Annotated in this window: 94 protein-coding genes, 1 tRNA gene and 1 riboswitch (2 of these 96 cut by a window edge); of the genes, 28 read left to right on the forward strand and 67 right to left on the reverse strand. The window is 35.9% G+C overall.

What is annotated here, in order from left to right; translation table 11 throughout:
• Window positions 1–1028 carry the 5' end (the start) of a SusC/RagA family TonB-linked outer membrane protein gene (locus tag LOK78_RS01555; RefSeq protein WP_232394052.1) on the reverse strand. Its footprint begins 2023 nt before the window's first position, so the window shows 1028 of its 3051 coding nt (coding positions 1–1028); it begins with the start codon at window positions 1026–1028; its stop codon lies beyond the left edge, outside the window.
• Between the two features lie 244 nt (window positions 1029–1272).
• Here LOK78_RS01555 and LOK78_RS01560 point away from each other — a divergent pair, with 244 nt between their 5' ends.
• The 3 genes from LOK78_RS01560 to LOK78_RS01570 all read left to right on the forward strand — a co-directional run bounded on the left by LOK78_RS01560 (window position 1273) and on the right by LOK78_RS01570 (window position 3722).
• Complete coding sequence (locus LOK78_RS01560; RefSeq protein ID WP_166957731.1) at window positions 1273–1962, forward strand: NUDIX hydrolase; 690 nt, start codon at window positions 1273–1275, stop codon at window positions 1960–1962.
• 107 nt (window positions 1963–2069) lie between these two features.
• On the forward strand, window positions 2070–2894 hold the full coding sequence (locus LOK78_RS01565) for a purine-nucleoside phosphorylase (protein ID WP_232394053.1): 825 nt from the start codon (window positions 2070–2072) through the stop codon (window positions 2892–2894).
• A 3-nt stretch (window positions 2895–2897) separates the two neighbouring features.
• Window positions 2898–3722 carry an alpha/beta hydrolase gene (locus tag LOK78_RS01570; RefSeq protein ID WP_232633271.1) on the forward strand — a complete coding sequence of 275 codons (825 nt, stop codon included), beginning with the start codon at window positions 2898–2900 and terminating at the stop codon, window positions 3720–3722.
• On the opposite strand, the gene LOK78_RS01575 is transcribed toward LOK78_RS01570, so the two are convergent.
• The 17 genes from LOK78_RS01575 to msrB form a co-directional block, all read right to left on the reverse strand.
• On the reverse strand, window positions 3719–4504 hold the full coding sequence (locus tag LOK78_RS01575; protein WP_232394055.1) for an RMD1 family protein: 786 nt from the start codon (window positions 4502–4504) through the stop codon (window positions 3719–3721). The two genes, LOK78_RS01570 and LOK78_RS01575, sit on opposite strands and share 4 nt — an antisense overlap.
• The gene (locus tag LOK78_RS01580) at window positions 4504–4917 is read right to left on the reverse strand and encodes a VOC family protein (protein WP_232394056.1); all 414 of its coding nucleotides are present in this window, start codon (window positions 4915–4917) and stop codon (window positions 4504–4506) included. The genes LOK78_RS01575 and LOK78_RS01580 overlap by 1 nt, the downstream gene beginning before the upstream one ends.
• Before the next feature lie 11 nt (window positions 4918–4928).
• The gene (locus LOK78_RS01585; protein WP_053971259.1) at window positions 4929–5159 is read right to left on the reverse strand and encodes a hypothetical protein; all 231 of its coding nucleotides are present in this window, start codon (window positions 5157–5159) and stop codon (window positions 4929–4931) included.
• Window positions 5160–5184: 25 nt separating this feature from the next.
• On the reverse strand, window positions 5185–5493 hold the full coding sequence (locus LOK78_RS01590; protein ID WP_053971258.1) for a hypothetical protein: 309 nt from the start codon (window positions 5491–5493) through the stop codon (window positions 5185–5187).
• Between the two features lie 12 nt (window positions 5494–5505).
• On the reverse strand, window positions 5506–6480 hold the full coding sequence (locus LOK78_RS01595; RefSeq protein ID WP_053971257.1) for a deoxyhypusine synthase family protein: 975 nt from the start codon (window positions 6478–6480) through the stop codon (window positions 5506–5508).
• Between the two features lie 113 nt (window positions 6481–6593).
• On the reverse strand, window positions 6594–7994 hold the full coding sequence (locus LOK78_RS01600) for an arginine decarboxylase (protein ID WP_232633272.1): 1401 nt from the start codon (window positions 7992–7994) through the stop codon (window positions 6594–6596).
• Between the two features lie 327 nt (window positions 7995–8321).
• A complete protein-coding gene (locus tag LOK78_RS01605; RefSeq protein WP_232633273.1) occupies window positions 8322–9200 on the reverse strand; it encodes a pseudouridine synthase in 879 nt (292 codons plus the stop codon).
• A 43-nt stretch (window positions 9201–9243) separates the two neighbouring features.
• Window positions 9244–10155: a geranylgeranylglycerol-phosphate geranylgeranyltransferase gene (locus LOK78_RS01610; protein WP_166957763.1), complete on the reverse strand. Its 912-nt coding sequence runs from the start codon at window positions 10153–10155 to the stop codon at window positions 9244–9246.
• 146 nt (window positions 10156–10301) lie between these two features.
• A complete protein-coding gene (locus tag LOK78_RS01615) occupies window positions 10302–11231 on the reverse strand; it encodes a mevalonate kinase family protein (RefSeq protein ID WP_232394059.1) in 930 nt (309 codons plus the stop codon).
• A 35-nt stretch (window positions 11232–11266) separates the two neighbouring features.
• Window positions 11267–12352, reverse strand: a complete 1086-nt coding sequence (locus LOK78_RS01620) for a diphosphomevalonate decarboxylase (protein ID WP_232633274.1) — start codon at window positions 12350–12352, stop codon at window positions 11267–11269.
• Between the two features lie 6 nt (window positions 12353–12358).
• Window positions 12359–12892: a DUF1697 domain-containing protein gene (locus LOK78_RS01625; RefSeq protein WP_232633275.1), complete on the reverse strand. Its 534-nt coding sequence runs from the start codon at window positions 12890–12892 to the stop codon at window positions 12359–12361.
• Window positions 12889–14100, reverse strand: coding sequence for a BaiN/RdsA family NAD(P)/FAD-dependent oxidoreductase (locus tag LOK78_RS01630; protein WP_232633276.1), 1212 nt, complete (start codon window positions 14098–14100; stop codon window positions 12889–12891). Before LOK78_RS01630 ends, LOK78_RS01625 begins: the two co-directional genes overlap by 4 nt.
• Window positions 14100–14966 carry an acyl-CoA thioesterase gene (locus LOK78_RS01635; protein WP_232633277.1) on the reverse strand — a complete coding sequence of 289 codons (867 nt, stop codon included), beginning with the start codon at window positions 14964–14966 and terminating at the stop codon, window positions 14100–14102. Before LOK78_RS01635 ends, LOK78_RS01630 begins: the two co-directional genes overlap by 1 nt.
• A 38-nt stretch (window positions 14967–15004) precedes the next feature.
• On the reverse strand, window positions 15005–18712 hold the full coding sequence (locus tag LOK78_RS01640) for a metallophosphoesterase (RefSeq protein ID WP_336246325.1): 3708 nt from the start codon (window positions 18710–18712) through the stop codon (window positions 15005–15007).
• A 26-nt stretch (window positions 18713–18738) separates the two neighbouring features.
• Window positions 18739–20298 carry a protein adenylyltransferase SelO gene (locus tag LOK78_RS01645; RefSeq protein ID WP_232633510.1) on the reverse strand — a complete coding sequence of 520 codons (1560 nt, stop codon included), beginning with the start codon at window positions 20296–20298 and terminating at the stop codon, window positions 18739–18741.
• A complete protein-coding gene (msrA, locus tag LOK78_RS01650) occupies window positions 20299–20835 on the reverse strand; it encodes a peptide-methionine (S)-S-oxide reductase MsrA (protein WP_232633278.1) in 537 nt (178 codons plus the stop codon).
• Window positions 20828–21289, reverse strand: a complete 462-nt coding sequence (msrB, locus tag LOK78_RS01655; protein WP_232633279.1) for a peptide-methionine (R)-S-oxide reductase MsrB — start codon at window positions 21287–21289, stop codon at window positions 20828–20830. The genes msrA and msrB overlap by 8 nt, the downstream gene beginning before the upstream one ends.
• Window positions 21290–21495: 206 nt before the next feature.
• Here msrB and LOK78_RS01660 point away from each other — a divergent pair, with 206 nt between their 5' ends.
• Window positions 21496–22785 carry a Pycsar system effector family protein gene (locus LOK78_RS01660; RefSeq protein ID WP_166957780.1) on the forward strand — a complete coding sequence of 430 codons (1290 nt, stop codon included), beginning with the start codon at window positions 21496–21498 and terminating at the stop codon, window positions 22783–22785.
• Here the strand turns inward: LOK78_RS01660 and LOK78_RS01665 are convergent.
• Entirely contained in the window at window positions 22752–25145 is a 2394-nt protein-coding gene (locus tag LOK78_RS01665) for a GAF domain-containing protein (RefSeq protein ID WP_232633280.1), read from the reverse strand. The two genes, LOK78_RS01660 and LOK78_RS01665, sit on opposite strands and share 34 nt — an antisense overlap.
• 192 nt (window positions 25146–25337) lie before the next feature.
• Here LOK78_RS01665 and LOK78_RS01670 point away from each other — a divergent pair, with 192 nt between their 5' ends.
• Entirely contained in the window at window positions 25338–28616 is a 3279-nt protein-coding gene (locus tag LOK78_RS01670; RefSeq protein ID WP_232633281.1) for a T9SS type B sorting domain-containing protein, read from the forward strand.
• A 22-nt stretch (window positions 28617–28638) separates the two neighbouring features.
• Here LOK78_RS01670 and LOK78_RS01675 read toward each other — a convergent pair whose 3' ends face one another.
• The 9 genes from LOK78_RS01675 to LOK78_RS01715 form a co-directional block, all read right to left on the reverse strand.
• On the reverse strand, window positions 28639–30753 hold the full coding sequence (locus LOK78_RS01675; protein ID WP_232633282.1) for a glycoside hydrolase family 97 protein: 2115 nt from the start codon (window positions 30751–30753) through the stop codon (window positions 28639–28641).
• Window position 30754: 1 nt separating this feature from the next.
• Entirely contained in the window at window positions 30755–32422 is a 1668-nt protein-coding gene (locus LOK78_RS01680) for an alpha-amylase family glycosyl hydrolase (protein ID WP_370465552.1), read from the reverse strand.
• A gap of 7 nt (window positions 32423–32429) precedes the next feature.
• Window positions 32430–33851, reverse strand: coding sequence for an alpha-amylase family glycosyl hydrolase (locus LOK78_RS01685; protein ID WP_232633284.1), 1422 nt, complete (start codon window positions 33849–33851; stop codon window positions 32430–32432).
• A gap of 6 nt (window positions 33852–33857) precedes the next feature.
• Entirely contained in the window at window positions 33858–37343 is a 3486-nt protein-coding gene (locus LOK78_RS01690; protein WP_232633285.1) for a TIM-barrel domain-containing protein, read from the reverse strand.
• Window positions 37343–39205: a glycoside hydrolase family 13 protein gene (locus tag LOK78_RS01695; RefSeq protein WP_232633286.1), complete on the reverse strand. Its 1863-nt coding sequence runs from the start codon at window positions 39203–39205 to the stop codon at window positions 37343–37345. Before LOK78_RS01695 ends, LOK78_RS01690 begins: the two co-directional genes overlap by 1 nt.
• Window positions 39206–39223: 18 nt before the next feature.
• Complete coding sequence (locus LOK78_RS01700; RefSeq protein WP_232633287.1) at window positions 39224–41515, reverse strand: glycoside hydrolase family 65 protein; 2292 nt, start codon at window positions 41513–41515, stop codon at window positions 39224–39226.
• Window positions 41512–42168, reverse strand: a complete 657-nt coding sequence (gene pgmB, locus LOK78_RS01705) for a beta-phosphoglucomutase (RefSeq protein WP_166957796.1) — start codon at window positions 42166–42168, stop codon at window positions 41512–41514. Before pgmB ends, LOK78_RS01700 begins: the two co-directional genes overlap by 4 nt.
• Window positions 42161–43510 (reverse strand): MFS transporter, encoded by a 1350-nt coding sequence (locus LOK78_RS01710; protein WP_053971235.1) that lies wholly within the window; start codon window positions 43508–43510, stop codon window positions 42161–42163. The genes pgmB and LOK78_RS01710 overlap by 8 nt, the downstream gene beginning before the upstream one ends.
• Before the next feature lie 129 nt (window positions 43511–43639).
• On the reverse strand, window positions 43640–44680 hold the full coding sequence (locus LOK78_RS01715; RefSeq protein ID WP_232633288.1) for a LacI family DNA-binding transcriptional regulator: 1041 nt from the start codon (window positions 44678–44680) through the stop codon (window positions 43640–43642).
• A 236-nt stretch (window positions 44681–44916) separates the two neighbouring features.
• Between LOK78_RS01715 and LOK78_RS01720 the strand changes: the two genes are divergently transcribed.
• From LOK78_RS01720 to LOK78_RS01740, 5 genes are all read left to right on the forward strand, one after another.
• Window positions 44917–47823 carry a SusC/RagA family TonB-linked outer membrane protein gene (locus LOK78_RS01720; protein ID WP_232394076.1) on the forward strand — a complete coding sequence of 969 codons (2907 nt, stop codon included), beginning with the start codon at window positions 44917–44919 and terminating at the stop codon, window positions 47821–47823.
• 11 nt (window positions 47824–47834) lie between these two features.
• A complete protein-coding gene (locus tag LOK78_RS01725) occupies window positions 47835–49724 on the forward strand; it encodes a RagB/SusD family nutrient uptake outer membrane protein (RefSeq protein WP_232633289.1) in 1890 nt (629 codons plus the stop codon).
• Window positions 49725–49734: 10 nt separating this feature from the next.
• Window positions 49735–51054 carry a SusE domain-containing protein gene (locus LOK78_RS01730; RefSeq protein WP_232394078.1) on the forward strand — a complete coding sequence of 440 codons (1320 nt, stop codon included), beginning with the start codon at window positions 49735–49737 and terminating at the stop codon, window positions 51052–51054.
• Window positions 51055–51133: 79 nt separating this feature from the next.
• Window positions 51134–53968 (forward strand): alpha-amylase family glycosyl hydrolase, encoded by a 2835-nt coding sequence (locus tag LOK78_RS01735; RefSeq protein WP_232633290.1) that lies wholly within the window; start codon window positions 51134–51136, stop codon window positions 53966–53968.
• Window positions 53969–54123: 155 nt separating this feature from the next.
• Window positions 54124–55713 (forward strand): T9SS C-terminal target domain-containing protein, encoded by a 1590-nt coding sequence (locus LOK78_RS01740; protein WP_232633291.1) that lies wholly within the window; start codon window positions 54124–54126, stop codon window positions 55711–55713.
• Here the strand turns inward: LOK78_RS01740 and LOK78_RS01745 are convergent, their stop codons facing one another.
• From LOK78_RS01745 to LOK78_RS01760, 4 genes are all read right to left on the reverse strand, one after another.
• Window positions 55714–58188: a cellulase family glycosylhydrolase gene (locus LOK78_RS01745; protein WP_232633292.1), complete on the reverse strand. Its 2475-nt coding sequence runs from the start codon at window positions 58186–58188 to the stop codon at window positions 55714–55716. It abuts the gene before it with no gap.
• A 105-nt stretch (window positions 58189–58293) separates the two neighbouring features.
• On the reverse strand, window positions 58294–59322 hold the full coding sequence (locus LOK78_RS01750; protein ID WP_232633293.1) for a UDP-glucose--hexose-1-phosphate uridylyltransferase: 1029 nt from the start codon (window positions 59320–59322) through the stop codon (window positions 58294–58296).
• Window positions 59323–59327: 5 nt separating this feature from the next.
• Window positions 59328–60473: a galactokinase gene (locus tag LOK78_RS01755; RefSeq protein WP_232633294.1), complete on the reverse strand. Its 1146-nt coding sequence runs from the start codon at window positions 60471–60473 to the stop codon at window positions 59328–59330.
• A gap of 1 nt (window position 60474) precedes the next feature.
• A complete protein-coding gene (locus tag LOK78_RS01760) occupies window positions 60475–61473 on the reverse strand; it encodes a GntR family transcriptional regulator (RefSeq protein WP_232633295.1) in 999 nt (332 codons plus the stop codon).
• Window positions 61474–61595: 122 nt separating this feature from the next.
• On the opposite strand from LOK78_RS01760, the gene LOK78_RS01765 reads away from it, so the two are divergent.
• The 4 genes from LOK78_RS01765 (at window position 61596) to LOK78_RS01780 (ending at window position 68513) form a co-directional block, all read left to right on the forward strand.
• Window positions 61596–62753: a glycoside hydrolase family 53 protein gene (locus LOK78_RS01765; protein ID WP_232633296.1), complete on the forward strand. Its 1158-nt coding sequence runs from the start codon at window positions 61596–61598 to the stop codon at window positions 62751–62753.
• The gene (locus LOK78_RS01770) at window positions 62753–65188 is read left to right on the forward strand and encodes a glycoside hydrolase family 2 TIM barrel-domain containing protein (protein WP_232633297.1); all 2436 of its coding nucleotides are present in this window, start codon (window positions 62753–62755) and stop codon (window positions 65186–65188) included. Before LOK78_RS01765 ends, LOK78_RS01770 begins: the two co-directional genes overlap by 1 nt.
• A gap of 80 nt (window positions 65189–65268) precedes the next feature.
• Entirely contained in the window at window positions 65269–66357 is a 1089-nt protein-coding gene (locus LOK78_RS01775) for an FUSC family protein (protein WP_232633298.1), read from the forward strand.
• Window positions 66358–66641: 284 nt separating this feature from the next.
• Entirely contained in the window at window positions 66642–68513 is a 1872-nt protein-coding gene (locus tag LOK78_RS01780; protein WP_232633299.1) for an OmpA family protein, read from the forward strand.
• Window positions 68514–68707: 194 nt separating this feature from the next.
• Here LOK78_RS01780 and LOK78_RS01785 read toward each other — a convergent pair.
• A tRNA-Leu gene (locus LOK78_RS01785) sits at window positions 68708–68789 on the reverse strand.
• 122 nt (window positions 68790–68911) lie between these two features.
• Here LOK78_RS01785 and LOK78_RS01790 point away from each other — a divergent pair.
• Window positions 68912–70300: a dipeptidase gene (locus tag LOK78_RS01790; protein ID WP_232633300.1), complete on the forward strand. Its 1389-nt coding sequence runs from the start codon at window positions 68912–68914 to the stop codon at window positions 70298–70300.
• Window positions 70301–70393: 93 nt separating this feature from the next.
• On the opposite strand, the gene LOK78_RS01795 is transcribed toward LOK78_RS01790, so the two are convergent.
• On the reverse strand, window positions 70394–70924 hold the full coding sequence (locus LOK78_RS01795) for a Riean_0653 family protein (RefSeq protein WP_166957824.1): 531 nt from the start codon (window positions 70922–70924) through the stop codon (window positions 70394–70396).
• A gap of 392 nt (window positions 70925–71316) precedes the next feature.
• Here LOK78_RS01795 and LOK78_RS01800 point away from each other — a divergent pair, with 392 nt between their 5' ends.
• On the forward strand, window positions 71317–71682 hold the full coding sequence (locus tag LOK78_RS01800; protein WP_053971221.1) for a BlaI/MecI/CopY family transcriptional regulator: 366 nt from the start codon (window positions 71317–71319) through the stop codon (window positions 71680–71682).
• A 1-nt stretch (window position 71683) separates the two neighbouring features.
• Window positions 71684–73798: a M56 family metallopeptidase gene (locus LOK78_RS01805; protein WP_232633301.1), complete on the forward strand. Its 2115-nt coding sequence runs from the start codon at window positions 71684–71686 to the stop codon at window positions 73796–73798.
• A gap of 62 nt (window positions 73799–73860) precedes the next feature.
• Here LOK78_RS01805 and LOK78_RS01810 read toward each other — a convergent pair whose 3' ends face one another.
• Together LOK78_RS01810 and LOK78_RS01815 are read right to left on the reverse strand one after the other, a co-directional pair.
• Entirely contained in the window at window positions 73861–74697 is an 837-nt protein-coding gene (locus tag LOK78_RS01810) for an SGNH/GDSL hydrolase family protein (protein WP_232633302.1), read from the reverse strand.
• A gap of 339 nt (window positions 74698–75036) precedes the next feature.
• Window positions 75037–75564 (reverse strand): hypothetical protein, encoded by a 528-nt coding sequence (locus LOK78_RS01815; RefSeq protein ID WP_232633303.1) that lies wholly within the window; start codon window positions 75562–75564, stop codon window positions 75037–75039.
• A gap of 258 nt (window positions 75565–75822) precedes the next feature.
• On the opposite strand from LOK78_RS01815, the gene LOK78_RS01820 reads away from it, so the two are divergent.
• A complete protein-coding gene (locus LOK78_RS01820; protein WP_232633304.1) occupies window positions 75823–76923 on the forward strand; it encodes a DUF4407 domain-containing protein in 1101 nt (366 codons plus the stop codon).
• Between the two features lie 38 nt (window positions 76924–76961).
• The gene (locus LOK78_RS01825) at window positions 76962–77399 is read left to right on the forward strand and encodes a YybH family protein (RefSeq protein WP_232633305.1); all 438 of its coding nucleotides are present in this window, start codon (window positions 76962–76964) and stop codon (window positions 77397–77399) included.
• Here the strand turns inward: LOK78_RS01825 and LOK78_RS01830 are convergent, their stop codons facing one another.
• The 11 genes from LOK78_RS01830 to LOK78_RS01880 all read right to left on the reverse strand — a co-directional run bounded on the left by LOK78_RS01830 (window position 77400) and on the right by LOK78_RS01880 (window position 84453).
• A complete protein-coding gene (locus tag LOK78_RS01830; RefSeq protein ID WP_082316546.1) occupies window positions 77400–77684 on the reverse strand; it encodes an STAS domain-containing protein in 285 nt (94 codons plus the stop codon).
• A 175-nt stretch (window positions 77685–77859) separates the two neighbouring features.
• Window positions 77860–78438, reverse strand: a complete 579-nt coding sequence (locus LOK78_RS01835) for a PhnA domain-containing protein (RefSeq protein ID WP_166957836.1) — start codon at window positions 78436–78438, stop codon at window positions 77860–77862.
• A gap of 99 nt (window positions 78439–78537) precedes the next feature.
• Window positions 78538–79365, reverse strand: a complete 828-nt coding sequence (locus LOK78_RS01840) for a hypothetical protein (protein ID WP_166957838.1) — start codon at window positions 79363–79365, stop codon at window positions 78538–78540.
• Between the two features lie 228 nt (window positions 79366–79593).
• Window positions 79594–79953 carry an MmcQ/YjbR family DNA-binding protein gene (locus LOK78_RS01845; protein WP_053971213.1) on the reverse strand — a complete coding sequence of 120 codons (360 nt, stop codon included), beginning with the start codon at window positions 79951–79953 and terminating at the stop codon, window positions 79594–79596.
• The gene (locus LOK78_RS01850) at window positions 79950–80567 is read right to left on the reverse strand and encodes a DUF4230 domain-containing protein (RefSeq protein WP_232633306.1); all 618 of its coding nucleotides are present in this window, start codon (window positions 80565–80567) and stop codon (window positions 79950–79952) included. Before LOK78_RS01850 ends, LOK78_RS01845 begins: the two co-directional genes overlap by 4 nt.
• Before the next feature lie 5 nt (window positions 80568–80572).
• Entirely contained in the window at window positions 80573–80917 is a 345-nt protein-coding gene (locus LOK78_RS01855; protein ID WP_232633307.1) for a DUF4260 domain-containing protein, read from the reverse strand.
• On the reverse strand, window positions 80914–81666 hold the full coding sequence (locus LOK78_RS01860; protein WP_232633308.1) for a cyclase family protein: 753 nt from the start codon (window positions 81664–81666) through the stop codon (window positions 80914–80916). Before LOK78_RS01860 ends, LOK78_RS01855 begins: the two co-directional genes overlap by 4 nt.
• A gap of 13 nt (window positions 81667–81679) precedes the next feature.
• Window positions 81680–82819, reverse strand: a complete 1140-nt coding sequence (gene hemW / locus LOK78_RS01865) for a radical SAM family heme chaperone HemW (protein WP_232633309.1) — start codon at window positions 82817–82819, stop codon at window positions 81680–81682.
• Between the two features lie 42 nt (window positions 82820–82861).
• Window positions 82862–83224 (reverse strand): four helix bundle protein, encoded by a 363-nt coding sequence (locus tag LOK78_RS01870; RefSeq protein WP_232633310.1) that lies wholly within the window; start codon window positions 83222–83224, stop codon window positions 82862–82864.
• 36 nt (window positions 83225–83260) lie between these two features.
• Entirely contained in the window at window positions 83261–83818 is a 558-nt protein-coding gene (gene ruvC, locus LOK78_RS01875; protein WP_166957848.1) for a crossover junction endodeoxyribonuclease RuvC, read from the reverse strand.
• A complete protein-coding gene (locus LOK78_RS01880; protein WP_232633311.1) occupies window positions 83818–84453 on the reverse strand; it encodes an outer membrane beta-barrel protein in 636 nt (211 codons plus the stop codon). Before LOK78_RS01880 ends, ruvC begins: the two co-directional genes overlap by 1 nt.
• A gap of 215 nt (window positions 84454–84668) precedes the next feature.
• On the opposite strand from LOK78_RS01880, the gene LOK78_RS01885 reads away from it, so the two are divergent.
• Genes LOK78_RS01885 through LOK78_RS01895 form a run of 3 tightly spaced genes read left to right on the forward strand, consistent with a single transcriptional unit; the run spans window position 84669 to window position 87511 of the window.
• Window positions 84669–85466 carry a hypothetical protein gene (locus LOK78_RS01885; protein ID WP_232633312.1) on the forward strand — a complete coding sequence of 266 codons (798 nt, stop codon included), beginning with the start codon at window positions 84669–84671 and terminating at the stop codon, window positions 85464–85466.
• Window positions 85463–86590, forward strand: a complete 1128-nt coding sequence (locus LOK78_RS01890; protein WP_232633313.1) for a glycosyltransferase family 2 protein — start codon at window positions 85463–85465, stop codon at window positions 86588–86590. The genes LOK78_RS01885 and LOK78_RS01890 overlap by 4 nt, the downstream gene beginning before the upstream one ends.
• Window positions 86591–86644: 54 nt before the next feature.
• Window positions 86645–87511, forward strand: a complete 867-nt coding sequence (locus tag LOK78_RS01895; protein WP_232633314.1) for a hypothetical protein — start codon at window positions 86645–86647, stop codon at window positions 87509–87511.
• Here LOK78_RS01895 and LOK78_RS01900 read toward each other — a convergent pair.
• The 3 genes from LOK78_RS01900 to LOK78_RS01910 all read right to left on the reverse strand — a co-directional run bounded on the left by LOK78_RS01900 (window position 87508) and on the right by LOK78_RS01910 (window position 90340).
• Complete coding sequence (locus LOK78_RS01900; protein ID WP_232633315.1) at window positions 87508–87924, reverse strand: hypothetical protein; 417 nt, start codon at window positions 87922–87924, stop codon at window positions 87508–87510. The two genes, LOK78_RS01895 and LOK78_RS01900, sit on opposite strands and share 4 nt — an antisense overlap.
• Window positions 87925–88118: 194 nt before the next feature.
• Window positions 88119–89981, reverse strand: a complete 1863-nt coding sequence (locus tag LOK78_RS01905; protein ID WP_232633316.1) for a M56 family metallopeptidase — start codon at window positions 89979–89981, stop codon at window positions 88119–88121.
• Window positions 89978–90340: a BlaI/MecI/CopY family transcriptional regulator gene (locus LOK78_RS01910; RefSeq protein ID WP_053972093.1), complete on the reverse strand. Its 363-nt coding sequence runs from the start codon at window positions 90338–90340 to the stop codon at window positions 89978–89980. The genes LOK78_RS01905 and LOK78_RS01910 overlap by 4 nt, the downstream gene beginning before the upstream one ends.
• Window positions 90341–90480: 140 nt before the next feature.
• Here LOK78_RS01910 and LOK78_RS01915 point away from each other — a divergent pair, with 140 nt between their 5' ends.
• Window positions 90481–90990: a DUF456 domain-containing protein gene (locus LOK78_RS01915; RefSeq protein WP_232633317.1), complete on the forward strand. Its 510-nt coding sequence runs from the start codon at window positions 90481–90483 to the stop codon at window positions 90988–90990.
• A gap of 269 nt (window positions 90991–91259) precedes the next feature.
• Here the strand turns inward: LOK78_RS01915 and LOK78_RS01920 are convergent, their stop codons facing one another.
• The 5 genes from LOK78_RS01920 to LOK78_RS01940 all read right to left on the reverse strand — a co-directional run bounded on the left by LOK78_RS01920 (window position 91260) and on the right by LOK78_RS01940 (window position 95975).
• On the reverse strand, window positions 91260–91940 hold the full coding sequence (locus tag LOK78_RS01920) for a response regulator (RefSeq protein WP_053971201.1): 681 nt from the start codon (window positions 91938–91940) through the stop codon (window positions 91260–91262).
• 8 nt (window positions 91941–91948) lie between these two features.
• Entirely contained in the window at window positions 91949–93958 is a 2010-nt protein-coding gene (locus tag LOK78_RS01925) for an ATP-binding protein (RefSeq protein ID WP_232633318.1), read from the reverse strand.
• Window positions 93959–94051: 93 nt separating this feature from the next.
• The gene (locus LOK78_RS01930) at window positions 94052–94240 is read right to left on the reverse strand and encodes a hypothetical protein (protein WP_232394107.1); all 189 of its coding nucleotides are present in this window, start codon (window positions 94238–94240) and stop codon (window positions 94052–94054) included.
• A 380-nt stretch (window positions 94241–94620) separates the two neighbouring features.
• Window positions 94621–95037 (reverse strand): CBS domain-containing protein, encoded by a 417-nt coding sequence (locus tag LOK78_RS01935; protein ID WP_166957860.1) that lies wholly within the window; start codon window positions 95035–95037, stop codon window positions 94621–94623.
• 71 nt (window positions 95038–95108) lie between these two features.
• Complete coding sequence (locus tag LOK78_RS01940) at window positions 95109–95975, reverse strand: zinc-dependent peptidase (protein ID WP_232633319.1); 867 nt, start codon at window positions 95973–95975, stop codon at window positions 95109–95111.
• Between the two features lie 253 nt (window positions 95976–96228).
• Here LOK78_RS01940 and LOK78_RS01945 point away from each other — a divergent pair, with 253 nt between their 5' ends.
• On the forward strand, window positions 96229–97542 hold the full coding sequence (locus LOK78_RS01945; RefSeq protein ID WP_232633320.1) for a tyrosine-type recombinase/integrase: 1314 nt from the start codon (window positions 96229–96231) through the stop codon (window positions 97540–97542).
• A 4-nt stretch (window positions 97543–97546) separates the two neighbouring features.
• Here LOK78_RS01945 and LOK78_RS01950 read toward each other — a convergent pair whose 3' ends face one another.
• The 9 genes from LOK78_RS01950 to LOK78_RS01990 form a co-directional block, all read right to left on the reverse strand.
• On the reverse strand, window positions 97547–98140 hold the full coding sequence (locus LOK78_RS01950; RefSeq protein ID WP_232633321.1) for a hypothetical protein: 594 nt from the start codon (window positions 98138–98140) through the stop codon (window positions 97547–97549).
• Window positions 98141–98209: 69 nt separating this feature from the next.
• Window positions 98210–98668 carry a hypothetical protein gene (locus LOK78_RS01955; protein WP_232633322.1) on the reverse strand — a complete coding sequence of 153 codons (459 nt, stop codon included), beginning with the start codon at window positions 98666–98668 and terminating at the stop codon, window positions 98210–98212.
• Window positions 98658–99071: a helix-turn-helix domain-containing protein gene (locus LOK78_RS01960; RefSeq protein WP_232633323.1), complete on the reverse strand. Its 414-nt coding sequence runs from the start codon at window positions 99069–99071 to the stop codon at window positions 98658–98660. Before LOK78_RS01960 ends, LOK78_RS01955 begins: the two co-directional genes overlap by 11 nt.
• A gap of 18 nt (window positions 99072–99089) precedes the next feature.
• Window positions 99090–99611 (reverse strand): hypothetical protein, encoded by a 522-nt coding sequence (locus LOK78_RS01965; protein WP_232633324.1) that lies wholly within the window; start codon window positions 99609–99611, stop codon window positions 99090–99092.
• A gap of 198 nt (window positions 99612–99809) precedes the next feature.
• A complete protein-coding gene (locus tag LOK78_RS01970; protein WP_232633325.1) occupies window positions 99810–100367 on the reverse strand; it encodes a hypothetical protein in 558 nt (185 codons plus the stop codon).
• 87 nt (window positions 100368–100454) lie between these two features.
• The gene (locus LOK78_RS01975; RefSeq protein ID WP_232633326.1) at window positions 100455–103652 is read right to left on the reverse strand and encodes a type I restriction endonuclease subunit R; all 3198 of its coding nucleotides are present in this window, start codon (window positions 103650–103652) and stop codon (window positions 100455–100457) included.
• Between the two features lie 17 nt (window positions 103653–103669).
• Window positions 103670–103903, reverse strand: a complete 234-nt coding sequence (locus LOK78_RS01980) for a hypothetical protein (RefSeq protein ID WP_232633327.1) — start codon at window positions 103901–103903, stop codon at window positions 103670–103672.
• A gap of 15 nt (window positions 103904–103918) precedes the next feature.
• Window positions 103919–105124 carry a restriction endonuclease subunit S gene (locus LOK78_RS01985; protein ID WP_232633328.1) on the reverse strand — a complete coding sequence of 402 codons (1206 nt, stop codon included), beginning with the start codon at window positions 105122–105124 and terminating at the stop codon, window positions 103919–103921.
• Window positions 105121–106728 carry a class I SAM-dependent DNA methyltransferase gene (locus tag LOK78_RS01990; RefSeq protein WP_232633329.1) on the reverse strand — a complete coding sequence of 536 codons (1608 nt, stop codon included), beginning with the start codon at window positions 106726–106728 and terminating at the stop codon, window positions 105121–105123. Before LOK78_RS01990 ends, LOK78_RS01985 begins: the two co-directional genes overlap by 4 nt.
• 479 nt (window positions 106729–107207) lie before the next feature.
• On the opposite strand from LOK78_RS01990, the gene LOK78_RS01995 reads away from it, so the two are divergent.
• From LOK78_RS01995 to LOK78_RS02005, 3 genes are all read left to right on the forward strand, one after another.
• Window positions 107208–107477, forward strand: coding sequence for a helix-turn-helix domain-containing protein (locus tag LOK78_RS01995; RefSeq protein WP_232633330.1), 270 nt, complete (start codon window positions 107208–107210; stop codon window positions 107475–107477).
• A 2-nt stretch (window positions 107478–107479) separates the two neighbouring features.
• Entirely contained in the window at window positions 107480–108376 is an 897-nt protein-coding gene (locus LOK78_RS02000) for a hypothetical protein (RefSeq protein WP_232633331.1), read from the forward strand.
• Between the two features lie 64 nt (window positions 108377–108440).
• A riboswitch (SAM-I-IV-variant riboswitch) is annotated at window positions 108441–108532 on the forward strand.
• Between the two features lie 432 nt (window positions 108533–108964).
• Window positions 108965–109516: a hypothetical protein gene (locus LOK78_RS02005; protein ID WP_232633332.1), complete on the forward strand. Its 552-nt coding sequence runs from the start codon at window positions 108965–108967 to the stop codon at window positions 109514–109516.
• Between the two features lie 349 nt (window positions 109517–109865).
• On the opposite strand, the gene LOK78_RS02010 is transcribed toward LOK78_RS02005, so the two are convergent.
• The 3 genes from LOK78_RS02010 to LOK78_RS02020 all read right to left on the reverse strand — a co-directional run bounded on the left by LOK78_RS02010 (window position 109866) and on the right by LOK78_RS02020 (window position 114780).
• Window positions 109866–111140, reverse strand: a complete 1275-nt coding sequence (locus LOK78_RS02010) for a hypothetical protein (RefSeq protein WP_232633333.1) — start codon at window positions 111138–111140, stop codon at window positions 109866–109868.
• A gap of 114 nt (window positions 111141–111254) precedes the next feature.
• Entirely contained in the window at window positions 111255–112607 is a 1353-nt protein-coding gene (locus LOK78_RS02015) for an McrC family protein (RefSeq protein ID WP_232633334.1), read from the reverse strand.
• Window positions 112591–114780: an McrB family protein gene (locus tag LOK78_RS02020; protein WP_232633335.1), complete on the reverse strand. Its 2190-nt coding sequence runs from the start codon at window positions 114778–114780 to the stop codon at window positions 112591–112593. Before LOK78_RS02020 ends, LOK78_RS02015 begins: the two co-directional genes overlap by 17 nt.
• Before the next feature lie 374 nt (window positions 114781–115154).
• On the opposite strand from LOK78_RS02020, the gene LOK78_RS02025 reads away from it, so the two are divergent.
• Window positions 115155–115343: the start of a M23 family metallopeptidase gene (locus LOK78_RS02025; RefSeq protein WP_232633336.1), read on the forward strand. Its footprint extends 438 nt past the window's final position; the window shows 189 of its 627 coding nt (coding positions 1–189); the start codon lies at window positions 115155–115157; its stop codon lies off the right edge, out of view.

The following is a 115343-nucleotide window of genomic DNA, read 5'->3' on the forward strand; positions in this document are numbered from 1 at the left end:
TTCTTGAAGTAATCAAAATTCGCGTTATAGTTCAATGCCTCAGCACCACCATTAAATGTTATAGTATGGTTTTCAATCATACCTGTTCTAAAAGCTTCATCCTGCCAGTCAGTATCCACATCATTTATGAAAAGATCACTCTCAGGGTAGTTTCCAGGAGTAATAGGCACATTAGGATTGTTTGTTTCAGCTTGACGGATCATACGTTGATACTCCTCTCTATTCATCATTGAATACCATCTGTTTTCTGGCACATCTTGGAAACCTATGGTGTTTTTGTAGCTCACACCTACTTTCCCTTCTTTACCTTTTTTAGTTGTAATGATTACTACCCCATTAGCACCACGTGCACCATATATTGCGGCAGAAGAAGCATCCTTTAAAATTTGAATGGATTCAATATCTCCTGTAGGAAAATCATAAGGATCATTTACAATAACTCCATCAATAACAAACAATGGATTATTGTTTCTAAAAGATGTAATACCTCGAATTTTAATGTTTACAAATCCACCTGGCTCCCCAGAAGATTGTACGGTAACTCCGGGCGCTTGACCTTGAATCATTTTAGCCACGTCATAAGTGATTGTCTTTTGTGCATCTTCAACATCCACGACACTTACTGATCCTGTTAAATCAGACTTCTTTTTAGTTCCATACCCAACTACAACGATTTCGTTTAAGGCCGAAACATTTTCTTCAAGTGAAATATTAAGTACAGACTTATCCCCAACTGGTACTTCCTTAGTTTGAAATCCGATAAAAGAAAAAACCAAGATGTCATTAGAAGCTGCCTCTATGGCATAATTTCCATCAAAATCAGTAGCCACACCAGAAGTGGTTCCTTTGATAATGACATTTACTCCAGGTAGTGGCAAGTTATCCTCTGGAGAAGTCACGGTCCCAGTAATTGTTTTTTTCTGTTGAGCGAAACCACTCGCAGACAACAAAAACAAAATCATTAAAAATAAGCCGTGTTTTAACTTAGAATTTAAATGATTCCCAATTGATAATTTGGTTGTTATCATATTAAAATAGTTTAGAATTAGTTTAAAAGAGTTTATAAGTGTCTAATTTACACTTTTCAAAGTAATCAAAGTTTTTTGATATACGCAAATATTTTCGTGTAAAATTGACATTTATTTATTTTTATCGACTTATATTTATCATATTAATAAATGTATAAAACACATTTATTTTCTTGTAAATACCTATAAAACCTATGAAAACACCAACATTCTTATTATCTTCAACCCATAATTTCAATCCCCTATGTTGAACAACTATAACGAAAAGGATAAGGTTCTTTTGGCTGTTGACTGTATCATTTTTGGTTTTGACAACAATCGTTTAAAAATCCTATTGATTAAAAGGGACTTTGAACCAGAGAAAGGTAAATGGTCATTAATTGGTGGATTTTTAAAACAAGAAGAAAACTTAGATGATGCTGCTAGTAGAGTTTTAAAGCACTTAACTGGTTTGGATGATGTCTATTTGGAACAGTTTTACACATTCAGTGAAATTGATCGAGATCCGCAGGAGCGCACCATATCTGTAAGTTATTATGCCCTTATTAATATTGAAGACCATAACAACGAACTGAATGAGCAGTTTTCTGCACAATGGTTTAGTATTGACAAGGCTCCTAAACTGATTTTTGACCACGACCAAATGGTCAAACACGCCATTAGAAGACTTCGTTATAGAGCCTCCACAAAACCCATTGGTTTTGAATTATTGCCTGAGAAATTCACGATGAAACAACTTCAGAATCTGTACGAATCTATTTTGGACACCAAATTGGATAAACGAAATTTTATAAGTAAAATTAATTCTTTGGATGTCTTAATCAGACTGGATGAAAAGGATATGGAATCTTCCCGAAAGGGTTCCTACCTCCACAAATTTGACAAAGAAAAGTATGACCAAAAAGTTTCAGAAGGTTTTACGTTTAAAATTTAAGCTTGTCTTTTAGAAAGAATAAATAAAAACTTCATTATCATAATTTTCCTGTTGGTTTGTCAAAACCAATCTTCCTATCTTTATATCTCAAAAATTAAAGAATAACCATGTTTAACTACACCATAAATTATATCAACGAAACTGTTGATTATCTCACAAGCCGCGGTTTTGAAAACGCAGAAGTAGGAATTATTTTAGGAACAGGGCTTGGTCAATTGGTAGATGACATTGAAATAATCAAAGAGGTAAGTTATAACCACATTCCCAATTTTCCTACGGCAACAGTTGAGTTTCATAAAGGAAAACTGATTTATGGTCTTTTAGAAGGCAAAAAGGTCATTGTTATGCAAGGTCGCTTTCATGTTTATGAAGGGTATACCATGCAAGACGTAACCTTCCCTGTTCGAATCATGGAAAAACTGGGCATCCATACGCTTTTGGTATCAAATGCCTCTGGTGCTATTAACCTCAATTATAAAAAAGGGGAGCTGATGCTTATTGAAGACCACATCAATCTTCAAGGTGATTCTCCATTAGCCTTTAAAGGTGTTTCACTCTTAGGAGAACGCTTTGTGGATATGAGTCAACCGTATGATTTGGAAATAAACACGCAGTTTAAAGAAATTGCAAAAAGGGAAGGAATCGTGCTTCATTCGGGAGTTTATGCCAGTATGTTCGGCCCTCAACTTGAAACCAAAGCAGAATACAGAATGTTAAAAATTATAGGAGCTGATGCTGTAGGCATGAGTACTGTTCCCGAAGTCATCGTAGCCAATCACCTAAAATTAAATGTTGCTGCTGTTTCGGTTTTAACAGATGAATGTGATCCAGATAACCTGAAACCAGTGAGCTTGGAAGAAATTGTGGCTATTGCCAATAAAGCAGAACCCCAGATGATCACTTTGTTTAAGCAACTGATTAAATCCCTGTAATATTTGAAAATCAATTTTAAAAAGATTGTTAGAAGAACGGTAAGAGTTTTAATTGTTATTGCAGTTTTACATCTCCTGTTTTTCATCTTCCTCTATTTTAAACAAGAGAAATTTTTCTTCAACCCTAAAATTTTGAAGAAAGATTACACCTATCAATTTGAACAACCTTTTGAAGAAATCAATATTCCCGTTGCAGAAAACGTTGATTTGAATGCCCTTCTTTTTAAAACTAAAGAACCCTCAAAAGGTATCATACTATACTATCATGGTAATGCCGGGGCCATTCATGATTGGGGGAAACGAGCGCCATTATACCTAGACAACGGTTATGACATCCTCTTTTTTGACTACCGTGGATATGGTAAAAGCGATGGTGCTTATGAAAATACCGAACAATTATTAAATGACGCCCTCAAGGTTTATGACTACACTAAAAAATCTTATGCTGAAAAGGACATTATAGTTCTCGGATATTCTTTAGGTAGTGGATTGGCTACCTATGCAGCCTCTAAAAACAATCCCAAAATGCTCATTTTGAATGCGCCTTACTATTCATGGAAAATATTGGTTTCGGAACAAATAGCTCCACCCGTTCCCGAATTTTTGGTTCGCTATGACATTCCCACATTCCAATATATCCAGGCAGTAACTTGCCCTATTAAAATATTCAGTGGAACAAGAGATTTTTTGGTAAACCCTGACCTAAATGCCAAAAAACTAAAGGATCTTAACCCCCAGAATATAGAATTGAATATGATAACAGATGGCGGGCACAATGGCTTACACATTACTAAAGCCTATTACGACGCCCTTAAGAGAATTCTTTAAAAAAAGATCTTACCAACAAATAGATCAATCACTTCAACCAATATAAGGATGATAATTATCCATTCCAGCTTGCTGCTCTCGCTGTGATACATAATATCCTTAAAAAGATCTAAATTTTCCTTAATGATCTCTATTCTATCGTGAATAAGTTGGTATCGGTCATGGAGATCAAACGACTTTTTTAATTGTGTGTTTAAGGTGTCCAATTCCTCATTTCCCCAAGTACTATCAGGAGAATCAAAAATATATAAGTGTTCTGATATCTTATTTTTAATGTTTAGAACCTTAGCAATAAAACGTTTCAATTTGGCTCCCGAAATGTCCAATTTCCCTTTTTGCTCTAGAAAAAGTGTATGACTATTTGTTTCCACCAAAAGATCTTCTGTTATCTCAGAAAACTTGTCTAATGCAACAGATTGTGACGTATTAAGCATCACTAGGCGAATCATCTCTTTATCCAACCTTGGAAGAACAGCCTTTTCAAATTCAGCACTTAAGGCATTTGGTTGAATCTCCACTTTCATATCTTCTGAAAGCACTTTGGAATCATAGTTTTTACAAAAAGGCTTTATTTTCTCCAAAACATCATCTATTTCTGCTGTTTGGAGGTTAAAAAAACTAACAATTCCGTAATGGAAAATATACACAAACTTATCTTCTGAAGTTTTATAGAAAAGTTCGTCACTGTCATGAAACAAGAGCTGCAGTTCGTGCTGCAGCTCTTGTCTACATGTTTTTATATTGATGGTACTTGCCACATGATAGGCAACAACTTGATACATTAATTCTTAAAGGTTTCTCCCTCGTTTTTAAAAGTTTTAAATTCTAGCATATAACCATTAGGGTCCTTTATAAAAAAGGAATTATGCTCACCAGCTTGATCTTCCAAAAAAGTGGCTTGGGTCACCAGTTGAAGTTTCAAATTTTTAAGTTTTCCATATATATCATTCCAAACCTTTTGATCAACAATAATCCCAAAATGGAAAGAAGGCAAAATTTTACCTTCAAACACATAATTTGGATTATTAAAATCAAACTTGCCTGCTTTAATAAAGGTAAGTTGATGTCCAAACAAATTGACATCCACCCATGTTTGGGTCTCTCTACCTAAGGTTGCGCCTATGTTATTGGTATAAAAGCTTTTTGTTTCCCTTACACTCAAACAAGGCAACGACATGTGAAATGACGTCTCCATAATATGAAATTTTAAAGTGGCTTAAGACTTTCCACTCTGTAAATTACGAAATCTTGGTCATCATCCTCAAAAATTTCAACAAAAGTTAATTTAAACTCTTTATCAATCAAACTTTTGTCATTTTTAAGGTCAAATTGTTTCAGAACACGCGGATGAATTTCTTCAAACACCATGTCTTCACCACTTTCAAATGTAAAAGTATAATATCCCTTTTTGTAGGATTTAAAAACAGCTGTTTTCATTTAAAAAATAAGAAAATTAATTGTACTAATCTTCGTCTTCTTCCATCTCGGCATCTTCCATCTCGATGTCAAGAGAGTCCTTTTCTTCTGTAGAGTCGTCGTTATCATCGTCGTCATCTTCAGAATAGTTTTCCATGGCTTGAACCAAACGCACGCCCACTTTTACTAAATAAATGGTATCATCGGTTCTTACTTCCACGGCCTCTACAATTTCATTTTTGGCATTTCTGAATGATATGATATCATCATCATCATAACCATCAGGAAATTTTTCAACTAAAAGGTCCAAAATTTCACCGTTTAATTTTTGGTAATCAACAATTTTTCTAATCATTTTTTTATTTGGTTACATGTCTAATAAATAGGCAAAGATCAACGGAGCAACTATGGTTGCATCACTTTCTATAATAAATTTTGGTGTATCAATATCTAATTTACCCCAAGTGATTTTTTCATTTGGAACAGCTCCAGAATAAGAACCATAACTCGTTGTTGAATCACTTATTTGACAGAAATAACTCCAAAATGGCGTATCTGTTCTTTCCATATCCTGATAAAGCATAGGGACTACACAAATTGGGAAATCACCTGCAATTCCACCTCCTATTTGGAAAAATCCAATTCCATTCTCAGAATTATCAGTGTACCAGTCTGCTAAAAAAGCCATGTACTCTATTCCTGATTTCATGGTACTAGCCTTTAACTCTCCTTTAAGAACATAGCTTGCAAATATATTACCCATGGTACTGTCTTCCCACCCTGGAACAACAATTGGTAAATTTTTCTCGGCTGCGGCATACATCCAAGAGTCTTTTAAATCTATTTCATAATATTCTTCTAAGACACCAGACAACAACATTTTATACATAAATTCATGAGGAAAATAGCGCTCCCCATTATCCTCTGCATCTTTCCAGATTTTATGAATGTGTTTTTGAAGTCTCCTAAAAGCCTCTTCTTCTGGGATACAAGTATCAGTAACTCGATTCAGTCCCTTCTCCAATAAATCCCATTCTTCCTTTGGTGTTAAATCACGGTAATTTGGCACTCTTTCATAATGAGAATGAGCCACCAAATTCATAATATCTTCTTCAAGATTGGCACCTGTGCATGAAATGATTTGTACTTTATCTTGTCGAATCATCTCAGCAAATATTTTACCTAACTCCGCGGTACTCATAGCTCCTGCCAATGAAACAAGCATTTTAGCACCGTTGTTTAATTGATCCTCATAAGCCTTGGCTGCATCAACCAAAGCGGCCGCATTAAAGTGCAAATAATATTTTTCTATAAAATTTGAAATAGCACCTTTATTATTCATTTTCTTATATTTTACTTAATTAGTATAATCTTAACTTAACGTTTCATGAAATTTAAAACGAAACTTATTAATCTGCAAAAGCTTTTGCCTAAAAGCTTCCAAATTGAAGCAAATTATTTCCCATCATAACCCAATATTTTCAATAGGTCTTCACTTTTTTGCTGTTCACTAAACAATTGGGTCGTAATATTACCATCCTCGTCCTTATCTATTAGAAGATGCTTTGGAGATGGTATTAGACAGTGCTGTAAACCTCCAAAACCTCCAATGGTTTCCTGATAAGCTCCTGTATTGAAAAAGCCTATATATAAAGGTTTATCCTTGTTATACTTAGGCAAATAAATGGCATTTACATGTTGTTCACTGTTATAATAGTCATCACTATCACAGGTCAACCCTCCCAATAAAACCCTTTCATAGCTTTCATTCCACCTATTTATGGGCAACATGACAAACCTCTTATTAATCGCCCATGTGTCTGGCAAAGTTGTAATGAAAGAAGAATTGATCATATTCCACTTCTCTCGATCATTTTGTTGTTTTTGATATAGCACCTCATAAATAGCACCTCCACTTTCACCTACAGTGAAGCTTCCAAATTCTGTAAATATATTAGGAACATCTACCTCTGCTTCATCACAAGCTATCTTGATTTGGTTGATAATTTCATCAACCATATAGGCGTAATCAAAATCAAATGCCAAAGAGTTTTTAATTGGGAATCCACCACCTATGTTCAAGCTATCCAACGTCGGACAGATTTTTTTCAAGTTGACATAAACCCGTAAACATTTGTTAAGTTCGTTCCAATAGTAAGCATTGTCACGAATTCCTGTATTAATAAAAAAGTGGAGCATTTTCAGTTCGACTTTCTTATTCTCTTGGATTTGATTCTTATAAAATGGAACAATGTTCTTATATCCGATTCCTAATCTTGAGGTATAAAATTCAAATTTAGGTTCTTCCTCAGAAGCTATTCTTATTCCCACCTTAAACTTGCCATTGATTTCATCTGAAAGCAAGTCAATCTCTTCATAGTTATCGATAATGGGGACGCAATTCTTGTGGCCTTCGTTAATCAATCTGGCTATGTTATTAACGTATTGAGCCCGTTTAAAGCCATTGCAAATCACAAAGGTTTTATCTGTGATTTTCCCCTCTCGTTTTAAATTCTCTACGATATCAATGTCAAAGGCCGAAGATGTTTCAATATGGATATCATTTTTTAGAGCTTCATCTAAGACATACTTAAAATGGGAACTCTTAGTACAATAGCAATAATTATACTTCCCTTTATAATTATGGTTTTTAATGGATTTGGCAAACCACCCTTTGGCTCTATTGATATTATTTGATATCTGAGGCAAATAGGTGAATTTTAAAGGAGCCCCATATTCCTCAACCATTTTTTTCAAATCAATATCATGGAATCTCAAGTAATTACCATCTAAGGTAAATTCTTCTTGGGGGAAATAAAAAGTCTGATCTATTAAATCTACGTATTTGGTATTCATTACTTATTTTTTGAAAAATTTAAAATTGTGAATTATATATTAACTCACCATGAAATTAACAATAAATAAAGAATATTAAACCAAAAGAGGTACAATAGTCGTTGCAACAAACCCAAAGAGGTTTCGACTAGAAAGGTTCATTTTTACGGAAGTTAGCTTTAAAATTCGGTTTCCCAATCTTTGGGTTACTTTTGAATATGACTCCCTATTTTTCAAAAGCCCGAACGTACAAACAGATTTCAAATTGTTCAGCTAAAAAACTTCTGCAAATGAACTATAAAAAATTAAATTTAAAAGGATTTTTTAAAAAAAAATAAAAACTATTAACTACAACATTTTCAACAAGTTGACTTCCTGCTCAGTCAAATGTTTCCAATATCCTCTAGGAATATCTTTTTTAGTTAGGTGTGCAATAGCTACACAATCTACTTTGATAATGTTGTAACCCAAATGATCAAAAATATTCCTGATAATGGAGTTTCCAATATTCTTAATTTTTAATCCAATTTGATTGTGAGCCTGACCGTCAATAAAACTAATTTCCTCAACAGTGACATCCTTTCCATCAATAGTTAAACCTTCTTCAATTTTTTTGAAGTCTTCATACTTCAAATTTTTATCAAGTTCTATTTGAAATAATCTTGGAACACCTGTCTTGGAACTAGTGAATTTTTTGGTAATGGAATCATCATTTGTAAACAAAAGCAGACCAGTAGAATTTCTACCCAACCTTCCTATAGGCTTAATTTTAGCATTGGTAGCATTGGCAACCAGGTCCATTACAGTTTTATCTTTTTGGTCACTTGTAGTTGTAGCAAATCCTTTTGGTTTGTTCAAAAGAACATAGGCTTTTTTCTCAGGATAAATACGGGCTCCATCATATTTCACTTCGTCTTCCAACTTCACCTTATACCCCATTTCGGTAATCACCTTGCCATTTACCGTAACCAACCCAAGAGCTATATGTTCATCTGCTTCCCTTCTTGAACAGATTCCTGAATTTGAAATATATTTATTCAACCTTACTTCATCTGGGTTCCCAGAAGGTTTGGAGTTGTTTTGTTTTTTTATAGGGGCATTCCCGCGAGCAAAACTCTTTCCTCCTGAAGCATTACCACCTCTACCTGACCTATTATTCCCACCGCCATGTCTTTGACCTCTACCTGATGGTTTTCCTTTTCCGCTTGTTCCTTGCTTTCTGCTCATGGTTAAAATTTTATGCAAAGATATAGGATAATTACCCGCTTAATCAAATGCTTGGGATTTTATTTAACAAGATAGACACATCTATCAAAGGAATACTAGCAACTCCCGCCAAAATAATAAATTTCAAGATATTATGAAGTACCAAATAATGCAGCTTACGTTTTGACATCCAAACCAATAATTGAAATATTACCAAAAGTAAAATACTTAAGTAAAAATAATAGTTCATTCGTCCTACATGATATTTAAAAATCAACAACATGGCGGGAATCAACGTTAAGGCTGCCAATATAGCCAGCATAATTTTGGACGTTTTTTCTCCAAACACTACAGGGATGGTTCGATAATTTTGGGCTATATCACCTTTAAGGTTTTCCAAATCCTTGACTAATTCCCTCATGGAAATCACCAAAAACAGAAACATAGCATGGACAAAAATGACGTGTTCAAAATTCTTGTAATAAATAAATACGACAAAAAATGGGGTGATTGTCAAGGTTGCAGAAACCAGATTCCCTACAAAAGGGATTTTTTTAAGTTTATGGGAATAAAACCAGATTCCAAAAATATAAGCCGAAAAAAAGACCACCGCTCTAAAGGATACGGCACTCGCTAAAATAACCGTCAAAAAATTAAGCACAAAATAGAATGACAATTTGGTATTCTGGCTTACCAACCGATCCAACATGGATTTTTGAGGTCGATTAATTAGATCTTTTTCAGAGTCATAAAAATTATTAATTATGTACCCCCCCGCAATGGCTGATGCCGAAGCGAGGACCAACATCAATAAATTCCAATCAAACACTACATCTTTCACGGGTTTGTCATGCGCCATAATATATACGGAAGCTAAATATTGAGCCACAACAATGGCCAATATATTATACCCCCTGATTACGGAGAACATACTGAAAAACTTAAGAAGTATATGTTTTTGTCGGCGAGAAAGCATAATTGCTTATGCTTTTTTGAGTATCCGTTTAAATAATTTAAAACATAAAAACCCCATGAAGGCCAGAAACAAAAACAACAGTCCCTGCCAAATGAATAACCCGATTGAAAATTTATGAATGAATGTGTCCATAAAGTGACTGAGAATTAAAAGTTGTAAACGACTTCCAATCTATAATCTTTTAAAGCTAATTTCGCTTTTTCAAAATCCTCGGCAAATCCCAAAATATAGCCTCCACCACCAGAACCACAGAGTTTCAAATAATAGTCGTTTGTTTCCAATCCTTTCTTCCACAGATCATGAAATTGCTTTGGAATCATTGGTTTAAAATGACTTAAAACGACTTTAGATAGTTGCTTGGTATTCTTAAAAAGCGACTTGACATCTCCATTCAAAAAATCTTCTACACAAGCATCTGTATGCTTAATAAATTGGTCTTTTAACATTTTGCGAAAACCTTCCTGCTTCATGTTTTCCATAAAAATGCCTACCATTGGGGCTGTTTCTCCAACAACACCACTATCAATTAAGAACACAGCTCCTTTACCATCTGCTTTTTGGCTAGGAATACCTGTAGCTTCAATATTATCTTTTGAATTGATTAAAATAGGAATACTTAAATAACTATTTAACGGATCTAATCCAGAAGATTTTCCGTGGAAAAAAGATTCCATTTCAGAAAAAATGGTCTTTAATCGTAATAATTTATCTCTTGTTAAATTTTCTAATACCGTGATTTTATCCTTGGCATATTGGTCATAAATAGCAGCTACAAGTGCACCACTACTTCCTACTCCATAACCTTGTGGGATGGAAGAATCAAAATACATTCCCGCTTCCACATCCTTCTTTAAAGCTTCAATATCAAAAGTCACCAATTCTGGATTGACATTCTGCAAATAATCAGCAAAACGTTTTAAACTTTGATTGGATTTTATCGATTCCTCTGAAGGAGTTTGTGTCACTTTTAACGCCCCGTTATAAAAATTGTAGGGGATAGATAACCCTTTGGAATCTTTAATAATTCCATATTCACCAAAGAGTAGTATTTTAGAGTAAAATAAAGGTCCTTTCATGTAAAAAGCGCGTTACTAGATAAAGATACGTATAATTATTTAATTCGGTTTGCACCAAATCCTATTTGGTCGCAAATATATTGTTCGTTTTGACAATATGCAACTAACTCGTTTTCAATAAATTTTAAAATTTCAACTGACTCACTTTTAGGATACAATACATGCACGTTAGCACCAGCGTCCAATGTAAAACTGATAGGCAATCCGGTATTTTTTCTGAATTCCCAAATCTTATTGATAACCTCCAAGGTTTTTGGTTTCATCAATATAAAATAAGGCATACTGGTCATCATCATCGCATGCAGGGTCAAGGCTTCACTTTCTACCAGTGAAATAAAACCATCTAAATCTCCAGTCTTCAAAATCGTTTTTAAAGATTTCATATGGTCATGGGCTTGAGAGAACCTATTTAAAGCATATGGGTGTCCATGCATTAAATTGTGACCTACTGTACTACTTACCTGCTTTTCCCCTTTATCTATCAACAAAATAGTATCTTGATATTCTTTAAAAACGGCATGCACTTCATAAGGGTATCTTATTCCAAATAAATCAGAACTCCCCTCGATTGATGGCGTTTCACCCCAAACTACTAAATCACCTTCAATACTTCTGCAAGCTGACCCCGAACCCAGTCTTGCTAAAAACGAGGCCTTTTCATTAAAATACGCATCATCGATAGCATCCCCTAGAAGTTGTTTTTCTAAGCTCATTAAACACAAGGCCAAAGCACTCATTCCAGATGCCGAGGAAGCTATTCCCGAACTATGAGGAAAGGTGTTTTTAGTTTCGATTTGAAAATGATAATCTTTCAAAAAAGGCAAATAAGATTCTACCCTCTCAAAAAACACTTCAATTTTGGGCTTGAAACTATCCTTTTGAAAACCATCCAATAAAACCTCAAATGAAAAACTTCCATCACTATCCCTTTTCTCATAAGTCAATTCGGTGATTGTTTTACAATGATTCAGTGTAAAGCTTATGGAAGGGTTTTCTGGAATCTGATTGGGCTTTTTACCCCAATATTTCACTAAGGCAATATTACTGGGCGATTCCCAAGTTACAACTCCCTTCTCAATTGTTTTGAAATAAGAAGCTGGAATGAATTCTTGTTCGGTCATGTTCTTTTAATCTGCTGACAAAGATAACAACTTTTGCATGGTATTGTAGTTTCTAGCTGTAGCAGATATCTTCAATTTTCGCTCAAAGAAATTGTTGTTAAGCTTGGATTTCCCGTAACCAATTCCCGAGTACAGGTAAATACATTCTGATTTTATAATAAAGGCTTCATTTGGAAATGAAATCTTTGAAACTTCGAGCACTAATTCTTTATTGGGTTCTGCAAACAACATCATGAAGTAACTCTTTTCCTTTTGTTCTTGAGGAAACGGACAATTATTAAAAATTTCCTCCAACTCTTCTCTAGTTTTACTCAGAACCTCAACCTCAAATCCGAAATGGTTTTTTATGACGTGAGCGACTTTAGCCGATACGCTTTTTGAATCGTTTAAATTGGTTTTCAATATCACATTCCCACTTTGGATGTAAGTGCGGACCTCTTCAAAATCAGCTTCGGTAAGCATCTTTCGCAAATTGGCCATAGGGACTTTCTTTTGTCCGCCCACATTAATTCCACGAAGTAAGACGATATACTGTTTCATTGTGACATGGCTTTAGCTGCTAGAAAACCACCTGTCCAGGCATTCTGAAAATTAAACCCTCCTGTAATAGCATCCACATTAATAACTTCACCGGCCAAATAGAGATTCTCTACAAGCTTACTTTCAAAAGTTTTAAAATTGATTTCTTTTAAATCTACCCCACCTGCAGTTACAAACTCTTCCTTGAATGTGCTTTTGCCATCAACCTGAAATTGAGCTCGCGTTAATTGCTCACTCAAGTTCTCCATTTGAACTTTGGTAAGATCTGCCCACTTTTCATTCTCATTTATTCCTGCTGCTAACACCAATTGTTTCCACAGTCTTTTGGGCAAATCAAATAAGGATTGTTTATGGACTAATTTTTTGGCTAATTGTAACTTAAATTCTTTTAAATGATCAATAGTTTTTTCCAAAGACTGTCTTATAAAGTTGATTTCAATCTCGAATTTGTAATCTCTGTTAGCCAATTCCAAAGCTCCAAAGGCAGAAAGCTTAAGAACTGCAGGAGCACTCAAACCCCAATGGGTAACCAATAAGGGCCCCTCTGAAAACAAGTTGGAATCCAAAATATGTACCTCAACGTTATTAGCCACTACCCCAGGGATGGAATTGATGCGAGCATCTTTGATATTAAAGGTAAAAAGAGATGGAACAGGCGGAACGATTGTATGCCCCAATGTTTCAAGTAACTTCCAGGTTTTAACACTACTCCCCGTAGCAACTAGAAGTTTTTCGCAAGTAAAATGGGAATCTTGGGTCGCAAGTGTAAAAAGGCCCTGTTCCTTTTCAACCTTCACTAATGATTGCTTGTAAAAAATTTCGACACCCATTTTTTTGGACTGAGAAAGAAAACAATCGATAATGGTTTGGGAAGAATCGGATTCTGGAAACATTCGACCATCTTCTTCAATTTTAAGGGCTACACCTCTTTTTTCAAACCATTCAATCGTGTCCCCAGTCATAAAACTATGAAACGGCCCTAATAATTCCTTCTCCCCTCTTGGATAATGCGTTACCAACTCTGAAGGGATAAATTCGGCATGAGTGACGTTACATCTTCCCCCTCCAGAAATTTTAACCTTTTGAAGGCCTTCTTTATTTTTTTCTAAAATGGCTACGGAAAGTTTCGGATTCAACTCCGCTAAATTGATAGCAGCAAAAAAACCTGCCGCACCGCCTCCAACTACAATGACATCAAAATACTTCATTACTTTTTTATGGGTCGCATGAGACCTTCTTGAGCTACCGAAGCAACCAGTTTTCCTTCCCTAGTGAAAATATTTCCTTTGGCAAATCCTCTGGCATTTGAAGTATTAGGGGACTCTATGGCATACAACATCCAGTCATCAAAATCAAAATCCCTAAAATACCACATCGAGTGATCCAAGCTTGCAGTTTGGGTATTTCCCCAATGAGCCTTACTAGCGTGTCTATTCATGGCGGCTGCCAATATGTTATAATCAGAAATATAAGTAAGGATTTGTTGCTTAACAGCCAAATCCATGGGTTTGATGTCTCCTTTAATTTTGAACCACACATTGGTTTTGGGAGGTAAATCTTCTTTATTGAATGGATTCACAACCTCTACAGGCTTAAATTCTATAGGTCTATCTATTTCCAAGAAGGTCTTAGTTCTAGAAGGTATGGCATCTCCAAACTGCTCCAGCATTTCAGTCCAACTCAATAGTTCTTCTGGTTTCTTAATATTTGGAGGCATTTCGATTTGGTGCTCATGACCTTCTTCCCTTTTATGAAATGACGATGACAGAATAAAAATGGTTCTACCTTCCTGTTCGGCCGTCACTCTTCTCACCGAAAAACTCCCGCCGTCTCTTACGTCTGCCACATTATAGTTTATAGGAACTTCTAAATGACCTGCCTCTAAAAAATAGGCATGCATAGAATGAAGCACTCTCCCATTATTAATAGTTCTAGCAGCAGCATTCAAGGCCTGTGCCAGAACTTGACCTCCAAATACACTGGGACTACCTACTGTTTTACTAACCCCTTGAAACACATTTTTCGAAGTTTCTTCTAGGGATAATAAATCAATTAAATTATCAACAGTATTCATGTTTTACTTTTAAGATGAACATTAAATCAATCCCAAAATTAAAAATCAAAGCCGAAACCAAAAGTAAATCTCCAACCTTCTGAACTTTTAAATAAGTTCACCGTTCCAGCTAAACTTTCTGCAGTGGCGATCCAAAATCCACCACCATAGTCATTGTGCCATTTATCTGATTGGTCATCTTGCACCCAAACACGACCCACATCAAAACCTCCAAATACGCCAATCTGCAATGGAATAAAACTGGTTTTAAACGTATTGAACCCATAACGTAGATCGGTACTTCCTACCAAGGAATTTCTACCTGTAAACCGCTCAGTTCTATATCCTCTCAAGCCATTTTGATCTCCTATTTGAGCTGCTTGATAAAATAAAAAGTCGTCACCTATTCTCAATTGGGAGGCTACCTTGGTTTTTAACACCAATTTCCTATTACTTGATAAGGCATTATAGAACCCTAAATGGGTGTTGACAAAGCCATAATTGGTATCCAAATCTTCAAATTCACCTTTGATTCCCACGTTAAAAAGAAAATCCATACCTCTGGTTGGAACTACTTTCTTATCATAGCTTTCATAGCGGTAAGTAGCTTCTAGGGTTCCAAAAAAACGTCTATCAAAGAAATCAGAATCTAAATCAGGTTGGTAATCTTCAACAAACCGATCGCTTGATGGTTCTATTTCTATTCCTTCAGCCATGACATTAAACCCATAATCACTACCAAAGTTTCCGCGTTTCACCAAACCAGCCTTAAGACGATAGATTCCTGTTCTTACCCGATTGTAATTAAGTCCCAACTCATCATCATAATTCTTGGTCTCATTACCATATCCAAAGAAATTATCACTATAATTTTCTGTGGTCAAAAGTCCACTTACTAATAAATTCCAATCCCTAATAGCATTGGCAAACTCCCCATCATATGTAGCCTTAAATCCACTAGTAGCAAAATAATAACCTGCTGTAAACCGATGTTGTTGAGAGAATGGATTGGCTTGAAACCCTTTAATTGTTCTTTGAAAGGATGCTCCTAGCAGCAATCCATCATCGGGATTAAAGGCAACCCTTGGTGTGAATAAATTTTGTTTAACTATTGTTTTTTTATAATCAAATAAATTCAGATTGTAGATATCTGTAAATTTTACAGATCCGCCTTTCTTTTCTTGAATGGTATTCTTTTTACTCCAATAATCATATACCCTTACTTTTTTACCACGTTTAATAATGTAAGTATCATTATTTTGACCGCCAATGACTCGGGTATATATCAAACCTTTGGCATCTCCACTTACCTCGATAACATCTTTATCATCCAAAGCATAAACCCAAATTTCCTTGGTTTGTTCTTTATCTAATACTCGATCTACAAGAACATCTGCTTTTTCACCATCCTTTATCCTTGATATCTTAACTCTGGTTTTGTTATCGGCCTCCCTAATTATTTCAATGTAATCATCTTTATCAGTACCCGTTAAAACCACCAATTCCGTCAAGATATTGTAGTATCTATCGGCAATATTGTCAAGTATAGATAATCTACTTTCAAAATTTTTCTTTATTTCTAATATGGTGGTGTCCCGCACTTCCTCCGGTATTCTAGAAAAAGCCTTTTCTATAACATCACTCGTGATATGACCTTGAATGTATTTGGCTTGTTCGTGCCACATGTCTCGATCAGCTTGTTGGGATAATACCCGATCTAATAAAATACCGTCCTTGTTCATCCATCTTAAATCCTTGAGTTCGGCATCATACACCTGCAACTGCTTTGAGGCTTCTGAAATAAACTTAAGAACATCTAAAAAAGCACCGTCAAAATTTGAAAATACCTGATCCCTATCTCTTGGAATAGGCTTATAAATTTTATCCCCATTTTCTTGGTCAAACTGCGCCCAACGCCATTGATCCTGATGCCTGTCCCAATCACCTATCAACATATCGAATAAACGAGCCCGAACATAGGCTTCCTGATCTATCTTATACTTTTCATCCTCTCTTATTTTTTCAATAATATCATGGGTGCTTTCCAAATCATCAGCATAACCAAAAGTCCTTTCATTGGTATAATTTTCTTCTGGTCGCTCCACAATCATATAAAGTTCATTCCCATAATCTTTATTGAAATCCTTTAAGTATTTATGCTTCGGAATGTAATAGATCTCAGGGTTTGTATGGTATACATCAATGGCTGAAGACAAATCGGGAACGACTGCAAAAGCATACGGGTGAGCTGCCGTATAATAATCTAAAATGAGGTCCTCTACCACGGTTTTTTCAAACTGATCTTTCACATAGGCATCCTTAAAAACAGTTGATTGCAGCAATTGAGTTGCACTTTTCCTGAGTGCTCTCATGTTGTATTCCCTACCGCTTTTATCTTTAAGTCTTAAAGACCTTGTTTGATGCCCTCCTCCTGGCCTTACAATTTCAAGTCCACCTTTAAGCGTATCTAAGGTAGCAACTTTGGCATTGATTTTAGTACTATAAACATCGCGATAATGATCGCCCCAAAATGATTTAAAAAATTGTGATTTATCTGTTTCTTCCTCCGTATAAATTGATACTTCCACTTCATTGGGAAATGAATCTGGCAAATCTGAAACATCATAATTTGGTTTGGAAGGAAACACCTCTTTTTGAAACAATAATTGGCTTTGACCATTTTCCGCACTAAAATACTTAACCCAACTACTACCATCTTTAAAAATAGTTAATTCCACAAAGCCTTGATGTCCTGTAGCAAAAACACCACTGTCTGCCAACACAGCTCCAGACTCCTTAGCTCCTGAACCCGAAACAATTTGCTTTACACCATCCTTCTCGATGTATTGAAGATTATGCTCATGACCTGACACAAAAATCACTTTGCCATAATCCATCGACACAACTTCCAATCTTTGCATCAAACTGTTATAACGCTCATTGTATCTATCTTGAATTGAAATTCCACCCTGAACTCTTATTTGAGCTGCCAGCGAACTTAATATAGGTAGCGGAATGTTTTTCTCAGTTGGAAAAATATGCCTTTTCCAAGAGTAATATCCTCCATGAACACCATTGGTAAACATAGGGTGGTGCATCGCAAGAACAATGGTCTTCTCTTGATTTTTTTTCAACTCCCCTTCTAATTCCATCAGGAATCGCTCACGAGTCTTTATTTCACATTCATCATTAATTGTAGGATGCTTATTCCAATCTTCCAAGTACCATTGAGTATCAATGATAATCAATTCAATTTTATCATTGACTTCAATTGTTTCTATCGGACAACCATTTTCTGGCTTAAACGTATTTTTACCTAAGGCTGCTTCTACAAATTTTTCCTGTTCTTTCACACCCTTTACACCATTGGCATACCATTCGTGATTTCCCGGTATAAAATATACATCGCCTTCAAAGCCTTCTACAGCTCTAAATTGGGCATTTAAGTTGTTTTCATCCTCTTGGCGGTCTTTATGATTTTCTGAGTGTAGACCAGAAGGATAAATATTATCTCCCAGAAAAATGGTAAAATCCCCTTTGGTTTTCTTTCCCTTTAAGTAGTCATTTAACGCGGTAAGACCCAAGGACATTCCATTTTCCGGAGACTTTCCTGCATCTCCAATTAAGTAAAAGGTTTTATCAACTTCTTTAGTAGGAAATGTGTTGTTTTTATCGTCTTCATCTTTATACTGTGGCCCATAGGTTCCACAAGATGTCATTAAAACGGTAAAGAATAAAACGAAAATTCTATAGTATCTTCTTTTCAAGCGGTTTAGGTTTTTAATAAACAATCTTAAGAGCTGCAGGACAACATGGAACACCCAATTTTATGACGTGCCCAATCAGGTCTCTTAGCAAACCATTTTTCCTTCTCAGGCTGTTCTTCATAGGGTTGTTTCAATAAATTGAAAAGCTCTTCCAATAAACTATAATTGCCAGTTTCGGCATCATCAATTGACAATTGTGCCATGTAGTTTCTCAAGACATATTTTGGGTTAATTTGATTCATTTGTTTTGCTCTATCTGAATCTGATTTGGATTCCTTTTGAAGGCGAGTGGCATAATTATTAAACCAATGATTCCATTTCTTAATAGTTTCTTCATTATTCACATCTTCATAAAATGCTTCTTTAATGATTGCCCAGCCATCTTCCGGATGGTTCTTTTGAAATTGACTCAAGTTACGAAAGAAAATTGTCATATCTGTTTCGGTCAACATTAGATTATCTTCCAGGGTCTGTATAAGCAATTTATCGGTTGGCAAGCTTTCTGAAAGGCCAATTTTAGAACTCATCATTTCTAAAAATTTCTTTTCATACGTATCCCTATAACCGTTCAAGATGTCCTCTAAAGCTTTGGAATCTTCTATAAGTGGATACAATGCATTAGCCAATTGTAATAAATTCCATAATCCTACATTAGGTTGATTCCCATATCGGTATCTTTTATGTTCCGCATCGGTAGTATTTGGCGTCCAACCAAACTCAAAGCCTTCTAACCAACCGTAAGGCCCATAATCTATGGTCAACCCTAGTATGGACATATTATCAGTATTCATCACACCGTGAACAAACCCAACCCGCTGCCAATGAATGATCATTTCCAAAGTTCGATTTGTTACTTCCTTAAAAAAATTAAGATAGACTGCTTTAGAAGGTGTACCCAATTCTGGATAAAAATACTTGATTGTATAATCAGCTAAAGCCTTTAAATTTTTCACATCCTGTCTTGCTGCAAAAATTTCAAAATTACCAAAACGAATGAAAGTTGGAGCCACTCTACAAACGATGGCTCCTGGCTCATATGCCGCGTGTCCATCATACATCATATCTCTCATAACTTGGTCTCCAGTTAACACTAGAGAAAGTGCACGGGTGGTTGGCACTCCCAAATGATACATGGCTTCACTGCACAAATATTCACGTATGGAAGACCTGAGCACAGCCAATCCATCTCCTTGTCGCGAATATGGGGTAGGGCCAGCACCTTTTAATTGGAGCATCCAACGCTTGTTTTTATGATAAACTTCGAAAAGATTAATAGCCCTTCCATCTCCCAACTGTCCGGCCCAATTCCCAAATTGGTGCCCACCATAGTTCATGGCATAAGGCTTCGTATTTGGGTAAATATCATTTCCAGAAACCCAATCCAAAAATCCTTTGGACTTGACCTCTTTATTTGACAACCCAAGGTTCTCTATCATTTCTGAAGAGACATGAACCAATTGTGGATGGGATGGTTTTACTGGCTCTACATAGGAAAATGCCGCTCCCAAAACTTGTCTCCTGTAGTTTTCAAGAATCGGATCTGCAAATAGTTCTTTACTATATGTATTATCTATAATCAATGGTATCTATTTCAGTTTATTAGCATGCCATTCTCTCAACTTAGAAAGTTTGGGAGAAATGACATAGGTGCAATATCCTTGAGAAGGATGCAATTTATAATAATTTTGATGCTCTTCTTCAGCTTCAAAAAAATTCACCAAAGAACTTATTTCTGTTACTATTGGGGCATCGTAAAATTTTTGAACTTCTGAAATCACCTTCTCAGCCACATCCTTTTGCGCTTCATTTTGATAAAAAATCACAGACCTATATTGGGTTCCCACATCAGCCCCTTGACGATTCAAGGTTGTTGGATCATGGGTAGTCATAAATATGATCAAGATGTCGGCTAATGAAATAATCTTTGAATCAAATTCAACCTGCACTACCTCTGCGTGACCTGTAAGACCTGAACAAATTTCACGATAAGTAGGTTTTCCAGGAACCGTACCTCCAGAATACCCTGAAGTTACTGTTTCGACTCCCAAAACCTCTTGGAAAACTGCCTCAGTACACCAAAAGCATCCTCCTCCTATAACAATCGTTTCCATTTGATTATTCATTGGCTACAGATTCATTTTCCAAAACCAAAGAAGCAGAATTGACACAATACCTTAACCCACTGGGTTCAGGACCATCAGGAAACACATGCCCCAAGTGGGCATCACAAACATTGCAAAGAATTTCAACCCGCACCATTCCCATAGTCACATCCTTTTCATATTTCACGGCGTTTTCTTTTACAGGTTGCGTAAAACTGGGCCATCCCGTTCCAGATTCAAACTTTATAGTGGAATCAAAAAGGGGTTGATTACAACAAACACAATGATATTTTCCTGGTTTATGACTAGAACAAAACGCTCCAGTGCCAGCCATTTCGGTTCCTTTTTTTCTTGTTATTCTAAATTGGTCTGAGGTTAAAATTTCCTTCCAGTCTTCATCTGATTTCTCAACTCTACGTTCAGGATTGGGATTGCCATTAACTGCAAAATCTATGATATGTTTCCAAAGTAACATGGTATTTATCGCTTTAATATTTTAACATGAGAGGATAAGTTAGCAAAAAGGAAGTCAGTGAAAAACAGTTTTATAAAAGGTTTAACAAGATTTTTCCGCTATTTGTTTTAATATTGAAACAAGTATGATATCAAGTTTTTTTCTTTATCCAACTTTATTTCAAAATAAGTTATTTTAGTACTTTGTATATCAGTTAATTTCAAAATATGTCGCAAATAGTTAAGAAAGCCGAAGAATTTGTTTTCAACCTTTTCAAAGAAAATTTGGATCAAAGTTTTTTGTACCACAATTTCACCCATACCGAAAGGGTTTTGCGAAGCCTTCGGGAAATAATAGATGGCAATGAAGACATAGATAAAGAAACTGCTAAAGCACTTCAATTGGCAGCTATTTTACACGATACAGGGTACACAGTTACCAGAAATAATCATGAAGAAGAAAGTGTCAAAATTGCAAAGAATTTCTTGAAAGAAGAAAACGCTGATGATAGCATCATTGAAAAAGTGAGTCAATGTATATTGGCTACAAAAATGAGTGATGAGCCGAAGTCCCAAATTGAAAAGATTATTAGAGATGCTGATTCTTCTCATTTTGGCAAAGAATATTTTGAGGAAGCTAGTGAGTTTTTGAGGAAGGAACTTGAAATACAAGGTATCGCTCAACATTCCAGTAGTGACTGGCTGAACGAGAATATTAAAATGCTTAGTACTAAGCATGAGTTTTATACCGATTACGCTCTGAAGAATTGGCAACCGCAAAAAGAAAAAAACTTAGGCAAACTTATTAAAACAAAGAATAAGCTAAAGAAAAAGCGTAAAAAGGAGGAAATGAAGGCCAAAATGAAGGCCAAATATAAAAATGCCAGTCCAGAAAGAGGCATTCAAACCTTCTACCGTGTGGCGCTAAGAAACCACATTAAGTTAAGTGATATTGCCGATACGAAAGCCAACATATTGCTTTCGGTTAATGCCATTATTATTTCTTTAGTGCTATCTAACTTAATGTCTAAACTGGATAGTCCATCAAATGCTTATCTAATTATTCCAACTGCCATATTTTTAGTTTCCAGCATCATATCCATGGTACTTTCCATTATCGCCACAAGACCTAATATTACGCGCGGTGAGTTTACCAAGGAAGATGTGGAAAACAAAGAAGTCAATTTGACCTTTTTTGGAAATTTTCATAAAATGAAACTCGATGAATATGAATGGGCCGTTGACGAGCTACTTCAAGACAAGGAATATGTTTATAAATCATTAACCAAGGACTTATACTTTTTAGGAAAAGTATTGGATAGAAAATACCGAATCCTCAGAATGACCTACACCTTCTTTATGGCAGGAATGATTATTTCAGTTATTGCCTTTATGATTTCCTTTCATAAAAATGGGAAAAAGGATTTAGATGATGTCATTAGTTATCATCAAGAACAAACCGTCATTCATAAAGAAATAAAAGATTATGATTTAATGGTTTCCATCAAATCCTCATAAGTGTAAAAGGAGTTGCCATTTTTTTGATCTTCCTCATTGTTCGTATAAAGAATACTAACCCGTATAGCTTTTAAACCAGTTACGCCTTGTAAATCCTGAAGTTCAACCACTTGAACATCATCACCCAAAACATGTTTTGACTGTAGGAATTTTATATAACTTAGATATTCCTCTTCGTCCTCGCTTTGAGAGTATACAATGCAAAGCTTTCCACTTTCGGTCACCCGTTGTTCTGTACCCTTAATAAATGCCTTATCCACCCGTTTTTTAACCACTTCATATCTAGCATTGTAAGATCCATCAACATCAAATTGCTTTTCATCCATTCTGAATCGAATGGATAATGGTTGGTTAAAAACAAGAATCATTGATGCAACTTCCAAGTTTACAGGATATAAATGCTGGTTGTTATAAAACTCATTTTCCATTTCACACATAACCTGCATTTGCCATAAACGCAAATTATATAAGTGCATGATATTAAAACTGGTTTCTTTGGTTATGGATTCACCTATATACATATTGTGCTCCACTCCATCTGTTTTAAATCTTTCAAAGAAGTGCGGATACATGTCTTGAGCACCTAATTGTCGCCTATCCAACAAGTTTGCCATGTTTCTATTAAGTAGGCGAATGGTCTTATCGTAATTTTTTCTGTAATGATAAATGACATCCAAATCTTCATCAATTTTCTTGAAATAATCGTCGATATCATTTTTTAATTCAGAATGACTTTTTCTTAAAAGTTCAAAAAACGGACTCATTTCCTTTTTGAAGAAATGGGTAATTTGTCTTTCGCTATCCACCTTGAAATCACCTTCAATTTGACTTACATATTCTTGAACTTGAAAAGCCATGTGATCATAAATGGGCATAACCTTATCTTTTCTAGCCTCATTAATAATCTTAAGAGCCAAATTGAGCTGGAGCTTTAAATCCTTTTGAGTTGCTTGATTTCTAGCTTCGGAGGAACCACTCACATCAATTTGTCCAAATAACGGGTAAACGTCATCAAAGGAGATCTTACTGAATGATGTATTTCGGTTTTCTATAATATTTTCTTTGATAAACTTCTCTGCCGCTCGTCTAAATTTCCAGTGCACACTAGGATGAATGGAGGTGCACTCCTGTTGAATCACCGCCTCTACCATGTTCTCATATTCATTCTTGGAATTCTCAACAGCATCCACAAGGTGCGGCATCACATCTGCCAACTTTTGCGCATTGATGCTATTCAGTTCTTTGGGGGTAAAGGACACCAATTCCAAAACTCCCAATAGTCCCTCTTGATTTGCTATGGGTGCAAAAATGGCACTTTTCACTCCCTTTTCTAGTAAATGTTTTAAGAAGGCTTTCTTTGTTTTATTTTTCTTGTAGGTAGCTTCTACATCAGAAATAGCAAAGAATTTTTTCTCATTCAACAGTCTATTGAAAGACCACCTACTCAAAAAATCGGAACAATTAATACACTCCTCATCATCTAGCAAATAACTACTCATTGTTTGCCCATATGCTCTTTCAAAAGTGACATCCTCTTTATTGTAAATGGAAAAGCCCACCTTCAAATCTTTCAAACCAAAAAAGGCTTGAAAAATGTTCTCAAAATCCTCTATGAAATCTTTTTTTGACGGGTCTCCCCTTGAAATTAAACTGGATTTAATATTAGAGATAGCTTGATCATTTGTCACATCAAATATGTTTGAAATGACAAATCCCTTTAGCACGTATCCATTTGGTGGAAACTTATCTTTCCAAAGATCTATATCATCAAAGTTATCCAGGAGTTGATCCAAATCCTTTTCGGTAATTTTGGGCGTTTCAGGTTTTCTTTCGACCTCAATAAAATCGGCATTATAGAGAATCTTATAATGTCTAGTAATTCCATTGGCATCTGGAATTTCATAGAAAAATGGGCGCTTGAAATTTAAGCTTATACCATAACAATGATAAAGAACAATGGTGCAAAGCAACACATAAGATTCAGTGTCATTTAAGTTATGTATGGTTATCTCAAAATCATCACCAGCTTCTGAAATAATGGTCTTAAATCTTTCACTCGAATTAAAAATTATATTGTGTAGTGGTAGTGATGCTGTTTTGATTTCATTATCTGTTAAGACATCAGCAAATGAATCCTGCAACAAGACCTTTATTTGATCTTGATAAGTGTCTAAAAGGGCTAAATCACAAAAGCCATCTCTTAAGGCTGGATAAGGTTCTTGCACCTCCAAAATACGCTTAGCCTTAGAAGCCAGATGTGCATCTTCAGATTTTGCAAGCTGCTCGTACTTTTCAAGGAGTTTGTTAAAACTCACCTTGAATTCCATTGGTGATATGATGCTATCGTTAAAGTCTATCATAGAATAAAGATACAAATTATAGCGTTTGTCGGTACTAGACACCATTCATAACATGAAGTTAACACTTAAAAATTGACAATTCATGCTTATTTGATGGTTACATCCCCTACGATATCCCAAAAAAATACAATTTCTAGGTTGAATCTTAAAAATCTATGAACAAATTCTTTAAATTGTCAAACCAATTTTCGTATGAAAATACCTCGTCAGATAAAAATCATCTATCCCCAAAAAAAATATTTTTTTCTATGGGTACTATTTTTCATTGCCCAAATCGGACATTCTCAACTATCTGACTTTAACTTTTCGGTTTCATCAACGGACGAAACTTGCTCTGGAAATGGCTCTATTCAAATGACGGTGTCAGGAACAACGGCTGGTTCAACGATACTTTATACCTTATATGAATATCCCGATGTTGGAACTCCTATAGCCCAAACCTCTAACAACGCTTTCAATAACTTGGAGTCAGGCGATTATCTAGTAATTGCCACACAAACCTTGAATAACGAACAAGGAACACAACAGGCTGATGCCACTATTGCCAACGCAACAACAGCCCTAGATTATGAAATCACTCAGTTTTATTCCAACAATTGTACAACCACTAACCTAGAGATTATAGTACTTTCTGGGAACCCAGTAACCTATGAAATCATATCGGGCCCCATCACAGTCCCTACACAATCCTCAAACATTTTCAACAATCTTCCAGTAGGCACTTATGTAGTTAGAGTAAATGACGATTGTGGAAATGCCCTTACAAAAACATTTACGGTTGTTTTAGGCACCAATAGTTTGAATATAGATGAAGTATCACTTCCCGCAATATTTGCGAGCTGTGATGAAATTGACATTTTTAATCAAATATACCCTGATGAGGGAAGCCAAATATCTTACCCGCTTCAAATTACATACACGGTTTACCCACCCGATGGATCTCCCAGCGTCACCTATAATCAAACAATAAGCAATGGAGATGGATTAGGAGCCCTTGCTACCCAAACTATAGGAATTTTTGAACACGAAGAATTTGAAATTGATATTGTTGTAGAGGATGGATGTGGTAACCTAGCCAATCTTAATGACACCATTTTACCTGAACCCCTTATTGTCATTGCCCCATTTAGAAGTGAATGCGGTAGAAGTTTTTCGGTCATTACATCGCAAATCACTCCTCCCTATACCATGGAGATTACAGATTATCCCGACGGATTTGATCCCAGCGAGTACAACAGTATGCATCCCGGCCCCTTTACCGAAAATGGAGTGCATCCTGATGACATGGATGCTGACTTACCCTACGGATCCTACACCGTTGAAGTAGAAGATAGTTGTGGGCGTACAGCCAGTCTCACCTTTACTTTGGAGGAAATTTTAATAGACCCTATTGTGGTGCCTATGGATAGTGGCTGTGGCGTCTCATCTGGCAGTATTCTTATTAAAATTCCTACTAGGGAAATGGTATCTGCCAGTATCATTGTGGCACCAGACGCCTTTGATGAAACCCTTCCTTTTGATGTTTCAGAATTTATTTCAAGTGACGGCAGCTCTTTAACAGTTGAAAATTTACCGATGGGCGACTACATTATATTAGTTATTGACGAATGTGGTGATGAATATGAAATTGAATTTACAATTCCAGAAGCAAGTGTCGTGGAACCGATTATTTATACCACACCAAATTGCGAAACAGAAACAGGAACTTTGAGGATTTTTAGTCCTGTAGCAGATATTGCATCCATTTTAATCCTTCAAGCTCCACCAGAATTTTCTGAAGCCTTACCATATGACTTTAGCGCTCAAATAAATACTATTGGTATTTTTTACACAAATCAATTGGCTGCTGGAGACTACGTGGTACAAATTACCGATGAATGTGGCAACATTGATGATTTAAACATTTTCGTACCCACCTATTACACCACACCTAACATTTATAATTTGAATGTAAACTGTGGTTCCTTTGATGTAGGTGTTTTTGAGACCAATAATTCCATCCATTCAATTACTTATTGGTTTCAAAAATATTTCCCAGAAACTGATACTTGGGGACACCCTGATACAGGAGTACCCTATACAGAAGGTGATATGCCCAACACAGACAATGCTATTCAAATGCAAAATGAGGAAATGATTTATAACATCTTTTTGACCGGGACTTTTAGACTTGTTAAAGCATTTAAAGTGTATAACAACCCTAATCCAAATGCCTTTTGTTTAGATATTTTTGCGGAATTTGAAATTTCACAGGATCTGATTATTCAAGATGTTTTCAATTTAAACTGTGATGGATCTTCTGGAAATTCTGATATCCTTGTGGATGTTATTGGGATTGCACCCTATAATTTTAGTATTGTTTCACCCTTTCTGATAGATAATGGAGAAGATAACATTTTTACCGATCTTCCTCCTGGCACCTATGAGATTAAAGTAGAGGATGCCTGTGGGAGTATCGAGAACACCATCGTGAATTTAGAGGATTTGGTCCCCGTAGTAAGTGTTTTTACTCCAGACGATATAGTGATTTGCAATGAAAATGGTTCTACAACGGGCCAGTTTGATTTAACTCAACAGACATCTCAAGTTCTAGGGAATCAAAATCCAGAAAATTACACGGTTACCTATCATTTATCCCAGAGTGATGCAGATACGGGTAATAATCCCATTTCAACAACGTTTACTAATACGACCAGTCCCCAAACCATATATGTTCGTGTAGTACATAATACACTTGAAATTTGTCATGGTACGACCTCCTTTCAAATTATTGTAGGCTATCCACCTTCTTTAAGTGATTCCGAAAATATTATGGTTTGTGATGGTAGCTCAATCGTGTTGCAGGCAGACCAGGGATATGACGCCTATTTATGGTCTACAGGCCAGTCAACTCCCAGCATCGTGGTAACTGATTCAGGTGAATATACCGTGACGGTCTCAAATAATTTTGGAGACTTTTATTGTGATAGTACTAAAACTTTCACAGTTTTCTCTTCAAGCATTGCCACAATAGAATCCGTTGAGACTAACGACTGGACAGCAAACAACAATACTATTGAGATAACAGTCTCCGGATTTGGTGACTATGAATATTCTATTGATGGCTTCAACTTTCAAGACTCCAATTTCTTTGGAAATCTGCTTCCTGGTGAATATACGGTTTACGTCAGAGATAAAAATGGTTGTGGCCTAGTTACTGAAGTAGTATATCTTATGAATTACCCCAGTTTTTTCACCCCCAACGACGATGGTCAAAATGATTTTTGGCAAATTTACGGTGCCGAGACTGAACCTGGCTTGGAGGTTATAATTTTTGATAGGTACGGCAAGTTACTTACTACTTTCAAAGGTTCAGATTGGGGATGGGATGGCACATACAACGGTCATAATATGCCTTCTAATGATTACTGGTTTCTGGTCACTAGAATAAGTGGAGAAACATATCGAGGACACTTCTCCCTAAAAAGATAAAAGCCCCTTTCGGAGCTTTTATTTATTTCATAAGGCTTATGGCAAATCCGCCACCCTCAGCCAACTCTAAAGTCATTTTAGAATCTTTGGTAATTTCCATGTGTTCAATCTCTAAAGAAGTAGGGTTTGTATCCCAATGAGCATCTTTTCCATCTTTATAAATAGAGGCTTTATATGTTACACCCTCTTCAAGGAAACTAAAATCCAAGTCGATTGTTCTCGAATTTTCATCGGTAATACCTCCAACAAACCAGTTCCCCGTTTGTCGCTCTTTTCTAGCAATAACAACAAAATCACCCACTGCTCCATCCAAGACATCGGTTGCTTCCCAGTCCACACCTACATCTTTGATAAATTGTAAAGCATCTGGTCTAGACTCATAATGTTCCACCAAATCTGCGGCCATTTGAACCGGACTGTAGATTACTACATACAAGGCCAATTGCTGTCCCAACGTTGTATTGACTTGATTATCCTTTTTATAATCATCAAATTTGATATCAAATATTCCAGGTGTATAATCAATAGGTCCAGCTAACATCCTAGTAAATGCAACAATAGGTAGATGTTCTGGTGGATTACCACCATCGGTAGCCCAAGCATTGAATTCCTGTCCACGCAAACCTTCCCTTGAAATAGTATTCGGGTAAGTTCTTCTTAAACCAGTTGCTTTTATTGGTTCATGCGCATTGATAGCCACTTGATAACCTGCAGCTTTTATAACAGCATTGTTGTAATGATTCACCATATATTGACCATGATGATATTCTCCCTTGGGTAAAATTTTCCCGACATATCCCGTCTTAACGGCATGCATCCCTAAACTTTGCATAAGTGCATAGGCAGTATCTTGTTGCTTGGTATAAGTTTCAGTGGCCGCCGATGTTTCATGATGCATGATCACTTGCACACCCTTTTCTTTTCCATATCTCACCACCTCTTCAATATCATAATCTGGATAGGGCGTTACAAAGTCAAAAACACCTTCCCTATCTTCAAATCCTATCCAATGTTCCCAACCTGTGTTCCATCCCTCTACCAAAACACCACCTATATTATTCTTAGCTGAGAAATCAATATAATTTTTCACATTTGCGGTAGTAGCCCCATGAGTTCCATTTGATTTACCTCCTTCGGTCCAAGTGCTCATATCCTGAGTCATACCATAATCCCAAGAAGATTTCCCCAAATGCATTTCCCACCAAACTCCTGTATATTTCATAGGTGTAAACCAAGACACATCACCTATTTTATTCGGTTCATTCAAGTTTACAATCAATCGAGATTCAATTAAAGAAGGAGCATCTTTAGTAATTTGAATGGTTCTCCATGGCGTTTCAAAAGGTACTATTTTTTTCACCTTATACTCGGTATTCTCACTTCCTACCAAAACACTTTTTAAATCTAAATTTTCTGTATCCACCTGCAGTGTCATTCCAGAAAAATCAACCAAGGCTGCCTCATGAAAACTTAAATGTATTCCATCTGAACCTACCATTGTGACAGGAGTGTTTACGGCATTATTCGGAATATGTGTTTGCGCTAAATTGGGATGGTTTCTTTTACTTATGGCATCCACTTGAGATAATTTAGTCGTGTTATAAAGATGCTCATAGATATCCCAATCTCCAGGAATCCAAAAGGTTTTATAATCTTCATTTAAGTTGAATTCTGTATTCTCTTCGGAAATCAGGGCTTCCTTGAAATTTTCTTGTTCCGGAAATTCATATCTAAAACCGATACCATCATCATAGACTTTAAAAATTAAATTCATTTTTCTCTTTAAAGATGATGTTTCCTTCAGTTGTATTTTCAATTCATTATAATGGTTTATAACATCCAATTGTTCACCCCAAGGCATTTGCCAGGTCTCATTAAAAGATTTGGTTTCTGTATTGACAACCATCAAACTATCACTGAACGATTTGGTATTTGTAAAATCGAAGCCCAATGATGACGTGTCCACAATCACCTTTTTATTAAACACAACAGAGTAATAGGCCTCTCCTGACTTGGACAAACCAAAGCCAACTTCAATTTCCTTATTTGGAGATGAGACCTTATAGACTTCTTGTTTTTCTTCTGTTTGGCAAGCCGATAAAAGGATTGTCAACAGGAACATTGAAAAATATTTCATACTATTGTTTTTCAAGCAACACGATGGTTGCCTCTGAATTTATTGTTACTTTTCCTTCTTTTACTTCTACGATTTGATCTGAATACGCCTCATGAAGAACGGCTCCATTATCAAACGCTTGTCCTACATCCAGTACCTTTTCTCCCGTTGGCAGATCTAATCCGATGAGTACTTCATCTTTGTAATCGCCTTGAACAAAATTTCTGGAGAACACATAAGGGCTTTGAGAAATCATTTGATGAACCCCAGCTCCTATTGCTGGATGGTTTGCCCTAAATGTCCCCAATTTTTGCCAATGCTTTAAAACGGCCTGAGTTTCTGGATTGTTTTGAATAGCTTCCCAATTCATATTGGAGCGTAAATTAGCATCACCGTTGGCGCCTTCTACAATTAAAGGTCGTGCTGATTCATCCCCATAATAAACCTGAGAAGTTCCAGGACACAACAATAACTTATTTGCTGCCTCATAAGGTTTACTCCTTTCTTTATCAAAGGGTGCTCCATCATCATGGGAAGTCAAATAATTTAAAACACCATAACCCTTTAACTCATTTTGAAGAATCTGATTGTACTTAGAAAACATATCCTCATAAGACATTTGGGCTGCATTCCATTTAATTTCAAAATTGATTAAACTATTGAAGGCACTATCAAAATAATTTACTTTTCTATCGCCAAAATCAAAGGCGGTTGTATGACTAATATTGTAATTATACACTTCACCAACCAAATAGAAATCATTGGCATCCAACACTAAATCTGGATGTTCTGTTTTCCATTGAGAAAAAGCTGAATCACATACTTTTTTGAATTCTTGCCACACATAAGGCTCGGTATGTTTAACGGTATCTACTCGATACCCATCAATTCCATACTTTGTAATATAATCTGCCAACCATTTCATTATGTAAAACCGTGGCGCTTTTGGCAATCCTGTCTGGTCAAAAAAGGTTGTTAGTTCTGCTACCTCTTGCTCATATCTACCTTCCGCTTTCCATTTTTCTACCAATTGCGGAGGCAACTCTACCAATTCGTTGCTTTCTGTTTTAACATCTGGCAAATTTTCAACCAAGGTACAGCTCACTGTACCATCAAAAGAATCAAAGGAACATGCTGGTCCTGTTCTAACCCATTCATCTGGCCAAACAGGATCTTTATCAGTAACCGGTCCAGTATGATTGATAACAGCATCAAGCAACACTCTAATTCCTTTGGCATGGGCCAATTGGATCATTTCCTTTAAATCTTCTTTTGTTCCAAAATTAGGGTCTAAAGAGGTCCAATCTTTCGTCCAATATCCATGGTAACCATAGGTAGCCCCAGTTCCTTCATCAGTTGCCCCATGAATTTGCTCTACAATTGGAGTTAACCAAATGGCATTGATACCCAGATCAGTAAAATATCCATCTTTAATTTTTTGAATCACCCCTTTGATATCTCCCCCTTCGAAACCACGAAGCACCGCCGTTTCTTTAGTTCTATCAAAATTGACATCATTGGAAGCATCACCATTATTAAAGCGATCTGTCAGCAAAAAGTAAATATTGGCTCCTTCCCATACAAATGGGGTTTCTACCTTAGCCATAGTCTCGACATTTTCTTTCTTTGGCTCATTTTTACAGGCCAACACAAAGATACAAAGCAAAAAAATGGCAGTAAATCGTTTTATCATAACTTTAATCAATCAATAATTTGAACTCCCATGGTTTAAAGGTTAGCTCTTGGCCTTCCTCATATTCCTCTTTTTCATTAGTAATGGTATTTAAATACTTTCCTTGTAGGCCATTTTGAAGTGTTTGAGTATCTGCTGAAACATTACCAATAAATGTTATTTTTTGTCCGTTATGGTCTCTAGTTATTTTTAGGATATTAGCATTAGAAAGAGGCTCTCTTTCAAAATTGGCATGTGCATTTAAAGCGGCATTTGAATTTTTAACTTCTCCCAAATCAACTAACAAATCCCACATGGCTCCCTTGGTTTTAGGGATAGAATCTTTTTCAAAAAACTTTAATCGGTGATCCATACCATATTCTTGCCCTGAATAAATAAGTGGCATACCTGGAACCACATAACTTAAAGTAGTCATTAAAGGCGCTGCCTCACCCATACGTTCTTTTATTGTTCCATTCCACGAATTTTCATCGTGATTGGTTACAAAATTCATTAAGATATCATCTGCTTCATAATTCTTAAATCGCTCTTCAAAATAAGCATCAAAATCCTCTAAAGACTTCTTGCCTTGTGCCATACCATTCATTAAATGATGAAAATCCCAACCATAACACATATCAAACATTTGATCCCCTTTAAGAAGTTCAGCTTCATGAGCTTCAGCTAACATGAATACTGGTTTTGCGGCTCTAATTTTGGGAATGGCGTCAGCCCAAAAATCTGTAGGAACACTACCTGCCACATCACATCTAAATCCATCGATGTTCTCCTCTTTAACCCAATACAGCATATCTTCAATCATTTCATTTCTCATGTTTTGATTGTCATAATTCAAGTCTGCCGTATCGGTCCAATCGGTTCCTTCTGGATGAATAATTTCACCGTTTTCATTTTGAGTGTAATAATCTGGATGCTCCTTGATCCAAACATGATCCCACCCTGTATGGTTTGGCACCCAATCCAAAATGACATAGATTCCATTATCATGGGCTGTTTTGACTAACTCCCTAAAATCTTCAATAGTTCCAAATTCTGGGTTGATTTTAGTATAATCGGTTACAGCATAATAGCTTCCTAAATATTTGCTTTGTTCTTCTTCTGGGAAATCTGATGCAAATTTGCTATCAGGGCCACCGGTAGCCTTTCTTTTGGTTTCAGAAATAGGGAAAACTGGCATCAACCAAACTACCTTGACACCCAACTCTTTTAATTGAGGTATGTCTTTGGTGAATTCTGAAAACGTTCCCTCTGAAGAGTACTGGCGAATATTAGCCTCATAGATGACAGCCGTTTCCATATCCGATTTTGAAATTGGTTCCAATTGGACCTCAACGGTCTCTTCAGTGATTGGTTCAGGGGATTTGTTTTCATTTTTACAGGAAAAGAAAAACCCTGATAGTATTAGAAGGACGATTAGTTTTTTCATGACGTTTTATTTTAAATTCAATTCTATTTTTTGGTTTGTATGTGTATCCCAATCTAAGCGTAAAGTTAAGCTTTGATTTACCTCACTCCATTGAAACTGGGTTTTAGCCCCATTCAATCTCAATTGTTTTGGTTTCTTTTCAATATTGTGGAGTACTAACTCTATTTGTTTCTTGGAGTTTAAAGTTTGGCTTCTATGTTTGGTTTCAAAAGAAAGGACTAATTGTTTATCCTGAAGCTTTGATCTAAACGCTATGAGTTCATATTCCTCCTTTTCAAAAGCTTGTAATGTTTTACCATCATCAGTATAGATTTCGGAGTGACTATCTTCCACAGAATCATCATAATAAAAGTGTACAACCCATTCAGATCCATCATACCCTTTTGTTGATGTCATCGGTTTTGCCATCGTGATAAAACTACCACCTCTCACAAAAGTGGGAATACCATTTTCTTTTAAAGGAACTGTTTCGGTGGTCCCTCCCAAATATTTCTTATCTGTATAGAAATCAAACCAATTGGACGTTCTAGGAAAATAAACTTCCTGTTCCTTTTTATTTGCTTCTAAAACTGGAGACACTAATATATCATCCCCCCATAAATAGGTTTCCGAATAAGCTCGCAGGGTATCATTTTCTGGTTCTTCAAAAAACAAAGCACGCATAAGTGGTAAACCTTGAGAATGATTTTGATAGACCAAATTATAATTATAAGGCAATAACTGATATCGTAACTCAATAGCTTCCTTAGCCAGTTTTTTTGCATTTTCACTTCTGAAAATTGGTTCGCTTGCCACTTCCTCCTGAGCATGTGGTCTAAAAACAGGTTGAAAAACACCATATTGCAACCATCTGGCATAAAGCTCATCATCTAGAAATGGATTTGCAAACCCACCTAAATCCGAATGCATATAGGCCAATCCCTGCATTCCCATTTGTAGTGCAATTTCTGGTTGACTTTGTAATCCGCCCCAAGTACGATTTACGTCCCCAGACCACGGCACCATACCATAACGTTGAGAACCTGAATAACCAGCACGCATAAGAATAAATGGACGTTGGTTGGGGCTAGTTTCATAAAATGCCTTCTGCACCAGACGAGCCCAATCATGTCCATAGGTATTATGAACTTCATCTGCTGTTCCCGTTGCGTGAATAAGACCGGACGGATGTAATTCTGGTTCTCCCAAATCACCCCAAATACCAGTCACCCCCATACCTAATAATTCCTTGTATATGTTCTTAAACCAGTTAAAACCAGATGATGAATACACATCTATCAAGCCCGTGTTTCCGAAGAAAAAATCATAGGTATAAGGATTCCCTAAAGAATCTTTCGCCAACGCATCAGCCTTAACAGCTTCATTCCATCTATTTGAAGTAGTCAAAACAAAAGGCTCTGTTATTAAAACTGTTTCAACCTTTTGATCCCTAAGTGTTTTTATCATCTGCTTCGGATTTGGAAATGAATCGGTATCAAAAGCCAGATTACCCATGGTTCCAGTCACTTCTTTACCAAACCAATACAGATCTAAAATTATGGCGTCAACTGGTATGTTTTCTTCCCGGAATGTTTCAATAGTTTCCAAAACTTCTTTTTGGGAATGGTACCCAAATCTACTGGAGAAATTTCCCAATGCCCATCTCGGCAACATGGGTTGCCTACCAGTTAAATTTGTGTATTCGGATAAAAGTTCCTTCCAAGAATCACCTACCACTATTTGGTACGTTTTTCTTCCTGAAATGGTTTCGTATGTAAGCGTATTTCTTTCTTTGCTATCTAAATCCAAAAATCCAATGGGAGCATTATCAAAATGCAATAAATACTGTTTAGATGACAAGACAATGGGCAACGTAAAATTCATTAACTCACTATGTGTCTCGTAACCGTAATGTGCTTTATTGTAGAGTTCCAATCGATGACCGCGACGGTTCATCCCCAGAGCTCTTGCTCCACCACCATAAAGCACCTCGTCTTGTGAAATACCAAATTGAATGGTTTCATAGGTCTTGTTTCTTTGATATCCGTTTCTTTCGGAAATAACTTCCTGACCTTGATACCAATAGGAAATCCTAAAGGGTTCTTTTTGAATTTTAACTTGAAAATCCTGATTGGAAAAAGCAAAACCATTTGTCCCCTCAACCAATTGTGCCTTACTTGGCAGGGGCCGTAGAACAACAGCATGAGATTGGGGATTGTAAACCTCCCCTTCAGGTATAAAACTGGTTTCAACCACCTTTGAATCATAAAATTCAATGAGATAGGTCCCGTCTGTAACTGTTATATTTAATTTATTTCCTTCCACAGAAGCACCAACAAACTCACGTTTTGGAATTTTCTCTGAGAACAACCAACAGATGGTTTCTTCAAAATTATTTCTCCATAGTTGCTCGTTATGCTTACCTTCTGGCTCAACTTTAGCAAGGATATTTTTAGAAGGGAATCCATGCTCCTTTAATAAGGACACCACTGTTTCCACTCCTTGAACCGTTTCATTTATTTCTTCAAAAGCCACATTCTCACCTTCCTTGCCTCCTGCCAAAAAATACATTTTGGTATTTTGGATGGATACGTGCTTTTTGGTATAGTCTAAAATTTCAGGAGCAAACCAAAAGGCCGGCGAAAAGACTCCCACTTTCCCGAAAGTTTGTGGATATTTAAGAGCTGCATAATGTGAAATTAAACCGCCCATGGAACTACCAATGATGGCCGTATTCGATTTATCTGAAAGTGTTCTAAAGTGATTATCTACATTTGGTTTTAAGGTGTTAACTACAAAATCGAGATAAGCATCCCCTTCACCGCCACCATATGCCTTGTTTGTCCAAGGGGAATATTCATCCAAACGCTTACTTCCCCCATTATCAACCCCGATGACAATTAGTTCTAAACCGCGCTCTTCAAAAAGTTGGTTCATCGTTTCATCAACCTCCCATTCACCAGAATAGGAAGTCAACTTGTCAAACAAATTTTGACCATCGTGCATATAAACTACAGGATAGGACTCTGTGGATTCCTCATAATCTGGGGGAAGATACACCCAAACCCTCCTGTCTCTATCAAGTTGGGGCATATGAAATGCTTCTGATAAAACACTCACATTTTCTAAAGCGGTACTTTCTGGCTTGCTTTCAAAAAGATGTGTCCAACCCTCAATGGTAACTTGAAGCGTGTCTGCTTCCTTTGTAAAAAGGTAGGATCTATTATCTAAAGCCTTCCCTTTTCCATTACATTCAACTGTCTCCCATGAGCCAAGGGTAAACTTAAAATTAATAGCTCCCTCTTGTTTTGGGAAAGTGATGTAATAGCTGTTTTCTTTTTGTTGTAATTTAAAAGACTCCTGACCCCCAGACCAACCTTCAAAATCTCCTGAAATATACAGGGAAGCTTCATCTGGAGTATTATCAGGAATTTCATTCACCAAAATTGTTACTTGGGCAAAGTTGGCTAGCCCAGTTAAAAAAGCGATTATGAAAATGGTGATTTTTCTCATTATATTTTGGTGGTAAGCAACACTACCCCTCTCTGATTCAATTGGATAGAATCTGACCATTTAATTGTTTCACCAGTTACTATATTGGTGAGTTCTTTATCAGTTAACCCCATTTCACTATAACGCTTTAGGTCAATAGTCATTGAAGCTTCATTTTTATTAAGTATACAAACTACCGTTTCATCACCATGCTGCCTGAACAAAAAATAGGTGCCATTAAATGGACCAAAATGAATGGTTTTTCCTTTTTGAATAGCATCACTAGTTTTTCTATAATTCAACACTTTTTTCAGGAATCCCTGCATCTCTTTTTGACTGGTCGTCATACCTTCACCAGTAAACCCATTTCTAGAATCACCATCCCAACCTCCTGGAAAATCAGTTCGGATTAAACCATGATCATGAGGTTTGGCTGTATTCTGAATTAATACTTCCGTTCCGTAATACACTTGTACAATCCTGGGAATAGTTAACAAATAGGCTAGAGCCATTTTGGTATTGGGAACATCTTCTTTAAGTTGTGTAAAAATGCGATCCATATCATGATTATCGGGAAAAATCATAATATCCTCTGGCTTGGTATAGGCAAAATCATTGGCTAGACCTTCATATAGTATTTTTAAGCCAGTTCCCCAAGATTCCTCCTGATTCAACGCTTTCACCAAAGTTTCCTGCATGGGGAAATCCATTGACGAAGATAAATGAGATTCATATCCCTGTTTGTTCGGTGTGCCCTGTTGCCAGTACCTTACCAACAACGGATTGACACTCCACTCTTCACCAACAATTTTAAAGTTTGGGTATTCCTTCATAATGGCACCAGCCCAATCACTCATAAAAGCCTTATCGGGATAGGGATATGTGTCTTGTCGAATTCCGTTTAATTGCAAAGTTTCTATCCACCAAATATTGTTTTGAATGATATATTTGGCCATGAATGGATTACGTTGATTTAAATCTGGCATGGAAGAAACAAACCAACCTTCAGACATTCCCTTCTTGTCGCTCTCTGAAGCATACAAATCCTGATTCGTAGTGCGAAAATGGTTTGAATTATTTAGTGGTTCATGGTTTTCAAAAGCTTGTTGTTGGTTTACCCAATCAGAAAACGGCAGATCCTTCATCCACCAATGCACAGAACCACAGTGGTTGGCAACCATATCCATAATCAATTTAAGTCCGCGCTCACTCATTTCCTGGGATAGTTCTTTGTATTCTTCCAGTGTTCCAAAGCGCGGATCTACCTCATAAAAATCCGTGATTGCGTACCCATGATAGGAAGATCTTGGCATGTCATTGGTTAACATGGGAGTAGGCCAAATGGCAGTAAATCCCATATCATGTATGTAGTCCAAATGATTAATAATGCCTCTTAAATCGCCTCCATGCCTTCCATAGTCATTCCCTCTATCAATAGTCTTCTCTTTTAAATCCTTATTGATATCATTTGTGCTATCTCCGTTTGCAAATCGATCTGGTGTTATTAAATAGATAGCATCAGAATTATCAAAACCAATAAAATCTGCAGCAGCCTTTTCTCTTGATTTCAGTTCATAAGAAACCTTTTTCGTTTTGTGTTTCTTTGAGGTCAATTCAATTTGAAAAGTTCCAGGCTTGGTTGATTTATCAATTTCAAGATCTATAAAAAGATAATTGGGGCTTTTGGCCTGATGAACTTTGGTGATAGTTATACCAGGATAACTGATTTTTGGTACATAATCTCCAATATTGGAATCCTTAACCAAAAGTTGAAGTGATGTATCCTGAAATCCAACCCACCAATTGGGAGGCTCTACTCTGTCAATTTGAGCATAGCCTTGAATCCCAATAACTAGGAAGAAAACAACAAAAATCTTTTTCATAATCATCTGTCTTAGTTTCTATTTTGGAGATACCATCACTGGTTTCCCAGACACCAAAATCTCGAGATCCTTGTCGCCTTCCAGCTCAAAGTGAGCTCCAGATTGGTCTACTGTTATCTTTAAAATTTGATTTCTAAAATTGATCTTAAATGAATAACCTGTCCATTGTTCTGGAATTTTAGGTTCAAAAGACAAGGTATCATTCTTGACTCTCATTCCTCCAAATCCTTCAACAATACTCATCCATGTACCAGCCATAGAAGTAATGTGAAGACCTTCATGAACTTCTTTATTGTAGTCATCCAAATCTAAGCGTGAGGTTCTTAAATAAAACGTATAGGCTTGCTCCATTCTATTTAATTTGGCTGCCTGAATACTGTGAACACAAGGTGATAAAGAACTTTCATGTACCGTAAAAGGCTCATAAAAATCAAAGTGTCTTTCTAATTCTTCATCACTAAATTGATCTTCAAAGAAGTAAAAACCTTGAAGTGTATCAGCTTGTTTAATATATGGAGACCTTAAAATGCGATCCCATGACCAATGTTGATTAATTGGTCTTTGACTTTTATCCAAATGAGAAACAGTAATAAGCTCTTTATCCAAAAAGCCATCTTGTTGCAAATACACTTGGTGCTCTTCAGAATATGGAAAATACATGTTATCAGCAACCTTTTTCCAATCAGCCAATTCAGGATCTGATAGCTTTACTTTGTCCATAATTCTATCATAATCTCCGGAATATTCACTTTTGACAATGTCTATATTTTCCAAGGCATATTGGATACACCATTGAGCAATATAGTTGGTGTAGAAGTTATTATTTACATTGTTTTCATATTCATTGGGACCGGTTACCCCTAAAATCACATATTTATTATGGTTTCCTGAGAAATTAGCACGTTGGTGCCAAAAACGGGCAATTCCAATCAATACTTCCAATCCTTTTTCTGGAATATAACTGTAGTCTCCTGTAAAACGGTGGTAATTAAAAATAGCAAAAGAAATGGCTCCATTTCTATGGATTTCTTCAAAAGTAATCTCCCATTCATTATGACATTCCTCGCCATTCATAGTCACCATAGGATAAAGAGCCGCTCCATTTTTGAAACCAAGTTTTTCAGCATTCTCAATAGCTTTCTCTAAATGATGGTAGCGATATTCCAACAAACTTCTGGCTACCTGTTGATCTTTGGTCGCCATGTAAAAAGGCAAACAGTAAGCCTCGGTATCCCAATAGGTACTTCCCCCATATTTTTCGCCTGTAAATCCCTTTGGACCAATGTTCAAACGAGCATCTTTTCCTAAATAGGTGTGGTTTAATTGCAAAATATTGAAACGGATTCCTTGCTGTGCTTTAACATCCCCTTCAATGGTAATATCTGCCATTTCCCAAATCTTGGCCCATGCTTCCTTTTGAGCTTTTAGCATGCCTGTAAATCCAAGTTCCATGACCTTTTGCAATGTATTTCCAGCAGCTGTAACTAACTCACTTTTATCATGATATCGGTCTACAGTGTACCCTGCAAATTTTTCAATACTTACAGTTTCATTTTGTTTGGCAGATATATTATAAGTGAAACCTATTCGAGTTTCTGAAATTTCTTTTGTAGGAGTTACATCCAATTTACTACCATCCTTAAAACACATGGATTGCATGAAGGTGCAGGTATGGAAATGCGTTTTCATGGTATGTGCTTCAATGAAGCCACGTTCGCCATCAGATGTCACATTAGTTGTGTTCCAGAATTGATCATCCCAATTGGAGTCTTCATTGTGAATACCTGAATCCAAATAAGGCTCAAAAGTCACCTCTGCATCGGAATTCAAAGGGGTCACAGAAAATCTAATAGCTCCCACCTCATCCAAATCCAAACTTAAAAAGCGTAAGGCTTCTACTTTCACCTCCAAATCATTAGGTAAAATCGCCTCAAAACTTCGGGATAACCAACCCTCTTTCATGTTTAGTTCCCTTCTAAAGTTGGATACATTTTTACAAGTATTTAAATCCAAAGCTTCACCATTCACAAAAACATTGATTCCAATAAAATTGGGAGCATTCAACACCTTGGCAAAGTATTCTGGATAACCATTTTTCCACCAACCTACTCGGGTTTTATCAGGGTAGTACACCCCGGCAATATAGCTCCCTTGAAAGGTTGGTCCGGTATATTGTTCTTCAAAATTAGCACGTTGACCCATGGCACCGTTTCCAATGCTAAATAAACTTTCAGAGGACTTCACTCTTGCCGGCTCAAATCCTTCCTCAATAATCGACCAACTATCTGGCTTTATATAATCTTGATTCATTTTTCAATTAATTCTTTAATGAAATCTGTTGAGATTTCGGTAAAATCTTTAAACACATAATCTGCTTCATGGAGAATATCCTTATCTCCAATTCCTATAGAAATCATCCCTGCATTATTGGCTGCCTTGATACCAGCAACTGAGTCTTCAAACACAATACAATCATGTTGGTCTAACCCTAGCTTTTGGGCTCCTATCAAGAACACCTCTGGATTGGGTTTGGCTTTAGATACATCATTCCCATCTACAATGGTTTCAAATACAGAAAAGAGCTTAACCTTATTTAAAATAGTCCTTGCATTTTTACTGGCAGAACCCAAAGCAATTCCTTGATTCTCCTCTTGAAGAAAACTCAGTATTTTAGGAACATCTGGCAAAATTTCTTCTTCTGTCATTTTGTTGATATAGCCTAGATATTCCTCGTTCTTAATAGCCATCAATTCCATGAATTCTTCTTCAGAAACACTCTTGTTCCCCCAATTCAAAATCTTTTCCAAGGATTTGACTCTACTAACACCTTTTAGCTGTTCATTTTGGATTTCGGTAAAATCAACACCCATATTATTAGCCAAATTCTTCCATGCCAAAAAGTGGTATTTGGCCGTATCTACTATGACTCCATCTAAGTCAAATATGAATCCTTTTTTATGCATTTTTTGTTTCTATTATTTCGTCCACATCTTTCACTCTTCTCACTAAAAGTGCTGCTATTAAAAAGCTAACACCACTTGTAACAAGAGCTAACATGGCATTTTCGTTGTAAAAATATTTCACAATTGGCCCTCCTATGAAGGCATTGATAATTTGGGGAATCACAATAAAGAAGTTAAAGATCCCCATATAAACTCCCATTTTTCGAGCAGGTATAGATCCCGCGAGAATCGCATATGGCATTGCCAAAATGCTTGCCCAGGAAATACCTATAGCAACCATAGATAAAATTAACCAGTATTGATTGGGAGCAAAATACATGGAAATTAATCCCAGCCCTCCAATAACCAACGAAATAACATGCGTTAATTTTCTACCTATTCTAGCAGCGATTACTGGCAAAAAGAAGGCAAAAATGGCAGATATTAAGTTATAAACACCAAATAATACGCCTACCCAATCCCCAGCATTCTGATAGGTTTCACTATGTGTATCTGACACTGGTAATCCATAAATGTGATGAGCTATAGCAGGTGTTGAGAACACCCACATTCCAAAAAGTCCAAACCAAGAAAAGAATTGCACCCAAGCCAATTGCCTCATGGTTTGTGGCATTTTTGCGAAATCTGAAAAAATATCCATTAAACTGGATTTTTCATCCTCAGGAATGTCATCAGGGTCTGCCATCTGTTCCATTTCCTCTGGGGTATACTCTTTGGTTTTGACTACGGTTACTAAAACACTTACAACCAAAACAACAGCACCAATAATGAATGACAACAACAAATTAAAAGGAACACTTCCATCTGTTCCAGAATTGGAAACTCCAAAAAAGTTTGTCAAAACATAAGGCAACCAAGACCCTACAACAGCACCCAAACCTATAAGTACGGTCTGAATACTAAAGCCTAAAGTCCTTTGATCAGTTCTAAGGTTATCTGCCACCAACGCCCGAAATGGTTCCATAGCGACATTAAAGGAGGCATCCATGATCATCAGCATCCCTGCACCTACCCAAATGGCGGGCATAAATGCAGTGAACATATCAGCATTTGGCATTAAGACCAGTCCTATGGAAGCCAAAAGAGCTCCAGTAAGGAAATAAGGACGTCTTCTTCCCAATTTGGTCCATGTTTTATCACTGTAATGACCAATTATTGGCTGAACAATCAAACCAGTAAGTGGTGCTACAATCCAAAACCAAGACAGATGATGAACATCTGCTCCAAAAATTTGTAAAATTCTGCTGGCATTAGCATTTTGTAGGGCAAATCCCATTTGTATCCCCAAGAAACCGAAACTCATGTTCCAGATTTCCCAGAAACTTAAGGAACGCTTTTTCATTATAGTATGTTTTGATTAATACTATTTTGACAAGCGAAAACTCATCAAAACTTATGGTGAGAAGTGAAAATATAAGTTTTGAATAGGGCTCAAAGATACAAAAGTTTTGTTATGCTTTTGTAAAAATGTCTATTTTGTTGATTCCCTTAAGATAAGCTCTGTTTCTAATACAACGGTTTCATAACGATCATCTTCTTTTTCAAGTTCCAATCTTTCGATCAATAACTCGGCTGATTTAGCTCCCATCTCTTCAGCATGTTGTTTGATTGTAGATAAACTAGGAGTTGCATGTTTGGAAAGCACCCCATCTGTAAACCCGATAACCTGAAGCTCTTCTGGAATGGATTTCCCCATTTTCTTGGCCACTTTCATAGCTGTTAATGCATAGAGTTCGTTTACAGCAAAGACACCATCTATTTCAGGATTGTTGGTGAAAAGTTGCTCTACCTCAGCCTCCAAATCTTCCAAATGGTCTTCAGAATCCAATTCTTCAACCACCTTTAATATAAGTTCAGATTTTGGTTGAATACCTCTATCTTCCAAAGATTCCAGATATCCTTGCGTTCTCAACTTCCCGACACTTACATAATCCATTGTAGTTATCAAACCAACATTCTTACAACCGTTTTCCAACAGCTTACTCACAGCCTTCTTTGATCCTTTAAAATCATCTACAATAACCTTATCACATTTGACATCATTAACAACTCTATCAAACATCACGATAGGCATTCCTTGATTAATGGTTTCATGAAAATGATGAAAATCTTGTTTCAACTGAGTCTCTTTGGAAATCGATAGTATAAAACCATCTATGCTCCCATTGGCCAGCATTTCCATATTGATCACCTCCTTATCGAAAGATTCATTTGAAAGCCCTACAATTACGTTGTACCCCCTTTGATTGGCTACTACCTCAATCCCTCGAATGACCATAGAAAAGAAATGATGGACTATTTCAGGAATGATTATTCCAATGGTCTTGGTTTTCTTATTCTTGAGACTTAAAGCAATATTATTGGGTTTGTAGTTATATAATTTAGCAAAAGCCTGTACTTTTTCACGGGTATCCTCACCAATTTCCTTACTGTTTCTCAAGGCTTTAGAAACAGTTGAAATGGACACATCCAATTCCTTTGCAATTTGCTTTAAAGTGACTTTTCTCTTCATCCATCTGTTTTTGAAACCATAAAAATACTAATGTTTTTTTGTAGATATAGCAAATTCTTGTCAATGACAATAAAAATCCTTAATTTTTAGAAAGTTTTCAACACGAAAACGTTTGAGTGATATTTATCATAATTATGAGCCACTTAAATAAATAATTTTACAATAGTTTAGTATCGAGAAGTGAAAATATAAACTAATTTAACAAGTACAAAATCAGACTAATTCAAAATTATTTTATGAAAACAATTTTTAATGGCTTACTGTTTTCGTTACTGCTTTTACCTAGTTTTCTTATAGGTCAAACAACAGTTTCGGGAGTAGTAACTGAGGAATCGTCATTGCCTCTACCGGGAGTTAACGTCCTTGTTCAAGGAACCACTCGAGGTACCGCCACAGATTTTGATGGAAATTATCAAATTGATGTCAATGAAGGTGAAACCATCGTTTTCTCTTATGTGGGTTATGTGACTCAAGAAATTATTTATTCAGGACAACAAACTTTAAATGTCCTACTTAAAGAAGATGCAGCCCAGTTGGACGAGGTTGTAATTGTTGGTTATGGAACCGTTAAAAAAGAAGATTTGACGGGTACCACAGACTTGGTAACCTCCAAGGATTTCAACAAAGGTCCGATTGTATCGGCACAATCACTTATTACCGGTAAAGTTGCTGGGGTAAGTGTAACTTCCAATAGTGGAGCGCCAGGTGAAGGACAATCTATTAGAATTAGAGGTGTGGGATCATTATCCTTAACAAGTGAACCTATGTATGTAGTTGATGGAGTGCCTATTTCTGGTGGAGTAGGTGGTGCTAGAAACCCATTAAACTTTTTGAACCCAAATGATATTGAGAGCTTCGTAGTTCTTAAAGATGCGTCTTCTACCGCTATCTATGGGTCAAGAGGAGCTAATGGGGTTATTTTGATTACAACTAAAAAAGGTAAAGACACCGGATTTAAATTCAACGCTAGCACTCAAACTACCATGTATAATGTAATAAATACAGTGGATGTTTTAGAGGCAGATCAATTTAGAGATTTAATCAATACTTATGGTACTGATGATCAAATTGGATTGTTAGGAAATTCTAATACCGATTGGCAAGATCAAATTTACACCTTTGCGGTGGGGTCTGATCATAACTTCAGTGCTTTAGGAAATGCTTTTGGTGTACCAATGAGAGCTTCTGTAGGTTATTCTGACCATGATGGTATCTTAAAAGGAGATAACTTAAGCAGAGCAACAGGATCAGTATCCTTTACACCTTCTTTGCTTGATGATCATTTAAAATTGGAATTAAATGCTAGAGGTGTTTATACAGAAAATGCCTTTGCTGATAGAGGTGCCATCGGTTCTGCTATACTGTTTGATCCTACTCAATCTATTTATGATGCCAATTCACCTTATGCAGGATATTTTGCATGGTTGAATAATGAAGGAACTCAAAACAGTTTAGCTCCTACGAACCCATTAGCCCTTCTTAACCTAAGAAGTGATACGGCAGAAGTAAGACGTTTTGTTGGGAATGCGAAAGTAGACTATAAACTTCATTTCTTTCCTGATTTAACCGCTACTGTAAATGTTGGTTTGGATAAATCTAATAGTAATGGCCGAATTATCGTTTCTGAATTTATGCCAAACGCCAGTTCAAACTGGGATGGATCTTATAACAAATATTCAAATATTACTACCAGTAAACTCTTTGATTCCTATTTAACCTATGCGAAATCAATTCAAGATAAACACAATTTAAATGTTGTGGCTGGGTATTCTTACCAATCTTTTGAGTATGACAATATTAGTTATGATAGTGAGGCAGACCAATTAGGAAATAGAGCTACATTCATAGATAAAAGTATGGATGTCCTTTTATCTTACTTCGGTAGATTAAACTATGATTACAAAGGCAAGTATTTATTAACTGCTTCTTTGAGAGCTGATGCCTCTTCAAAACTTAACCCTGATGATCGTTGGGGATATTTCCCATCGGCTGCTTTAGCATGGAAAATTAGCGACGAAAACTTCATGAAAGACTCTACCTTCAATTTGTTAAAATTGAGAGTAGGATATGGAGAAATTGCTAACGTAGGTGATTTGGCACCATACCAATTTTTAACTAGATATCAAGGAACCAATGATTCTGCACAGTATCAATTTGGGAATTCTTTCTATCAAACATACAGACCTGAACCTTACAACCCAGATCTTCGTTGGGAGGTTGGAAAATCATTTAACCTTGGTTTAGACTACAGTCTGTGGGATGGTAGAGTTTCTGGTTTGGTGAATGCCTATATGAGAGAAACTCAAGACATGATTGCTACGGCTCTTATTGATCCTTTTACCAATTTCAGTAACCGTATTGATAAAAATATTGGTGATATGGAAAACAAAGGGATTGAATTCAACTTGGATGTAGATGCAGTAAGAAATGACAACCTAACAGTTTCCCTAAACTACAACATCGCTTTCAACGATAACCAAATCACCAATTTACCTGTAGATCAGCCACACGGTGGTATTTCTACTGGGGTAGGTAATAATGTTCAAGTACATCGTGAAGGTGAGGAAGCTTCAAGCTTTCTGGTTTATCAACAGGTATATGATGCTAGTGGAAAACCAATCGAAGGAGTTTTCGTTGATAGAAATGGAGATGGAATCATTAATGATGAAGATAGATACATTAAAGAAAGTCCATATGCTGATATCTTAATGGGTCTAAATGCTAATGTTAACTACAAAAAATGGGACTTTTCAGTTCAAACGAGAGCCAGTATAGGTAATTATATGTATAATGATGTGGCAGCTAGTAAAGGAATTAGATCAGGAGCAACTATCAATGCTGGTTTATTAAATAATATCCATGCAGATTATTACAATTCTGGTTTCACCACTTTTGTTGATAGAACAGCTTTAAGTGATCATTTTATCCAAGAGGCTTCCTTCTTTAAGATTGATAACATCACATTAGGATACACTCTTGATAAAGCCTTAAAGGATACCACAATTAGGTTGTATGGTTCAGTGCAAAATTTATTAATTGCTACTGAGTATGATGGATTAGATCCAGAAATCGCTGGAGGAATTGACAATAATTTCTATCCAAGACCAAGATCATTTGTTTTTGGAGTAAATGTTGACTTTTAAAAAATTGTAAAATGAAAAATTATTTAAAATTATTTGTAAGCGTATTAACCTTATCTCTTGGGCTTGTGTCGTGTCATGATGACTTAGACCAGTCTCCTATTGACCCCGACGCCTTCACAGAAGAGGATGTATACGCTAATGCCCAAGAAGCTAAAAGCGCCTTGGCTAAATTATATGCTGGTTATGCTTTAACCGGGCAATCTGGTCCTGCAGGTGATCCAGATTTAGATCCAAATGATATTGACGAAGGATTTTCGCAATATACCAGAATGCTATTCAATTTAAACGAACTTACCACAGACCATGCGGTAGTTGGATGGGGTGACCCAGGACTACCCGATTTACACGGTATGTATTGGTCTGGAAGTAATGACTTCTCTGAAGCCATGTACTTTAGATTAGCACAAGAAGTTTCTTTCTGTAATTCATTTATTGAAAATGCTTCATTATTACAGGACGAGGTAGTAACCGATTATATTGCCGAAGCAAGATTTTTGAGAGCGTTTGCTTATTATAATTTGATTGATTTCTATGCAAATGTTCCATTACAAACTACGGTAACAACTAATCTACCTACCCAAAGCAATAGACAAGACCTATTCAACTTTGTGGAAGCTGAATTATTGGATATCCAAAATTTACTTCCAGATTCTAACGAATATGGTCGTGTTGACAAAATTGCAGCATGGGCGTTATTATCCAAGTTGTATTTAAATTCTGAAGTTTGGACTAATACACCAAGATATTCAGATTGTGTTACGTTTTCTAATAATGTAATTAACTCTTCATATAGCTTGAATACCACTGATGCTAATAACAATGGTACGGCATATGATGAATTATTCTTAGCAGACAACAATTCTAACGGAGCTCAAAACGAATTCATTTTCGTTACCAATTTTGACGGAATTAACTCCCAAACTTATGGTGGGACCACTTTCTTGGTTCATGCTGAAATAGGTGGCTCTATGATTGCCAGTGAATATGGTGTGAATGGTGGATGGGCAGGCTTAAGAACTACCAAAAACTTGGTTAACAAATTTGCTGTTGACATCAATGACCTAAATAATTCTTTAGGTTCATTGTCTGACTGGGGATTAGTTGGTGATGCAACTACCAACGGATGGGATGGACCTGACATGGAAATGTACCAAACAGGAACAAACACATTTGCTTTGTATGCCGATTTATCTGCTGGGGAATTAAAGTTTAGATTTAATGAAGACTGGGGAAATAACTATGGAGATGATGACAATAATGGATCTTTAGATGCTGGTGGGGCTAACATCCCTGTTCCTTCTGCTGGGACTTATTTTGTAACATTAGACCTAAATAATTTCACATACACATTAGATTTATTTACCAGTGACAAAAGAGGTATGTTCTATACCAATGGTCAAAATTTAGAGATAGAGGACATCGGTACTTTTACTGATGGTTATGCCGTGACTAAATTCAAGAACATTGATTCAAACGGTAACCAAGGTAACGACCCTAATGGAGAATTTGTTTCAACAGATTTACCACTTATCCGAACTGCGGAAATATATTTAAATTATGCCGAAGCTACCTTAAGAGGTGGTGCTGGAGATATGAACTTAGCACTTAACCTAGTTAATCAAATTAGAGAAAGAGCTTATGGAAATGCGTCAGGAAATATTTCTAGTGGAGATTTAACTCTAAATTTTATTTTAGATGAGCGTTCTAGAGAATTATACTGGGAAGGGCAAAGAAGAACAGATTTAGTACGTTATAATTACTTTACAACAGGTGCTTACACTTGGCCTTTTAAAGGAAATGACCCTGAAGGAACTTCTGTAGGTGACTTCCGTAATATTTTCCCAATTCCAACTAGTATTTTAACGGTTAACTCTAACCTATCACAAAATAATGGTTACTAAAAAAATGATTATGAAAACAATTATAAATAAAGCTATTTTATTTTTGAGCATCCTCTTGGTAGCATCGTCATGTGACGATGTAGAGCATGTGATGCTCAATGAAAATGCCAATACAACTGTAAGCCTGTCTACCAGCTCGGTAGTATTGACAGAAGAAACAGCTCCAGATGATGCGGTGACTGTATCATGGACCTCGCCGGAATTTGGATTTGCTGCAGCTCCTACATATCGCGTATTAATTGATCATGTTGGTGGTGATTTTACCGATGCTCAAGCAGTAAGCGCTGGAGTGGAAATGGAAAAAACCTTTACAGTTCAAGAATTGAACAGTAAACTCCTTTCATTAGAACTTGAACCTCTAGTAGAAGATGCTGTAGACATTCGTGTCGAAACTAGGTTAAGTAGTTCTCAAATATTCTTATCAAATCCTGTTACGTTAACTGTAACTCCTTACTCTTCAGTTTTAGATTTATCTACTACTTGGGGTGTGGTAGGAAGTGCTACTCCAGGAGGATGGGGAACTCCAGACATTCCAGATTTACCTTTCTATACAACAAGTGAATCAGGTGTATTAGTTGCTTATGTGACTTTAAGAGATGGTGAAATCAAGTTTAGGGAAAATAATGACTGGACTCTAAATTATGGAGATACTGGATTAGATGGTACGTTGGATGATGGAGGAGATAACATTCCTGTTACTGCTGGTTCTTATAGAATCTTAATGAATTTAAACACCCTTACTTACACCATGGAAACTTATTCCTGGGGAATTGTGGGTAGTGCCGCACCTAATGGATGGGATGGACCAGATGCACAGTTTACATATAATCCATACCAAAACAATTGGAAAGCAGTTGTTACCCTAATAGAAGGAGAAATTAAATTCAGAAGAAGTAATGACTGGGGCTTGAATTATGGAGATTCTGGATTAGACGGAACTTTAGATGAAGGTGGAGATAACATTCCTGTTACAGCCGGTCATTATTTGGTCACCTTAGACCTTAATAACTTGACCTATACCCTAGAGGAAACAGATGTTTGGGGATTGGTTGGAAGTGCAACACCTAATGGTTGGGACGGACCAGATCAAAAGTTTTTACCTGACTTTGGAATTAATGAAGGTTTCTTCTACATCCATGGTGCCGAATTAATAGCTGGCGAAATTAAAGTTAGACAAAACGATAATTGGGCCGTAAATTATGGTGATGATGGAGCAGATGGAACTTTGGAATTGAATGGAGCTAATATTATGGTAGAAGCTGGAACATATAACATTACAGTTAATTTCAGTGTTGATCCTCCTACAATTACTATAAATCCATACCAATAATATATTTTTTATAATGAAAAAGGCCTACAATAAAATACTTATCTATTGTAGGCCTTTTTGTTCAAAAATTAGATTTGCTATGAAAAAAAATACACTTTTTATATTACTCTTTTTCCTAACCTTTATAAGTTTTGGTCAACTTACTACTGATCCAAGCCCTATCATTGTAGACCAAGAGGTAACCATAACCATAGACGCCAATAGTAACGATACTAATTGTAATGGTTTCAACAACCCGACTAAAGTATATTTGCATGCCGGAATTGGCGATGACAACAACCCTTGGGGATTCAATGTGATTGGTAATTGGGGGCAAGATGATGGTGTTGGAGAAATGAGCAGTAACGGGGATGGAACCTGGAGCATCACATTGACACCAGAAATTTATTTTGGCTTAACTGAAACCCAAGCTTCACAGGCTACAAAAATGGGAATGGTTTTCAGAAATGAAGATGGAAGTCAGGAATTAAAAGCTACAGACTGTGGAGATTTCTTTTTGAATGTTGGAGCATTTCAAGTAACCATGATTAATCCTCCAAACAGTGCAAATGGTTTATTAGCTGTGGAAAACGGTGGAAGCACTCAAATCTTAGCTACTAACTCTAATGGTAATGCCAACTACGAGTTATTTGCAAATGGCGTAAGCGTACATACGCAAAACAACACTTCTTTTTACAATGGTTATTTATTTACCAATTTACAGGAAAACCAAGAATGTGAACTTGTGGTCACTCAAGGATCAAATAGTATTTCCAAATTTTTCACCATTTATGTAGATAACACTGTAACTGAAGCATTGCCTGAAAACTTAAGCAATGGTATAAATTACAACGAAGAAGATGCTACTTCTGCCATTTTAGTATTAGAGGCTCCAAACAAAGATTTTGTTTATGTCATAGGTAGTTTTAACAATTGGGAGGTTAGTAATCCTTATGCCATGAAAAAGGACGATTCTTCTTCTAAATTTTGGGTTGAATTAACAGGACTAACGCCGGGAGAAAATTATACATATCAATATTTGGTAGGAGATTATACTGATGTTCCAACCAATTCTTCTCCAGTTGTCACCATTGCAGATCCTTATTCAACCACCATTTTAGATCCGAATAATGACATTTATATCCCAAGTGAGATCTACCCAAACTTACCCAGTTACCCATCTGGAACTGAAGGCATTGTAAGCCTACTAAACACACAAGAACCCGAGTATTCATGGCAGGTCACCAACTTCAGCAAACCAGATCAAGAAAATTTAATCATTTATGAATTATTAATTAGAGACTTTACAGACGCCGCTACCTATTCTGGCGCTATTTCGCAATTAGATTATTTAGAAAGCTTAGGGGTTAATGCAGTAGAATTAATGCCTATAAATGAATTTGAAGGAAATATAAGCTGGGGCTACAATCCTTCCTTTTACATGGCTTTAGACAAAGCCTATGGTACAAAAAACAGTTTCAAGGAATTTGTTGATGAATGCCACGAAAGAGGTATTGCTGTCATCGTAGATGTGGTTTTCAACCATTCTTATGGACAATCACCTTTGGTTCAAATGTATTGGGATAATGCCAACGGAATTCCAGCAACCGACAACCCTTATTACAATCAATATCATAATCTTGTGGACAATACAAGTGCGCATTGGGGTTATGATTTCAATCACGAATCTGACTTTACGGTTAACTTTTTCAATGATGTTCTTAGTTTTTGGATGAACGAATATCAAGTAGACGGTTTCAGATTCGACTTTACAAAAGGGCTTTCTAACACCCTATATTATGGAGCAGACAACTGGGCAAGTGCCTATGATGCCAGTAGAATTGCTAATCTAAAAGCTTACGCAGATCATGTTTGGGCGAATGATCCAGAGAATGAAGCCTATGTTATTTTCGAGCATCTTTCTGACAATTCTGAAGAAACCGAATTAGCAAACTATGGAATAATGCTATGGGGAAATATGAATTATAGCTTTAATGAGAACACCATGGGTTGGAGTGGAAACACCGATATTTCTTGGGCATCTTATGAAAACCGAGGATGGAACGATCCAAACTTAGTCGTTTATATGGAAAGCCATGACGAAGAACGCTTGATGTATAAAAACTTACAGTTTGGAAATTCGAATGGAAGCTATGATGTCACCGATTTAAACACTGCCTTAAATAGACAAGAAGCTGCAACCGCTATATTTTATAGTATCCCCGGACCAAAAATGGTTTGGCAATTTGGTGAAATGGGATATGATTATTCCATTAACTATTGCCCAGGTAACGGAACCGTTGACAATTCATGTAGATTAGAACCCAAACCAGATATTTGGACTTTAGGATATAATACGGAAAGTAACCGATTAGACCTTTATAATGTGACTGCACAAATGATCAATCTTAAGAAAGAATTCCCTACTACATTCAACACTGATAATTACGTTTTGGATGTCTCTGGATTGGTTAAAAGAATAAATCTATATGACTCAGAAGGCTCCCTAGATGCGGTAGTAGTTGCTAATTTTGATGTGACCACACAAACTGTGAATCCTAATTTCCCTAGTACAGGAGTTTGGTATGAATTTTTCACCGGAAACAATCTAAGCGTTTCAAATCCGACGGCATCTTTAACCTTAGAAGCAGGTGAATATAGATTGTATACCCAAACAGAAAATCTAAGCACAGATGAATTCTTCACGCAACAGGTTCAATTATTCCCGAATCCTACAAGTGAGAGTTTTCAATTGTCTATAGATATTAATGAAATTCAAATCTATGACCTTCAAGGAAAAATAGTATTAACTCAAAATGGCGCTCTAACAAAGGGGAAACAATTTGATATTTCAAGCTTATCGAAAGGAATGTACATTGTTAAAGTTTCAAACAACTCAGGACAGCTTTTCACCACTAAACTTATAAAGAACTGATTTATTTGAAAACTCCTTCTTTAAGCACAAAGGCTTCCAGAAAATTCTGGAAGCCTTTTTTAATGATTTGACAACTAACCGAATATTAAAAATATTTATCGATTTTAATTCTGAAATGCCCAAATTTATCATACCTTTTTACTAAATATCAAGTTATGTCAACCAAGTCCCTCACTCAGACTGCTATCCATACCCTTTGCTTGCTTGCCCTATGCATATTCCCAGTTCATGAACTACAATCACAAACATGGCAAGAGTATGATGAAGATGATAGTTATGTAGCTCGTCATGAGTTTAGTTTTGTTCAAGCAGGTGACAAATTTGTGTATTTTGGCGGAAGAGAATCCGCTCAGACGGTAGAAGTTTATGATTTTACTACTGACACTTGGTCTACCGGGGGAATGGCACCATATGAATTCAACCATTGTCAGGGCGTCTTGTATGAAGGACTCATTTGGGTCATTGGAGCTTTTAAAGACAATGACACCGAAGAAAACGCCGATTACGTTTATATGTACAATCCAGTTACCGAATCATGGATTGAAGGCATGCCCATTCCAGAGGCTCGTAAAAGAGGGGCAAATGGTTTGGTAATGAAAAATGATAAATTTTACATGGTAGGAGGTAATACTAACGGTCATTATGGGGGTTATGTTTCCTATTTTGACGAGTATGACCCAGTTAATGGCACTTGGACTATTTTAGATGATGCACCAAACGCACGAGATCATATTCAAACCGTTGTTTATAATAATAAAATCTATGCCTTGGGAGGACGCCTTTCTGGTGGTCCTGGGGGGATCTTCTCCCCAATGATACCTGAATCGGATGTCTATGATTTTACAACTGAATCATGGACCACTTTAGGTAGCTCCAGTGACATTCCTACACCAAGAGCAGGTTATGGTGTTGCCTTATTCAATAACGAAATTTTTGTGATTGGTGGAGAAGGCATGCATCCCGATGGCTATAACACCCAATGGAATACAGTTGAAGCCTTTGACCCAGCAACTAATCTCTGGGAAACCAAAGCTTCATTAAACAATTCCAGACATGGGATTCAAGCCATTGTTTCTGGCAATGGCATTATTGTTATATCGGGATCAAGTGGTGGTACCTCATTTAAAAGCATGGAATACTACAACGAATACAATCCCTCAGGAACCGCTTTAATTAATAGTACGTTTGAAGCTGATGAATTGGTCAAGAACTTTGCATATCCAAGTGATGCCATCAATTTTTCTATCAACATAGAATTATCAAACAACACAGGAGACACAGGCACTTATATTGACAATATTTCTCTAAGTGGAGACAATTTTGCACTGGAAACATCTTATGACAATCGCTTTGTAAAATCCAATACATCCTTAAATGTTCAGGTAAATCTATTGGATCCCAATGTAACCGAAAGCAATGGAACAGTTACCATCACCTATAATAATTCCAGTCAAATAGTAGTCACCTTAAACGGGATACTAGATGATACCCTATCAACTATAAAAGTTGAGAATCTCTCTGAACTAAGTCTTTATCCTAACCCAACCTCTTCATCCTTTCAGTTAAATAAAGACATCAACTCTTTAACCATTTATAATCTATCAGGAAAAAAGGTCAAAGAATTTAAAAACCTTTCAAGTACCGGCACTTCATTTGATGTTTCCGAATTAGCCTCTGGCCTCTATTTTTTACAAGCTATGGATACACAAGGCGCTATTGCTAAAGGAAAACTTGTAAAGAATTAACTATTTTAAAAAGACTCCGATAACTGAAATACCTTGAGGCTTCTGCAACGCGCTTTCTTCCATTCCTGGACCTATGGAAAATTGAATACTTTCTACTGAATGAATATTAAAACTAGTTTGATTTTGATGTTCAAAATAATAGGGTAAAAAGCTGGGATAAGGACGCGGTAAGGTCACAGTTTTTACTGGCTTCAAACTGGCCAATGGCAACTCGTAATCCTTTACCTCTGGTTCAAAATCTATAAGCCCTCCAAACGCCGAACCATCCTTCATCACTAATGCAATCTGTAATTTTCCCATCTTTCCATCTAGCGATTGCCCTCTAAAAATCAAGGTTTTCTTACTGTCTAAATCGGCTTTTCTTTCTTCAAGCGACTTTATTACTACCTGTTTAAAAGAATAATCATAGATAGGTGCAGCATTCCTATTTTCTTCATCTGGCACGAAAATATGTTCCAAACGAATTTGGTAGGCACTTTCATTGAAATTCTCCGTTGGAACTAACTGTAAGCCTTTACGCCAAGGGATAACAAGTTCTTCAGAATCCCGATTTGCATCAAACAAATGAACCGGAAATGATGAAGAAACTATTTTGGTTTTATAGGATTCGCCTTGATAAAAATCCCAAGCGGTTGGCTGTTTCTTACTTTCGGCAGGATAAGTCATGGTTTCCGTTCCTGAATCAACCATTAAGTAATAATTTAAATAACCATGTGCCAATTGACCTTTTGGAATAACGACTTCATACTGATAAGGCGCCACCTCATTAAAATCCAAATTCAATCGCCCTTTGGGAGTAAAACCTATCAATTTGATCTGTTTAGGTTTCTTAGGAGCGATATACTGAACCTTTAAATTTAAATCACCAGAATCAGAAACCTCTTCCAAAGGGTCATGTTTCAAATAAGCCCTCTCGACGTTTGACTGTGGTGCATAAAAATGATTGATTGGATAGGATTTAAAATCCGTTGAATGCTCCCATGATTTTTCGACTCCTTTCTTACTTACAATATAAGTTCCAGGTTGTATACTGAAAGACTGTTCTACAGCACTTGCAGAATATGAATTTCCATCATTAATAGCCTCAATCGAAAACTCAGAGCCCAAATCAGGTAAAAACAAGGACATGGCTCTTGTCTCCCATTGGATAACGCCTACAGTTTTATCTAAACTATTTCTTCCAAATGGATTTGCTACCCAAACAGCATCAGGCTGCACTTCTAATCGCCAAACACCATCATCTAATTTATCCAAAAAATAGGCCCCCAATCCCTCATATTTTATTACTTCTGAATTTCCAAAACCTGCAATTTCTTTAAGCTTTTTCAGCTTCTTAGGTCGAGAGCTTGTTGAATTGGTGTAAAAGAATTTTTCGTTTGTATTATATTCCGCGAGATCCATTTCATAACTCAACATAAAATCGCTAAAGGTCTTATTCCCTGGATACATTCCGAAATTGGCATACATTGGGACCTCGTGAAACACTTCAGAACAAATCTTTAGTGCCAAAGCCTTTTGAGGCGTATAATTAAGGTTCATGTAATGCGTATTATATTCGGTATTGGCATAGGCCAAAAATGTGGGGTCATAGGAAAAATGAGTCGCTATTTGTATCCCTGCTTTCCTAAAACTTCGTGCCATCGCTGGGTAAATGTATGATCGTCCCACGTCGGCCGCGTCAAATTCATAAACTAATTTAGCTCCGTGATGCCTTTTGATGACAGAATCAAGAGGCATGTTATAATCATTGACATTGGGTAATAGATTTCCACCTAATTCCTTGCCATAACCTAAACCAGTAGGATACCATTGAAAAGTTCCTCCTTGAGCACCTCCTTCAAAATAGCCATCCATAAAATGTACGGCGTGACTCATATTATAAAATATAGGCTTTTTAGTACCCGTATTCCGCATAGCTTTAACCATCTTTGATACAAAAGCAGTGACCTCTTGTTCACTGCCCCTGTGGTGAGGTTCGTTACTAACTTCAAAAGCTATTAAGTTGGGTTCGTCTTTATAAGCTACACCGGTATAAGGATTCACATGGTTCAAAAATTGAAAGAGATAGGTTTCCTGAGCTTTAATGGCTTCCGGATTTGTTAAGCATTCACCTTTCCCATATTTATTTGAAAACCCTGGCGTATCAGAATCTGGTTCTGGCCAACCATCACCCCAAAAAGCAATGGGTGTAATCACGTAGTTCATTCCGTGATCTTTTAAAGTCTTTAACAAAAAATCAAAAGTTTCTAGGTATTCATTTTCTATCAAATTCCCCATTTCATCACTAATTTGGGTATCCCAAACATGAACGCGATACAAATCAAAACCTAATCTTTTAAAATGGTACACATCATTTAAAATTGCCTCTTTGGGATTCACACCCATTTTTTTTGCCGACCTATAAGCATGGGCAAAAGGCACCGTATAATTCACCCCAAAACCGTGAACCTCTGCCTTAGTTTTTCCCCATCTCATAACCCCGTTTTGATCAATAAACACATCATTGTTTTGACCGAATGTTAAGTGCACAAATAAAAAAGCGAAAAGGAATTTAAACAAACGCATAACCATCTTTTTGAATTACATTTTTTCTGATAACTGTCTTAAAGTTTCCGCTGCCGTTTCTGGAGTTATATCCCTTTGGGCCATCCCAAACATTTCATAACCCACCATAAATTTCTTAACGGTAGCACTGCGCAATAAAGGCGGATAAAAACTCATGTGCCAATGCCAATGTGCATTATCTTGCCCATTACATGGTGCTTGATGAATACCGCTGGAATAAGGGAATGAGGTTTGGAACAACCTATCGTAAACTTTGGTAAGCACTGAAATGGCTTCGGCATACATCAAAGTCTCCTCTTGACTCATTTCCAAAATGTCTTTCTGCGCTTTTCTTGGAACAATCATAGCTTCGTAAGGCCAAATCGCCCAAAAAGGTACCAAAACCACGAAAGCTTCATTTTCAAAAATAACGCGTTCCTTGAGCTCCAGTTCTTGTTTTAGATAATCAGCTAAAAGCGTTCTCCCATTCTCTTGAAAATAAGTTCTTTGTTGGTTATCCTTTTTAACCACTTCATTTGGAAGGGTCGATTGACTCCAAATCTGTCCGTGTGGGTGTGGATTGCTACATCCCATGACAGCTCCTTTATTTTCAAAAATCTGTACATAATTGATATTGGCATTCTCACTTAAGCCTTGAAACTCCTTTTGCCAAGTAAAAACGACTTTTTGAATGTCTTCAACAGCCATATCAGCTAGACTTTTGGAGTGATCTGGACTGAAACAAATCACCTTACAAATACCCTGTTCTGCTTCAGCACGAATAAGCCCACTGTTAACTGAAAACTTTTTGGAATCCTTTTGTAATGCGGAAAAATCGTTCACAAACACAAACACATCTTCATAAGAAGGATTTACCTCTCCATTGGCCCTTGTGTTTCCAGAGCACAAATAACAACTGGAATCATGTTTAGGCCTAACCTCCTTTGAAGGCTCTTCTTGTTGCCCTTGCCAAGGTCTTTTGGCACGATGCGGTGAAACTAGCACCCATTCTCCTGTCAATGGGTTGTATCTTTTATGGGAATAATCTTGAATATCGTTTTCCATGACAATTAAATTTTATGTGTTCCCTGTGATAACTTCACAAAATATATGGAACAATCTTTACCAAATGTATCTTTATACTGTTTTGAAATTTCTTCGGAATAAGATGCGACTGCATCCTTCTTTAATATATTGATGGTGCAGCCTCCAAAGCCTCCTCCCATCATTCTAGATCCAATGACATCGGGATGCGCTTTACCTTTTTCAACCAAAAAATCAAGTTCGGGACAGCTCACTTTAAATTGATGCTGAACCCCACCATGCGCTTCAAAAAGCAATTCTCCAAAACCTTGCAAATCTCCATCTTCCAACATTTTCCCAGCTCTTAAGACACGGTCATTTTCCTGAATGACATAAAGTGCTTTTTGATATTCCACTTCAGTCAATTGATCCTTTATTTGATTAAGAGAAGCTTCAGTGGCATCTCGAAGAAAAGGCACATCCAACAAATTGGCTACTTTTTCACAAACAGCTCTCCTATCATTATACTCAGCATCTACCAAACTGTGACTTACATTGGTATTAATTAGCATCACCTGATAATCTTCAAATTCCAATGGATAGGTTTTGAATTCCAAGTTTCTGCAATCCAATAACAAAGCCCTGTCTTCTTCACCAAACATGCTCGCAAACTGATCCATGATTCCACAACGGACACCTACATAATGATGTTCCGCTTTTTGCGAAATAAAAATGAGCTCATGCTTGGACAAGCCCAAATCGAACAAGTCATTGAGTCCGTAAGCCACTGCATTTTCTAATGCCGCCGATGATGACAACCCAGCACCTTTAGGAATGTCGCCCGTAAATACCATATCAAAAGGTTCCAATTGAATTCCTTTTTTCTGCATCTCCCCCACTACCCCAATGATGTAATTTCTCCAATTACCTTTAGGAATAGCCTCTACATCATCTAAATGCAGTTCCATAACCTCTTCAAAATCCAATGAAACAATGGTACAAAAAGCATTTTTTGATTTTGAAAAAGCTGCTGTTATGCCTTTATCTATAGCTGCAGGAAACACATAGCCCTCATTATAATCGGTATGCTCCCCAATTAAATTAATCCTTCCCGGAGATTTAACCACAATGGGGTCATTAGGGAAGCGTTGTTTAAATTTCTTTACAATGTCATCTTTTATAATTGCATTCATTTTATAAAGATTTTCTTATGATTAGTTGACTAGGATTTTCAACTTGACCCTGTTCTCCATTTTTTATCATATTGGCCAAGGTTGTTCCCATTAATTTGAAATCTGTAGAAATGGTAGTAATTCCATTACCGACAACCTCCTTCAATAGGGTGTCATTATAGGAAATAACCCCAATATCGGAGCCTAATTCCAGTTGCTTTTCGTTCATTTTTTTTATCAAAACAATCAAATCCCTATCGTCTAAAGTCACATAAACCTCCCCTTTAGCCAAAGGGCGTTCTTTCAAACTGGAAATAACCTCTCCTTGAATCTGATTTGAGTTGATAAAATCCTGAAACCCCTTTAACATGCCGTAAGGTTGTTTGGCTGGAGAATAAACCAATACGATTCTTTCATATTTACTGATTTGAGACATTGCCAAAGTCAGTTTATCTGACATGTCCTTTTCAAAATTTTGATAAATAGCCGAATAATCTATTAAAGAGGCATTGGTTTGATCTAATAAAAAGACTTTCTCTTCAGGCAATAAGGCCAACACATCGGCAACATTCTCAAGATTGGCTGGCATGATCACATAATAGTTGTAACTCCCTACATTATCTGAAATTTGTTTTTTAAAAACGTCATAACTGAAATGATGAAAAAAGATGTCTACCTGAAATTGCGGACTCAATTCTTCTAAAAAGGCATTGTAAATATCTTCCTTAAAAGCATTTAACTCATCAAAAAATAGAAAGACCTTTTGCTTCACCGTAACGTCTTCACTTTTTATATAATATCCCTTTCCTGAAACAGACTCCACAATACCTCTCATCTTAAGCTCATTAAAGGCCATCAAGACAGTATCTCGCGATAAATCAAATTGATTTCTCACTTTATTAATAGACGGTAATTTATCTCCCTTTTTCAATAACCCAGCCAAAAGAGCATCCTCAATTGACGCTACAATCTGCTTGTATTTAGGAATACCGATATTGTCCTTGATTGAAATTAAATTCATTTGACAAAGATACAAAAAACTGGTAGGTACTGGTAGGGTTTTTTAATTATTATTTTTAAATTTGTAAACAAACAATGTTCAAATTATCAAATCCTTGTTATTTGAGATAATTAAATAAGAATATGATACAATATTTTAAAACATCCATCTTAATAGTGTTTACCGCATTTAGTCTTATCGGATGCTCAAGCAGTGAAGATAATCCGGAAGAACAGCCAAATAATCCTACCCCTTCTGAAGATTTCTTTTACTATGGCGCAGACCTTTCCTATGTGAACGAAATGGAAGATTGTGGAGCGACTTATAAAAACACAAACAACGAGGTTCAAGATCCGTTCCAGATTTTTGCAAATGCAGGAACCAACTTGGTACGCGTTCGTTTATGGCACAACCCCACTTGGACTAATTACTCTAATATAGAAGACGTCAAACAAACCATTCAAAGAGCCAAATCTCTGGGGATGAAAGTACTACTGGATTTCCATTATTCTGATACTTGGGCAGACCCTGAAACCCAAGAAATCCCCGCAGCTTGGATTCCAGAAATTAATAACACAACAGCTTTAGGTTCCTTATTATATGATTATACTTTAGAAACCCTAAATGACTTAAATAATTCAGGGTTAAATCCGGACATTGTTCAAGTTGGAAACGAAATCAACGGCATGATTCTACAACAAGGTGATTTGGTTTGGCCCATTGACTGGAATCGCAATTCCTTTTTACTAAACAAAGGCATCCAAGCTATTCGTGATTTCTCTCTACAACATTCCATAGACATTGAAATCATGCTCCATATTGCCCAACCTGAAAATGGACTATGGTGGTTTGAACAAGCAACAGCAAACGGAGTCACGGATTATGATTGGATTGGGTTGTCATATTACCCAATTTGGTCTTCATATGACCTCAACAATGTAGGCTCAGCCCTTTCTTCATTAATTACTAACTACGATAAAAAATTAATGATTGTGGAAACCGCCTATCCATTTTCTTTAGACAATGCAGATACAGCTAACAATATTTTGGGTTCAGATGCCTTAATTAATGGCTTCCCGGCGACCCAGGAAGGACAATTAAATTATCTCCTACAACTTGAAACCGTTGTCAAGGAGGCTGGTGGAGAAGGTATTATTTATTGGGAACCCGCTTGGGTTTCTACCGATTGTTCCACGCTTTGGGGACAAGGCTCCCATTGGGACAACGCCACCTTATTTGATCATAACAACAAAGCTAATTTAGGCATGCAGTTTTATAACGGCTCACAAACAAATAACTAATGAAAAATTCAAACAAAATAAAGTTCTTATTCATCATATGCTTGTTTTATGGCTTGTCCATACAATCCCAAACTCGAGAAACTCTCACTTTAAAACAAGGATGGACCTTTCAAAAAGGACATCATCCGCTAGCAGTAAATCCAGATTTTGATGATCGAAAATGGGAACATGTCACTGTTCCTCATGATTGGGCTATTTATGGCCCCTTTGACAAAGAAATAGACAAACAGAATGTAGCGATAGAGCAAAACGGCGAACAAGTGGCTACTGAAAAAACAGGGCGAACCGGCGCCTTACCTTATATTGGCGAAGCTTGGTATCGAAATCACTTTAAGATCCCAAATTACGACCCAAATAAAAAAGTACTCATCCTATTTGAAGGAGCCATGAGTGAACCTGAAGTATATATTAATGGTAAGAAGGTAGGCGAATGGAAATATGGATACGCCTATTTCTATTTTGATATTTCCGAATATGTCTCTTCTGAAAACAATACGCTTGCCGTTAAGTTAAACAACAAAGGACTTTCCTCAAGATGGTACCCAGGTGCCGGACTCTATAGAAATGTAAAAATCATTGTTAAAAACAAAACAAGCATTAACCAATGGGGAACTTTCATCACCACGCCCATTGCCAATAAAACTTTAGGCAAGGTCAATATTAAAACGAAAGTAAGTGGAGAAAATTTACGTATCGTTACAGATATCATAGGCCCAAATGGTATTACAATGGACTCAAATGTTAGTGAAACTATTTTTAATGATGAATTCGATCAAAATTTCCTTGTTAAAAATCCTAAGTTATGGAGTCCGGAAACTCCACATTTATACACAGCTGTTACTAGATTATTCTCTTCAAATGTGTTACAGGATGTTATTACAACAAAATTTGGAATAAGAAGCATTCAATATGATCAAAAAACAGGGTTTAGCCTAAATGGAGAAGTCACAAAATTTAAAGGAGTTTGTCTACATCACGATTTAGGCCCGATAGGAACTGCTGTCAACCGCTCTGCACTGAAACGTCAACTTCAGATACTAAAAGATATGGGAGCCAATGCTATAAGAAGTTCTCATAACATGCCTTCTTTTGAGCAACTGGAGTTATGTGATGAGATGGGCTTTTTGTTTTTGGCAGAGAGTTTTGATGAATGGAAAAAGCCTAAGGTAGACAATGGCTACCATTTATATTTTGACGAGTATGCCGAAAAAGATGTCGTCAATTTAGTACGAGCAACCAGAAACCACCCTTCAATAGTTATGTGGAGTTCGGGCAACGAAGTCCCTGATCAATGGGGAACAGAAGGAGTGAAACGTGCCAAATGGCTTCAAGATATTTTTCATAGAGAAGACCCTACCAGGCCGGTTACTGTAGGCATGGACCAAGTTAAAGCGGTAATGGAATCTGGATTTGGAGCACTTTTGGATGTCCCAGGATTAAACTACCGGGTACACCTCTACGAAGAAGCTTATGAAAAATTCCCCCAAGGATTTATTTTAGGTTCGGAGACTGCTTCCACAGTGAGTTCAAGAGGCATTTACAAGTTCCCAGTAGAAATTGCCAGCATGAAACAATATGATGACTTTCAATCCTCCTCTTACGATCTAGAATATTGCAGTTGGTCTAATTTACCAGACGAGGATTTCATTTTACAGGATGATAAACCTTGGGTTATTGGCGAATTTGTTTGGACTGGATTCGACTATCTTGGCGAACCAACCCCATATGATGAAGTCTGGCCATCACGAAGCTCCTATTTCGGCATCAATGATTTAGCAGGTTTACCTAAAGATCGTTATTACCTATACAGAAGTCGCTGGAACACCCAAGATGAAACTTTGCACATTTTACCTCACTGGAACTGGGAAGGGCGTGAAGGCGAGACCACCCCTGTTTTTGTTTACACCAGTTTTGACCAAGCTGAATTGTTTTTGAATGGAAAAAGTCTAGGAATACAAAAGAAAAATGACAAAACACCTCAGAACCGATATCGTCTCATGTGGATGGATGTCAAATATGAACCCGGAACCTTAAAAGTTGTTGCACTGGATCAAAATGGTAAAGCGGTTGCCGAAAAAGAAATCACAACTGCTGGCGAACCTCATCAAATTGTTTTGGAACCGGATTCCAAAACCATAAAAGCGAATGGTGAAGACCTAGCATTTGTTACTGTTTCAGTAGTTGATAAAAATGGAAATCCCTGTCCAACAGCCGCCAACCAATTAGAGTTCGAGGTCACCGGAAATGGTTCCTATAGAGCCGCCTGTAATGGGGATGCCACATCTTTAGAATTGTTTCATGAACCAACTATGAAGCTTTTTAGTGGCAAACTGGTAGTTTTAATGAAGTCAACCAACACAGCAGGAAGCATGGAACTGACGGTAAAAGGAAAAAAATTGAAATCGGCATCCATCATCATAAAAACGGAAAAGTAAATATCTTTAAATAGAGAAAAGCAATAGCTTTCGGTAAATAGCATGAGCAGATTATCATTATTTTTGCATGATATTTAACCATGAAAGCATCACAAACGATTTCCACTGAGCTTCGGCTTCTGTTCACCTTAAGGAAAAATTCCAGAAAATGGCATTTGGCTCTTTTGGCTGCTATTTGCGTGGGAACGCCTTTGCTTTTGGGCATCTATTTTAATAATTTGCAACAAGCCCTTTTGGCTAGTTTAAGTGCTTTGGTGATCCTTTACCTTCCAGGTAGCGGCTCTAAAACCCATCGGATTCTTACACTATTGATTTGTTCGTTTGGATTTATGGTATCCTTTTCCTTCGGACTTATTTTTAGTTTTCATCCATTGGTTGCGATTTTCAGCTTTGGCATATTTTCTTTCTTGGCTCATTGGGTAGCTTTATACTACAAGGCCTCCCCACCAAGAAGTTTCTTTTTTATCATGGTAGCCTCCATGGCCATTTGTATGCCTTTTGACCTATCATCCATTCCCATAAAAATAGGAATGGTTAGTCTAGGAACTATATTTTCTTGTATGCTCGGACTCATCTATATTTTCTTGTTTCCGTCAACTCAAACGAATAAATCAGAATCTGAGGCTGCTAATAAAGATTTCAGAAAATATGCCGATTACTGGGAAGCAATTATTACCGGCTGCTTTATGTGTGTGGCTTTGGCTTTAGGTCACCTCATGAAATTAGATAATCCCTATTGGATTCCCATATCCTGCGCGGCCGTTATGCAAGGAGCTTCTTTGTACCATATTTGGCAACGATCCTTCTACAGAATAACGGGGACCTTTATTGGCCTTGGACTGTGTTGGTTTATTCTAGGAATTGTAGAATCTCCTTTTAGCATAGCTATTACCATAATTATCTTGCAATTTATTATTGAAATTCTGGTTGTAAGACACTATGCGTGGGCCGTGGTTTTTATCACTCCTTTAACCATTTTACTCTCTGAAGCGGCCCATCCTCTGTTTCATAATCCCGATGAACTGATTACCCTAAGATTTACTGAAATCTGCATAGGTAGTATTTTGGGAGCCTTTGGCGGCTGGACATTACACAAAGAAAAACTAAGATTTCACAGTATCAAAGGGCTCGCATTAATTGGTAATAAGATGAAAAAGACCAGGTCTTAAAAAAGCGATGAAACAAAAAAGCAAAACACTCTTCAATCGGCATCCCTAATCAAGGGTGACACTTATCAAAACAGGCTTCTGTCGTCATTCATATTGTCTCCATTATTTGCCCAAGCAAATCTTTTACTTCCTTTTAGAGTCACCATTGACTTAAATTAAAAGCAATTACTACTTTTTAAAATGCAAAAACATCAGAATCTTATGAAATACTGTAATAATTTGCCTTAAATTTCGCGCAGAAAGTATCAATCTCTTAGAGATTTCTAACTAAAACAACTTAAAGCATGAGGAAAATATTTAGTATTCTAATTTTAACATTAAGTATTACAACAGGTTTCGGTCAAAATGAATTAACAGAAAAAGCCGATAAACTTTATGATGGCTATCAGTATGTGGATGCCATTGAAGCCTATTTAGAACTTGTTAATGACCGAAAGGCCAACGGCTATGTTTATAAACAATTAGGTGATAGTTATTATAATATTTACAATACCAAAGAAGCCTCAAAATGGTACGCCAAAGCTGTAAAAAGTAAACAGGACGCCGAAACCTACTACCGATATGCCCAAATTCTTAAGTCTGAAGGGAATTATGAAGCATCCAAAAAGCAAATGGATAAGTTTTCAGAGTTAAAACCTGATGATCAACGAGCAAAGGCCTATTTAGCAAATCCAGATTACGTTCCCCAACTGGCAGACAAAGACAAATCATTTACGGTCGAAAAATGCAAAATCAGTGATTCTAAAGAAAGTGATTTTGGCGCCGTTTTATCAAACGACAATATCCTTTATTTTGTAAGTACGAGAAAAGAGACTAGCAAAGAAGATAAGGGAACAAAAACGCCCTATTTAGACATTTTTAGTTCTAAAAGAAATGACAATGGCTCACTATCAAGACCTCAAGAAGTTAAAGAACTGAATACGGCTTATCACGATGGCCCAATAACCATTAGTTCGGATGGTAAAACAATGTTTTTTTCGAGAGATGGTCACAGCGAGAAATCATATAAAAAAATTAAGAAGAATAGTGTCAAATTAGCGCAACAAGGTATCTACAAGGCTACTTTAGTGAATGGTCGATGGGAAAATATCGAGGCGCTACCTATCAATAGTACAGAATATACCGTGACTCATCCTAGTATTAGCCACGATGGTAAAACACTATACTTTGCCTCAAATATGCCTGGTGGGATTGGTGATACTGACATTTGGAAAATAAGCGTTAATGGCAACAGTTACGGACAACCAGAAAACATGGGACCTAAAGTTAATTCAGCTGGTAAGGAAGGATTCCCATTTAGTAGCAAGAACAATATTCTTTACTTTTCCTCAAATGGCAAACAAGGTTATGGTGGATTGGACGTTTTCAAGTTGGACCTAAACACCGATAATGAAGCAGAAAACCTAGGAAATGGCATCAATACTAATCATGATGATTTTTCTTTTAGTATGAATGACACCAAAAAAGTAGGTTATTTCTCTTCCAACCGAGATGGAGCAGACAACCTTTTCATTGCCACTCCTATTTGCAAATTAGACATCACAACCTTGGTTACTGATAGTAAAACCAATAACATTATTCCTGGAGCAGAAGTAATCCTTTCAGATGTTCAAAACAATAAAATAGCCACACAATCATCTGACGATAAAGGACAAACTGCTTTTCAAGTAGGTTGTGAAGTTGATTATTTCATTACAGTTTCCAAAGAGGGCTATGACAGCAAAAGCATTCCTGTTTCAGCTTCCCAAAAAACCGAGATTAGTATAAGTGCTGCCCTAAGTCCACTTGATGAAATAATTACAGAAACCGAAGTTAAATTGAATAACATTTACTTTGAATTCAACAAAAGCAACATAACCCCACAGGGTGCTTTAGAACTTGATAAACTAGTTTCCATCATGAACACGCATGCCACAATGGAAATCTTGGTAAGATCACATACAGACACACAAGGAAGTCAGGACTATAACCTAAAACTTTCTGAAAGAAGAGCACAAGCCACCATGCAATATCTGATTTCTAAAGGCATTAGCAAAGACAGACTAACTGCAAAAGGTATGGGAAGTTCAGAGCCCAAAATTGATTGTAAATCCAATTGCACCGAGGAAGAAGATGCCAAAAATAGACGTTCAGAATTTTTGATCGTTAAAAAATAGGTTTTCCAATAGAACTCCTTATAAAACTTTAGTCCACAAAAAAACCTTCAAGAGTTCCTTGAAGGTTTTTTTGTTCGAACAAAGATATTCTTTCCGGCTACGCTTAGCATAAACTTCTCGTCTCCCATTATTCCAATAATCTAAAATTCTTTAAATAAAAAAAGCCTCTTGTTTCCAAGAAGCTTTACTTTTCGTGCGGGCGGAGAGACTCGAACTCTCACACCTCGCGGCACTAGATCCTAAGTCTAGCGTGTCTACCAATTCCACCACGCCCGCAATCATTAAACTCCGATAAATATCGGGATGCAAATATACACATTCCTTTTAAATTCCAAGCATTCCAAATAAAAATTTAATCATCCCCTTTTTCGTACCTTTGAAGAAATATAAAAACACCCATGAAAGACATTTCAAATTATATAGAAACCCATCAAAACAGATTTATTTCCGAATTGGTTGATTTGCTTAAAATGCCTTCTATCAGTGCTGATTCAGCCTATAAAAAAGATGTTTTAAACACTGCCGAAGCCGTTAAGAAAAGCCTATTGGACGCTGGTTGTGATCTTGCAGAAATATGTGAAACGCCTGGAAACCCAATTGTCTATGGCGAGAAAATAATCGACAAAAATTTACCGACAGTTTTGGTTTATGGACACTATGATGTGCAACCCGCCGACCCTATTGATTTATGGACGTCTCCCCCATTTGACCCGGTTATCAAAAAAACGGATTTACATCCCGAAGGCGCCATTTTTGCCAGAGGTGCTTGTGATGACAAAGGACAAATGTATATGCATGTTAAAGCCTTGGAATTCATGACCAAAACAGACCAACTACCATGCAATGTGAAATTTATGATTGAAGGTGAAGAAGAAGTTGGATCTGAAAATTTGGCTTGGTTTGTACCAAGAAACTTGGAAAAATTGGCCAATGATGTGATTCTTATTTCTGATACGGGAATGATTGCTAAAGATGTGCCTTCCATCACTACAGGTTTAAGAGGTTTGAGTTATGTGGAAGTGGAAGTTACTGGTCCTAATAGGGATTTGCATTCTGGACTGTATGGTGGGGCTGTGGCAAATCCCATCAATGTTTTATCCAAAATGATTTCGTCCCTTCATGACGAAAACAACCATATTACCATTCCAGGGTTTTATGATAAGGTCGAAGAATTAAGCACTGAAGAACGTGCCGAAATGGCCAAGGCACCTTTTTCTTTGGAGGCCTACAAAAAATCTATTGATATTGATGCTGTGTATGGTGAAGAAGGTTTCACAACGAATGAGAGAAACTCTATCAGACCCACTTTGGATGTAAATGGTATTTGGGGCGGTTACATCGGTGAAGGTGCCAAAACCGTATTACCAAGTAAAGCCTACGCAAAAATTTCCATGAGATTGGTGCCTCATCAAGATTGGCATGAGATTACCGACTTATTCACCAAACATTTCGAGAGCATTGCTCCTCAAGGGGTGAGAGTAAAAGTAAAACCCCATCACGGAGGTCAAGGCTATGTGACACCTATAGATAGTATTGGCTATCAGGCAGCGAGCAAAGCATACCATGAGACTTTTGGAAAAACCCCAATTCCGCAACGAAGCGGAGGAAGTATCCCTATTGTTGCTTTGTTTGAAGAACAATTAAAGAGCAAGACCATTTTAATGGGCTTTGGTTTGGACAGTGATGCCATACACTCCCCCAATGAACATTTTGGAGTTTGGAACTACTTAAAAGGTATTGAAACCATTCCTTGGTTTTATAAGTATTTTAGGGAGTTGTCTGAATAAAATTTGAATCCGCTTGTTGTAAAGCGGATTTTTTTTTGAATTGTTAAATGATCCTGTTAACCTACACCAATTATGGTAAGTAGTTAAAGAATGTTATGGTATGTACTGCATATCGAAGCGACCGTTGGTAATATTTATTACATTAGAACATTCGTCTGAGTAGCCTTCAAACTGAAAGTCTCCTGAAATGATAAAGTTCACCTCATCAAAATGAGTGATAGTTAACGTGCCCAAAGAGCCATTAGTGGTATTGTAATCACAGCTCTCAATTTGGTTTTCGAATTTTCCACTATTTGTAGTTGAATTGAATAAATCATATACTCCATTTTCTACAATTACATTATCATTGTTCAAAAAAATAGATATGTTTTCATCTCTATCATCTGCATCGATTTCGCCCGATATAAAAAGAGAGCCTTGTTGAAAAATAGCGACTATATTCGCCGAATTTTCTATTGCAAAAGGCTCACCATTAACTAAACAACCAAACGTATTCTCACCAGTTTGTGTGGCAGGAGGTAATTGGTTTATTGGGTTTTGTGGCGTATTGTCATCATCTTTGTTGCAGTTTGTTAGAGAAATAAACAGGAGGCAGTAGGCTAATAGGGTGAAATGTTTTTTCATAGTAATTTTAAAGAGTCTAATATAGGTTGTAAACTTTTAAAATAAAATAGGTAGAACTACGTAATTTTGGTCATATTCCTAAACCATTTTTAATGGTTGTCTCATATCTGTGTAGTTCCATTTTAATGGGCTTTGGTTTGGATAGTGACGCCATACACTCACCCAACGAACCTTTTGGGGTTTGGAACTTTCTAAGGGTGCCCTAAAACTCCAGAGCGTGTCATCCTGAACTTGTTTCAGGATCTATTAAATCCAATGGTTGAGATTCTGAAATAAATTCAGAATGACAAACATCCTTTTAAGATTATGTCTTTTTGATTTTTTCACACTCTACACTTGTAGAATTAAAATTTTTATTCTACATTTGTAGAGTCAACTCTAATCTTGTAGAAATGCAGCTATCAAATTCAGAAGAAGAACTTATGAATCATTTATGGAAACTGGAAAAGGCCTTCATGAAAGATTTGTTGGATTCTTATGACGATCCCAAGCCAGCTCCAACCACTTTGGCTACGCTTTTAAAGCGTATTAAGGACAAAGGGTTTATAGATTACAAAGTTTATGGGAAGTCCAGAGAATATTATCCACTTGTAAAAAAGAAAGACTATTTCTCTAAACAAGTCAACGGACTCATCAAAAACTTTTTTAACGACAGCGCCAGTCAGTTTGCTTCCTTTTTCACCAAAGAAACCAATTTGACCAAGGAGGAATTAGAAGATTTAAAAGCGCTTATCGATAACGAGATAAAAAAGAAATAAGATGCTGATCTATTTATTGAAATCATCGGGTTGCTTATTGGTATTGATGCTATTTTACAAGCTGATTTTAGAACGTGAAAGCATCCACCAATTCAAACGTTTTTACCTATTGGGCAGTTTAGTAGCGGCTTTCCTGATTCCGCTAGTAACGTGGAACACTTATGTGGAAATCCCTGCAGAACCAGAAGGTGTTCCATTTGATCCCACACTGCTTCCCATGGAAGACATGCCTACAGAGGAACCCTTCAATTGGGCCTTATATTTAGGAGTTATATACGGTTCTGGAGTATTGTTCTTCGGACTACGTTTTATCAAAAATCTTTGGAGTCTGCACTTAAAAATCAAACGGAACCAGAAAATTCCCCGCGAAGCATACATTCAGGTTTTGATACTTGAAAGCATTGTTCCCCATACCTTTTTAAAATATGTCTTTGTTGAAAAAAGCCAATTTGACTCCAAAAACATTCCAGACGAAATACTGCTCCATGAACAGATCCATGTGGAGCAAAAACACACGTTAGACATCCTACTCTTAGAAGTGATGCAAATCCTGCTTTGGTTTCATCCGTTGATTTATTTAATCAAAAAGGACATCAAACTGAATCATGAGTTTTTGGCAGACCAAGCGGTATTGTCACATGGCTTTGAAACCAAAAACTATCAAAACATACTGTTGGACTATTCCATTTCATCATCACACAACCAACTGGTATCATCCATCAATTATTCATTAATCAAAAAACGACTTACAGTTATGAAAACACACACATCAAAACAGGTCAAATGGCTCAAAAGCTTGGTATTACTGCCATTGCTAGCCCTATTGATTTATAGTTTTAGAAGCAGAAAAGAAGTATTCCATTCCAATCTCATTCAAAATCAACTAACAATTGAAAATAAAAAAAGTGATATTGAATTACAAGTTGATGAAACGGGTAAACTGTATTTTCAATCTAAAGAAATCACTATTGAAGAACTATCCCAAATCACTAACATTGAAGACCATATACAAATCAAACTTGTGTTCCCTGAAAGCCGCCCAGAGAAAACTATAAAAAAGGTCAATAAACAGATAACGGACTTCATACGCTCTAAGGATGTTAAACATTTCAGTATTTGCTCTTCATTCATGGAGAATGATCAAAAAACTTCAAATACTGTGATAAGGAATTTAGACATTCCTGAACTACAAGTTGAACAAAATCCGACAAGGCTAATCTTAAATGGTAAGTCCACCAATTTTGACAAATTACTGGATGACTTTAAGCAAATCACCAACAATCAAAAATCCGATTTATACATCAATACAAAGGGAGAAAATCTACGTTATGATGTTTTAATGCAAATTGCAAATTCGCTACGGAATCAATTTGGAGAAATCACTGTGTCTGATGGAGTCATTAGAGATCCTAATAACTCTTCATTAACAAAGAATCCCAACGGAAGCGTAAGCATTCATTCGCTGCAAGAAGGCGCCTCCAAAGCACAAATAGCCGAGTACAATAGGTTGGCCAAAAAGTATAATTCACAACCCAAAGAAGAGCAAAGGTTCCTGAAAAAAGAGGTAGAACGCTTGGAATACTTATACGGCTTGATGACTAAAGAACAAAAAGCCCATGCAGAGCCTTTTCCTAACATTCCACCTCCACCCCCTCCGCCACCAGTACCTCATGTTGAAATGGAAAGCATGTCTCAAGAATTCCTTAAGATACACAACCAATATACAAAGGAAACGGAGTCCTATAGCAAAGCGGTGAGTGCTTATATAAAAAACAACAAGGGCTCGCAAGAAGATTTAAAGAATCAATACACTGAGGTGATGAAACTGCACCAGGCTTATATGGATCAAGCCCGTAAAGAAGATATAACACCCGTACCGCCACCACCGCCACCTCCTGCTCCAGAATCACCAGAGGTCATTGAAGTGATTGAAACTCCTAAAACGGCTTACGACTTTGTAAAAAGCCATAAAAATGATGATATCACCTACTATTACAATGACAAGAAAGTAACTTATGACGAGATTTTAAAAATCGTTAAAAAGGAACCAAATATTAACATCAACACAAACATTAACGACCACAAAGGAACCGTCAAGTTCTGGTCAAAAAAATAAATAAAAAGCCTCGATATTTTCGAGGCTTTTTATTTTAGAATACTTGTTGATAAAGCAGCCTTTTATCCAGCAATTTGCTTTAAAAGTTTGGCCATTTCCGGTTCGATACTCCCAATGTATTTTAAATCAGTTGCCTTTTTGTTTGTGAGTAATTGGTAAAAGATACAGGCATTTAAAAAGGCACCTTTCTTATTTGGATGAATATCATCATCATAAAGCTCTAATTCCGGAAATTGAGTGAGAACCTCAAAGTACTTTTCACCGTTGTTTGATTTTATTAAATCATTTTCCTTAGCTACCAAAGTATAGGATGCAATAATGTTCTCCATTTCGTGATCCATACTTTCAAATTTTGGTGAGCAACATGTCCTTTTTTCTATGGATAAATCCACATGTCTCGACGGATAACAGTATTGCTTTGGATATCCTTCCTTGGATGGCCAGGTACTGAAAAGTATAAACTTAGCATCTGGGTTTCCTACTTTATGCTTTATCTCAGAAATAGCTTTATTTACTTTAAACTCCAAGTTTTCTGGAATCAAAACAGCAACGGTTCCAGTTTGTAAAATAATCACATCCCATCTCCTTTCAGCCAACTTAAGTTCGGTTTCTGTTTGTTCACCTTCCACTTTTTTACGAGTATGGATTTCATTTTCTGTTTGTGTAGTGATTATATCATTCATGTGACCAGATAAATCCTGACCAGGAAACGTGCTTTGGTGAATTTTAATATTGGGGTGCGTTTCGTTGAGCATCATTTGAAGCGTTTGCGGCATATCGTAAAAATAGGTCAAACTATTTCCTATAAATAGGACATGGATATCGTTATCCATGGTTTTATCTTGAGACCGCACTCCCCAAGCACAGCAAACCATGATTATTAAAAAGATGTTTCTCATTTCGACTAATATTTTTTATGGATGAGACAATGGGACACCATTTTAATTTGAACTTTCACAGATATCCCAAATAATTAAACGGTTCTTATAGGTTCTTGATTCGCCAAATGTATTTAGTTATGAATTGGTAAATAACGACCAAGCCAATTCCAGTAAACAAGACACATACCAAATAAACTACTCCAATTGATTTCAGATAGCCCTCTATGTGTGGCTTGATTAATAAAGCAGATCCTAAACTAATCAGAAATGAGATAAACCCTATGATTATTTTATAACTCATTTTAATAACTATTTAAAAACTAGTTCATATAGAAAAGCTGAATCTACTTTTATCTATTACATTTTCTCAGGACAATTTATAAATTCAGAATCCTGGAGTAACGGCAAACCGATTTCTTTTCTAATTTGATTGGTTTCTTCTTTGGTTTCCAAACAAGGTTTTCCGAAGTCAGATCCCACTAAAACCCTTTTATTATTGCCTCTTTTAATCCAGTAGTATTTATCAATAATATTGGCAAACTCTGAAGGAGACAATCTTTTTTCATGCACCTCATTCAACAAGGTTTTATAATGTTCCCTTTCATTAACTATGCGATGTGGGTTATGTAATAAAATGGCAAAAAACGAACTAGAAACACATTCTATTTTATAATTATCACTCCCCACAAGACTTTCAGTGGGATAACCATATTTTTTGATAAAGGTCATAGCCCTGTCAAAATTTAGAGAATCAACCGAAAATATAAAGTTCCATTTGCCTTGAAAACCACTTGACTCCCTTACCCCTTGATCAAGCCCATACATTTTGCAAAGTTCAAAAGCCAAACTATCCTTGACCCGATTACTGCTGTTTTCTATCAACATTGTTTTTCTCGAAGTTCCGCAGGAAATTATAAAGCCAATTAAAAAAATGGAAAAGCAGGTTTTTACAAAATTAAGGTTCATATAAGATTATAATTCAAGTAGGAACGAAACTACGGATTTCAATTCACTATTGAAAACAATTTCCTACGTCATCTATTTTCAAACAGACCTCTTATCATTTAATTTATCAACACTATGTAACAATTCCTTATTTTTTGCGTTCTAATACCCTATCAATCAACCACAAAACGAACAGTTATGATTAAACAATTTTTTATTCTCTGCAGTGGCGCAGATATAGACATTCTGAATCAATGCTCAAATGGCGAGCAGAACAAATATGCCGGTATAGGCGGCACGGTCTTTTTTACGGCATTAATGGCCTTTATTGCTTCTGGCTATGCTCTCTACACAGTTTTTGACAATCTCTTGGCAGCCATCTTTTTTGGATTTATTTGGGGACTGCTCATCTTTAATCTCGATAGGTTTATCGTTTCTACCATCAAAAAAAGAAATCAGGTGTTGGATGAAATCATTCAAGCTACCCCACGTATCATTCTGGCAGTTATCATTGCAGTGGTCATCTCAAAACCTCTAGAACTTAAAATCTTTGAAAAGGAAATAGACCAAGTGCTATTGGAACAAAAAAACGAGCTCACCTTGGCCAATCAAAACCAAATAGCCGAACAATACAATCCTGAGATAACAGCTTTAGAAAATGACCTCATCAGTCTACAAAAGCAAATAGATGACAAGGAAACCGAGGTAAACAACCTTTACAATACCTACATCACTGAGGCCGAAGGCACCTCTGGCACCATGAAATTGGGAAAAGGCCCGGTGTATCAAGAAAAACGCGATAAACACGATGCTGCCCTTTCCGAACTGCAGCAATTAAAAGCAGAAAATAAACAAAAAATAGCAGAAACAGAGACACAAATCTCTCAGTTAAAGACGCAATATGACCAGCAGGTTACCAATACCCAACCCATTATAGATGGTTTTGACGGTTTGATGGCCCGTGTCAATGCCTTGGATTCATTACCATGGCTGCCGTCGTTTTTTATATTTCTTTTGTTCTTAGCTATTGAAACTTCTCCTATCATCGCCAAGTTACTTTCTCCAAAAGGGGAATATGACTTTAAACTGGAAGATGCCGAAACAGCTGTAAAAACTTGGGTAGAACAAAAAGTTAACGAACGTAAGGTTCTTCTGGAAACAGATAGAACTCTAAACAACAAGATTTACAACGACATTGCAGACGAAGAGGAATTGTATGCTTACAAAAAGAAAAAGGCACGAGAGCTTATGCAATTGCAGGCCGATGCCTTTTTTAAACATCAAAAGAAAGCGCTTTAAGCAATTATCATTACATTAGGCTTTATAAACACCACGTTATGAAGCCTATTTTTTTTGCATTAGTACTGCTGCTTACCTGCCAACTGGGTTTGGCACAAACCACCACCTATAATTCAGACCAAGAAGCCATTTTGGCTGTCATGAAGGAACAGGAAAAGGCTTGGAACCAGCACGATTTGGAAGGGTTTATGGAAGGCTATTGGAAAAGTGACTCCTTAAATTTCTTCGGAAGTCAAGGGATTGCCAGTGGTTGGCAAAAAACATTAGATAATTATAAAAAAGGATATCCCACTTCCAAAGAAAGTGGGACCCTTCATTTTATCATCAAAAGCATATCACCCATAGAAAACGAAAGTTATTATGTTATGGGTGAGTTTCACCTAAAACGAGACATAGGCAATGCCGATGGCGTGTTTTTGATCATCTTTAAAAAGATAGACGGCCAATGGCGCATCATAGCAGATCTTTCCTGCTAATTAAGCCACCAGTACATCCTCGGTCTGAAACTCTTCATAGAGTTCCTTACTACCGTAACCTATAATGGAAAATGCTTTTTCTTGCATTAAAGCATGGTTATGCAATCTAGCCAGAGCCATGACACCAAAGCGGTCAATACTTCTAAGGCCTTCAATGTTTACCTTTACTTCGGAATGCTTTTGAAAAATGTCTTGGAATCTCCTCTGAAAACGAGGTAGGTTTTGTCGAGTTAAAAACCCTGAAAGTTCAAAATGATTTTCTTTTTGCTTGATAATGAGGTTCATAATAACATAAATTTTAATTGCTTAATACTTTATGCCATTAATCAGGAAAAGGGACTGCTAAGATAGACTTTTTTTCTTTCGAACCTGAATTAATTCGATTAAAAACCAGCCATTTAGATTAAATTATTTGGATTACCAAATACTCCGACGACCTACTTTTTTATTAGTCTAAAACCTACACCTTTTTGACGTATTCGGTGACAATAACGATTTGTTGCCCGTCTACTTTACCCTCTATATATTGGGCATTTTCATGGTCCAGTCTAATATTTCTTACGGCGGTCCCTTGTTTGGCAACCATAGAAGATCCTTTTACTTTTAAGTCCTTGATCAATACCACAGAGTCACCGGTTTCTAAGATTACACCGTTCACATCCCTATGGATTATTTTTTCACTCTCGTCTTTATCTTCACCTGTTGCCTTGGCTAAGGCTAAGGCCTCATCGTCCAAATACATCATATCTAGTAAGTCTTGTGGCCAACCTTCTTTCTTGATGCGATGCAACATTCGCCAAGCCATAATTTGAACAGGTACAAATTCACTCCACATACTATCATTTAAACAACGCCAATGATTGGAATCCATGTCTGAGGTTTCCTCAATCTGCCCCTTACAAGTATTACATACCAACAAACTATTATCTACAGTTTCATTAAGAGAAGGGGGAATCATATAGACTTCAAGCTTTTCTTTTGAGCCACATAATTCACACGAATTTTGGCTTCTTTCTTCCAATGTTTGTCGAATACTCATAATCACATTTATTTGATGCAAAAATACCCTGAGATTTCGATTAGTGCAATAAAAAAAGGGGCTAAATTGCCCCCTTTTCGTTTAAATAAGAATTAGGTTTTAGTTAGTAATACCTCCTACGTACTTATAAATATAATCTCCGTGTTCACCCGTAAAATACTTACCGTACTTTTTACCCATGGATTCACGTTCAGACTCTGACCATTTTTCTTTAGCCAAGGCTTCGTTTCTTTCAAACATTTTTTCATAATCGGCCATTGAACTTATAAAGTAAGCCTCTATAAATTCACTTTTATCTGCCCCCCAAGCATGCATGTGCGGATAATAAGCCTTAACAAACTCGTTTTTATTAACAATATTATTGGCATGTAGCATGTGACCTTCCATGAATTCTTTTTCAGTACCATCTAAATAATTGGAAAGCTTATTTTTTCTTACATAGAGTATCATTCCATCTGAAGGGGCTCCATCCATTAATTTAGCACCGTCAATAGGGACATAAATTTCGTCAGAATGCTCTAACATATAGTAATTGTTTCTCTTTTTAAAAAACTTCTCGATGGCCGCTTCACTACCCCAAGCGGTTTTTGCCAATTCGGCTTCACGCTCTGCAGATTTTTCAATGGCTTCCCAAGAGGGATAAGTTTTTACAAAAAGGATTTCGGTGTTTGAAGGCGTAATGTAGTGGGTGTAATAACTCACACCGATAACATACTCGTTGTTCTTGATTACCTTATCGACATATTCCTTCTCTACAGCTTTCCATTCATCCATACTAAAGTCATCAGGATCCATTCCCATGTTCCAATGCATGGTTGTTACTGAAATAAACTTGGGTCTGGTATTTTCTTCTTGGGCTTGAGAAGTATTAGTGGCAAAAAATAGCATAACAGCCATTGCCATTAAAAAACGGTTGATTGTTTTCATAATAATAGAAATTTAGAGTTAGTATATTGGTTTATAATATTAACTACATTCTATTTGGGACAATCCTTGTTACTTTTGGGGAAGTGCGCTATGTAATTAGAATAGGGGTGTGAAAGAAATTCCTTATAAAGATACGAAAAAAAACATTGCTTTAACAATCAGCAACTTACAAGACCAAAAATAATTTCCATCAGGCTATGGAAGAACCAATAAACACTGCTAAATTGACTAAATTAAATCTTGCTGTTTCTTAGGAAGACTTTTTACAATCAAATCATATGAATGGTTGATTAGAGACTTTAAAAGTGCTATGGAAACCTCACCATTACCTAAATCAACTGAATTCCAATGGGTTTTATTAAGATGAAAAGCGCCTTGAATACCTGAGTACTGAGCTCTTAACTCTAGAGCGTAATCTGGATCACACTTCAGACTAATGGTGGGTTCACCAGCTTCCCACTTTTCTAGCGGAACAAAAGCAAAAATCTTCCCCAGCACCTTAAATACCAAAGTATGCTCATCAAAAGGAAAAGCTTCGGTTACCTGGGATTTACCCAGACAATAGGCTCTTAAATCTTCTATATTCATGATTGCTTATCGATTATGGCTTGGTCCTTCTTGTCAATTTTCAGCGTGGAATAATCCAGCTTCCATCCGATGGTCTGCACCATGGTCTCCATCATTAAAATAGCATCCAATGCTTCCTTTTGGGCTATGGCAAACAAACCACTCTCTGGCACTTTTTCCAGAATATGTTGTTTGGCATCATTATGTAATCCTGTTAAATCGGAGGCGTCAAATTTATTAAACATACCATCCTTTTTATCATAGTAGTTGAGATTGGTCTCAATACTCAATACTTCAGGCTGGGGAAACTCTTGAAGAATGATTTTCTTATTATTCTCATCGGCCCGTAATTTTACTTTAGAAAAATCAAATCCTACATAAGCCTTAGCGTTGATAACTACTAATGCCTTTTTCCGACTTGAAATTAATTTCAGAAACTTTTCCTTAACGTCTTCATAATGGTAAATCTCAGCAAAGTCTCCTTCAACAGTAATAAACTTACAAACCTTTTGAATTTTATCCAGAAGGATAATGGATTGAGAATGTCTGACTTGTTTAGACTTCACATGTTTCACCAAGGTCACCAACGCCATGGTAACCAATATGCCAATTACAAGACCTAAAAACGCTTCCATATTTCTTATATTTCACCTAGGTGAGTAAACTTAAACCCTTGTTCATACTTCAAACCATATCCAAGCAACCTATCAAAAGATGCATGAGCAAATAAAATAATTCCAGCAAACTGTATGGTTTCGTTAGAACTATAAACACCCACCAAATACAACAAAAGGGCTAATCCCTTATGATGAAAAAGGTTGTAAAACCACGCACCTATTTTTTCATTTTTTAAATATCCCAACATTCCAATGTCTGGAGCCATTATAAAGACCAAAAACCACCACCAACTAAAAGACAATTGACTAAAAAGAAATATTCCCAATAGGAACATGGCTAATTCTTCTAATTTCAAAATGACTTTCATGATTCCAAAACTTGGTATAAAATGGGCCTACTTGGTGATGCATCATTATCTATTGGGGCCACTTGTAAGTTCAAAAAATATTCACCATCCTTCACATCATTAGGTACATAAATCAACTCTGTAATCGTTGCTTCGTATCTAATTCTTCCACTAGTGTTCCAAAAGGCGTTATGAGATTCCAATCGGCCTTCATCTTTTTCCTTATCCACACTGGGCAAATCAATCAAAAGATGCTCTATACCCTTTTCCCGTAAATAAATGACTGCTTCTGCCAACAAATAAGGTGGATTGGAATTAGACCACTGTTGCGTCAATTTTTCTTTGGTATTGGGAATAGTCCTTATGATAATGGCATCCCGTTTTTTATTTCCTAAGGCAAATTGAATTTGTTTCTTGGAAATAACAAAATCGCCATTCATTTTTTCAGGAGCTACCGTAATTAACTCTGCCAAAAAGAAATATTTTTTTAAATGATGATTTACAGAATGCACCTCATCTGTGATATGCCCTACACATTCGGTATGCGTTCCATGAGCATGTGGGTTAAACCAAATATCATTAAAGTTTACTGCCGAACCTTTCTCTACACTACCTACCCACTCCCCCATCTTCACGGGAGAAATCTTGGGTTCCTCAACATACCACGCATTTACGGTATCTTTTATTGCCTTTATAGGAATAGAGAGATCTACTGGTTTTGATAAATCTATTTGTAATTTTCTTGAATTGTATTGAATAGTTGTAATCATAATCTCAAAGATACTAAATCCAAAAAAGCTCAGATGCCAATCCGTCGGCTAAAAATTTCCCTTTTTCCGTTGTTTTTAAAATGGTATCACCTGAATCTGTTTCTATTAGAGCCAACACCTCTTGCTTTATGAATTTCTCAGCATGTTTGAGTAAATAATTCTTAAACTCCAATCCAAAACCTTCTTCTACTTGGTTAATGGAAACACCCCAAATGGTGCGAAGTCCAGTCATTACATATTCATTATATTGGTCCTGAATGGTTAAATCCTCTATCTGCGATGGCAATTCCTTTTTCTGAATGCCTTGAATGTATTTGGTATTGTTAGGGATATTCCAACTGCGTTGTTGCCCATTAAAGGAATGTGCCGAAGGTCCAATGCCCAAATAGTGTTTCCCTTGCCAATAGGAGGTATTGTGTTTGGAGAAATACCCTTGCTTTCCAAAGTTTGAAATTTCATACTGCACATAGCCTTGTCGAACAGTTTCCTCAATCAAGATATCAAAATGCTCTTTGGATAGATTTTCATCTACTGGCGGATATTTGCCTTGTTTAATAAAACTGGCCAATGCCGTTTTAGGCTCCACAGTAAGGGCATAACTTGAAATATGGGGAATTCCCAGGTCAAATACCGTCTGTAAATTGGCTTTCCATTTATCTATGGACATATGGGGTATACCGTAAATTAAATCGACGGTAATATTATCAAAATGTTTAACGGCCAATTCCAAACACTGTTTGGCTTCACTTGAGTTATGAGCTCGATTCATCGTCCTTAAATCTTCTTCAAAAAAGGATTGCACCCCAATACTCAATCGGTTAATGGGTGAACTGGCCAATTGTTCTATTTTAACTGGAGTCAAATCATCTGGATTGGCTTCCAAAGTGATTTCAGGTGTATCAATCACCTCAAAATGCTTGTTTATGGTATTTAGAATATGCTCTAGCTCCTCAAGACTGAGAAGACTTGGAGTTCCGCCGCCAAAGTAAATGGTTTCAATGGCTTGGTTTTTTAATTCGTCCTTTCTTAAAACCAACTCTTCCATTAGAGCTTGAACAAGTTCATCTTTCTTTTTTAAAGAAGTTGAAAAATGAAAGTCACAATAATGACAGGCTTGTTTACAAAAAGGAATATGGATGTAGATTCCAGCCATGTTTCAATGTTCAATTAACAGTGAATAATTAACAATAAACAATCATTTATTTATACGTGTTGTTTTTAGAATTGAAAATAAAATCTTAGCTACTTCGTCTGATTGTTCATATAACGAATCAAATTCTATCTCTGAAATAAAATCAGAATCCTTTAAAAGATTTAACCAGTATTTAGTTTCCAAACATTCTTTATAAGCAATTGAAATTTTAGCTGAAAAATCGGCTTTAGAAATCGCACCATTAGCTTCCGCTACATTGGCGCCAATAGAAGTTCCTGCTCGCAATAATTGTTTTGACAAAACGTACTCCTTATGATTTTTAACTAAACACTTGTAGGTGGCAACAATTTTTAATGCCAGAAGATAGGACTTATCAGTCAAAGGATTTCCCGTTTTTCCCTCCATGAAAACACCTGTTATTCTTTTTGAATTGATATCTGTTTATTGTTTATTGATCTTTGAAGCGTTTTGCTTGACAAAACTAGCCCATCCAGAATAACTTTTTCCTACCTCTACCCGACCTTCATTGTAAAAATGGCAAACCGCTGCGGCCAAACCATCGGTAGCATCCAAATTCTTAGGCAATTCTTTCAAGCCTAAGGTACTTTGGAGCATTTTGGCTACTTGTTCCTTGCTCGCATTTCCATTACCTGTGATGGCCATCTTAATTTTTTTGGGGGAGTATTCAGTGATAGGAACTTCTCTAGACAACCCAGCAGCCATAGCCACTCCTTGAGCCCGTCCTAACTTCAGCATACTCTGCACATTCTTACCAAAGAAAGGTGCTTCAATTGCAATTTCGTCGGGATGGTAGGTATCGATCAATTCTATGGTTCTTTCAAAAATCTTCTTCAGTTTCAGATAATGGTCCGTATATTTCTTAAGGTCGAGTTCATTAAGTTGTAAAAACTTCATGGATTTCCCCTCCACCTTTATCAAACCAAACCCCATAATCGTTGTTCCGGGATCAATACCCAATATGATTTTTTCTTTAGCCATTAATCACAATAATAACATCCACTTAATGATACAGAAACACCTACCGTAAAAGTCCATAAATTGCCATTGAAAGAGCCATAACCATCTGTAATAGGATCGAAATCTTTTGCAAACCCATAGATGAAGGACGTATCAGCAAATACTGATAGTGATCTGGTAATTCCATAATGCACTTCAATACCTGCCATGGCATTTAAATAAGAATTAGTGTTGTCTCTGTAAATTCCCAATGGTTTAATTATAGAATAACCGGGACCTGCATGACCCACCAGTCCCATTCTATAAGAGATGGGTCTCATCCAAGAGGAGGCATCATATACGATTTGGGCATTGATTCTGGTATAGTTAGTTTTAAACGCCGGAGTATCATTTAAACTAGAAAACCGATTAAATCCAAAGTCCAATTTGGCTCCTAAGCGTTCTTTAAACATATGTTGAACCCCCAAGTTTACCGTTGGGAAATTGATGTCCTTTGCATAAAAGGGTCTAGGATAACCAGATCCGTCAGGGTGATTGATTCCTAATGACAGTTGCGCCTTCCATTTGGCTGCCTCCATTTGTGAAAAACCTTGAGTGCTCAAAATTAGAATACCAAGGATAAGTAGGGTTTTTGGAAAAGTAAATTTGGTGCTCATGTGTTATTCAATTTAATTTGTATTCGTTGACAGCTTAAAATGTGACTGAATCCAATCCATACAAAACTAAACAATTCTTTTTTGTGCTTGTAAAAATGGGGCTAGTTCTTGCGGCCTTCTATTTTATTTACTACAAGGTTTTCCTTAATTCGGACCTCAAAACCAAAGATCTCAATAGCTTCATAAGCCAAACAAAACTTTATTCTATAAAAAACATGGGGTTCTTAATCCTTTTGAGTTCTCTCAATTGGTTCTTGGAAGTTTCAAAGTGGAAAATTTTGGTCAAACCCCTAATTAAGATCACCTTCTTGGAGGCCTTAGAGCAATCCCTAGCGTCACTTACGGCTTCTATTTTTACACCCAATAAAATAGCAGAATACGGCGTTAAGGCCATTTATTTTGCGCCGAGTGAAAGAAAGAAAATCGTATTATTAAAATTACTGGGGAACCTATCACAATTGGGAGCAACCATTATTTTTGGAATCTTTGGACTTTTGATTTTCGTCAGACAATACAACCCTCAAAACACATTACTTTTCTCGACCATCTTTATATTGGCTTGCTTGCTAGGGATCACATTTATTATAAAAAAGTTAAGTCAAAAGGATTTATATGTTAAGGGCTATGCCGTTAATAGCTTATTTAGATTCTACAAAGCTATTTCTATCAAGGTTTATGTAAACATATGGACTCTTTCACTTTTAAGATACTTAGTTTTTTCCTTTCAATTTTTTGTTCTTCTGAATTTGGCAGGTGTCCAACTCTCCTATTTTGATAGTATGATAATTGTAAGCAGTATGTATCTTTTAGCTTCTTTGGTACCAACGGTTTTTATTTTGGATTTAGCCATAAAAGGAAGCTTAGGGATTTACTTGTTCAGTTATGCAGGCGTCAACGAACTAACCATTCTTGGTGTCACCACCTCCATGTGGATACTCAATTGGGCCCTTCCAGCCATTTTAGGAAGTTATTTTGTTTTGAAATTTAAATTCCCAGACCCAGTTTCCGCATGATAATATTGGTTTTTTCCATCGTCACCATCGTGTATCTTATTGTCATAGGGCGGCTTATTACTGGTTTTGAAAAAGTGGAAAAATTCCATTTAGAAGACATCAAGGAAACCACCTCATTTTCCATAATTATTCCCTTTAGGAACGAAGCAGAAAACCTACCCGTTCTTTTGGAATCCCTTTCTCAACTAGATTATCCAAAGCTTATGTTTGAAGTGCTTTTTGTAGACGATAAATCTACAGACACCTCGGTAATGGTTGTAGAACATTTTAAGAAAACACATGCTTTTGAATATTCCATTCTAAAAAACAACAGAAAGTCACATTCCCCAAAAAAAGATGCCATCAATACAGCTATCGTCCAAGCCAAACATCCTTGGATCATTACTACCGATGCCGATTGTAAACTCCCTAAATATTGGCTGAGCAGTTTTGATGGGTTTATACAAAAAAACAAGTCTGTTCTGATTGCTGGCCCGGTCACCTACTTTAATAAATCTTCCTTTTTCCACAAATTTCAAACCTTGGACTTTTTAAGTTTAATTGGCACTACCATTGGCAGTTTTGGAATGAAGAAACCCTTTATGTGTAATGGAGCTAATTTGGCTTACAAAAAATCACTCTTTAAAATTCTTAACGGTTTTGAAAACCATGATCATCTTGCAAGTGGAGATGATGTTTTTTTGCTTCAGCAAGCAGGAGAAAAATATCCGAACGAAGTTCATTTTTTAAAATCAGAACATGCCCTAGTGAAGACGCAACCAACGGCAAACTTTAAAGCCCTCAAAAACCAAAGGATTAGATGGGCTTCCAAAACTGGTCATTACGGAAGTGCATTTGGAAAAGGGCTTGCCTTACTAGTTTTCGCAACAAACATGGTTATAGTTACTGGTATTTTTCTTTCCATATTTGGTTTAATTCCCTTAGTCACTTTTATAAAATTATTCTTCTTAAAATCAGCAATTGACTTTTTATTTCTTTATAAGATGACAAGGTTCACTTCCCAAGAACACCTTTTAAAATCCTTTGTTTTTAGCACTTTGATTTATCCATTTTATTGCTCAGCAATGGCCATCTTTTCCTTCAGAAAACAATATGTTTGGAAGGATAGAGTCTTCAAAAATTAGGTCAATAGGAAATCTATCTTTTTTTATTAGATTTACCCTAGAAAAGTTTTTCTCATGAGACACCCTTTAATAGCCGCCCTACTCTTTTTCACCTGCTTTACATTTTTTGCTCAAACCGATTACCAAATTGACAATGAAACCCTTACACTTGAAACGGAAGTAGAAGGAAAATTGGACTTACTCTGGAATGTTTCAGACAAAAAATTCAGATATTTCATCAAAACAGAAAGCGGTGACATAGTAGAGCTTTTAAATACCAGAGGGGAAGACAAACGGTATCAAGAGCAATACAAATCTGTCTTGCAATCGTTGACTTCAGTCCCAATGAAAAAGGTAGATAAAGTTAACCTCACCCTTTTTGATTTGCGAGAATTTTTAAATGATTACAACAAAAGCGTGGATCCCAATTTTAATGCCAAGGAAAGAACTAAACTAGGGACTTCATTAGCCTTATTTGGAGGTATGACCAATCATCCATTTGTTGAAAATCCAACGGATGAAACCACGACATTTTTTGGTGCAGAAATAGAATTGTTCAACAAGAAAAAACTTCCGAGGCATTCAATCTTCTTTAACTTAAGATACGAGCCAGACACCAACGAATTTAAACATCAATTAACCCAACTATCCTTGGGATACAAATTCAAATTCTTGAATTTTAATGGCTTTGATATGTATGCCAATTTAAAAGCGGCCACCTTTAATTTTGCCCGTATCACCCAAATAGATGAAAACGGGATGGAATTTACGGAATCTTCATCTGGGCTTGACGCTCCTTTTATTTTAGGACTGGGGGCAGATATTAGACTATTCAAAAAAATATCATTGATTTTGGACTACCACCACATCTATGCCGTTTTAATAGACAATTACGCCGATTTCCCTGTGGATTTTGCTGCTGGATTGAAAATGGAATTTTAGTCTACCATAACCACCACAGGAAGTACAAATTCTGTAGTGACCTGTTGTCCGCGTTTTAGTGCCGGATAAACCTCAGGAAGTGAATCCAGGCCTACTCGAAGCAACCCATTTAAATTGGGGATTTCCTTATAAGTTAAAGAATCGGCTTCTACCGAAAGTAGATTGAGAAGGCCATCTTTTGAGATTTGGAATTTCAATAAAATGGTATCCTTCACGTCTCTTGTTACGACTACATTTTCAGAAGTAAGTTTTCTGGTAATAAGCTTAGTCAAAGTAGTTTGAAAACACTCCTTACGCTGATTTTGATTTAAGGATTCATCACATACCGAAAAAGAGGGATAGGCATCTACTTCGTTCCAATTAAATGTTTTGAGTTCTTCATTTAAAATGGCTTCAGAAGATGTTTTTTTCACTTTTAAATCGTCGCAAGAAATTAGCAACAACAGCCCAAAAACAAAAGCGATACCTTTCATGTGTTGTTATGACACCGAAAAGTACGATTTTTTTATTATTCAAAGCCATCTTGTCAAGAAACAAAAAAATCCGAAGAGAATCTTCGGATTTTAAATTCAATGAAAAGAAAATTTTGAGCCCTTACTGTTTATTGTTATTGACTAACTTGAAATTTAATAGGCAAATAATATGGTACGGTTACTTTTTTACCTTGATGCTCGCCAGGGATAAAAGTAGGCAGCATTTTAACCACCCTTATAGCCTCAGCTTCAAGCTCAGGTTTCGGCGCTCTAGCCTTGACCTCAGTAATATTTCCATCTACACCTATTTTAAAAAATACTGAAATCTTTTGAACCCCTGTTAATCCCAGTTCACTTGCTAAATTGGTATTGAAGTTCATAGCAACGAAACGGCTTATCTCTTGGCTAAAGGCTTTCTTTTTTTCTTCTTCTGAATCAAAGGGACCACTATTTGGGAAGGCAGGAACTTGATCTAATACAGCAAAAGGAATTTCAATACGGTCTTTGATTTCTTCATAGAATGGTCCGTCTAAGCCTTCTTCAGAAACTAAGGTTAATAAAGTTTTTAAAGCTAGGTCTTCTTCAACAGTCATATCACCTTTAACCTGAATAGCTTCAAATAAGTCCGAAATACGCTGGTGCAACTCATTCTTTGGTGAAGCAGACATATATGTTTGTACATCCTTAATGAGCTGTTGGTTGGGTTTGTCTTCTAAAGTAAGCATCTTGAGCAAAAACTCTAGACCTTTCTCTCCTTCCTCTGATATATGTCCTTCGATTTCAATTTGCTCCTTAACCGCATCAATTTGACTCATTAAATTCTTGGAAGATCCCGGCCTATCCTTGGGAAGATTCATTAACAAGGCATAGGAACCCTGTGGGGTATTTACTTCCATTTTAGAAAACCCTGCAGGAATGGTTTCATCCTTATGGTGAACACTATAGGTTACCTGATCGCTGTTGGAAGCTATCTCTCCCCATGCAACATATTCCTTATTTCCTATTAAAAAGGATTCAAACCGATCATGGATGGCTTTTTTCTCTCCCACCAGTTCTTCCCCCATCCCTAAGGTGTAGGTATATTGATTTAAATCCAAGTTGTTTTCCGCTGCCTCTGAAGACGTGTCATCTGCACATGATGAGTAAATTAACATTCCCATAACTACCGGAATTAAAAGAGCGTATTTAAATAATTGAATTTGGTTTGATTTCGATTTTTGTAACATAACTAGTCGTTTTTTGATTAATGATTTTTTAAAAAAAGTGTTGATGAAGGACACGTTTTGAGTTTCAAAAACTTGTGACAACAGATTTTGATAATATTGTTTTTTATTTTGTTTGACCGCCTGTTGATCGGCGATAAATTCGTGCAAATCAGACATACGGCTTTGATACATATATATAAGTGGATTAAACCACAAAGGGATACGTAGTAACTCAAAAAAGATTAAATCATAGGTATGCCGTTGCACCACATGAACCTTTTCATGATCAACAATCGCTCCTCGTTCGGTTTCATGAATATTGGCGCCTAAAAACACAAAATTGAAAAATGAAAATGCTGTAGTGCTGTTAGGAATTTCCACAACATGATACACCGTCCCCTTATCCATTTTATGGGTCTTGATAAGTCGTGAAATCGTATAAATCCGATAAAGAAAATATAGAAGAGATAGAACACCTCCCAAAATCAAGATGGCATACAAATACCAAAGTGGATTAACATTATTGGTTGTTCCTTGCAATATCACTTCATCCAAGATGATAGGTCCTTGAGTATCAATATTCAATTTTGGAAGGGACCAAATATAAGTTTGGGGAACCACCTCTTTAAAGCTTTCGATTTTTATTAATGGGATTACAAATGATAAGGCAGAAGTGACCAATAAATAAACCCGATTCCAATTGAAAAAGGTTTCCTTCTTAAGAAATAAATCATAAACCAAAAGGAAAAGGAGTTGGTAGGCTAACAGTTGTATAAGATAGTGTATCATCATTTCTCTTCTTTATCGATTTCTTTTAAAACTGCTTCCAATTCATTTAAACTGATATCGTTTTTCTTCATAAAAAAAGAAACCATACTTTTAAAGGAACCCTGAAAGTAATTGTCCATTAAGGTCGTCAAGGATTGATTGCTATAATCCTGTTTCTTAATCAAAGGAAAATAGATATGCCCCTTCCCTTGCTTTTCGTAATCTACAAACCCCTTGCTTTCCAAAATTCGCACAATGGTTGACACGGTATTATAAGCCGGTTTTGGCTTGGGGAGTTCCGCTATAACTTGTTTTACATTGGCTTTTCCCAATTGCCAAAGAACTTGCATGATCTCTTCTTCTGCTTTAGTAAGGGGTTTCATTTTGTCACTCATAATCACCGTAAATTTATTCAACTAAGGTTTTAGTTCATTACAAATATAACTAAATTTTTAGTTTAAACTATATTTTTAGTTATAAATGTAACAATGTTTCAATATCTTAGTCTAACAAATAAAATTTTATGGACATTCTCTTAGTTGTTTTTGGTTTCGTTTTTATGCTAGTTGGTATTTTAGGAAGCTTCCTCCCTGTTTTACCTGGCCCCCCTTTAAGCTGGATTGGTTTACTGCTTTTATATTTAACAAAAGCTGTGACTAATAATTGGTGGGTTTTGGGAGTCACCCTGGTCATTGCCTTAGTAATTGTCGTTTTAGACTACATCATACCGGTAATGGGAACTAAAAGATTTGGTGGAAGTAAAAAAGGTGTCATCGGTACTACGGTTGGCTTAGTGGTTGCTATATTCCTTCCCATTTTTGGAATCTTCGGTATTATCATTTGGCCCTTTTTGGGAGCATTTGTGGGAGAATTAATCAACAGGGCAGATCATCAAACAGCGGCAAAGGCAGCTTTTGGTTCCTTTCTGGGTTTTTTAACGGGAACTTTTATCAAGTTTCTCGTAGCCATGATTTATCTGGGCTTGTTTATAAAAATACTCATTCAGCACAGTTCAGAGATATTTGCCTTCTAAATGGCACATCAGTATTTTTAAAAATACTGAAGAGGAGGCAAAAAAGGTTTCGAAGTTATTGTGCTTTGAAGAAACCTTATGACCTTCTAAAAAAGGTCACAAGGTTAGTGTAAATGCTATTATCAACAAATCTTGTGAGGGATTAATTAAGTTGTTGTTGATAGTCAAATATAAGTCTTCCTTTAGACAATGTGTTACGGTTTAACCACAAACTTGTTACGGTAAAAACCGTAAATAAAAAAATAAAGAACTAAAGAACAGACATTTAACTAAACAAAACCTTTCTTTTTGGCCTCTTCCAAAAGGGCCTCATCATTTCCATCAACCACATCAAACAACTCCTTGAGATGTTTCTTTCTTTTCTCTATTGCACTCATGGACAGACTTATGTGCTCCACTAGACTTTTTGTCTTTACCCCTTGGGCTAATAAATGAAGTATTTTTCTATTGGTATCATCAATGCCCAAGTCATTTGAAATAGACTTTCTTAAAATACTATTAACCGTACCACTATAGAATGGGGGATTGTTAATGATTGCCTGAAAAGCACTTGCCAATTCACTGGACGTTAAGTCACTTTTAATTAAAAATCCTTCAGGGTTTATGGTTTTAATAATGTTATGAACGCGATATGGTTCATTAAACATGGTGAGAATGACTAATTTTGATTGAGGCATGATTTTTCGGGCGTGACGAGCCAAATCCTCTCCTGAAGTATATTTACCATCTTTTGAGGGTGGTAAACTAATATCCATAAACAAAACATCATAAGGTTTATTGGATTCGTAAGCCTCGTTCATATATTTCAATGACTCATCACAACTATTGGCAATATCAATAATTAAAGTTTGATGTTCCTTTTTGGTTGCTTTAAGGGTCATTTGGTAACCTTCTATAATGATGGGATGGTCATCGGTCATTAAAATTCGAATGGTTACTTTTTCTTGCATAATTAAATTTAAATAGGGGTTAAAATGGTTAAGGTAGTGCCTGCTCCTGGCTGTGACTCTACATGAAACTCTCCATCTATTTCTTTAACTCGAGAGGTCATATTTTTAAGTCCAATTCCTTTTCTGGATTTTTCAACATCAAACCCTAAACCATCATCAGAAATTTCAAGACAAATTACATCTTTTTTAGCTTTAAAACTAATTTCAACCTTGGTTGCTTGGGCATGTTTATATATGTTTTGAAGGGACTCTTGCACAATTCTATATATATGTATTTTAGTCTTATTAGATACATCGTCCCAATCAATACTACTATCATTGTAAAGTTCAAACTTAAGACCATAGGCCTCTGTCTGAGTTTCAACTAGCGTTTTTATGATATCAAAATAACCCGAACCTGCTACAAAATCTGTGTTTAATTCATGGGACACTTTCCGGATATCCTCTTCTATTTCTTTTAAAGAATGAATATACTTCCCACGTGTTTCTATAGCCTCTTCATTAGACATCATATTCAAACTATCTAGTGTCAATCTGGTTCCAAAGAGTCTTCCCAAAACGCCATCATGCAATTCCTGTGATATACGTTTTTTTTCTAATACCCTAGCCTCATCTATTTTGTCTTGTTGGGAAAGCATCAAGTTATAAATCTCTTCATTCGCCTTTTGCTGTTTTTGTACAAACTGAAGCTCCTTGTTTTTATTGCGCTGATTGACAATAACATAAATAAGCAAAAATGTTAAGATTAAAGCGCCCGAAAAAATAAGCAAATACATACGCTCTCTAGCAATTTGCTTATTGCGTTCCTTTAGGTTATCAGTTTCATAAGCTATACGGGCAAACTTATTTCGAGTAGCCCGTTCCCTAACCTGCAAACTGTCACTTAAAGTAATGTAATCCCGAAGATAGGATTTAGCTTTATCTTCATCCTCCAGCTGTGATTTTAAAAGAAGAGATCTTAAAATAACATCATTTGAATTCGTTTCCTTACCTAAATTAAACGCTCGGTTGGCATAAATTAAGGCAGAATCCTTTTTATGTTCTTCCAGATAATATTCAGACGCATACAAACTGACCCACATTATGGACAACCCTTCATTTAAACTATCAGCTAAATGATAAGCTTGCCCAAAAAGAGAGCTAATGTTTTCATTTTTATAGTTACCTGAATAATATTTTACAGCTGCAAATTCGCTTAATATTGTTGCATAATTTCCTGGATCTTCCATAAGTTCCTCCTTATTTTGCAACAACCTATCATAGATTTTTAAAGCTTCTTCATAGTTTTTTTGTTCCTTATAGATCAAAGCAATATTGCTGAATGAATGTAAATCATACAGCAAATGATCTTCAATTTGAGAACTATAAGTCATCCCTTCTTCATAATACTCAATAGCTTGGTCATAAAGGCCCTGTTGATCTGAAATAATTCCGAGCAAATTAAAAATAGACCAAAGCGTATCAAGATTGTTCTCCGTCTTTGGAAGGGACTGAATCAATCTTAAAGACTTGATAGCATTACTTTCAGCACCTAGATAATCCTTTTCATCAAATTGAATGTTAGCCATATTATAAAGAACCTCTCCTTCATTTCTTAAATCATTCAAGGAATTAAACAATTTGGATGCTTTATAATAATAAAAATAGGCACTGTCGTTTGACATAGTAGCACGATGATAATACCCAAGATAATAGCTAGTCATAGCTATCGAACTAGAATCATCCAACTTCTCTGCCAGTTTAAGATTTGCATGATTCCAGATTCTGACCGAATCATAATCTCGTTTCATCAAATACAGATAGGCCAAATACCGGCTTGTATTAAGTTGCAGCGTATCAATACCCTGATAGGAAGAAATTTCGACAGCCTTTTTAGAATGCTCTATTCTTTCATTAAGACTTAGCGTTCTATCTTTTGATATTTCGTGATAATATAATGTACTATCATTCTTGGCATTTTGCCCCCAGATAATACAGTTACTAAAAAGAAAAAGTATGAATAAAACTTTTTTAAGCAAAGAATCTAAATTTGAAATATCTCAAATTTAAAATAATTAAGGTAAGATTCAATAAATAAAAAAGCCTTTCATAATGAAAGGCTTTAAATATTGTTATTCTCCAGCACCAGGAAGCTTGTCTCTCCTTACGTGCCTATTGACTTCAAAGTTATAGGCAAACTGATCTGATTTAGAAACAGTTTCTTGAGTTTCTTTTTTCAACTTTTTGTTGGGGTCTAATTCAGCTTTAGTCAATGCAACACAGAATAAAGCAGCTAGTAAAGTTAATGTTAGGGATTTCATGCTATCTCAATTTTATAATTAAACAATTTTAAATACAAATACAGGTACGTTTCGTTCTGAAACAGAACCTTAATTGAGGGATACATGGATTAACTATTGCAAAATAAAAATTCTATTTAGGGGGAATTTCTATTTCAATTGAGGGAGCATGACGCAAGGTCATGATGAATGGATTAATTAGTTCCTTAATAAGTTGTATTGAATCTTCAATTTGGGGTCTTAAGAAGGAATAGTAAATATAGATTCAGTCACTATCGATACCAAAAAAATAACGATGAAAAGCATATTTATTCGTTGAAATGCGTTTTTATTGCAATTAGAGTTGAAATTATCGTCTTTAATTGGAGCCTCAAAATACTGAATTTAAGTATTTTGCACACCTAATACTGCTTTAATAAGTACTTGATCAAGTCTGTAGTAGTTACTATTCCCACCAAATCATCATTACATACTACTGGTAAGGCATGAAATTCTTTGGAAGCTAAAATTTCAGCAACCTCTTTTATGGTACTATCTGGGCTAACACTTATCAAATTTTTGGTCATAACTTGATCAATGGTGAACATATTATAGACAATAGTTTCCACTTCTTCCTCATCTTCTACCTCATCTGCAAAGCTAATTCTTAAGAGATCTGTGAGACTCAACATCCCAACGATTCGCTTTCCTTTAACTACTGGAATATGTCTTATATGATGTTTTTTAAATAAATGTTCAGCCACATCAAGGCCATCATCCTGAGTAATGGCAATAACTTCCTTACTCATTATTTCTGAAACAGGAACCAATCTTTTCATGAGGAAAACTTTAATAAATTATCTTATTAAATTTAAGATTTACAACCCATAAAAATTATGACATCGGTCAGTTAATACCCCTTAAAATGAAAGTTTAACATCTGCTTTACCAAACCATAAATATGTGGAAATTCCCTTTTAAACATCTCTGGAGTTTCGATAAAATTTTCCATTATTACTGCTAAAAGTTCGAAGTCATTTGTAAAACCGTAAGCCCTAAAATAACCAGAACTCTGCATTTCTTCCAATACCTTTGGGTGGTTATTCAAATAAGAAACCAATTCTGCATGTGAATTCAGAAAAATACCCGCACTAGCACTTTTGCCTCTTCGGCTTAAAAAATTAAAATGGATAGCATGCACTATTTCATGAATAGCCAAATTAATGTTGTCGTCATCAATTTGATATCCATCCTTAAAATCTTCCCACGAGAAAACCAACAAGTTCTTTTGTGGATTAAATTCTCCTTTATGGTAAGCGTCATTGAGTCGAGAGTAATATGCCTCAGGATAGATAAAAATGGTTTGTATGATTTGCAACCTGTAATCCCTTAATCCAAACATCATTTTCACTGCTGTTGCCGCCACAAGAACCTGCATTTCGTCTGTCACCTCAAGCCCCTTACCCACAAATTCCTTTTCTCTTAAAAATCGAGCCACTCGATGCTCAAAAAAGCTTTGTTGTTTTGGGGTTAGGTATTGATAAAACCTGAATTTTCGTTTTAGAATGACTTGTTGGTGCGGTTGAAGCTTTTTTAATCCTACATTTAAATGCGTATAAAACAGCTTTTTGTCAATATATTCCACATAGGCCATTTCCAAAAAACGGAAAAATCGAACACTTAGAAAAGTTGCCATACCTAGGATGTATAACATAAAGAAAACTTGCTTACCTATTCTTTCTATATTCTCTTCTTCTTCAAGGAGTATTTGGAGCATTTATTTAGGGTACATAAAAGATTTAGTAGCCCCACCAGGAGGCCAAATTATATTTTTTGTTTTCTATTATTTTACCTCTTTTTACTTTGACTCATACTCTATAAGAGAATAATAATAAACCATTACAAACATACTCTTTTAAAATGAACCTTTTAAATATAAAGTTCATAAAATGAAATATGACACACTAAATGACACAAAATAATATAATGTGTCACTTTTATCCCTATATTTGTTAACATTCTTTATCGCTATGGCCAGATTCAATTATAAGCTTCGAAAATCCAAATTAAACGGCGCAACTATTCAACTTGTCTTTAGTTACGGAACAGGAAAACGACTTAGGTATTCAACAGGTTTAAAAGTTCAAGACATTAAAAACTGGGATGTTAGGAGAATGAGGATAAAAACGGTTGTTGGCGAATTGGATAGAGTTTATATTAATGACCGCCTTACAGACCTTGAAAGATATTTTTTTAAAGAATACAATAAACTCACCATAAAGGACGACATAAAACCTACCAATGAGAATCTAACAGAGATTTGCGATATCTTTTTCCATAAAAACCAACCCGCACAAGAACAAGAAAAACTTGAACTTTTACCCTTTTTTTATTGGTTTAAGGAGCACTACAAAACTAATCCCCTTATGACCACTGGGAGCCCCATGAAAAAGACCACTTATAAAACCTATAACAACGCATACAATTTACTCAAGCGTTTTAGTGACAAGAAATACAAAGTGACCTATGACAAGATAAATGTTCAGTTCTACCATGATTTTCTAGAATGGCTGTCCAAAAATAACTACTCGACAAACTATATTGGTACCCAAATTAAAATCCTCAAAACCATTTTAACCGCAGGCCTAGAATTGGGACACCATAATTCTACAGAGCACACTAAAAAATATTTCAAAAAACCTACAGAGCAGATTGATAATATTTACTTGACCGATGAAGAGCTTTTGAGAATTTTCAATCTCGATTTAGGCGAAGTGAAACCAATCAAAATCAGCAAATCCCTTTACCTAACAAAAGACAAACTAGATGTAGCAAGAGACCTTTTTTTAATTTCCGCCAACACTGGCCTCAGGGTAAGTGATTTCAACAAATTAAAGAAAGAGAACATTGTGGAAGCAGATGGACGGTCTTATTTTCAAATTATCATCAAAAAAAACAATAGACCATTGACTATCCCCATTAATAGCATAGTCAAAAAAATACTGGATAAGCGAGATGGCCACCCGCCCAAAGGAATGCCTGACCAACATATTAATTATGCCTTAAAACAATTGGGCAAGCTAGCGGAAATTAATACGATGGAAAATGTTACAAGGACAATTGGAGGGAAAAAGACCAGTGAAATGAAACCGAAATATGATTTAATTACTAATCACACAGGAAGAAGGTCATTTTGCACCAATGCTTACTTCTCTGGAATGCCTACAATTGATATTATGGCCATTAGTGGGCACTCTACGGAGAAAGTATTTTACAACTATATTAAAGCTGATGATTTCCAAAGAGCTAAGAAAATAGGAGAACACCTATTTTTCAAAAAATAACTCCTTATTTTCTCTCCGAAGCTTTAAACATAACTATTTCAATTGCTCTTGTTGGGTAAATTTCATAATCGAAGTTCTTTGAAACCAGCTCATGGATTTTCCTATAATTCTCATTTGCTGCTATGGCCTTAATCCTTTCTAAATATTCTAAATATAAGCTGACATTAGTAATTCCAAAATCAGACTTATAGCTTGTGGCATATCTATAAACCTTGCTATCCCAAATAGCATAATTTTCAGGGTTTATAAAGTGTAGTAATTTTGAAAGCCCCACCATAGAATTATTTATACTCACTTTCAAAATATTCAACTCCTCCTCATCCAAAAGGCGACCACTTTTAACAGCGTTTAAGTATTTTAAAACCTGCGTCTTTTTGTTTAAATCTAAACGTAGAATTGTTGGCATCCAACCATAAACAAAATGACTGGCAATTATTAAATCGTGTTCATTAATATCCCCTCCTTTTATTCTTTCAAAGTATTTAAGAAATTCGGGGTAGGATTGAATATAAGAATCACTTTCAGGAAGCGAGAATTGTTTAGCATCCTGAAGTATTTTATCGAAATTTAAATTGGGGAAGCTTGACCGATTTAACATCTTAATCTAAATTCATAAAACTAAAAAAGTAGACATCGAAATTCAATAATTCAATCCTTTAAAAAAGGACTACTCAATCAAATCATTTGGATTAATAACAGGCAAAATAAAACTGTCAAGGGAAGTACCTTGAAACCTGGTCATCAAAATACCCCTAGAAGTAGAATACGTAATTGAAGCTAAGGCATTACCCAAAGATGCATCCACTTGAACATTCTTTGATTTCCCTTTAGAATCATTTATTTCAAAAATTAAATCTTGCATATTTTCAACATAAAAAAGAAAAACAAAGTGAAAATCACCCGTAGCCTCTTCAACCTCATTCTTTTCAGACTGAGTTTTTATTGAAACTTTAAAATCTGCTTTAATCTTATTCTCCTCAATATTCAGAGCTGTTTCAAATCCTAAACTAAAGTCATGACCCTTTATTAAGGAACTATCAAATTCAAAAGGACTAGATATTAACCCCTTAATTATTTTAAAGTCTATTATATTAATTTTTTCAGGAATTAATCTTTTATCCGACATTGGCTAAGGGTTGATATTTTGGCTTCATTTTTTTTACACTTGCATCTTTAAACTGCAATTTACTTACACCTGATTTATTATGGTATACTAAAGAAAATCCTTTTTTTACACCGTGCCCATCAAAATTATAATAGCTATCACCTTTAGGAACCACAACCAAAGGACAATCCAATTCCGCTTGTAATTTAGCAATAGATTTAAGCGTTAAATTGTGCTCCCCTTTCAACCACTTATTTATTTCCGAAGGTTTTTTATCTAAGTTATATGCCAATTCTTTTTGAGTCAACCCTTTTTGCTTCATGATTTGATTAATCCTAACCACAATATCAGCATATAGATTAACGAATATTTTTGTTTCTTCTGGCGTTTCAGATAGAATACGTTTTGCGATTTTGCTTCTCATGTCTGGTTGTATTCGTGTTTATAGTATAATCTCCTCAGACCCATCATAGGTTGTCAATTTCCTTTCAGACTCATTGACCACTATTGAGCCATCTTTAATTGCTTCAACAATGCGCTTTGCGTAATTGCAGGCATTAACCCAATTAAAATGTAAACTACTTGTTTGATTTGTTGAACCATCTTTAATTCCTCCATTGAATAATACAACAATACTTTCACTGATTTTGAGGGCATATAATCTTAAGGGGAAGTTTGGAAAGTGATAGTTAAACTCTCCGAGCTGGAGTTTACCCTGAGCAGGCAGGCCATCAACTTCGTTTTCATGTCTGTTAAAAATCTCATCGATTGCTCCATGATTATCCCCAATAGCACTTAAAACAAAGACCAATAACTCCTGTGTCTTTTCTTTAAACTCTTGTATATTGTCATATTTATCAAAGAAAATATCAGTTTCATTTTCTGAAGCTCCATCTTCCTGCACCGTGTAAAAAGTGCATTTTTCAGCTTCATCATCCCATATTTTCAATTCAAAGATATTCACTTATAAGTTAATTTGCAAGCTAAAATACACTTTTAAGTTAATTTTGTGAGTTTTGGAATTCAAATATTATGAACAGTTATTAACAAGAATACATTAAATTTTCACATCAAAGTCCTTCAACTACACTCATCAAAACCACTAATCCAATTTACTCTTGTCTACTAATTGCCATTCCTCAATTATTTAATAACAAGGCTTTTAAAACTTCTCTTTTTCTTTTTTCTTGCTCGCTAATTCTTTTATATGATTTAATGCATTATTTATTCTCTCCCTTAAATTTTCGTTATCAATTTCATTTCTAAAATGAATCACACAATGGTCAGTACGACTAAATTCTGACTCCACCCTATTCTCGCCATCTGGCCTAAATACTTTTACAAGCTTTTCATCTATAACTTTTGGTTTTTCATTTTCCGTATACAAGAACAAAATATACCCTTTAGAAAATTCTTCGGGTCCTTTAGGTTTAAATTCCCAATAATGAAGTTCCTCTATTGGGAAGTGATATATATTTGAAAAAGTTTGAGTGTTTATAGAACCAAAACTTGTATAACTTGAATAAATTTTAATAAAATATTGATTTTCCTTTTTTTCGAGTGACAATTGATATTCAGATAATAGATGTTCCGATTTAAAAGCATAACTTTCTATTTTATCATTTAACCAATCTATGGTTTCTAAATATTCCTTTTTCACATTCTGTGAAAAGGAACTAAATGAAAAAAATAAAAAAACAATGGATAGAAAATATTTCATAAAAGGGAATTTAAAACTTACAATTCTTCAAATACTTACTAAAATTAGTAGGTTCATTTTGCTTTCTAAGTCAATTTCTTTAACAACCTAAGCCACCCTATGCCTATAATCAGCATAGCGTTCTTTAAAGTCATTAAACAACAATTCGGTTTTCAATGATAAATCCTCGTCATAGGTAGGATAAGGAAGCTTCATATATAAGATGTCTTCTATAACCTTTTTAACAGCTGAAGACGTCTGGGTTTTCTCTGCCCAATGGCTTACTTGGAATTCCTGGTTCTTCAATCTCTTCAATAACTCCCTAGCCGCCTCTTTAACTTCTGCCTTTTCTTTATCTGTTATTTTCTTACCAGCCAGGAGCATATCAAAAACAGCCAACTCATCCTCCTCTAGACTCTCCCGTTCAGAGCGTTTTTCTTCTTCAGATAGCTCAGACAGCAACACTACCAACTCATCAAATATCTCTTTAATAGAGCGGTATTCTTTACCCCTATTATAATCATCAATTATTTCCTGGTAACGTTCATAATAATCAATGCGCATCGGGTTCTGGTTAAGCAGCCTATTCAATTTCTTCTGCACCTTATCCTTCAAGGATTGCACCGCTACATTTTGATTTCCCGTAGCCTTAAAAAATTCTTCTTCAATCTTTTTAAAATCCAAACTACTAATATCAATTCTCTGGCCATAGCCTTCCAGTTTCTCTAGCTGTAAATTCAATGTTGCAATAGATTGGTTTACTACATCCTGAACTTGCTTGACAATATGTGTGATGTCCGCCGCTTCAATCTTAGCATTTATCATGCTGTACAATGCATTTATAGCATCCCTCTGCGGCTTGTAGTCATAAATAGATGCATCGGGCATAAGAGCCTTATATTTTTTAAATACCTCTCTAGCTAGAACACCAAACTTCGCTTTAGTTTCATCCGTCTTACAGATGGCGTTATAACCCTCCTGGAGATACTTTATTTTTTTGAGATTGTCTTGTTCATCCAGAATTTTAGTGAGCTCGAATTTACACTCAAAACTCAAAAAGCCCTCAGTAGTCTTAATAGCCTCTTCAAGTTCTTGAATCAGCTCCTCTAAAGGTTTTACAGGTGCATCTTCAGACACTTCTTCAATATCTCCCCTGCTCCCTGTATCTCCATAAATGGCCAATGCCTCCAACAAAGCTTTATAAGTCTCAATATAGTCAACTATTAATCCGTTGTTTTTGTTCTTATGCACTCGGTTTGCCCTGGCGATGGTTTGCATCAAGGTATGTGATTTCAAGGGCTTATCCAGATACATGGTAGATAAGCTTTTCACATCAAATCCAGTAATCCACATAGCACAAACAATGGCAAACCTAAACGGATGGTCTTCATCTTTAAAATCTGTTTCCAGGTCTCTGGTATTCATCTTAAGCCTGTGCGGTTCGATATCCAGTCCCCAGGCTTCAAACTTTTCAATTTCATTTTGCTCATGACTCACTACTACACCTAGCTCTGTTTCTTTGCTCCAGTTCCAGGCTCGCATCCTATCCATTCTTTCCTGTTCATCTGTCAGCTTATTAATTTCCTTAAGCTCTTCCTCAAGATATAGCTCCCATTCATCAGTAATGAAATCATACATTTTCACAGCCGTCACCTTATCCAAGGCTACAAACATAGCCTTCCCCTTATACCCTCTCGTATTAAAATGCTTAACTACATCCTTAGCAATAGCCCTAAGGCGTTTCTGCGATGTCAAAATAGGATACTCCCTAGCAAACAGTTTTTTAAGTTTATCTTCCTGGTCACTGTCCAAGTCTTGCTGTTCTATGGCTTCCCTTATCTCCTGGTTTATGGTTGGATTATCAAGCTTTAATTTCTCTCCTCTGTTTTCATAATACAATGGAACCGTGGCTCCATCTTCAATGGAACGTTTGAAATCGTATTTGGAAACATACTCCCCAAAAATACGCTTGGTAAGCTCATCATCTTTGAACAAAGGCGTTCCTGTAAACCCAATGAACGAAGCCTTTGGCAATGCTTTCCTCAAATTCATAGCCAAGGTTCCTCCCTGGGTTCTATGGGCTTCATCAGAGATGACTATCAGGTTCTCTCGGTCTGTTATCTTCTCATCAAAATTGAACTTATGAATGATGGAAAACAGGAACCGTTTATCAGTCTTCAATAGCTCTTTCAGGTGCTCTCCGCTGGTGGCTCTTCCAGAGTCGTCCTTTACGGCTCCTACACCTGCAAAGGTGCCATAGATTTGCTCATCCAGTTCGGTGCGGTCTGTGACCAATAAAAAGGAATAACCTCCCCCTAACACCCTCAATATCTTCTGGCATAAAAACACCATGGAATAACTCTTTCCAGAGCCCTGGGTATGCCAAAACACCCCAAGTTTTTGTGCTTCTTCCTTATCTAAAAGTCCTTTCTTAGCATTTTCCTGCATCGCTTTAAAATGGGAAATAGCCCTATTCACCCCGACAAATTGATGGTTCCTGGCTACCAACTTTGCAATAGAACCAACAGAGGTATCATAAAGGATAAAATTCTCAAACAAGTCTAACAGTCTGTTCTTCTCACAGGTACCTTTTAGCATGGTATCCAAGCTCACGATGCCCTCATCTTCTTCTGAAATACGCTTCCACTCATGGAAATGCTCAAACTTGGAACTGATGGAACCTATCTTGCTTTCAACACCATTACTTAATATCACAAAGGCATTACAATGGAACATTTTGGGTATGGTATTTTTATAGTCGCTTAAATTCTTCTCATAGGCAGCTCTTAGCTTCACATTGATGCCCTTAAGCTCTATAAATACCAACGGAATACCATTCACAAATCCTACAATGTCCGGACGTTTTCTACGTTTGGATTTGCCCTCTAACCATAATTGCTGTACAGCGATAAAGTTGTTGTTCTCAGGATTAGTAAAATCAAAGACCTTTAGCTTTTTATTGCGGATTATCTCTCCTTTTTGGTTTTTGTAAGTAACAGGAATACCGTCTTTTAAATACTGGTATTTTTCATAGTTTATCTCTGTTAGGTCTTTAGTGGAATCACTGATGGTGATAAGGTCATAAGCTAGGTCGTAGGCTTGGTCTGGCAGGTTTGGGTTTAGATTTTTAAGAGCCTGATAAAACTGAGACTTTAAAATAACATCGGCTTCACTATCTCGTCCCAGAGTGCCAGACTCTCCAAAAGACTCACCCTCATATACATTGGCAAGTTCCCAGCCCAATTCCTGGAATACCTCCATACAGGTTTGTTCTATTAGCTGGTCTTCTGAATAATCTTTGCTCATTTTGACTATCTGATATCTTATAGATTTTCTATGCTTTTAAAGAACTCAAGGTCAGCTTTATATGTTTCAACATCGTTAATATACCTCTGGTGCATTTTTCTAAGAGCACTTAATTGTATTTCACCTATTGAATCTACGGTAATTTCACCGTCTCTAATTTTTTGTTCGATACTTTCAATAACTTGAGCAGTTTCATTTACCTTCTCAATACTGGCTCTAATTGCGTCATTTAAACCTTTAAATTTTTCCATTATTTATATTTATTATTAAACTTCTATAGTTCTATTCATTAAACGGGGCAACAAGATATCTCTGGCTGCTTTTAGTTTTTGGTTTTGCTCTTCTAATAGCAACATCTGTTTTAGCATTGGGTAAACTATATCCCCAAATTTTTGAACTATCTCTTTAGGAGGAATAATAACATCCAAAGATTTAAAAGTGTCCTTATTAAATCCATCCTGGGCAGCACGCTGTGTCATACTAACAAGACTTTCTTGAAAGTAATATGATTTAACATACCATCTTATATATTCTAAATATGCTTTATCATAAGGAATTATTTTAGCTAATGCCACATTATATGCACCTTCTATTCCCCAACAAATTCTTCCTACTGAGGCACCATATCTTGCTATCATGACATCCACTTTATTACATTTTCTCAGTTTATTTGTATCCTTAACATAAGCGATGTATGTGTCAGTTTTGTAATCCCGAATTTGAACCATTCTAACATAACCCTCTTTTAATTCATCCGACCACTTAGATTTGGGGGGTTGGGAACCTCCCTTAATATCAAATAAATCAAAAGCGGTTTGTTCTTCCCACCCCTCAGGCAATCCTGTTTCCTCATTTATAGATGTGGTTTCATGACCAGGAAAACGCAGGTTTACAAACCACTCTTTATAAATGTTTTGTGCAGCCTGTTCCAGAAGCTTGATACGCTTAAGGTTGTTTTCTATTAAATCATCATAAGCACTTAAAATATCTGCAATGCGTTTTTGGGTCGAGATTGGTGGATAATCAATTTCAAGTTTCGCAAGCTCCTTCCCTCTTATGCCTGCCTGAACTCCCTGTTGAACCAAACTTTTTATGTTACAATAAGGTGTCTTAAAATAATAGAAATAAAAATCAGGATTACACAACTCACCGTTTAAACGTACTCTTATAATATGTGAATCATAAACAGTTAATTCATCAACTTCCTTCACGATTGAACATTTCCCTGCTCCAGACAAAACAATCGACTGTCTTGCAAAAAGTAAATCATTCTCTTCTATTGAATGAGTCATCTTTTCCTTATCAGTTAGCGGTACCAGAGCCATATCAGGATTTTTAATTCTATCATATGCAAAAAGTTCTCCCATATTAATAAACTTAAAACCTTTCCCTCTTATCCTGCTAGGTTTTGTTAATCCATTTCTGCTAGGAACTAAATATAATTCTTCAAATTTTAATCTGTCCCAACTCACAACCCTAGCTCTTCTAAATTGGTTTGTATCTGTTCAGCCAATCTGTTGGCTTCTTCATTTAAAACTTGTAACTCTTCTTTAATAATCCCCATCTCCGTCTCATAATCAAAATCCTCATCCAGCTGGTCTGCTACACCCACATAACGTCCTGGAGTTAAGCTGTAATCATTGGTTTCTATTTCAGCTCGAGATACTACTTTACACAGTCCTGCTACATCTACATACTCCCCATTAGGAAAATGGTTGGTGAGCCACTCTAAGGCTTTGGTTTTGCCTTCTTGGGTGTACTTGTCAACCAACTCCTTAAACAAGCTATTATCGCCTCTATACAAGTTTACAATGGCGTGTATGCTTTCCAGATTTTCCTCTGTAAAATCATGTATCCTGGAGGATACTTTTCTATAGATATTTCGTAAGTCCAGCATTAAAGTCTGGTCTTTTCTGTTTTCATCCTGTTCTTTAGCTCGGTCAAAAAACCAAAGAGTACAAGGCAATGATACCGTATAGAAAAACTTGTTGCCTATAGATACCATTACATCAACAGCTCCAGTTTCCAACAGCTGCTTACGTATTAGCTTCTCACTATGTCCCGCATCAGAAGCAGAGGATGCCATTACAAAACCTGCTCGTCCAGTCTCATTTAAATAGCTGTAGAAGTATTGTATCCATAAATAGTTGGCATTGTCATTATTGGGCAATCCAAATGGTAATCGTGGGTCGTTCTTAACGCTGTCTTTACTTTTATCCACTCCATCCACATTGAACGGAGGATTAGCCATGACAAAGTCGCATTTGCCTACCAGTTCGTGTTTGTCCTCATAAAAGGAGTTTCCTTGTACAATATCACCATCTAGCCCATGCACTGCCATGTTCATCTTTGCCAGTTTGGTGTTGGTATCCGTTTTTTCCTGTCCGTAGAATGTTACCTTACTAGCAGCTTCAAATCCTTCCTCTTCAACAAAATGGGCAGTCTGTACAAACATACCTGCACTACCTACAGCTGGGTCTAGCACAGTGCCATGGTTAGGCTCTATAATATTAACTATGGTCTTTACCAATGATGGAGGCGTGAAGAACTCGCCACCTTCCTGGGCACCACTCTGGGCGAACTTGTTTAGGAAATATTCGTATATCTGCCCAAAAGCATCTCCTGACATATCATCAAGAGCTTCGTCATTAAATATGCGTATAAGGCGTTGTAATAAGTCTTTTTCAAATAGGTTATAGGTTTTAGGTAACACCCCTATTAAATCCTCATACTCGCTTTCAATGTTACGCATTGCCTCATTGATATACTCACCTAAGTCTTCGCTATCAGGAAGGTCTTTTATAGTATCCCATCTGGCATCCTCGGGAAGGAAAATGGCTTTGGCGTTTAGGAAGTCATTTTTGGTAATAGGTCTCACCCCTCTGGTAGGATGAACGGGTAAGGTTTTTTCTATCTCGTCTTTTGCCTTGATGAATCGGCTATGGGCATGTCTTAAAAAAATAAGTCCCAATACTGGGAAGGAATATTCGGTAGCTGTAAGCTTACTGTTGGCTCTTAAATCGTCTGCCGCTTTCCATAATCGGTCTTCAAGAGCTTTAAGTTGTTCTGCACTCATTAATTTAGGTTAGTCTTTTTTTATCGTTACGGGCTAATTTACAAAATTGAGAAGGAAAAAAACTATGGTTTTCCTCATGAATTATCGGTTAAAATGAAGCTGTTAATTTTCTACTTTTTAAGACCCGAAACCCCAAACTAGAAGAAAATGACCAAAAATTAAGCTTTTGTGATGTCTTTTTTAGGGTGAAAATCATCCTGTTTTTTACTCAAATGTTAAAAGGATTAGCTAATTCACCTTAAACATAAATAAGCTAATGTAAAGTAGTTATTAAAGAGCTGTTTTTCAGCTAGTTACGCACTTTAATAATTTCAAAATTAGATAATTTAAACCACTGATAATCAATATGTTAAAATTCTTCCATTTGCAAAAATAAACTTCAATATTGCAACTAGAAATCACAGACGTCTTTAGAATTTCAGCAATAACATTTAGGAAAAATTCCAATAACAATTTAAACCTCTTAAACCAATATAACAATGGAAAGAATATTATTTGAAGGCTCTTCTCCAGAAGAGTTCATAGCGAAGCTTTGCCTCAAATTTAATGAGATTATAAGCAACATAGTAGACAACCGTATTCAAGAACCCGAAAAGCTTCTAACAAGGGAAGAAACCGCCAAATTTCTAAAGGTGTCCCTACCTACTCTTAACAACTGGACTAAGGCAGGCGTACTAACCCCTAGATATTTAGGCAGAAGGGTATATTACAAAAAATCTGAAATCATTAACAACTTAAAAAACGATTAGTCATGATAGACAATATAAAGTTCAAAATATCTACCATAGACAAATTGAGGTTTGAGGAAAGTATCGAAAAAAATGAACTCATAAGTTTACGGTCAACTTTTGACAGACAAACAGGAGAAGCAAATGACTACCCAAAGGTTGGCCGACTCCAAAATATGGAAATTAGGATTACCAAAAAGGCCGCGATTGTAAAAGGAAGTATTCATAAGTACTACAATTTAATGAAGGGTTTAGGGAATCAAAACTACAATGACTTTAGTTTTAAACAGTTCAAGCTTGCAATAGATGACCTTTGCGAAAAGTTACAACTAGACAAAAAGGAAACTAAAATCACCAACTTGGAATTCGGGTTTAATATTACAGTAAGTAAAAACCCAAAGCTTTTATTAGATGAGCATATACTCATGTTTGACCTAAAAGACCACAACCGAAAACATAACTATAAAGGAAATGGGAGTTATAAAGAATTCGAAAGAACCGATTATAAAATTAAAATCTATGACAAGGGAAAACAATATTCAATTTTAGATAGAAATCTATTACGAGTTGAACTGAAAATAATAGCCTCAAGATACTTAAATAGATTAGGGATTATTAATCTAAATCAGTTAGGGAATTACGCTTTTAAAAGCTTGTTTGAAGCGTTTTTAACCCACTTAAATAAGTTAACGATTGTAGATTCACTTAAGGCTCCAGAGGATATTAGGATTGACCAAAGGATTTTGTTCGATTATTGCATTAACCCAAACCATTGGAGCCGCATTGGAACCCAAGAGAAGAAAGAAACCCTTAGGGAATTAAAAAAACTTATAAAGAAGTATCATCTAAATAAAACTCATTGTGTTTTAAGAGATGATATAATAACCAAATATCTTTTTTTAATGGATATAAAATCCTAACAATATACTGGTTTGTATTATAATGTCAACTATAAGACATATTACAACAAAGTAATTTAAAATCGTATTGCATCAGGAACGCTAGTAGCGTACCAACCGAGTTTAAGCAAACCACGGTGGTTTAGAATGCGGACTTTGTCAAAAAAAATGCCAATTATCCTTTTAGAATTCCTGATGCTCTTTACTTAGAGCTAATTCCAATAAACCCTTTCATATTAAAACCTAACCATATAACCTTATAATTTGGGTTGACCAGCGAATAATATCACGCCAACGTAACATGTATTGCAAATTCACAACAATTACAACATATAAACTCTCAATTAATACATTTACTAAGAATTTAGATTCTGTTTTTATAAAAAATGTTATAAATATTTGCAAACGAAGGATATATAATTAAACATTCCCCTAATAAGTTCTTTTTTCTATCATCCTCCTTGTTCAATTATTGCGGTTATACATCTTAAGTTAGCTTTAGTGCTTTTCATAGGACACGTTGTTGGCAGATCGTTTTTTACTTTTATCATATCCGTTATAAGTTTATTAAGTACATTAGAATGAAATTTAGAAATAGTATGAAATCTTATGAATGATGACATTCCAATATTAACAGTTTCTACTACTGAAAAAAATCCAAGTGGTTGGGGATTTCAAGCTAAGAAAAAGAAAGTATATGTGCTTGAAGATATTTACACTCCTTTAAATCCATTTAACAAATATTTTAAAAAAGAAAAAACAATACAATGGGTGTTAGAAAATGACCCATTAGAATTGCAAAATTTTTTATACCGAAATTCCGCTAACGCAACAGCAAATGATGCAATGAAAAAGTTAATTTATCCCTGGCATAAAGAACGACGAGAATTTGAGGATGATGAAGTTGCATTTATTTTATGGAAAGGAAATCATTTTCCAAAAAACGACATAATAATTAAATGGGATGATTTGGCTAAAGTCGAAATTAATTTAAATCAACGAAAAACTACCTTATGGCAACATATTAATATTTACGGTAATTCTAATAGGCTAATTTCTTTACATAAATTAAATCAAGCTCATTTATCAAAAAAGCTCTTAATGTTGATTGAGTGCGAAACAGTTGATGATAGAATCAATTTACTCAGAAGTTTTAAGTAAAATCAAGAACCATTGATTGATTCTGTAACCTTAAATTTTCAGCCCGTTCCAAAATGTTTGCCAACGGTTCGTGTAAGGATAGTTACGTGATTAAGCAACTAGCTTAACAAAAATGGAACGAACCAGAGGAAAATCCGCGAGGATTTTCAGAAGTGGGCGAGAACAAGCAATTACGAATAGCCATTGTTAGCAAACATTTTTCTTAACTTTATCCATCAACCTTTCTGTTATAATATCGGATATAGTTTCATAGTCCATTGAATTTTCAATTTTCAATTCTGTTTTCTTTTCTTTCTTTATTAGAGTTTCTTTCGCAGTTAACTCTTTCTTTAATTTCGTAAGCATTGTTTTAATTGTTAAAATAGTTAGCCATAAAATGTTTGTTCAAACTTTCTTCAAAGTAATGTTTTCTTTTTTTCCAAATAAAGCCGTCTCCCTTACTTATGATGGCAACATCAATTGGTCCACCTACACTTTCTTCAGTTGAGGAAATTCTTCTTTTTAAGTACGTTAAATAAATCAAACTTTCCGCCATTTCAGCCAAGTCTTCTTTAGAGAGTATCGCAACTGTGTCAAGAGTTGGCGAAACTTGTTTTTCTCTTTTTAACTGATTTAATTGTTTTTCAAATTCGGTTGTAAGAATTGACAAGTCGAAACCATTAATTTTTTGAGCTAATTCGTCATTCTCCCCATTTAATATACCTACGATTATATTTGTGTAGTCCGCGAGCAGTTTTTTGAATACAGTAATGTAAGTGTAGTCAATTTCTGGGTCAATACCTTTTATAAACATATTTATAACATCAGTTTGTGCATAAGGCATTATTGCTCCGTTATTGTTATCGGAAATTTCACAGCTGTCAAAATCGTAATATCGTAATCGGTTATCAAGGGCTTCTGCGATTTGAATTGAGACCATTGAAGGATAAATTTCCTTTTCTCCATAACCACCAAAAACAATACCTGTTGTAATTCCGATAAAGTTTGTTGTTTTTAAATGGTTATAATATAATTCTACAATTGCATTAAAAATATCATCATTGATTTCAATTCCGTCAAATATTGTATCGGTTACTTCTTTAATGCCTTCCTCTGCATACTCTTTAAAGTTCTCTAAGGAATAATCAGCAAAATCATTTAGAATGTTCGTAGCTCCATTATATGAATCGATATTATTTTGTAAATCCTCTAAAATGATTTCTTGGAATTCTACTGATAGTTCTTCCTCAGTTTTATCATCAGATAACTTTTCTATCATTCTGCCTTTTAGAATATCTAATTGCCAATAGAGAAATTGTTTTAAGTTTAATAATTGATGTTCGGGTGTAGTATAAAAATCTTTGCCTTTTAAGAATTTTAAAAAATCATCCTTGTATTCTACAACTGTATCAAAACTTTTGTCTTTAAGTTCCTTTCTATAAAGTTTGATGATAATTTCCCAAGGTGTCGACATAAAAGTAGAGGAACTATATATCATAATGCCTATTGGATGATGTTTTGATAATGTAAATAGCTTGTTAGCTGTATTGTAGATTTTTTTCTGATTACCTCCTGTTACTGTAACTGCACTATCAGCAGCCATTGTGACTCCGTGTTTATTTAATATACCGATTACTGCTGTCATAGTGTTTTTTAATGTTTGCTAACGGCCTGCGAGATGAAACGTTGCGCATTTCGGAGCACAAACCTATCAGCTCGCTAACCTGTTGATTAAATGTTATATTGTTCAAATTTAGCACTATCCGCGCAATGTTTTATGACCGCTTGTTGTCGCTAGTGCCTTATCTTCCTGTCGTTCAATTATATCAATCATTAATTTTTCGTTTTCTTTCATTCTTGTACAAAAGTCTGAAAAGTTTTCAGGTTGCTGAGGTATAGAAAGCGTCCAAATATTTACTTCTCCACCGTATCCATTCAATTGTCCAATATTTGTTTCCTCTGCTCTAAATTCATCATTGTCGGAAGGACAAATAAATCCGCCTATTTGAGCCATTTTAACATACATGTATGAAATTATTTGGTTCATATCATTTCGGTCTATATTTTCAGCTTTTTTCCCAGCCAACCGTTTGTATTTTGCATCAAGTATGAAATTCTCTTTCCAAAAGTCTGGGAATCTTTTACCTATCAAGTTTGTGAATAGATAAATTGCTCCTTTTGAACTTTTATTTTGTGGATGGTTAAATCCGCACTTATTTAAAAATGTATTAAGATACTCTTCCCATAACCATGCTCCATCAAAGAGTAAACCATATACTTTATCTTTTTCCTTACCATATTTCAAACCCTCATATCTCAAAATTTGCATACAAATCTTTTTTAATGCTTTATATTCAAAAAAATATGGATGTGAAAAAGGTTTTAGGTTTTTATTAATGATAGAAATTCTCTGCCCATATTCATAACTAGGTGTAACTTGAAAAATTTGGTTTACACAACTTTGTGTTTCTGAATCAAGATTTAAAACACCTTGCGCATGTTCATGCTGTTGAATAAATTCAATCGTATGTCTTATAAGTTGTGTGATTTTATTGTCAAAACTGTGTTCACGAACTCGATAAGCAATATTTCCAATAAAAGGAATATTCTGTCTTAAATGTCTATTAATGTCAATTGTTCCTCTGACATTTGAATCATTATAATTTTGTTTGTGATACTCTTTATATAAACCTTGTCTTAACGCCTTTTTCAAATAGAATGGAAACATATATAACAGAAAATCAAATATTGATTCATTGTTTATCCCATGTTTCAAATCAAAAAGGTTAATCGAAAATACCTTTTGAAGCATATAATGCAAAAAGTAGTCATTATTGTTTTTTGAAAATCTGGAATGAATTGTAATTTCACTGTTATTTATTCCAACAAAACCCATAATATTTCCAGTTGTCAGAATAGACCCATGCAGTGAAAAAATGTACTCTTCACTTATCTTGTCGCTTGTTTGGTTTAAATCGTTTGGAAATACTAGCAGATTTGGATTATCCTCCAAAATTAAATCGCTAATTTTTTTATTTGCAATTAAATTAAGGTCAGGCAAAAAATCTTTTTCAATTTCCTTTCCGCAATTATTATCAGTCGTTCTCAACATTACTTTGGGATTCTATGATAACTTCGTAAGCAGTTTTTAATTCATTTAGACGTAAATCACTGTCAGGAAACCCTCTTAAATATTCAAACAATACACCTTCTAAATGATTTTCCCAAAGCTGGTCAAAATTTCCATTATAATTTTTAAGTTTTAAAAAGTAAGCTGGGCCAATATGAAAAGCAGAACCCAATCCCTGAATTGCCTCAATTTTTGAATTTAAAGACTTCATTCTATTCGAAGCTTCGTCTTTCCAATCGTCAATTGCACCATCCCACATTGAAACTCTATCAATTGCTTTTATTTCTTTCCAAGCAAATCGTCTGCGCATTGCAAAATCGAATGATTCGACACTGCGGTCAATGTCATTCATCGTACCAATGATGTAAACATTTTCTGGAATATAAAATCCTTCTTTAAAAACATCACCATCATCTTGAAGGTTTGTATATTGAGTTTTTACTCGTCCTTTTTCACCTCTATAACCTGCATCTATTGAGAAAAACAGTTCGCCAAACACTTTTGAAATTTCAGCTCGATTAATCTCATCAATTATGAACACGAAGATATTGTTTTCTGTCCCTTCTAATATTGCTCCTTGTTGATAATCCTTTAACTGAAAGTTTTCTTTCATGTATTCAACAACCTCCTCCATATCTCTTTGAAAAGCTCCAGACGGTCTTGCTTTTTTATTTTGATATGCATCATAAACATTCTGTTTAGTAATAGTGAAATTATATTGCGAGGGAGTATTTAAAGACGAATATTTCAGAGAATCCTTTGTTGAAAGGCTATATTCCCAAGAACCTATTTTTGTTAACTGACTATTTGCTAGATTATTTTTTACTAAAACAAGTAAATTATCCCATGATTCCTCAAAATTATCAACTTCATTTGTCGTGTTTGCTTTTAATGCTTTACGACAAAACTCTTTGAAGGCTCCATCTTTTCTACCAAAGCCTATATTCCCGTTTTCATCAGGCGATGTCGGTCTTAATCCTTCAACAAAATCGGTATAATCATAAGATGGATGAAATTGAACAAATTCAGTTTCTGCATTTAATGCTTTTGCAATTTCTTTTGCTAGATACGTTTTACCTGTTCCTGGTGCTCCTGTAAGAATTAAATTCTTATTGTTCAAAAGCAAGTCAATATATTTTTGCATAGAAGCTTCGTTTTTTTGAATTAATAATCTCTCATTTTCAAAGTATTCTTTTAAATACCATGCAAATACAGAACTGTGCCAAGAGTCTTTAAAGTCAACATTTGAATTACAATATTCAATAAAATTAAAGTTGTCAGTTAACCATTCTTCTTGGATTTTTGGGTAGTCATGAAATCGATTCTTTAGTTTGGCAATCACCTCTCTTAAGTATCTGTAATTTACTACTGTTGTTACAATGTTTGGAAGAAATGCGGCAACAACTCTATTTGTTCCAGAAGGTCGATTACCAGTAGTTTGTTTTCCCAAAAAACTGACTATTTCCTTATATTGAGTTTTACTTATTTGATTTTTTTCTGCAATATCCTTTATTACAGGTTGTATTTCAGACCAGTTGTTTTTAATTTTCTCAAATTCTTCCCAAGTAAAGTTACCTTGTTGTAAATCTGATATACCATTTTTAGTTGTGTCTTTAACTAATTTTTGAAATACAGAATTTGTCCAATTATTATTAATAGCTTGTTCTTTATATTCTTGTACTGACTTTTTGTATGATGGAAACCAATCAAAAAATACCCAGTGTCTATTTTCAATTGCTGTATCATATATTTTTTGCAACAAGTGTTTTACTTTTATATTCAATTCGTCCATTGCCTGCACTAATTCAGGTCGTATTGTCCATTCAAAGTATCCTCCTACATGTTTCCCTTTCATTGGGATTATCCAATACGTAGGTTTTCCATCCGTACCAATTATGTCAAATCGGTTTAATTTTTTCTGAACTGCTTTTGCAAAATTTGTTATTATTCCGTTAAATGATTGAGGGGAAACATTGTATTTGTCTCCAAGTGCTTTGCATGTTGATTTGTGATTAGGTTCTGAATGAAATTTAATCAGGGTGTCAATATACTTTCCAAAGTTTTCATCCTGAAGAATTCCTTTCCAGTCTTCGACAGTCAAATCAATGTCACACAAATATTCTTGGTCTTGTACTGTTACCTTTTTTATTTCCATTTCGATTTTTCAATTTTGCACTACCGCTCTTTTGCATTAGCGACAATTTGTTGCATGTGCCTAAATATAATCCTTTATCACAATTACCCTCGGGATATTAGGAGTTTTTTGGGCTCATAAAGGGTTCTTATTAACGATGTAAAAAAACACCTAAGCGTCTCCTACAGTGATACATTAGGAACGCTAGTAGCGTACCAACCGAGTTTAAGCAAACCACGGTAGTTTAGAATGCGGACTTTGTCAAAAAAATGCTGTAAATATTTCTAACCCAAGAGTACCCAATTAAAACCCTCACCCCCTTAATTCATTTTTCCATCACCCCCCCCTTACAAATGAACAATCATTTTATGTATATTCAGCATGTTAAAAATAGAATGATGAATTTATTCTTTTCGAGAAAACTGTTAGGAAAGCCAAATAAACTCCTCCTCTTATTGTCTTACCTTATAGTATTAGGTTGTAATAATAAAAAAAAGGATAGCGCTTACCACAATATTGATTCTTTAAGAGGCAGTCAAACCAATCTTAAATATACAAATGGATTTGACTTTCCTGTAGGAAAA

The sequence above is a fragment of the Mangrovimonas futianensis genome (genome assembly GCF_021245805.1).
In the GTDB taxonomy this organism is placed as follows: Bacteria; Bacteroidota; Bacteroidia; order Flavobacteriales; family Flavobacteriaceae; genus Mangrovimonas; species Mangrovimonas futianensis.

Coding starts and splice junctions, on each gene's coding strand:
- LOK78_RS01560 (WP_166957731.1), top strand. CDS start 1,273: ATGTTGAACAACTATAACGAAAAGGATAAGGTTCTTTTGGCTGTTGAC.
- LOK78_RS01565 (WP_232394053.1), top strand. CDS start 2,070: ATGTTTAACTACACCATAAATTATATCAACGAAACTGTTGATTATCTC.
- LOK78_RS01575 (WP_232394055.1), bottom strand. CDS start 4,504: ATGTATCAAGTTGTTGCCTATCATGTGGCAAGTACCATCAATATAAAA.
- LOK78_RS01580 (WP_232394056.1), bottom strand. CDS start 4,917: ATGGAGACGTCATTTCACATGTCGTTGCCTTGTTTGAGTGTAAGGGAA.
- LOK78_RS01585 (WP_053971259.1), bottom strand. CDS start 5,159: ATGAAAACAGCTGTTTTTAAATCCTACAAAAAGGGATATTATACTTTT.
- LOK78_RS01590 (WP_053971258.1), bottom strand. CDS start 5,493: ATGATTAGAAAAATTGTTGATTACCAAAAATTAAACGGTGAAATTTTG.
- LOK78_RS01595 (WP_053971257.1), bottom strand. CDS start 6,480: ATGAATAATAAAGGTGCTATTTCAAATTTTATAGAAAAATATTATTTG.
- LOK78_RS01600 (WP_232633272.1), bottom strand. CDS start 7,994: ATGAATACCAAATACGTAGATTTAATAGATCAGACTTTTTATTTCCCC.
- LOK78_RS01605 (WP_232633273.1), bottom strand. CDS start 9,200: ATGAGCAGAAAGCAAGGAACAAGCGGAAAAGGAAAACCATCAGGTAGA.
- LOK78_RS01610 (WP_166957763.1), bottom strand. CDS start 10,155: ATGCTTTCTCGCCGACAAAAACATATACTTCTTAAGTTTTTCAGTATG.
- LOK78_RS01615 (WP_232394059.1), bottom strand. CDS start 11,231: ATGAAAGGACCTTTATTTTACTCTAAAATACTACTCTTTGGTGAATAT.
- LOK78_RS01620 (WP_232633274.1), bottom strand. CDS start 12,352: ATGACCGAACAAGAATTCATTCCAGCTTCTTATTTCAAAACAATTGAG.
- LOK78_RS01625 (WP_232633275.1), bottom strand. CDS start 12,892: ATGAAACAGTATATCGTCTTACTTCGTGGAATTAATGTGGGCGGACAA.
- LOK78_RS01630 (WP_232633276.1), bottom strand. CDS start 14,100: ATGAAGTATTTTGATGTCATTGTAGTTGGAGGCGGTGCGGCAGGTTTT.
- LOK78_RS01635 (WP_232633277.1), bottom strand. CDS start 14,966: ATGAATACTGTTGATAATTTAATTGATTTATTATCCCTAGAAGAAACT.
- msrA (WP_232633278.1), bottom strand. CDS start 20,835: ATGAATAATCAAATGGAAACGATTGTTATAGGAGGAGGATGCTTTTGG.
- msrB (WP_232633279.1), bottom strand. CDS start 21,289: ATGTTACTTTGGAAACATATCATAGATTTTGCAGTTAATGGCAATCCC.
- LOK78_RS01660 (WP_166957780.1), top strand. CDS start 21,496: ATGTCGCAAATAGTTAAGAAAGCCGAAGAATTTGTTTTCAACCTTTTC.
- LOK78_RS01665 (WP_232633280.1), bottom strand. CDS start 25,145: ATGATAGACTTTAACGATAGCATCATATCACCAATGGAATTCAAGGTG.
- LOK78_RS01670 (WP_232633281.1), top strand. CDS start 25,338: ATGAAAATACCTCGTCAGATAAAAATCATCTATCCCCAAAAAAAATAT.
- LOK78_RS01675 (WP_232633282.1), bottom strand. CDS start 30,753: ATGAAATATTTTTCAATGTTCCTGTTGACAATCCTTTTATCGGCTTGC.
- LOK78_RS01685 (WP_232633284.1), bottom strand. CDS start 33,851: ATGAAAAAACTAATCGTCCTTCTAATACTATCAGGGTTTTTCTTTTCC.
- LOK78_RS01690 (WP_232633285.1), bottom strand. CDS start 37,343: ATGAGAAAAATCACCATTTTCATAATCGCTTTTTTAACTGGGCTAGCC.
- LOK78_RS01695 (WP_232633286.1), bottom strand. CDS start 39,205: ATGAAAAAGATTTTTGTTGTTTTCTTCCTAGTTATTGGGATTCAAGGC.
- LOK78_RS01700 (WP_232633287.1), bottom strand. CDS start 41,515: ATGAATCAAGATTATATAAAGCCAGATAGTTGGTCGATTATTGAGGAA.
- pgmB (WP_166957796.1), bottom strand. CDS start 42,168: ATGCATAAAAAAGGATTCATATTTGACTTAGATGGAGTCATAGTAGAT.
- LOK78_RS01710 (WP_053971235.1), bottom strand. CDS start 43,510: ATGAAAAAGCGTTCCTTAAGTTTCTGGGAAATCTGGAACATGAGTTTC.
- LOK78_RS01715 (WP_232633288.1), bottom strand. CDS start 44,680: ATGAAGAGAAAAGTCACTTTAAAGCAAATTGCAAAGGAATTGGATGTG.
- LOK78_RS01720 (WP_232394076.1), top strand. CDS start 44,917: ATGAAAACAATTTTTAATGGCTTACTGTTTTCGTTACTGCTTTTACCT.
- LOK78_RS01725 (WP_232633289.1), top strand. CDS start 47,835: ATGAAAAATTATTTAAAATTATTTGTAAGCGTATTAACCTTATCTCTT.
- LOK78_RS01730 (WP_232394078.1), top strand. CDS start 49,735: ATGAAAACAATTATAAATAAAGCTATTTTATTTTTGAGCATCCTCTTG.
- LOK78_RS01735 (WP_232633290.1), top strand. CDS start 51,134: ATGAAAAAAAATACACTTTTTATATTACTCTTTTTCCTAACCTTTATA.
- LOK78_RS01740 (WP_232633291.1), top strand. CDS start 54,124: ATGTCAACCAAGTCCCTCACTCAGACTGCTATCCATACCCTTTGCTTG.
- LOK78_RS01745 (WP_232633292.1), bottom strand. CDS start 58,188: ATGAGATGGGGAAAAACTAAGGCAGAGGTTCACGGTTTTGGGGTGAAT.
- LOK78_RS01750 (WP_232633293.1), bottom strand. CDS start 59,322: ATGGAAAACGATATTCAAGATTATTCCCATAAAAGATACAACCCATTG.
- LOK78_RS01755 (WP_232633294.1), bottom strand. CDS start 60,473: ATGAATGCAATTATAAAAGATGACATTGTAAAGAAATTTAAACAACGC.
- LOK78_RS01760 (WP_232633295.1), bottom strand. CDS start 61,473: ATGAATTTAATTTCAATCAAGGACAATATCGGTATTCCTAAATACAAG.
- LOK78_RS01765 (WP_232633296.1), top strand. CDS start 61,596: ATGATACAATATTTTAAAACATCCATCTTAATAGTGTTTACCGCATTT.
- LOK78_RS01770 (WP_232633297.1), top strand. CDS start 62,753: ATGAAAAATTCAAACAAAATAAAGTTCTTATTCATCATATGCTTGTTT.
- LOK78_RS01775 (WP_232633298.1), top strand. CDS start 65,269: ATGAAAGCATCACAAACGATTTCCACTGAGCTTCGGCTTCTGTTCACC.
- LOK78_RS01780 (WP_232633299.1), top strand. CDS start 66,642: ATGAGGAAAATATTTAGTATTCTAATTTTAACATTAAGTATTACAACA.
- LOK78_RS01790 (WP_232633300.1), top strand. CDS start 68,912: ATGAAAGACATTTCAAATTATATAGAAACCCATCAAAACAGATTTATT.
- LOK78_RS01795 (WP_166957824.1), bottom strand. CDS start 70,924: ATGAAAAAACATTTCACCCTATTAGCCTACTGCCTCCTGTTTATTTCT.
- LOK78_RS01800 (WP_053971221.1), top strand. CDS start 71,317: ATGCAGCTATCAAATTCAGAAGAAGAACTTATGAATCATTTATGGAAA.
- LOK78_RS01805 (WP_232633301.1), top strand. CDS start 71,684: ATGCTGATCTATTTATTGAAATCATCGGGTTGCTTATTGGTATTGATG.
- LOK78_RS01810 (WP_232633302.1), bottom strand. CDS start 74,697: ATGAGAAACATCTTTTTAATAATCATGGTTTGCTGTGCTTGGGGAGTG.
- LOK78_RS01815 (WP_232633303.1), bottom strand. CDS start 75,564: ATGTTGATAGAAAACAGCAGTAATCGGGTCAAGGATAGTTTGGCTTTT.
- LOK78_RS01820 (WP_232633304.1), top strand. CDS start 75,823: ATGATTAAACAATTTTTTATTCTCTGCAGTGGCGCAGATATAGACATT.
- LOK78_RS01825 (WP_232633305.1), top strand. CDS start 76,962: ATGAAGCCTATTTTTTTTGCATTAGTACTGCTGCTTACCTGCCAACTG.
- LOK78_RS01830 (WP_082316546.1), bottom strand. CDS start 77,684: ATGAACCTCATTATCAAGCAAAAAGAAAATCATTTTGAACTTTCAGGG.
- LOK78_RS01835 (WP_166957836.1), bottom strand. CDS start 78,438: ATGAGTATTCGACAAACATTGGAAGAAAGAAGCCAAAATTCGTGTGAA.
- LOK78_RS01840 (WP_166957838.1), bottom strand. CDS start 79,365: ATGAAAACAATCAACCGTTTTTTAATGGCAATGGCTGTTATGCTATTT.
- LOK78_RS01845 (WP_053971213.1), bottom strand. CDS start 79,953: ATGAATATAGAAGATTTAAGAGCCTATTGTCTGGGTAAATCCCAGGTA.
- LOK78_RS01850 (WP_232633306.1), bottom strand. CDS start 80,567: ATGGAAGCGTTTTTAGGTCTTGTAATTGGCATATTGGTTACCATGGCG.
- LOK78_RS01855 (WP_232633307.1), bottom strand. CDS start 80,917: ATGAAAGTCATTTTGAAATTAGAAGAATTAGCCATGTTCCTATTGGGA.
- LOK78_RS01860 (WP_232633308.1), bottom strand. CDS start 81,666: ATGATTACAACTATTCAATACAATTCAAGAAAATTACAAATAGATTTA.
- hemW (WP_232633309.1), bottom strand. CDS start 82,819: ATGGCTGGAATCTACATCCATATTCCTTTTTGTAAACAAGCCTGTCAT.
- LOK78_RS01870 (WP_232633310.1), bottom strand. CDS start 83,224: ATGGAGGGAAAAACGGGAAATCCTTTGACTGATAAGTCCTATCTTCTG.
- ruvC (WP_166957848.1), bottom strand. CDS start 83,818: ATGGCTAAAGAAAAAATCATATTGGGTATTGATCCCGGAACAACGATT.
- LOK78_RS01880 (WP_232633311.1), bottom strand. CDS start 84,453: ATGAGCACCAAATTTACTTTTCCAAAAACCCTACTTATCCTTGGTATT.
- LOK78_RS01885 (WP_232633312.1), top strand. CDS start 84,669: ATGGGGTTCTTAATCCTTTTGAGTTCTCTCAATTGGTTCTTGGAAGTT.
- LOK78_RS01890 (WP_232633313.1), top strand. CDS start 85,463: ATGATAATATTGGTTTTTTCCATCGTCACCATCGTGTATCTTATTGTC.
- LOK78_RS01895 (WP_232633314.1), top strand. CDS start 86,645: ATGAGACACCCTTTAATAGCCGCCCTACTCTTTTTCACCTGCTTTACA.
- LOK78_RS01905 (WP_232633316.1), bottom strand. CDS start 89,981: ATGATGATACACTATCTTATACAACTGTTAGCCTACCAACTCCTTTTC.
- LOK78_RS01910 (WP_053972093.1), bottom strand. CDS start 90,340: ATGAAACCCCTTACTAAAGCAGAAGAAGAGATCATGCAAGTTCTTTGG.
- LOK78_RS01915 (WP_232633317.1), top strand. CDS start 90,481: ATGGACATTCTCTTAGTTGTTTTTGGTTTCGTTTTTATGCTAGTTGGT.
- LOK78_RS01920 (WP_053971201.1), bottom strand. CDS start 91,940: ATGCAAGAAAAAGTAACCATTCGAATTTTAATGACCGATGACCATCCC.
- LOK78_RS01930 (WP_232394107.1), bottom strand. CDS start 94,240: ATGAAATCCCTAACATTAACTTTACTAGCTGCTTTATTCTGTGTTGCA.
- LOK78_RS01935 (WP_166957860.1), bottom strand. CDS start 95,037: ATGAAAAGATTGGTTCCTGTTTCAGAAATAATGAGTAAGGAAGTTATT.
- LOK78_RS01940 (WP_232633319.1), bottom strand. CDS start 95,975: ATGCTCCAAATACTCCTTGAAGAAGAAGAGAATATAGAAAGAATAGGT.
- LOK78_RS01945 (WP_232633320.1), top strand. CDS start 96,229: ATGGCCAGATTCAATTATAAGCTTCGAAAATCCAAATTAAACGGCGCA.
- LOK78_RS01950 (WP_232633321.1), bottom strand. CDS start 98,140: ATGTTAAATCGGTCAAGCTTCCCCAATTTAAATTTCGATAAAATACTT.
- LOK78_RS01955 (WP_232633322.1), bottom strand. CDS start 98,668: ATGTCGGATAAAAGATTAATTCCTGAAAAAATTAATATAATAGACTTT.
- LOK78_RS01960 (WP_232633323.1), bottom strand. CDS start 99,071: ATGAGAAGCAAAATCGCAAAACGTATTCTATCTGAAACGCCAGAAGAA.
- LOK78_RS01970 (WP_232633325.1), bottom strand. CDS start 100,367: ATGAAATATTTTCTATCCATTGTTTTTTTATTTTTTTCATTTAGTTCC.
- LOK78_RS01975 (WP_232633326.1), bottom strand. CDS start 103,652: ATGAGCAAAGATTATTCAGAAGACCAGCTAATAGAACAAACCTGTATG.
- LOK78_RS01980 (WP_232633327.1), bottom strand. CDS start 103,903: ATGGAAAAATTTAAAGGTTTAAATGACGCAATTAGAGCCAGTATTGAG.
- LOK78_RS01990 (WP_232633329.1), bottom strand. CDS start 106,728: ATGAGTGCAGAACAACTTAAAGCTCTTGAAGACCGATTATGGAAAGCG.
- LOK78_RS01995 (WP_232633330.1), top strand. CDS start 107,208: ATGGAAAGAATATTATTTGAAGGCTCTTCTCCAGAAGAGTTCATAGCG.
- LOK78_RS02000 (WP_232633331.1), top strand. CDS start 107,480: ATGATAGACAATATAAAGTTCAAAATATCTACCATAGACAAATTGAGG.
- LOK78_RS02005 (WP_232633332.1), top strand. CDS start 108,965: ATGAATGATGACATTCCAATATTAACAGTTTCTACTACTGAAAAAAAT.
- LOK78_RS02010 (WP_232633333.1), bottom strand. CDS start 111,140: ATGACAGCAGTAATCGGTATATTAAATAAACACGGAGTCACAATGGCT.
- LOK78_RS02015 (WP_232633334.1), bottom strand. CDS start 112,607: ATGTTGAGAACGACTGATAATAATTGCGGAAAGGAAATTGAAAAAGAT.
- LOK78_RS02020 (WP_232633335.1), bottom strand. CDS start 114,780: ATGGAAATAAAAAAGGTAACAGTACAAGACCAAGAATATTTGTGTGAC.